The sequence below is a fragment of the Vibrio cholerae genome (genome assembly GCF_008369605.1).
Classification (GTDB): Bacteria; Pseudomonadota; Gammaproteobacteria; order Enterobacterales; family Vibrionaceae; genus Vibrio; species Vibrio cholerae.
The window spans coordinates 2,145,314-2,260,656 of sequence record NZ_CP043554.1; the positions used below are offsets into that span (position 1 = coordinate 2,145,314).

Consider the following 115,343-nt stretch of genomic DNA (forward strand, 5'->3'; position numbering starts at 1 on the left):
CTTCTGAATAATAAAGAATCCTCAAAAGGGATCTCCTCTTTCCAAGCGCTCGCCGTATCACTCTCAGGCCGTGTGGGTACTGGTAACATTGCTGGGGTTGCTGCCGCTATCGGTTTCGGTGGCCCGGGTGCGGTATTCTGGATGTGGATGGTTGCGTTTTTTGGTGCCGCCACCGCGTATGCAGAATCCACTCTGGCGCAAATTTATAAAGAAGAAGACAACGGTGAATTCCGTGGCGGCCCCGCTTACTACATCGAAAAAGCCATGGGTCAAAAATGGTACGCTTGGGTCTTCGCGATTGCGACCATCTTTGCTTGTGGGGTGTTGCTGCCTGGCGTACAATCTAACAGTATCGGCAACGCCGTTGAGTCAGCATTTGGCTCAGGCCCAATGATTGAAACCGCACTCGGCACCTTTAGCTTTGCCAAAATTTTCACCGGTACGGTGATTTCAATCCTACTTGGCTTCATTATCTTTGGTGGCGTAAAACGTATTGCAAGCTTCACTCAGATCGTGGTGCCTTTTATGGCGCTGGCGTACATCATCACTGCGTTCGTGATCATTCTGCTCAACATCGGTGAAGTTCCACGCATTATTGCGATGATCGTCGGCGACGCATTCTCACCGATGGCCGGCGTAGGTGCGGCGATTGGTTGGGGGGTAAAACGTGGGGTTTACTCTAACGAAGCAGGTCAAGGTACTGGTCCACACGCCGCAGCGGCTGCCAGTGTAGAACACCCTGCGCAGCAAGGTTTGGTACAGTCTTTCTCTATCTACATTGATACCTTAATGGTCTGTTCTGCCACCGCGTTCATGATTTTGATCACCGGCGCTTACAACGTTCACGGTGCCGCTGAAGGCATGTTCCTTGTGCAAAACCTGCCAGCGGACATCATTGCCAGCAGTCCAGCCTTTACCCAAATTGCGGTAGATAGTGCCCTACCCGGCATTGGTAAACCGTTCGTGGCGTTTGCGTTGTTCTTCTTCGCCTTTACTACAATTTTGGCTTACTACTACATCGCCGAGACTAACGTGGCCTATATCCGCCGTACTTTCAAAGTCGATGGTTTGATGTTTGTGCTCAAACTTGTACTGATGGCATCGGTATTCTACGGCACAGTGAAAACCGCGAACTTGGCATGGGCGCTGGGTGATGTCGGGGTAGGCTTAATGGCTTGGCTCAACATTGTCGGCATCATCATCATCTTCTTTATGTCTAAGCCAACCATGGCGGCTTTGAAAGATTATGAAGATCAGCAAAAACAAGGTGTGACCGAATTTACCTTCAACCCAGTGAAGCTTGGTATCAAAGGGGCGACGTACTGGGAAGGAAAATACCTTCGCAAAACGGGCAAAGCCCCAACCGCGGAAGTGAAAGAGACCCAAAGGGTAGAGCAAACTAGCTCACTATAAGAAAAAGCAGTGAACACAACATAAATAAGTCAAAGGGTTAGCATTCGCTAACCCTTTATTTTTCAACTCAAGGTGAAGATTACTTCGTTTTCGGTTCGATAATATTGAACCAGAATTCGAAGTTATCCAGCATACCAGCGATATCGGTCAGCGCTTGCGCGTTGCCTTCAATCTTCGCTTTGCCTTCTTTGGCTAACTGTTCAATGGTGGTTTTACCCATCAATACTTGATTGAGCTGAGCACGATTGAGAGTCAGCGTCATATCCGGATTCTCCGATTGAATGCCTTTTAAGTTATTCAAGTGGGCATTTTCCAGTTCAACCAAGAATTTCTCATTCACATCTGGCAAGACGAAATTAATGGTGTAATCAATACCAGCGGCTTTGTCGCCATTGAGGCGAACGCCCAAATAGTCGAGGAACAGCTCAGTATCCATCGCCACAACCGTATCAGCGCCTGCCGTCTTGGTTGCTGACACTTTCGGTACCCCATTACGCAACTCATACGCGCCCATCAAATAAGTGTTACGCTCCCCTGCCGATTCACTCTGGTAGCCCAGTTGCTCCAAGCAATCCGCCTGTAAGTAACGAGCTTGTTTATTGCTCGGCTCTGCAAACACGGCTTTATCGACAATCTCTGCACACCAACGAAACTCGCCTTTATCAAACGCTTCTTTCCCAAGCTTAATCACGTTATCCATGCCGCCCATCGCCGCGACATATTTAGGAGCCGCATCGGTTGGAGCCAATGGGCGTAACGTGGCGGGATTCATATCAAAATACCCCAGATATTTGTTGATCACCGCTTTAGCATTGCGGTGGTAACTACCGTGATAACCTCGGTTGTACCACTCGTGTGCTAACACATCCGGTACATGGAATTCGTCTTGAATTTCATTGATGGTGACACCGTGGTTGGCCAAACGTAAAGCCTGATCATGAATGTAGCCGTACATATCACGCTGTTTACGTAGGAAATGGTTGATATTGTCGTTCCCCCAACGCGGCCATGTGTGTGAAGCAAACATCACATCCGCCTCTTTCGCGTACATATGAATCGACTCATTGATGTATTTGCTCCACGCCTTGGCATCTCGCACTTCTGCACCACGTAAGGTGTAGACGTTGTGCAAACCACCCACGGTGTTTTCTGCCATCCACAAGGCTTTAAACTGTGGGAAGTAAGTGTTCATTTCCGCCGGAGATTCGGTTCCCGGTGTATTCTGGAACTCCATGGTTACGCCATCGATCACCACAGTTTCCGTTTGCTCAGAAATAACTTTGGTTGGCGCAATCAAGCTCACTTCACCTTGCGCGACATTCTTACCAATCGCGGCATCCACCTGCCCGGTCGCCCCTTTCGGTAAAACGTTGCCATATTGATAAGTCGTACGACGCGACATGGCATTTCCTGCCAAAACATTCTCAGCCACCGCGTGATTTAAAAAGCCTTTCGGTGCGATGATCGGCACTTCACCTCGGTCGACCTGCTCTTGGCTCACAATGCCTTTGACCCCACCAAAATGGTCAGCATGCGCATGACTGTACACCACAGCTTTAACGGGACGCTCACCTAGCTCTTGGTTAACAAAATCCAGCGCCGCTTTAGCCGTAGCAGGAACGGTCAATGGATCAAACACAATCCATCCCGTATCGCCCTTTACAAAGGTGATGTTGGCCAGATCGTAGCCACGTACCTGATAAATGCGATCCGTCACTTTATACAGGCCGTGATGCATATTCAGTTGCGCTTGACGCTGTAAACTAGGATGGATGCTGTCATAGTCGCGTCCATCCAATAAAAAGCGGTAATTACCCAATTCCCAAACCACCTTGCCATTCGCATCTTTAATTTCGAGATCTTTTTGCTGCGCGATCAGACCTTTCTCGACCAGTTTGAAATCTTCCTGATCCGCAAACGGCAGCGTATTGCGTTGCTCAGCCGCAAACGCTTTTGTGGTCGGGCTCGGGGCTTTGGTATCCGCAGTCAATGAATGAGCTAATACGGGCGCAGAGGCGGCCACTAATACCGCCAACAAAGTGGGTTTAAAGACTGTTTTCATTGGGAATCTCTCTTTTTAGTCATTAGGGAACAAGGACAAGGATATGAGAGAAATTGCCGACAAACGATTCGCCAAACAATAATCAATAGTTAAGCATTGCTTAACTATTGATTATTATTTGGCGTTGCCGCGAGAGAGCACTTGAGTGAATCACCGCACGCGAAGACACGCTATGGCATGGAGAGAAACAAGAACGCAGCCAATAAATTGTGTGACCTTAAATAGATTGAGGATTGGCGCAGAGAATCGCCTCAATTTGCTCGCGCAGCCAAATCAGCCCTTTATCTTGCTGTTTGGCTTTATGCCAGCACATAAAAGTCGGAACCGAGCGGATTTCAAACGGCAAAGGTTGGATCTGTAAACCCAATTTCTCCGCCCACATATCCGCTAAACGCTTTGGAGTAAAACAGAGCAGATCGGTGACGGATGCCGTCGCCATCAAATTGAGCATCGACTCACTTTGATAATGCACTCGACGTGCGGGTAGCACCTGATCGACTAGGCTAGAAAAGAGATAATTACCAAAGCGGCGACTGGTTAATGCAGTGTGTTTTTCTGCAAAAAACTGCTCAAAACTGAGGGTACTTCCAAGACGCGGATGATTTTTGGCATACACCACAACCAAGGCCTCCTCCGCCACCTGTGTGGTGACGATAGAGGGATGGCTGATGGGTAATGCAGCCAGAAACAGATCCGCCTCTCGCTCACTTAATACTTGGCTTGGTGTGAAATGATCGTCCTCATAAGACTTTAAATTCACCGTGATATGCGGGGCGATGTCGCTGATTTTTTGCAAAAGTGGCGGTAATACCACCAAATCGAAATAGCCCTGACCGCCAATAATAAACTCACGCTTACTGGTTGCAGGATCAAAACCGGCATCGGTTTCTAAACCAAAACGAATGGCACTCAAGCCTTCCGCCACATGTTTGTGCATATTGAGCGCATACTGCGTCGGCTGTAACCCACGTCCCTGACGGATAAACAACGGATCACCAACTTGTTCTCGTAAGCGTGATAAATTTTGACTCACCGCTGCAGAAGTCATACCTAGCTTATCTGCTGCTTTACTGACTGAGCCTAATTTCATGACAGAATCAAATACCGTCAGCAGGTTTAGATCATAATCACGCAGCATAATCAATAAGTTAACTCAAGTAGGTAAGGTGGGGACATGATACTCGATTTTGCCTAGCATTGGTAACGCGCTGACGGTCAATACTCGCTGTTGTTCAAACCAACGAAAGTAAACCTCACAACTCTGTTGTGCGGCATTAGGTACGCGCGTCAATGTGAAACTCATTTTGTTTAGATCCAGTGAACTAAGCTGGGCATCGCTGAAATCAAGGTAGATTTGTACTTGTGGGAATAGCGCTTTAAATAGACTCTCTTTTGCAGAAAACAGCAAAGTCACCGCTGAAGCGAGATCGAACTGTTGCGCCAATAGCGCCCACTCTTGGGCAGTGCCGATCATAGCTTGCACCTCACTAGCGGTTTGATGTGCGAGCCGATGTTCAATATCAATACCAAGCGAGAGGTGTTCTGCCTTAAGCACAGTGCATACTGCCCAACCGTCACAATGGGCGATCGAGCCCGTGATCCCCGCAGGCCATATTGGCTCACGATGGGTTCCGATAGCAATTGGCCTATCATAACCCTGCCCGATCTGTTTGAGCGCTTGCTGCGCTAACTTACGTCCTGCGACAAATTCTGCTTGGCGCTTAACCACTGCCTTGTGCAGGCTATGGTAGGTGGGAGACGCTAAATAGCGCTGCTGATCCTCATCAAATTGCTGAGGATCGAATTGGCAAACCTGAATTGTCAGCCCTGCCAGCTCAATCGCTGGCATTGAAATCATAAAAGCCATGTTTAACCGCGCTTTAACGAATAAGGGATAATCAAAGGCGTGCTGGAGATAGGATCGGGCATCACCACACAATCAATCCCAAAGACTTGCTTAACCAATGCTGGAGTCACCAAAGAGTGTGGATCGCCCTGCGCAACGATTTTGCCTTCTTGCAACACAATCAGATGGTCGGCGTAACGACACGCCTGATTCAGATCGTGCAGCACGGCGACTAGAGTATGCCCTTGCTGACGATTAAGCCGCCAAAAAAGATCGAGCAGTTCGATTTGGTGAGCAATATCAAGATAAGTGGTGGGCTCATCAAGCAGTAAATACGGCGTTTGCTGCGCGAGTGCCATGGCAACCCAAACCCGCTGACGCTGACCGCCGGAAAGCTGATCCACACTGTGCTGCGCAAGCTCATGGACGTGAGTGGCTCGCATCGCCTCTTCTACCGCTTGTTCATCCGCCCTGCTCCATTGGCGAAATAGCCCTTGGTGAGGATAACGGCCACGAGAGACCAAATCGACCACCTTTATCCCTTCTGGTGTCAATGCGCTTTGAGGCAGTAATCCTAGCTGCTTGGCTACCACCTTGGTCGGCAATTGGTGAATATTCTGACCATCCAGTAATACTTGCCCAGCCAGTGGCTTGAGTAAACGACACAAGCTTTTTAGTAAGGTCGATTTACCACAGCCATTAGGCCCAACTATCACCGAAAATTTCCCGTGCGGAATCGCCAAATCCAGCGCATCACACACCGATTTTCCTTCATACCCCAAACTCAGTCGCTCAGCCTTAAGCCTGTGATCTTTGGCCTTTAATACGGCGCTCTGTAAGTCGGCATCCCAAATTGTGTCCATAACGGCATTTCACTCAATCAAAATTCTCTTTATTCCGCACAGCGTTGAATGGCTCAAAGCACAGGCTGACGGCTGCGCCAAATAGCCTAAAAAACCTGCCAGCATGTGCTGCGGCTTAAACCGTATTTTTTGAACGCATCAATAACATCAATAAATACATGCCCCCAACCAATCCCGTAATTCGCCCGATGGGGAGGGTTAAGGCGAGCGGCATCCACTGAGTGAGCAAATCAGCCCCCAACAGTAAGCAAGCTCCCATTAAACCTGCACTCACCAGCGGAATATTGGCGGTTTGACGCAAGCGAGCGGCAAGTTGAGGAGCGGCCAAAGCGATAAAGGCGATCGGTCCTGCGGCTCCTGTCGCTAATGCCGCCAAAGTCACCGCGGCGAGAATCATGAATAAGCGTATCGGCTCGACTGCGACCCCAAGTTGACGGGCAATCTCATCCCCCATCTCAAGCATTTGTAATGGGCGGGCAAGACCTTTGATAAGCGGCAGCAGAACCAGCACGCCACACATGACAGGAAGTACGTGGCTCCATTCTCGGGCATGCAGTGAGCCCGATAGCCATAAATTGGCGGTGATGGCACTGTCTAAACTGCCTTTAACTAGGAGCAAGCCATTGAGCGCCGTCAACACTGAACCCACGCCAATTCCGGTTAGCACTAGCCGATAGCGCCCGACCGTGCCTGACTTTACCGACAACAGATAGACCGCGATGGCCGTCATGACTCCGCCAGCAATCGCCGAAAAAGCCACGGCTAACCCACTGCCGGCAAATAAAATAATTTGCAGCAAAGCCCCGGTGGCCGCGCCAGAGGTGAAACCAATGATGTCCGGAGAACCAAGCGGATTACGAGAGATCGATTGGAAAATCGCGCCAGAAAGGCCTAAGGCCGCACCAGCAAACAGCGCCGTGAAAATCCGTGGTAAACGGATATCGAGTAAGACTTGCCGTTTGAACCCTGAGGTAACTTCCCCCAATAAAATGGCGGTGACGTCAGAGATTGAAATCGGCAATTTGCCGACACAGGTCGCAAGTATCATCAAAGCCAAAACAATAAGGCTTAGCACCAACGCAACCGCAATGTTGCGCCGCTCAACACGCAGCGTGTATGCCCCTTTTCGCCATAGCCAAAAGCGAGTTTGATTCGACCGACCTTCTGGGGCTACAGATGTGATAGTTTCCATCGTCTCACCAATAGCACAAAGACTGGCCCTCCGATTAAGGCGACCATGATCCCTGCACTGATTTCATCGTTTGAACCGATTAGCCGCCCAGCCAGATCGGCACCTAACAATAACAGCGCCCCTAGCAACATAGAGTAAGGCAGTAAGCGACGATGTTCAGCGCCCACCCAAAGCCGCGCTAAATGAGGCGCGGTTAAGCCAAGAAAACTGATTGGCCCTGCCGCTGCGGTTGCGGTGCCAGCCAACAGAGTGACCACGGCGGCAGAAGCTATCCAGATCCATAACGGATTGACGCCTAATGCTTTTCCCGCGTCATGCCCAAGCACCACAGTATCCAATCCGCGGGCGAGTAAGGTAGCCGCGATCAACCCGAGTAGTACGAATACACTTGTCGGCAGCAAAACTTCATATCCTCGGCCTTGCAAAGAGCCAACCGACCAATGTCGAAACTGGTTAAACACCTCTTGGGCGCTATTGAGCATAATCAAATGAGTCATAGACAAGAGCACCACCGTCATCGCCGCACCAGCCAGCACCACTCGAACGGGATTAGGGGATTGATTGATACCTGCCAGCAGATAAACGCCCACACTGGTTGCTGCCGCGCCAAATAAGCCAAACCACAAATAGTGCAGCATATCGGTTAGACCAAACCCAGCAATGCCAATCACCACCATCAAGATTGCGCCCGCATTGACACCCAAAATGCCCGTATCCGCCAATGGGTTACGCGTCATCGCTTGCATGATAACGCCTGCAGCACCAAGCGCTGCGCCCACCAATATCGCTAACCCCGTGCGCGGCACACGTAGGTAATGCACTAGAAGATGCTGAGTATTCTGCTCATCAAAATGAAACAGCGCATCGAAAGTCACAGCATAAGGAATGTCGCGAGATCCGACAAACACACTGCTTATCGTCAATCCAATCAATGCCACCAGCATCAACCCCATTAGCCAGTTATCACGCCCAGCCAACGTCGGATTTTCTCGCTTTGAGGACGCAACTCTTATTCCCATCAGCTCATTCATGGCATGACTAAAGATTGTGCTTGCTCGCCAGCAAAGCGTCGCAGCAGTGAGTTAATGATTTCTCGGGCACTGAACAGGTCAATGCGAAATGAGTTTTCACCCAATCCATAAACTTGCTTGCGCTGGATCGAAGGCAAGTTTTTCAAAATCGGATCGTGGAGAAAGGCTTGAGCTTGCTGATCGGCCATCGTGATAAGAAACGTGGTCTCAGCCTGCAACTGAGTTAAATGCTCATAATGGATGCGCAGAAAATCTCGATGGACGATGGAACCCGCTTGCCATGCTGGATCTGGCTCCTCCAACACAACCCCGACCGATTGCAACAGTTGAGCATGAGCACTTTGCGCTTTCGCCACCGCATTGACCACACCGGGGCCGTGGTAGCTCACAATATTGGCGCGCCCCTTGGGCAGATCCAGCACATCTCGCACTTGCTTTGTCCACTGCTCAAAATTGTGTATTGTGCGCTCTGCTTGATCTTCAAGTCCGGTAGCAAGCCCCAACTGCTGCGCCAAAGATTGCCAAGTTTGTTCGCTGTAATCGACCAAGATGGTCGGTGCAATCGCTTGTAAAAGCGGAATTTGATCGCGAGCGGAATCCGCGCCTATCATGGAAACCACGATCAAATCCGGTTGCTCGACATACACCGATTCGAGATCGACACTTCCCGCAGGCCAAAGTTTTTTCACTTGACGCAACTCTGCTAGCTTTCGCCACTGCTCAAAAAAGGTGCTTTGCGTGGTCGCAGCGCTAGCAATGACTGGCGCATCTATCGCCAGCAGTGTTCCGGTCACCGTGACGGCCGTCGACAAAATTCGCTTTGGCTGAGAGGGAATCGTCGTGATTGAACCGTCCGCATTCTGAAAGGTTCTTGGCCAAACATTCTGCTGCGCGCTGACAAGACCACTGAACAGGCAACCCGATATCACAGATAATAAAATAAAAATGTTTTTCATTGTAATATTGATTCTCATTTCGTTAAAAGTTTACTATCGCTCATCAATCATCTTAGGGTGGACTCTAGAGACAGAGGGGTGAGTAAAAAGTGAACTCAGTATATCCATGCCCCCTCAGGCTCGCAACCAAGCCACCGAACACCGCCTCACGCGAAAGAGTAATTATGATTCTCCAACTGGATAAGGCTTAATATCATGTCTATGTTATTGGCTCAAAAGCCTTTTTGGCAGCGCCATCTGGCTTATCCTCACATTAATCTCGACACCGTTGCCCATTCGCTACGCCTGACAGGGCCTTTAGATACCACGCTTTTGCTGCGCGCACTGTATTTAACCATCAATGAAATAGATCTGTTCCGTGCTCGCTTTTCTGCGCAAGGTGAGCTGTATTGGCACCCATTTTCTCCGCCTATCGACTATCAAGACCTCAGCATCTACCTTGAAGCAGAACCTTTAGCTTGGCGGCAAATAGAGCAGGATTTACAGCGCCCAACCACACTGATTGACGCGCCAATAACGAGCCATCAAGTGTATCGTTTGTCACACAATGAGCACCTTATCTATACCCGTGCGCACCACATTGTGCTGGACGGTTATGGCATGATGCTGTTTGAGCAGCGCCTCAGTCAGCATTACCAATCCTTGCTCAGCGGGCAGACGCCAACTGCCGCGTTTAAACCTTATCAATCCTATCTGGAAGAAGAAGCAGCTTATCTTACCAGCCATCGATACTGGCAAGATAAGCAGTTTTGGCAAGGCTATTTACGCGAAGCTCCCGACTTAGCGCTCACCTCTGCAACCTATGATCCTCAACTCAGTGATGCCGTGAGCCTCTCTTACACACTCGATAGCCAACTCAACCATTTGTTACTCAAGCTCGCTAACGCGAGTCAGATTGGCTGGCCTGATGCCTTAGTCGCGCTTTGCGCGCTCTATTTGGAATCGGCTGAACCGGATACGCCTTGGCTATGGCTGCCCTTTATGAACCGATGGGGCAGCGTGGCCGCTAATGTGCCCGGTTTAATGGTTAACTCGCTGCCCTTGCTGCGTCTTTCTGCGCAGCAAACCTCGCTCGGCAACTACCTTAAACAGTCAGGGCAAGCGCTACGCTCACTCTATTTGCATGGCCGCTATCGCATTGAACAAATCGAACAAGATCAAGGGCTAAATGCTGAGCAAAGTTACTTTATGAGCCCATTTATCAATATATTGCCTTTTGAGTCCCCACACTTTGCTGATTGCCAGACTGAGCTCAAGGTGCTGGCTTCAGGCTCTGCAGAAGGGATTAATTTTACATTTCGTGGCTCACCCCAGCATGAACTCTGTCTAGACATCACCGCAGATTTAGCCAGCTACCCGCAACCCCACTGGCAAAGTCATTGCGAGCGATTGCCACGTTTTTTCGAGCAGTTACTCGCCCGTTTCCAACAGGTGGAGCAAGATGTTGCACGCCTACTCGCAGAGCCTGCGGCACTGGCAACTGCCACCTCCACACGGGCTATCGCCAGTTGAAAGATGAACGATCAATGATCGAGCGTGGCTCCACCATCCACTCGTAAATCATGCAGCGTGATGTGACCTGCCTTATTGGATAACAAAAACAGGACCGCTTGAGCAATATCCGCTGGTTCGGCAATTTTATTGAGCGGGATCCCCAACCGAAATTGCGCAGCATTTCCGGCAATGACTTGTGCCTCACCATACTGCTCAGTCCAAAGCTGTTGCTGCATAGCGGTGCGCGTAGAGCCGGGACTGACCAAATTGCAACGAATTCCGTAAGGGGCTAGCTCCATGCCAATGCACTTAACCAACATGTGTAATGCGGCTTTCGAAGCGCCATAAGCCCCAATCGACATGCGCGGCGTATTGGCAGCATTAGACCCAATAATCACCATACTTCCCTGCTGACGCGCTTTCATACTTGAAGCGACACCTTGCATACAGGCCAACACACCAAAAGCATTCACGGTAAAAATAGAACTCACTTGTTCCAGTGGCATGTCATGCAATGGCGCAACATGTAGGATTCCTGCACAGCACACCAGATGATCAAATCCCGCCACTTGCTCAGCCCATTGATTGACTTGCTCGCGCACCGCTTCAGGCTCTGCTAAGTCGAGTTTTTTTAAAGTGAGCTGGTCCGGATAACGCCCCAATAACGACTCACTCTGCTCTAGCAACAACTGCCACTCACAATCTGCCGCCATCACTTGCGCTCCCGCTTGCAATAAATGTTCAAGCACGGAGAACCCTATCCCACGCGCTGACCCCACTAGAAGAACCTTGCTGTTAACCAACGACATATCTTTCATCCCCTATCACAAACGAGATCAACCTTCACAATCATCACTTTGATTATCAGACCAAATGGAAATTGCTTGCATTTATTAATAAAAACCATTCTCATTTGAATGTAAGCAAATGTAATCTGTTGCGCTTGGCAACGCAACCCATTCACTCGCAAATATGGATAAACAACATGGTCATGAAGCGTGAAGTGGTCGGATACACCACTATGTCTGAACATCTGATCGACACCCAACTCACTCGCTCACCGTTTTTCTTTGCCTCAGCAAACCAGTCAATGCTCGGTTGTGGGGTCGCTCATGCTTTTCAGCAAGCCATTCCTTTTGCTGAACTGGCTAACCAAGCCAAACAGCTTTTGCAGCAGGCCAAACGTGATGAGTGCGACAATCCATTACTGTTTGGCATAGTGCCGTTTGACCCTAAAACACCGACTCGATTTATGATTCCGCGCACCTTATACGTGTCGAGTAGCCCGCGCTTAAACCGTCCAGCTCACCTCACCCGCCAAGTGGCTAAACTCATCTCCTCGCCATCAGGAGAGCAATACAAGCAAGGTGTGAGCCATCTGCTCAACATGTTTCATCACTCTGGGCTGTCTAAAGTGGTGCTGTCACGCGCCATTGAAATTGCCACCGAGCAAGAGATCGCACTACCGACCTTGCTGCGTAATCTGCTCGCGATTAATCATCACGGCTATACTTTTGCGGCCAGCTTGGACGAACAGAGGAAGTTGATTGGGGCAAGCCCTGAACTCTTGGTCGCCAAACGCGGAAACTATCTCATCTCAAACCCACTGGCTGGCTCGCGCCCACGAAGTCAAGATGCCCAAGAAAATGCGCAGCGCCGTGCCTCACTGCTCAATACCGCCAAAGATTTGCATGAGCACGGTTTAGTCGTCGAAGAAGTCGAGCGGATCATGAGCCGCTACTGTCGTAACTTGTACACCCCCATGGTGCCTTCTGTGATTGAAACCGAAACCATGTTACACCTCTCAACCCTGCTTGAAGGGCAAGTCAGCGATCCTGAGGTTTGTGCTTTGCAAGTCGCCGCCGATTTACACCCCACTCCAGCCGTATGCGGTTTTCCGCGCGAATCGGCTTATCAAGCAATAAGAGAGCTGGAAGAATTTGATCGTGGCTACTTTACTGGCATGGTCGGTTGGTGTGATGCACGTGGCAATGGTGAGTGGGTAGTCACCATTCGCTGTGCTGAAGTGGGCTCTCACCAAATGAAGCTTTTTGCTGGCGCAGGGATTGTCGATCAGTCGTTACCACAAAGTGAATTGGAAGAGACGGGCGCGAAGATGAAAACCATCTTGGCTGCGGCAGGTATTGAGCTCAACGATGTGCTCACTGCTTAAGGAGATAAGAATGACAACCGATTTTACCCCTTGGCCAGAGGCGCTTGCCGCTCAATACCGTCAGTTAGGCTACTGGCAAGATAAAACCTTGCTCGATTACTTACAGCAAAGTGCTGAGCGTACCCCCAATGCGCTTGCGCTGGTCGGTGATAATCAGCAGTGGCGTTACCAAGCCATGCTCGAACGTATTGAGCAACTTGCTGCCGGTTTTACCGAGCTTGGACTAGGCTGTGGCGATAACGTAGTGCTGCAATTAGGCAATGTCGCGGAATTCTATTTATGCTTTTTCGCTTTGCTGCGCCAAGGCATACGACCGATTCTGGCGCTCCCCGCTCACCGTTTAGCGGAAATTCGCTATTTTTGTCAGCACAGCCAAGCCAAAGCTTACCTCATTGATGGTGCTCAGCGGCCATTTGACTATCAAGTTTTGGCGCAAGAGCTGCTTGCTTGCTGCCCAACACTGCAGACTGTGATTGTACGCGGCCAAACTCGAGTGACAGATCCAAAATTTATTGAACTGGCGAGTTGCTACTCGGCATCATCTTGCCAAGCGAATGCCGACCCGAATCAAATCGCCTTTTTCCAACTTTCCGGTGGCACAACGGGCACTCCCAAGCTCATACCGCGTACCCACAATGATTACGCCTACAGCGTAACTGCCAGTGTCGAAATTTGCCGTTTTGATCAGCATACTCGCTATCTGTGCGTACTGCCTGCGGCACATAACTTCCCTCTCAGCTCCCCCGGCGCACTCGGTGTTTTCTGGGCGGGTGGCTGCGTTGTCCTCAGTCAAGATGCGTCACCCCAACACGCGTTTAAATTGATAGAACAGCATAAAATTACTGTTACCGCGTTGGTGCCGCCTTTAGCACTACTCTGGATGGATCACGCAGAAAAAAGCACCTGCGATCTCTCCTCATTGCACTTTGTGCAAGTGGGCGGGGCAAAATTTAGTGAAGCGGCCGCAAGGCGTCTGCCGAAAGCGCTAGGCTGCCAATTGCAACAAGTGTTTGGAATGGCAGAAGGCTTGGTCAATTACACTCGTTTGGATGACAGTGCGGAAGTGATTGCTACAACTCAAGGTCGGCCTATCTCCGCTCACGATCAATTACTGGTGGTTGATGAGCAGGGTCAACCTGTCGCCAGCGGAGAAGAAGGGTATCTATTAACCCAAGGTCCCTATACGATTCGCGGTTACTATCGAGCTGATCAGCACAATCAACGAGCGTTCAATGCACAAGGTTTTTACATCACCGGCGATAAAGTCAAACTCAGTAGCGAAGGTTACGTGATTGTCACCGGAAGGGCCAAAGATCAGATCAATCGTGGAGGAGAAAAGATTGCCGCCGAAGAGGTGGAAAATCAGCTTTTACATCATCCAGCAGTGCATGATGCCGCTTTAATTGCCATCAGTGACGAATGCCTAGGAGAGCGCAGTTGCGCGGTGATCGTACTCAAACCCGAGCAGTCGGTGAATACCATCCAGCTCAAACGTTTTTTACACCAAGCGGGGCTCGCCGATTACAAAATCCCAGATCAAATCCAATTTATCGATCAACTGCCCAAAACATCGGTTGGAAAAATCGATAAGAACGCGCTTCGTCGTCGATTTGACACGCTCGGCTTAGCGTTAATGTCGTGAAATCAATGTAAAGACAATGAGTGAGTAGAAGGGAATCCTTGAATGAGCGGTTCCCTTCCTACTTAGAATCCGTGTGTTAAGCAGGAAGGGAACTCGTTCAATCACGCAGAGCAAGGTTGATGTAAATTGGCTTGAATGGTCTGCCACCACTGCTGCAAAGTGACATGCTCCATCAGTTGAGCAAAGCTAATATCAGCACCTTGGGCTTTCCATTTTTCCAACAACTGAATCGCGCGAATCGAATCTAAACCGAGAAACAGGAGGTTCTCCTGCACATCCACTTCATCCACACTCAGATTGAGCGCAGCGGCCACATCGTGTTGCATGGTTCGCAAGCTTAAGCCAGTAAACTTTGAGTGTTGGGCGGCAATCTCTAAACACGCTTGTTGAGTGGATTTCACCGCACCAGTACGGCCACTGATATAACGCAGACTGAATTCGTGATCACTGAGCGAGAAATCTGCCACGCCATCCCCAATCACAAAAGGCTGAATATCGAACATAAAGGCATCCAACGCAGTCGAGAGAATGCCAATGTGCGCATAGACCCCCGTAATGATTAACTGATCCCGCCCTGTTTCACGCAGCCAATCCAATAACGGCGACTTTTTAAACGCGCTATAACGCCATTTGGTGAGCTGAACATCACCTGATTCTGGAGCAAGAGGCGCAATGATCGCCGTCTCTTCACTCAAACCGGGCCCCCAAAAATCGCTCAATAGTGCTCGCTCGGCAGGATCTTGATTCGCAGGCTGAGCCGTATAGACCACCGGGATCCCCGCTTGCTTGACATGAGCTTTAAGCTGTTGTATGTGCTTGATTAAACTGGGGATGGGTTCTGCCTGCGAGTCAAAATAGTGTACAAAGTACTCCTGCATATCATGGATAAGCAGTACCGCCCGCGATGCATCAATGCGCCAATCGACTTTATTGGTCGGTAATGATGCGGGTAAAGGGTAAGAAGCGATTTTAGGAATAGCCATGAAAGTACATCATCCTTATTGATACTCAGCCAACTGAGCGTTGTTAGTGTTGTTATGTCATCGCACGACGCAGCAGAAGCAGCCATTCGGCCGAATCTTCTGCCGATCAATAATGCAACGATGCTAACAACATCACTCATGGATGTAAATAATAACAATTATCATTTAATACAATTTCACTTCATGGCGGCGCTTCTCATTGATCATCAGCACCAAACGTTGTGAGCTTCCCTCTCCTCACTCCGTTGAAAATCGCCCATAAAAAAGGGCTAGCCGATGGCTAACCCTTTACATGTTCCCAAATGTTTGACTTATGCAGCAAGCTCTTGCGCTTTCACTGGCTGCACACGTTTTTCGCCGATTGGCAGAACAACACGGCCGTATTCATTATTGAGTACTTGTGCCATAGCGAAGTAGATAGCGCTCGCGCCACAGAAGATGCCTTCAAAACCTGCGATAGTACCAATCAGCTCGCTACCAGTGAAATCACGAGCAGCCAGCAGAGCAAACAAGATGGTCAGAGAACCAAATACCACTTGTTTCGCCGTTGGGTAGCACAGAGAACCAATGAACATAAAGCCAGTGAAAATGCCCCACAGAGCCAAGTACCAACCCATGAAAGGCGCAGGGCTTGCAGGCAGTCCCATGTGTGGCATTACGATCAAACCAACCAGCGTCAGCCAGAACAGACCGTAAGAAGTAAATGCCGTTGTACCGAAGGTGTCACCACGCTTAAAGCACATGATGCCGACGATAACTTGACTCAGACCGCCGTAAAAAATACCCATCGCCAGAATCATTGAGTCGATTGGGAAAAAACCTGCGTTATGGATATTAAGCAGAATGGTGGTCATACCGAAACCCATCAGACCGAGTGGTGCTGGGTTGGCTAGCTTAGTTGACATGTGAACTTACCTTCAGAGTGTGAATTCAAAAATGTTTGTAAAAATTACGCGCGGATTTTAATTAACAGGCAGATAAAAGAAAAAAGATCTTATTGGAAACTTAGATTGTTGAAACAGTTAGTTACAGATGCGAGTAAAAAATCGCCCAACCTAAGTTGAGCGATGAAATAAACATTTTAATACAACAAGTTAGCAGGACACCTTATCCCAGAACCAGTTAGATTGAGTGGGTGACTCCCAAACGCCTGGACTGTTCTTAGCAATAAAGCATTGGCCGTTATAGGTCACTTTATCGCCATTCGAGACCTTAGTGACTCCAGGTTGCCACACAATGGCATCCGTAGGAGCTGGCTCTGTTGGCGGCACTGGTGTTGGCTCCGATGGTGGTACAGGTTCCGTGGGAGGTACTGGCTCGCTTGGCGTTGGCTCAGTTGGTGGTGTTGGCTCACCAGAAACTAACGCCCAAGGCCCGCCTTTAGAAGGTTCATCACCTTGTGTCCACCATTTAGCTTGGTAAACCGCACCTTTATAACTCACCTTGTCACCTGAGTTATAAACCTTACCCGCTTCCCACGCAGGGGCACCACCTACGGGAGGATCTGTCGGATCGGTAGGTAATGGATCAAGTTTTTCCACTACACGAACTTTTGGCCAGCTCGCATGTGAACCATACAGGTTAGTCACACACTTCTCATAATCCCCTTCCACCAAAGCAGAATACGCGGTTTGGAACCCCACCAACTCACATTCAAATGAGTAGCCACCCGGACGATCTGGGTAATATTTCCAGTTACCATCCCAGTTTGTGTAAAGCACATCGGTCGCACCATTGAGGTTAAGGCTGCCGTAAGGCAGTTGCTGCCAGCAGGTATTCTTTTCATCAGCTTCAATAGGGATTTGATAATGCGCCGCTAAGCCTTCCCAATAACGAATACGGTTAACCGGCTGCCCTTTATCTTTGTTTTGCTCCCCGCACTCAATACCACCATTGATAATATTGATCGTGGTGCCGAAACCGTAACCAATCCCTGCATCAATTTCACGCTGTGAAGGTACCCAAGTACGATCAATCACATGCAACATGGCAGGTTTCGGTGCTTGTGGCGTGAGGAAGAACCAGATTGCAGACGCAAGGTTCAACCACGAATCAGCCACTAAACCGGGGTTATTCAACAATACTGTTGCATCACCATCAAACATAGCCTCGGAAAAAGCGCCGTAGTTAAAGTGGTAAGAAAGCTGTTTTGCTCCACGGCCAAAGTAACCTTGCCCAGTAGCACAAGGCCACTTCTTGTTCTGCCAGTCATTTTGACCACACCCCGTGGTATAACCTTCTTGACCTTCAGACCAGCCCATTTCACGCACATGCACCAGCGCTTGTTGCCACTCTTCCAGCGCTAATGGGTTATCAGAAATGTTGTCTTTCGCGATGTGTCCACCGGTTTCCTGAGCAAAGTGAGCAAAAGCGGTCACGATCGATTTTTTACAAATCGCGTCAGAATTGCGGCCATCGGTATACTCCGCACAAAATGCCGGGAATTTGCCAATCGCACGCAAGAAACGGGTATAAGTGTATTCAGGCGCCGCCATGTGAGTGAGGAAATTCCACTCAGATTCAGGAAATACGCGTTCAACCCGTTTCACGTTATCAGGGTTTGTCGCCAGTCCCGGCTCGATCGCATCGACAATCGCATTGGCGCGGGTCGCTAAGGCATTTGACCAAATGGCATACATAGGATTGGCGGTTTTGGCTTGTTCTGCTGCGGCAATATCGGCTTTAGCCACCACATATCCACCAGGATTTTGTGGATCAGGCTGAATATTCATCGCCGCTTGCGCAGGCAATGCACACGCCATGGCCACCCACCACGCGGTATGTTTGAGTTTAAACATGGATAAAAGTCCCTCTCTCAACTTGGAAATCCATTTGAGAGTAGGCTTATTGATAACTAATTTAATAGTGAAAAATAAGAAAAAAGCCAGAATTGCGAGCCATTTCCAGCCGATGTAAATCGTACGCTTGCGGTCTACATCAAGACTTTGAACGGAAATACAAAAACAACAGATTCTCTTGTAAAAGAAAAAACCTCAGGATATGCCTGAGGTTTTATATAATTAATCCGGAATATTCATCCGCATTATTAAGTAGTTATTCCCACTCAATGGTCGCTGGTGGCTTACCTGAGATGTCATACACTACGCGAGAAATGCCATTCACTTCGTTGATAATGCGGTTGGAAACCTTACCCAAGAACTCATAAGGTAGATGTGCCCAATGTGCGGTCATAAAGTCGATGGTTTCGACGGCGCGCAGTGATACCACCCAATCGTACTTACGGCCATCGCCCATGACACCAACTGAACGCACTGGCAAGAACACAGTAAAGGCTTGAGAAACTTTGTTGTACAGATCCGCTGCGTGCAGCTCTTCAATAAAGATTGCATCTGCACGGCGCAGTAAATCACAGTACTCTTTCTTAACTTCACCCAGTACACGCACACCAAGGCCTGGGCCTGGGAATGGGTGGCGGTAAAGCATGTTGTAAGGTAAACCAAGCTCAAGGCCAATCTTGCGCACTTCATCTTTAAACAGTTCACGCAGTGGCTCAACCAAGCCCATTTTCATGTCATCAGGTAAACCGCCCACGTTGTGGTGCGATTTGATCACATGCGCTTTACCGGTTTTTGAAGCGGCAGATTCAATCACATCTGGATAGATGGTGCCTTGCGCCAACCATTTTGCGTTGCTGAGTTTTTTCGATTCTTCATCAAATACTTCAACAAACACACGGCCGATGGTTTTGCGTTTTGCTTCAGGCTCATCAATGCCTTCTAGCGCTTTTAGGAAGCGCTCTTCTGCATCGACTTTAATGATGTTGAGGCCAAATTTATCACCAAACATCTCCATCACTTGCTCGCCTTCGTTTAAACGAAGTAGTCCGTTATCCACGAACACACAAGTGAGCTTGCTCCCAATCGCACGGTGAACCAGCATGGCAACCACAGAAGAATCCACGCCGCCAGAAAGACCAAGGATCACTTCATCGTCACCCACTTGTTCTTTGATGCGCGCAACCGCATCTTCGATGATGGATTCAGACGTCCACAGACGCTCACAGCCACACACGCCCAGAACAAAGTTCTCCAGCATCTGTAAACCGTTTTTGGTGTGTGTTACTTCGGGGTGGAACTGTACGCCGTAGTATTTCTTCTCTTCATTGGCCATCGCAGCGTATGGGCAGGTATCGGTCTCACCGATTTTCACGAAATCCGCTGGGATTTCGACCACTTTGTCACCGTGGCTCATCCAAACATCTTGCGTGAGATCGAGATCTTTAAATAGCGCCGATTCGCCAGAAATTTTTACCTGAGCATAACCAAATTCACGCTCATCAGAAGTCGCAACACGGCCTCCTAACTGCTCAGCCATGGTCTGCATGCCGTAGCAAACACCAAAGACAGGCACACCACTGTCAAACACATATTGCGGGGCACGTGGTGAATTAGCTTCGGTCACGCTTTCAGGGCCACCCGAAAGAATAATGCCGTCCGGATTGAATTCGCGAATGTCTGCCTCTTCTACATCCCAGCTCCACAGCTCACAGTAAACACCGATTTCGCGCACGCGACGGGCTACTAGCTGGGTATATTGAGATCCGAAATCGAGGATCAGAATTCGTTGGTCATGAATATTCTTAGTCATTGTTTAGCAGTCTTATCAGCCGAGTATTAATACGGGGGATTCTTCAACGGAGGCGAGTCTACTCGCCTCACATTCACTCATCAAGCATTTAAGCAAACGTTTACGCTTAGCCCAGACGGTAGTTTGGTGCTTCTTTAGTGATCTGCACGTCATGTACGTGAGACTCTTTCATACCCGCACCAGAAATGCGTACAAATTGAGCTTTAGTACGCAGATCTTCTACTGTGGCTGAGCCAGTCAGCCCCATACAAGAGCGTAGGCCGCCCATTTGTTGGTGGATAATCTCTTTCAGATGGCCTTTATAAGCGATACGGCCTTCGATGCCTTCTGGAACCAGCTTGTCTGCCGCGTTATCGGTTTGGAAGTAACGATCTGATGAACCTTTTGACATCGCACCCAGTGAACCCATTCCACGGTAGGCTTTGTAAGAGCGGCCTTGGTAAAGGATCACTTCACCCGGGGCTTCTTCAGTACCAGCAAACATTGAGCCAACCATAACGCAAGAAGCACCCGCCGCAATCGCTTTCGAAATGTCGCCAGAGAAACGAATACCGCCATCAGCAATAACAGGAATACCGTACTCGTTAGCCACACCCGCTGCATCAGCAATAGCAGTAATTTGTGGAACGCCCACGCCTGTGACAATGCGCGTAGTACAGATTGAGCCAGGACCGATACCGACTTTCACTGCGCTTACGCCCGCTTCAATAAGTGCGCGCGCACCTTCAGCTGTCGCCACGTTACCACCAATGATTTCAAGGTGTGGATAAGCTGCGCGAGTTTCGCGAATACGCTGTAAAACCCCTTCGGAGTGGCCATGAGAAGAGTCGATCAGTAGAACGTCAACCCCGGCTTCAACCAGAGCTTTAACACGCTCTTCGTTACCCGGTGCTGCACCGACAGCGGCACCAACACGCAGACGGCCTTGCTCATCTTTACACGCATTTGGCTTGCTTTCGGCTTTGTGGAAATCTTTCGCGGTGATCATGCCTTTGAGTTGGAACTCATCATTCACCACCAGAATTTTTTCAACACGCGCTTTGTGCATTTTTTCTTGCACTTCTGCACCCGTTGCACCTTCTTTGACTGTCGCGAGGCGCTCTTTTGGCGTCATCACAGCAGCAACGGATTTGGTGAGATCAGTAACGAAGCGAACGTCACGGCCAGTGATTATACCAACCAGTTCATTGTTTTCAGTGACAACAGGGAAACCCGCAAAACCGTGGTAATGGGTAAGTTCCATAACATCAGCAATGGTTTGTTCTGGACGGACAGTGACAGGGTGAGTCACCACACCCGCTTCAAAGATTTTCACTTGGTGAACTTGAGCCGCTTGCTGTTCAATCGACATATTCTTGTGAATAAAGCCAATGCCGCCTTCTTGAGCCAGAGCGATCGCAAGACGTGCTTCCGTAACAGTATCCATAGACGCAGAAACCATAGGGATGTTCAGCGCAATATTTTTGGTTAACCGAGTGCGAAGATCGGCAGTGTTTGGAAGAACGGTGGAATGAGCAGGGACGAGTAAAACATCGTCAAAGGTTAGAGCTTCTTTTGCGATTCGTAGCATGTGCAATATCTCACAACAGGAGTGTTAACAACGGAAATCCACTTCATCGTTTCGCGTAACAAAGGGATTTATATTTGATATTGCGGACGGATTATACGCCCGAGGCAATCGGTTGACTACACATTTTTTCATTTTTTATTTGCATTTCACCCCTTGATATGTATTATATTGCGGCTAATTTCCATACCCACGTCTGAGGAATCAGCGTTGTCTTCTTCTCTCGCCAATCGAAATATCTACACCGTTTCCCGTTTAAATTCTGAAGTTCGTTTATTACTGGAAAATGAAATGGGGATCGTCTGGTTGGTGGGTGAAATTTCCAACTTCTCCGCTCCCGTCTCTGGTCACTGGTATCTCACTTTAAAAGACAGCCAAGCGCAGGTTAAATGCGCTATGTTCAAAGGCAATAACCGTCTGGTGAATTTCAAACCGCAAAATGGTCAGCAAGTATTAGTTAAAGCTCGACTTTCTCTTTACGAACCGCGCGGTGACTACCAAATTATTCTTGAAAGCATGCAACCGGAAGGGGATGGCCGTCTGCAGCAGCAGTTTGAACAACTGAAGATGCAGCTCGCCGCCGAAGGTTTGTTTGCTCAGACACGTAAAAAACCATTGCCGGAAAATCCACGCTGCGTGGGGATTATCACCTCACGGACTGGCGCGGCTTTGCACGATATTTTGCACGTGCTTAAGCGCCGTGACCCGAATCTGCCTGTAGTGATCTACCCCACTCTCGTACAAGGTGAAGAGGCAGCTATTCAAATCGCCCAAGCGATTGGTCGTGCGAATACACGCGCCGAGTGCGATGTGTTGATAGTAGGTCGTGGTGGTGGCTCTTTGGAAGATTTGTGGTGTTTTAACCATGAAATCGTGGCACGTACTATCGCTGCGAGTGAAATCCCAATTATCAGTGCTGTAGGCCATGAAATCGATGTGACGATCGCTGACTTTGTCGCCGATGTGCGTGCCCCTACCCCATCAGCAGCGGCGGAATTGGTCAGCCGTGATCATCGCCATAAACAGCAAGCACTCCATCAATGGCAAGCCAAACTGGCTAGCACCATGCGCCATTATTTGGCGCAGCAAGAGACGCAATTTGCCCGTTTACAGCACAAGCTTGATAAACAGCATCCTCAAACTCGTTTAGAGCGCCAGCAGCAGCAACTTGATGAGCTCAGCCTGCGTCTTGAGCAAAAGATGCAGCAACGTCTGGCAACTCAGCAGCAACGCTGGGATCGCTTAAGCCATAAGATCGAGCTCCATTCGCCCATTCACTTGATCCGCCAGCAGCGTTTTAATCTGATCCAGCAAGAGCAGCGAATAAATCAGTCGATCCAACGCTATTTGATCCAATCACGCCATCAACTCGCTTTGTTGAGTGAAAAGTTGGATGCGGTCAGCCCTCTTGCAACCTTAGCCCGTGGCTATTCGGTGACACGTACCACACAAGGTGAGTTAGTGCGCCAAAGCGCGCAAGTGAAACCGGGTGACACTTTAGTCACCCAGTTAATGGATGGTGAGATTCTCTCTACTGTGAATTCCCGTTAAGCGGTTGGAAGACAAAACGGATTTTGGATTTCGATTTCAGCTCATTACACTGATTACAGAAATAATTCGCCGCACCACAAGCCTGTAGCTTTTCTAATTCACTGCCACACTCAGGGCAAAATCCGACTTTACGGTAATCTACCGTACAAGCGCTGCAGTGGTACTGACCTGTCCATTCTAATTCTTGGCCACATGTTGGACATGGGTTGTCCATAGCACTCTCCTTATCATTTTGCGTTGTATCACATAATTCATCGAGATGGGATCCGACGCCATGATCTTTATCACGCCTACTCAGATCGATGCGACTTAATTAACCAATAACTGATACTCTTTTAAGCAGGATCCTAACCGGATCTTCTGCTCAAAAGGTTTTGATCAGCGATCTGCCATGAAAAGAACTTTTATATAACCACCCACCGAAAGCATAAGTTACATATTCTGCATTTCAATTTTAAAAAGAATAAAAATCTAAAAAACAAAACCATTTAAGACTTAAGACAGAATATAGTGAAAAGATCACTCAGATTCTGAGGGCTGCGCGCAAGTGACTGCCTCAATATGCTGTTCATCGACTTGTTTCAGTGTCACTTGGATCGACTGAAAGGCGGTTAAACCCTTGCAGTGTGTGCCTCCACAAGGAATTCGTGCGATATTGGCTTCATGTAAGTCACATTCCCAATAACGTGAATCGGTCAAGGTTGAGCCCGTGCACTCAAGACGAATTGGGCTGGCTAAAGCTAGCCACTGCGCAAGCTGTTCATTAGTCTTTTGTTCTATAAAACTTAAATCTCTCAGCACATCATCACTATTTAAACCGCGCTTACGCAGTGTTTTCCCCAAACGATAGACATCGGTTGAACAATCAGGAGTAACATCACTTGAGATTTGGGCATAGCTGTTGAAGTCAAAATAACCCTGCGGGTCTTTACGCTCTGCATCTTTACGCCAATACCCCTGTGCTAAGACTTTATTGAGCGCTAAATAAGCTAAATGCCCTGCGCTATGACCTCGGCTTAAACTTGCTTGATATTGGGTATCGACTTGCAACTGAACCTTATCGCCCACTTGGCATGCGGCTATGACTTCGCCAAGACGATGAACGACCACAAAGAGCCAGCCGCTCTCTTCACGTTTTACGGGGATATTATTTCCAACGTACAAATGACCCGAGGCTTGTTCAATCGCCCCCACGACACAGTCAGTGACGGCATACTCACTACCTTGCCAAATTAAGATTCCACGGTCAGCAGGATGATCGGGCCAAATATGACTGACAGGGTGAAAAGGCGTACTGTAGGTGACAATATCCATTCCATTTTGATGAGTCTGAAGCAACATCACTTGAGTCTCTAGTGATGTAATTCCTTGTGGAAAGGTGACTTCTGTTGCGCAATAGGTCATGCATCTCTCTCCTTCAGAGACAAAAAAGCCCAAGTAAACTTGGGCTTTATAAATTATTTTCTGCGGTTTTTCACCATGCTCATCAATCGCTTACGTTGTCGCTCTTGTGAGAGGGTCATTTTATTCGTCTTACCTTCAAATGGGTTTTCGCTATTTTGGAACTGGATACGAATTGGTGTACCCATGATTTCTAGCGATTTACGGTAATAGTTCATCAAATAACGTTTGTATGAATCTGGCAGCTCGTTGACTTGGTTACCGTGGATAACGATGATCGGTGGGTTGTAACCACCAGCGTGTGCATATTTCAGTTTCACACGACGCCCACGCACCATAGGCGGCTGGTGATCATCGGTGGCCATTTTCATAATACGAGTCAGTACAGACGTTCCCACACGCGTGGTTGCAGAGCGATACGCTTCTTGCACCGATTCAAACAAGTGACCGACACCTGTGCCATGCAGTGCAGAAATAAAGTGGATGCGTGCAAAATCAACGAAACCCAGTCGACGATCGAGCTCTTTCTTCACGTGTTCTTTGACGTCAAAACTCAGACCATCCCACTTATTCACCGCAATTACAATGGAGCGGCCAGAATTTAGGGCAAAACCAAGTAGGCTAAGATCTTGATCTGAGATGTTCTCACGCGCATCGACCACCAACAATACCACGTTAGCATCTTCAATCGCTTGTAAGGTTTTGACTACCGAGAACTTCTCAACGGTTTCATTGATACGCTTACGGCGACGCACGCCCGCAGTATCAATCAACACATATTCGCGCTCATCACGTTTCATTGGGATGTAAATAGAGTCACGCGTGGTTCCCGGCATATCGTAAACCACCACTCGCTCTTCACCCAGAATGCGGTTAGTCAGTGTTGATTTACCCACGTTTGGACGACCGATGATCGCGAGTTTAATCGGCAAGTCTTGCAGGCGCTTGTATTCTGCTTCTGCTTCTTCTTCGCTGTACTCTAGCTGCTCTTCTTCTGGATCTTCTTCGTTGGTCAGATCTTCAAGTTGAGCTTGCTCAGATTCCATTTGCTCAGCAAACGGATTCAGCGCACGGTCAATCAATGCGCCCACACCACGGCCATGCGCGGCGGCGATTTGGTACATCTGATCCATACCGAGTTGCCAGAATTCCGCCGAAGCGGCATCCGCATCGATACCATCCACTTTGTTTACAACCAAAATTGCTGGCTTTTCAATACGGCGCAGATGCTGAGCAATCGCTTCATCTGCAACCGTCAGACCCGCGCGGCCATCCACCATAAACAGCACCACATCAGCTTCGTCAATCGCAGCGAGCGATTGCTGTGCCATTTTGGTCTCAACACCTTCTTCAGAGCCATCGATACCGCCGGTATCGATCACGATAAATTCGTGCTCACCCAACTTAGCTTGACCGTATTTGCGATCACGCGTTAAGCCGGGAAAATCCGCGACTAATGCGTCCCGTGTGCGAGTGAGTCGATTAAACAGCGTCGATTTACCGACGTTTGGACGCCCAACAAGAGCAACAACAGGTACCATAACAACCTCTACAAACTTTCATTTATGTAGTTATAGGTAAACACTCTGTCACAAGCGCTAAATTTTTACCTATAACCACTTTCATTATCATCATTATGATGGGCCGTTTCTCTCCATCAATCTGATGCCACTGGCAATAAAACGGCTCCTAACTGTTACCAGCCAGGAGCCGCGTGTGAATCATATCACAGTTTATTGTTGAATCGTCAGCTTCTTTATCTGGCCATTACGAGTCACGATGACGTAACCGTCATTCAACGCGAGCGGACCCACCGCAAAGCCGCTGTCATTAACCAGTTGCTGGGCAATAAATTCCCCGCTATTGCGATCAATCCAGTGCAGATAACCTTCCGCGTCACCGACCACCAAATAATCGTCAATCATTTTTGGCGCAGTGAGCAAGCGATGCTCTAACTGAGTATTGTTCCAAAGCTCGGTACCGCTGCGGGTATCGACCGCTACCAGATGATCTTTATCGGTAACCAGATAAAGACGGCTACCATCCGTCGCCATGTCGGTGGCTGACGAGTAATTGCGTTTCCAGATTGGCTGGCCTGAACGTAAATCGATCGCGATCAATTGTCCGTTAAATCCAACCGTAAACAACGTGCCACCGATAACCAATGGGGAGGCATCCACATCGACAAGGCGATCGATCTCGGTTGCACCTTTTGGCTGACCGACAGGTTGTTGCCAAATCAGTTGACCACGTTCAGCAATCGCCGCCGCTAGACGACCACTTGGGGTCCCCCAGAATACACCACCCGCAACCGCTGTTGGACGGCTATCACCGCGCAGCGTCAGGTTAGGCACTTCCGTACTGATCGTCCATTTCTGCGCACCATCTTCTTGGTTAAGCGCAATCAGAGCACCACGGCTGGTGTTCACGATAACGATGTTGTTATCTGCCGCGGGGGCGGCTAACACTTCACCTTCAATCGCTGAAGCCCATAACGGTTCGCCGGTCTCTGCGTCTAAAGCATTGACTACGCCATTTTCGCTACCAATGAATAATTTACCAAACGCTGCGGTAATACCACCGGACAAGCGTGCCGAGCCTTCAATCTCAAGATCCGTGGTCCAAATCACTTTACCGTTTTGCGGATCAAGTGCTTTTACTACCCCATCTCGACTCGCCACGAAGACTTTGTCGTAAGCGTAATCAGGAGCCAGTTTTGAGAAATAGTGCCCAACACCATCGCCCACCGAAGCGCTCCACAGCGTTTTCGGCGTAAATTCGCTTTTGACGACAGGCAACGGAGCCATAATGACGTTTTCTTCTTCACTAGCACAACCCGCGAGCAGAGCTAACACACCCGCAGCGACCAGCACTTGATTGAACAGCTTCTTCATCAGGGAGTGCCCTTACTTCGCGAGATCATCCAGTTTCATTTGCAGAGTTTGGCTAGCATCCTCTGCCTGTTGCGCTTCGGTGTAAGCGGCATAAGCAGCTGCACTATCCCCTTTACGCATCAAGATATCACCGCGCAGCTCTGCCACTCGGCCAGCCCAAGATTTCTCTTGAATGCTGGTTAGCTGAGTTAATGCGTCATCAAATTGGCCTTGCTCAGCCTGTAAGCGAGCAACACGGAATGTCAGCAAAGGTTTCAGTGCAGCATCCTTGGTTGCTCCTTTTGCCCACTCCAATTGCGCTAACGCTTCATCCAGTTGACCCGCTTCCACTTGAGCTTTGGCTAACTGCATTGCAGCCAAAACTGCGTATTCGGTCTCTTTATTGGCATTAATAAAGGTTTGGATAGTGCCTTCAGATTCAATGCCTTTTGCCTGCAGTGCATCCATCGCTTTGCTGTAGCTTTGCGATGCCGCTTCTTGCGCAGCAACCACAGAGTCTTGATAGTAGCGCCAGCCAAATAGGCCACCAAGGCCAATTACCGCGCCAAAGATCACCGCTTTGCCGTTCTCTTTCCACCAATCTTTGATCGCTTCAACTTGTTGTTCTTCAGTATCGTAGAGTTCCACTTCCTGTCCTCTTATTTAAAACGTGCTGCAGGAGAATTAGGCTAAATGTGCCAGTAGTTTAGCGACTTCAGCTTGGGCAACAGTATTTTGCTCGCCTCCCGCCAAATCTTTTACCACAACGGTTTGGGCTGCAACTTCATCTTCACCCAAAACCAAGGCAATCGCCGCGCCCACTTTATCCGCGCGTTTAAATTGCTTTTTAAAATTGCCGCCACCGAAGTGAGTCATCACACGTAGGCCGGGCACTTGCTCACGTAACTGTTCCGCAAGCTTCATTCCCGCCATCATGGTGCCTTCACCTGCAGTCACCATATACACATCTACGCTGCGACGGACATCCGTATTACCGAGTGTTTCCATCATCAGCACTAAACGCTCTAGGCCCATAGCGAAACCTACCGCAGGGGTTGGTTTACCGCCCAGTTGTTCAACCAAGCCATCATAGCGGCCGCCGCCACAAACGGTACCTTGCGATCCCAGACTTTCGGTGATCCACTCAAAAACCGTGCGGTTGTAATAATCAAGGCCGCGAACTAAACGTTGGTTTACCGTGTATTCGATACCCGCCGCATCCAGAAGTTCACACAAGCCAGCAAAATGTTGTTTTGATTCAGCATCGAGATAATCAGAGAGCTGAGGGGCATCACCTAAAATCGCTTGTACATCAGGATTCTTCGAATCAAGCACACGCAGCGGGTTGGTGTACATGCGGCGCTTGCAATCTTCATCCAGTACGTTTTGGTACTGCTCAAGATAGTCAATCAAGGCGGTGCGATAATTAGCGCGAGCTTCTAGAGAGCCAATCGAGTTGAGCTCTAAACGCACATGTTGTGCAATACCTAGTTCGCGCCACAGACGTGCCGTCATCATGATCAATTCAGCGTCCACATCGGGGCCATCTAAACCAAACACTTCAACACCACACTGATGGAATTGACGGTAACGACCTTTTTGCGGGCGTTCATGACGGAACATTGGTCCCATGTACCACAAACGTTGCTCTTGGTTGTACAGCAAACCATTTTCGATACCAGAGCGCACACAGCCCGCCGTACCTTCAGGTCGCAGCGTTAAGCTATCACCATTGCGATCTTCAAAGGTGTACATCTCTTTTTCCACCACATCGGTCACTTCACCGATGGCGCGGCTAAATAGATGAGTCATCTCAACAATTGGCATACGAACTTCACTGTAACCGTAAGCGCTGATTACATTTTTCACCACGCCTTCCACTTTTTGCCAAAGTGGAGACTGGGTTGGGAGACAATCGTTCATGCCTCGGATTGCTTGAATAGTTTTTGCCACAATTCTTACCGTTATATCGTTGAGATTAATCTTGTTCTACGTGCTTGATATCGATGCGATTTTTTTCATCCAATCGCGCGGCTTTAGCGCGAATTTTCGCTTCCAGTTGCGCGACGAGATCATCGTTATCAAATCGCTCTTTCTGGCGCACGCCATCTTCATAGAACGCACTTTTCTTATTACTGCCCGCTAAGCCTAAGTGAGACACCTCAGCTTCACCGGGACCGTTTACCACACAGCCAATGATTGACACATCCATTGGTGTCAGCACGTCTTCTAGACGCTGCTCAAGGGCATTCACAGTGCCAATCACATCAAACTCCTGACGTGAACAGCTTGGGCATGCAATAAAGTTAATGCCACGCGAACGAATGCGCAGCGATTTTAAAATATCAAAACCAACTTTGATTTCTTCTACCGGATCGGCCGCCAGCGAAATACGCAGCGTATCGCCAATACCTTCCGCAAGCAGCATACCTAGGCCTACGGCTGACTTCACTGAACCAGCACGCGCGCCACCCGCTTCAGTAATGCCAAGATGCAAAGGCTGATCAATCTTTTTCGCCAGCAGTCGATAGGAGTCTACCGCAAGGAAAACATCGGAGGCTTTTACGCTGACTTTGAACTGATCAAAGTTGAGGCGATCTAAAATATCCACATGACGCATCGCCGATTCCACTAAGGCTTCTGGCGTCGGTTCACCGTATTTCAGTTGCAGATCTTTTTCTAGTGAGCCGCCATTGACCCCGATTCGAATCGGAATGCCTTTGTCGCGCGCACAATCCACCACTGAGCGAATCCGCGCTTCGTTACCGATATTGCCCGGGTTGATGCGTAGACAATCCACACCGTATTCCGCCACTTTTAGCGCAATACGATAATCGAAGTGGATATCGGCCACTAAAGGCACAGAGACTTGTTGTTTGATCAGTTTGAACGCTTCGGCAGCTTCCATAGTCGGAACCGAAACACGCACAATGTCCGCCCCCACTTTTTCCAAAGACTTGATCTGCGCAACCGTGGCAGCCACGTCAGTGGTTCGGGTGTTGGTCATTGACTGTACGGCGATGGGCGCACCATCACCAATAGGAACGTCGCCCACATAGATACGTGTCGAGGGGCGACGTTTGATAGGAGACTCATGTTGCATAGACATTTTTCTAAGGTAAGGTCAATCTTGCTACTTTGCCGGAAGTATACCCAGAAAGGTCGACGGGTTCACTCGCTAATGTGATTGAAACCCCTTCTGGTGCACCCAACACCAATTTATAAGGGCGCTGGCCACTCAAACTCACACTCTGCCCTGCTTTTTTCACACCCGTTGACAGTGTTTTGCCCGTAGCATCTTTGACTTGAATCCAGCAATCGGCAGAAAAATTCATCACCAGCAGTGCGGAAGCGCTCTCAGTGGAAGAGCTCACAGGTTGACTAGGTGCACTAGGCGCCGCTTCAGGTTGAGTCACAGGCGCAGCTGCCGCTGGAGCTTGAGACTGAACTGGAGTTTGTCCTTGAGGCTGAGCTGGTGCTACTGGTGCCGCCGCCGTTTCTTCAACCACAGGTTTATCTGTCACCACATCAGCTTCATTCGGTGCTGGCGGAGTCAATTCACTGGCCTCACCAGAAAGAGACTCTTGGCTCATCGGTGCCTCTTCACTCGCTGGCGCCGCATCTTGTAGCTCATTGAGAGGAGGAACGGTTGCGAAGTCTTCATTGGCAAGACTGGTGTCATTGCTAGACTGAATATCCGAAATAGCACTCGGCGCAATGGTTGTTTTATCCGGGATTAAGCTGTTCTTCTGGCTATTTTGCCACCACCACAAGGTCGACATGCCGACGATAACCGCTAAGATCACCCAAGTGATCAGCATGATTCGACTATCGTGCAACTGACGCTTGGTCTTTTTCGAGAAGCTTTTCATATCCGGCTGAACTTCTGGCTTTTGGCAATAGCTGTCATCAAAAGCACACAAGATCTCAGATTCACGAATACCCACCGCTTTGGCATACGAACGCAAATAACCGCGAGTAAAAGTGGCAACTTGACCATCTTCAAAACGGTTCTCTTCAATGCTTTGGATAATAGAAAGGCGTAATCTGAGGCGGTCAGCGATTTGGCGCTGAGTCAGCCCCAAATCTTCACGTTTTTGCTTGAGTAAAGTGCCGGGAGCGACTTTCTCGATGGCAGGTTGATTTAGTTGCTCGGTCGTCTCAGTTTGGTTGTAATCTTGCTGTTCAGTATTCATCCGTAATTTCAATCTCTTAGTCAGGACTAAGCCGCTGGGCCATTCACTTTTATTTTTGATTATAGGTAGTAATGGAACAACTTGGCTTAATCGGTGCAATCGGTTAGCGCGTCGCTTGGGTATAGCTCAAATCAAGTTTGAGAAATTTGCCTCATTCTAATAGATATTGTTGACTAAACAATAAAGAAATGGCCAATAAATCACAGTTAGCTCAAGGTTTTTCTTTGATTTGACATTTAAACGCAGTGATTTGTTGCCATATTAGGCAAAAATAAAGCCAGAGAAACATCTCTGGCTTATCTTATAACATCAATTACAGTGTTTTCACTGGAATCGCTTGTCCATCAAATTGTTTGGCTTTGGTTCGTTTAGTACGATCAATGACATCTCCCACCAACTGCCCACATGCCGCATCAATGTCATCACCACGAGTTTTACGAATGGTGACGGTATGCTCATATTGCATCAAGGTTTTCTGGAAACGGTCGATGCGTGAATTACTTGGCTTCTTGTAGGGTGAGCCCGGATAAGGGTTAAACGGGATCAGGTTAATTTTACAAGGCGTCCCTTTCAGTAATTCCGCCAACTCGTGAGCATGCTCTGTACCATCGTTCACATGATCCAGCAACACATACTCAACGGTCACCTTACCGCGGTTAGCATTTGAGGATGCAATATAGCGACGCACCACCTCTAAAAACGCTTCGATATTCCAGCGATCGTTGATCGGCATGATTTCGCTACGCAGCTTGTCATTCGGCGCATGCAATGAGATAGCCAAAGCCACATCGATTTGGCCAATCATCTGCTCTAAACCAGAAACCACACCAGAGGTAGAAACGGTCACACGGCGCTTAGAAAGACCAAAACCGAGATCATCGAGCATGATCTCTAACGCTGGGATGAGGTTTTTCATGTTGAGCAAAGGCTCACCCATGCCCATCATCACCACGTTAGTGATAGGACGACGCCCAGTTTCTTTCTCTAGACCGATTTCACGTGCCGCACGCCAAACCTGACCAATGATTTCTGAAACGCGTAGGTTACGGTTAAAACCTTGCTGCGCCGTTGAGCAGAATTTGCATTCCAACGCACACCCTACTTGGGAAGATACACATAAGGTCGCGCGATCATCTTCGGGAATGTAAACCGTTTCTACATCCTGATCACCCACACGCATTGCCCACTTGATGGTGCCATCCGCCGAGTGTTGCGCTTCCGAGACATAAGGTGCACGGATCTCACACTTGGCTTTGAGCTTTTCACGCAGCTGCTTGTTGATGTTATTCATTTGATCGAAGTCATCACAACCAAAGTGATAAATCCACTTCATGACCTGCTCGGCACGAAACGCTTTCTCACCCAGTTCTTCGGCAAAAAACGTGCGCAAACCCTTGCGGTCAAAATCGAGTAGATTGACTTTTTCTGTGGTCATGGGGCCTCTCAGGAAGACGGAACAGTAATTAAGGGCGCGAATTGTACAGCCTTTATTCAGCAACAACAAGGGCTGCAAAACCGCGTCTTTTCTAAGGTGTTAATTCAAGATAGGTTATATTTTGTGAAAAATTTAGGCTCCACACTGGGAGCCTAATTAATCTGTCTTAAAGACTATGGACGAGGGCAGATTTCTGATTCTGGAAAGAAGAATTCAATTTCACGAGCGGCGGATGCAGGACTGTCGCTACCGTGTACTGAGTTGTAACGCATGCTCAGTGCATAATCAGCACGCAGAGTACCGCAGGCGGCTTCTTCTGGGTTAGTTTTCCCCATCAATTCACGGTAACGTGCAATTGCGTTTTCACCCTCTAAGACCTGCACCATGATCGGGCCTGAGGTCATAAATTCTTTCAGAGGTTCAAAAAACGGTTTGCCTTCATGCTCAGCGTAAAAGCCACTGGCTTGCTCTTCCGACAGGTGAACCATTTTCGCGGCAATGATCTGCAAACCGGCTTTTTCAATACGGTGGTAAATCTCACCAATCAAGTTACGCTTCACCGCATCCGGCTTAATGATCGAAAATGTTCTTTCTAGAGCCATAAAATTTCCTTTTGTTTATTGTGCTTATGTTATACCCAAGCGACTTGGCGTCACAGGTAGTCGGCAAGGGAGTTCACCTCCATCAGCATAGACACACTATGTGATTAGGATGAACGAACAGAGCCAACACCGCTGCAGCGTCAAATAGGAAAGGTATACTTTTATTAATAAAAACAAGGCAGCTATACAAGCTGCCTTTAAATTTATGCTTGCTGCATCAAAATACGTGCGAGCATTTTCACGCCCATGCCCGTCGCTCCGGCGGCCCATTTATCGCTGGCTGACTTGCGATACGTGGCTGAACAGTCAAAGTGTAGCCAACCTTTTTGGTAGCCTTCCACGAAATAGGAAAGGAAGGCCGCTGCGGTGCTAGCTCCCGGCGTGTAATCGCCGTTACTGATGTTTGACAGATCCGCAAAGTTAGAAGGCAGCATTTCACGGTGGAACTCAGCTAAAGGCAGAGCCCACAGCGCTTCATTCTCTTCTTTTGCCGCAGCTAATGCTTGTTGGCTCAGCGACTCATCATAAGAAAGCAGTGCGTGGTAATCATTACCCAGCGCGTTTTTCGCCGCTCCGGTTAAGGTTGCACAGTCGATAATCAATTGCGGTTTCTGCTCACTGGCGTAGATAAGACCATCGGCCAGCACCAAACGACCTTCCGCATCGGTGTTCATGATTTCAACGGTTTTGCCATTTTTGTAGGTGATGATGTCACCAAGCTTCAACGCACGGCCGGAGACCATGTTTTCCGCGCAGCACAGGATGAGTTTCACGCGCTTGTTAAAGCCACGCATGATAGCCAAACCGAGCGCACCAGTGATCATGCCTGAGCCGCCCATGTCCGCTTTCATCGCTGACATCATGTTGGAAGGTTTTAAGCTGTAACCACCCGAGTCAAAAGTGATGCCTTTACCGACTAAACACGCGAATACCGGCGCATTTTCATCGCCCGTTGGGTTGTAGTCGAGTTGCAGCATCGCCGACGTACGCTCAGAGCCACGGCCTACAGCGTAAATCCCCTCCCACCCTTCAGTGAGCAGATCTTTGTCTTTGACGATACGGTAAGAAACATGGTCAGGCGCAAGCGATTTGATGAACTCTGCTGCCATGGTCGCCAATTGGCGTGGTGCAACTTCTTCCGCGCTTTTGTTGATGATATCGCGTGTCCAATCCGTCGCTTTAATGCGCGCTTCTAGCTCTGCTTGTTCAGCAGCCGCTAACGCTTTCCACTCGACGGTATTGCGCTTTTTCGCATCACGGTAACCTTGATAGAAAGCCCAAATGCTCTCCAGATCCCAACCTTCTCCAGTCAGGAATGCCGTGCGGATACCTTGATTATCTAACTTACGAGCTGCGCGTTGGATCGCGCTGAAATCTTGTGTTTGTTGCAGGTGAATGGTTGCACCTTGCTCTGCAAAAGAAATGAGCGCTTTCTCTCCCCACTGAGGCTGGGCAGCTTGAGTACTCAAAAATACAGACATCTGTGTAGACATGGTTTCTCCTTGTCTTAAATATTGGCTTTGCCTGTGCCATCTCATTAAATCGCCAAGATGTTAGCATTATGTCGAGGCAAAATGTCAACCGAATAAAAAAACGGACCAAGTGGTCCGCATTTTTTGCTAAGAAGTGTTAACTCTGTAGGGTTTCTCCCCCTGCTAAACAAAGCAAGCGCCATATTGATTGACTCCTCACTTCATTTTGCATGAGATGAATTACTCGAATTCATCCATCCAACACAGAATGACGGCTTCAAGGATTTTTTCGTTGGAATGATTCGGATCATCGTCAAAATCTTCCAACTCCATGATCCAACGATGCAGATCGGTAAAACGTACGGTTTTGGGATCGACATCGGGAAACTTGTCACACAGCTCAATCGCGATATCGCGTGAATCTGTCCATTTCATGGTTAGCCTTCCTATTGGTTTTACCTCGGCTGCGACCGAGGCTAAGAATTAATGATCTTCGCTTGCGTGGTTTAGCGTGTATTTCGGGATCTCGACGACGAGATCTTCATCCGCCACTCGAGCCTGACAGCTGAGACGAGATTCTGGCTCCAAACCCCAAGCTTTATCCAGCATATCGTCTTCCAGCTCATCACTCTCTTCCAGTGAATCAAACCCTTCTCGAACGATACAGTGGCAAGTAGTACAAGCGCACGATTTCTCACACGCATGCTCAATAGCGATACCGTTTTTGAGTGCCACATCAAGAATCGTTTCCCCGGTTTGCGCTTCTAACACTGCGCCTTCCGGGCAAAGGGTTTCATGAGGCAAAACAATAATCTTAGGCATGTTGGTAATCTCTTCAAATCTCGTCAACGGAGTGGCCAGCCAGTGCGCTACGAATCGATTTATCCATTCGTCTTGACGCAAAATCCTGACTCGCTTTGTCTGTGTCTTTTATTCCTTGCTCAATGGCATCCGCATTATCGCCATTGCGCAGTTCAATCAAGCGCTCGATCGCCTGTAATAAAGTTTGGCGCTCTTGCTCGCTCAGCAGCTCATCACCATCCGCTTGCAGTGCTGAAACTAAGCCTTCAATCACGCGATCGGCTTCTACGCGCTGCTCTGCCAACGCACGCGCCAGCATATCCTCTTTAGCATAGGCCATGGAGTCTTTGAGCATCTGGGTGACTTCGTCATCGCTTAAACCATAAGATGGCTTAACCTGAATCTCTGCTTGTACACCGGTGCTTTTTTCCAAAGCCGTCACGGAAAGTAAACCATCCGCATCCACTTGATAAGTCACGCGAATGTGCGCAGCACCTGCCGCCATCGGTGGTATACCTTTGAGTGAGAAGCGTGCCAGAGAGCGACAGTCATCGACCATTTCACGCTCCCCTTGTACCACATGCACACTCATCGCCGTTTGCCCATCTTTGAAGGTGGTAAACTCTTGCGCGCGAGCAACAGGAATAGTGGTGTTGCGTGGGATGATTTTTTCGACCAAACCGCCCATGGTTTCAATCCCCAAAGAGAGAGGGATGACATCGAGCAGCAACATTTCTGCATCCGGCTTATTACCGGCCAGAATGTCCGCCTGAATCGCCGCCCCAATCGCGACCACTTCATCTGGGTTAATGCTGGTCAGTGGTGTGCGGCCAAAAAACTCCCCCACTTGCTCGCGCACAAACGGTGTGCGGGTTGAACCGCCCACCATCACGACTTCGAGCACCTCATCCGCTTCAACACCGGCATCTTTCAATGCGCGGCGGCAAGAAAGTAGCGTCTTTTTCAACAATGGTGCAATTAGGTTTTCCAACTCTTCACGAGTAAACGTACCTTGCCAGCCAAGCACATTCAGCTCAGCCGTCATGTGTTCTGTTAAATCAATCTTGGCTTGTGTCGCGGCGTTAATCAGCGCGCGCTGCTGCTCAGCGGTTAAGCTGGTGAGTCCGATTTGTGCTTGCAGGTGATCGGCGATCAGATGGTCAAAATCATCACCACCCAGTGCAGAGTCACCACCGGTTGCGAGCACTTCAAACACGCCGCGTGAAAGGCGTAAAATCGAAATATCGAAGGTGCCGCCACCTAGATCGTACACCGCGATCACCCCTTCTTGGCCTGAGTCCAAACCATAAGCAATCGCCGCTGCTGTCGGCTCATTGAGTAAACGCAGCACATGCAAGCCCGCTAACGCCGCAGCATCTTTGGTGGCAACCCGCTGCGCATCATCAAAATACGCAGGTACCGTGATGACTACTCCCGCCAATTCGCCACCTAAGGTGGCGGTGGCACGTTCTGCCAAGGCTTTCAAAATATCGGCAGAGATTTGAATAGGGTTTTTATCCCCTTGCGCGGTTTGCACAATCGGCAAGCCTTTCTCACTCGCTTTGAAGCGGTAAGGCAGATGAGGATAACGCTGATTGATGTCTTGCAGTGAACGTCCAAGCAGACGTTTTACCGAAATCACAGTGTTGTGCGGATCGGTTTCAGCTTGTTCACGAGCGGGATAGCCGACACGAGTCGCATCAGCACCATAGTTCACCACTGAGGGGAGAATACTACGCCCTTGGCTATCGACGAGTGTGCTTGCGGTTCCGCTGCGCACAGAAGCGACCAGTGAATTCGTGGTGCCTAAATCAATACCCGCAGCCAACTTATGCTGGTGTGGTGCCGAACTTTGCCCCGGCTCTGCAATCTGAAGTAATGCCATCAGTTGTTCCTTTGAATCTTGAATTAGCCAAGCAGTTGGTCTTCGACTCGTTCTACTTCATTTTTGAGTTTGGCAATAAATTTGAGCTTTCTGATCTGATCAGCCGCCGCTAACCACTCACTTTGAGCTAATTGGCCTTGTAGCTGTGCGAGATAATGACGCTGCATCGCGGTTACCTTAGTGTCAAAAGCGACTAAGGCGGCCTCAGGATCTGCACAAGCCGTCACGGACTCTAGCTCTTCGCGTAGCTCCATCTGTTCCATCAGAAACATCGGATCTTGCAGCGTCTGCTGCTCAGCCTTCATCTCTATGCCTTGTAACGACAACAGATATTCCGCGCGGCGGAGTGAATCTTTCAGTGTCTGATACGCATCATTAATTTGCGCGGCTTGCTGCACTGCCATTAGGCGGTCACGCTCAGAAGCGGTAGCAAAATTATCCGGATGGAATCGTTTCTGCAACGCTCTGAACTGAGAAGAAAGAAGGCTACCATCCAGTTCAAACTGGATCGGCAGCCCAAATAATTCAAAATAATTCATCTTGATAGCGGTCCTGTGATCGAGAACAGTCTCGATGGTCAGTTACCGTTAAACGTTGAAGCTTTCACCACAACCACATTCGCTTTTGACATTTGGGTTGTTGAATTCAAAGCCTTCGTTTAACCCTTCTTTTTTGTAATCGAGTTGAGTGCCATCTAAATAGACCATGCTTTTGGTGTCAATGATCACCTTCACACCATGGCTTTCAAATACGTGGTCTTCTTCGTTGAGATCATCAACAAACTCGAGCACATACGCCATTCCCGAACACCCAGTTGTCTTGACACCAAGACGTAAACCGATGCCTTTTCCACGATTATCCAGAAAAGTTTTTACTCGGCTTGCTGCGGTTTCGCTAAGAGTGACGGCCATACTTCAACCTTATGATTTCAATAAATTAAAGGGTGGGAGCGCTCGACGCTCCCAAACGAATTAGTGTTGATGCTTTTTCTTGTAGTCCGCAACAGCGGCTTTGATGGCATCTTCGGCTAGGATTGAGCAGTGAATTTTCACCGGTGGCAATTCGAGCTCTTCGGCGATTTCACTGTTCTTGATCGCTGCCGCTTCATCAATGCTCTTGCCTTTCACCCACTCAGTCACTAGCGAGCTAGAAGCAATTGCGCTACCACAGCCGTAAGTTTTGAATTTTGCATCTTCGATGATGCCTTCTGGTGATACTTTGATCTGCAAACGCATTACATCACCACACGCAGGTGCGCCAACCATGCCGCTACCTACAGAAGGATCTTCTTTATCAAATGAACCAACGTTACGTGGGTTCTCGTAATGGTCAATGACCTTTTCGCTGTATGCCATGTTCGTTACCTCGAATCCTTTATAACCTTGGAATGATTAGTGGTGTGCCCACTCAACCGTGTTCAGATCTACGCCGTCTTTGTACATGTCCCAAAGTGGAGACATCGCACGCAGTTTATCCACTGCTACGCGGATCAGTTCGATCGCATAATCAATCTCTGCCTCGGTCGTGAAACGACCAAAAGAGAAGCGAATTGAGCTGTGTGCCAGTTCATCGTTAAGACCCAGAGCGCGCAATACGTAAGAAGGCTCAAGGCTAGCTGAAGTACATGCACTGCCTGACGATACGGCCAGATCTTTCAGTGCCATCAGCAGAGATTCCCCTTCTACAAACGCAAAACTGACGTTGAGATTGTGTGGTACACGCTGATCCAGATCACCGTTAATGGTCACGGCTTCCATATCTTTAATGCCATCAAGCAGACGATTACGCAGCTTCAGTGCGTGATCGTAATCTTGCTGCAGCTCTTCCTTCGCGATACGGAACGCTTCACCCATACCCACAATTTGGTGAGTCGGCAGAGTACCAGAACGGAAACCACGTTCATGACCACCACCGTGCATTTGTGCTTCAAGACGAATACGTGGTTTACGGCGTACATACAAAGCACCAATACCTTTCGGGCCGTAAGCTTTGTGCGCAGACAGAGAAATCAGATCAACCTTCATCTCTTGGACATCAATCGCTACTTTACCCGCGGATTGCGCTGCATCAACATGGAACACCACTTTACGTGAACGGCACAGTTCGCCGATCGCTGCGATATCTTGTACCACGCCGATTTCATTGTTCACGTGCATGATAGAAACCAAAATAGTGTCATCACGCATCGCGGCTTCAAGCTTAGCCAGATCAATCAAGCCATTGCTTTCTGGATCAAGATAAGTCACTTCAAAGCCTTCACGCTCCAATTGGCGCATGGTATCCAGTACCGCTTTGTGTTCGGTTTTACTGGTGATGATGTGCTTACCTTGCTTGTTATAGAAGTGAGCAACACCTTTGATCGCGAGGTTGTCAGATTCAGTAGCACCCGAAGTGAACACAATTTCACGTGGGTCTGCATTCAGCAGGGCTGCGATTTGCTCACGCGCAGTGTCTACCGCTTCTTCTGCCTGCCAGCCATAACGGTGCGAGCGCGAAGCTGGGTTACCGAAGGTACCATCCATCGTCATGTACTGAACCATTTTTTCAGCTACGCGCGGATCAACCGGGCATGTCGCTGAATAATCTAGATAAATAGGCAGTTTCATTTTCTACTCCAGTGTAAACCTTGCCGCTATGAGCGAACATTAATACCAAAAGGCGCAGCACCAATGGTGACTGTGTTTGAGTTGTTTTGCGAAACCCTTTGGCTGACCGCAAGATGAAGATCTTGACGATCTGAAACTTCGAGAACTTCGTTATCCATCATCAGCTCACCGAGCGTGATGTTGTTGAGAAAATCCGTAATGCGTGAGCTGAGATCACGCCACAGTGTGTGAGTCAGGCAGCGAGTCCCACCCTGACAATCCCCTTTCCCGTTGCATTTGGTCGCATCGACCGATTCATCAACCGCGGCAATCACAGTACCAATAGAAATGGCGTATGAGTCCATTCCTAAGCGATAACCGCCGCCCGGACCGCGCACACTGGCGACTAAGCCCGCTTTACGTAACTTAGAAAAAAGCTGCTCTAAGTACGAGAGAGAAATGCCTTGGCGCTCAGAAATGTCCGCCAACGGTACTGGGTTTTGTTGCGAATGCAGAGCCACATCTAACATGGCTGTTACCGCATATCTTCCTTTAGATGTCAGTCTCATAATCACACCGTATCCACACTGTTTATGTGGCTGGAAGTTTTCCATACTTGACTCTTTTGGTCAAGTATTTATTTGACTAATTTAGTCAGGTATTTAACCCTGAGACTTATAAGCTTATTCTTTGCGTGAGATTGACTTTTGTACTGACGTTAAGATCCCGCGCAAGATATTGATTTCTTGAGCTTCTGGCCGAGCGCGCGTAAACATGCGGCGCAGTTTATTCATCACCTGCCCCGGCTGCTGCGCAGAAATAAACTCGGTTTGCATTATCACTTGTTCAAGATGGGCATAAAAACGCTCCAACTCTTGATGACGCGGATACTCTTCCTGCAATGTGCTGCTTTGCGAGCTCTGCTGCAAAGCAAGATAGGCCATCCGCACTTCATAACTCAGCAGTTGAACCGCCATTGCTAAATTCAGTGAGCTGTATTCTGGATTCGCAGGCACACACACGTGGTAGTGACACAGTTGCAGCTCATCATTGGTCAAGCCAGTACGTTCACGACCAAACACCATAGCCACACTATGTTGCTTGGCTTCGCTGATGAGTTTTTCTCCGCACTCGCGTGGCTCAAGCATTGGCCATTCAAGGGTGCGTGAACGCGCACTGGTGCCCACGACTAACCCACAATCAGCAACGGCGGCTTCCAGCGTTGGATAAATTTGCGCATTGAGTGCAATTTCACTTGCCCCCGCGGCTAACGCGATCGCTTGAGCATCAACCTGACACTGCGGATCGACCAGCACCATCTGGCTCAGCCCCATGACTTTCATCGCCCGAGCGGCCGAACCAATATTTCCAGAGTGAGTTGTGCCGACCAATACGACTTTCACGCGTTCTAACATCATTTGCTAAAATGTACTCCAAACAAAGCCGCGGGATATTAACACAAACCTGACCAAAATGGTCAGACCCTTTACCTTGACGGGCAACTAAGCGCACAAAAAATAACCACTTCCTTTTTTGATTTGTTTTGGTATACTGCCGCCCGCTTTTTCGTTCTTTAACATCCGTTGGGAAACTCGTATGCATCCAATGCTAAATATCGCTATTCGCGCCGCGCGAAAAGCAGGTAACCATATTGCCAAATCTCTGGAAAACGCAGAGAAGATTCAAACTACTCAGAAAGGCAGCAACGACTTTGTGACTAACGTCGACAAAGAAGCAGAAGCGATTATCGTTTCAACCATCAAAAGCTCTTACCCTGAGCACTGCATCATTGCAGAAGAAGGCGGCCTTATCGAAGGTAAAGATAAGGAAGTGCAATGGATCATCGACCCACTGGATGGCACCACTAACTTTGTAAAAGGTTTCCCTCACTTTGCTGTTTCTATTGCGGTACGCTTTAGAGGCAAAACTGAAGTCGCTTGTGTTTACGACCCAATGACTAACGAACTGTTCACAGCCCAACGTGGTGCAGGTGCACAGCTCAACAACGCTCGTATTCGCGTTCAGCCAATCAAAGATCTGCAAGGCGCAGTTTTGGCCACCGCATTCCCATTCAAACAAAAACAGCACTCAGAATCTTTCATGAAGATCCTCTCTGCAATGTTTGTTGAATGTGCAGATTTCCGTCGTACTGGGTCAGCCGCACTGGATCTGTGCTACCTAGCCGCAAACCGCGTTGATGGCTACTTTGAGCTTGGCCTAAAACCTTGGGATATGGCTGCAGGTGAACTGATTGCTCGTGAAGCAGGTGCCATCGTGACTGACTTTGCTGGCGGCACCGATTACATGCAATCGGGCAACATCGTGGCATCAAGCCCACGTGGTGTGAAAGCGATTCTGCAGCACATCCGTGAAAACGGTAACAGCGCAATTTTGAAATAATATCTGCTCCGTCACAGCTGATATCGCCCTGCCATTATGGCAGGGCTTTTTTTTGTTCTATTAACCGATCGCCTACTGCTTCATGATCAATCAGGTCATAGCTAACCAAGCTTGATAAAAAAACCGCTGACTTAGCAGCGGTTTTTTATTTATCGATGAAAGAGATGCCTACGGCATTTCATCCAACTCTGCGCCTTCTTTCTCTACTTGTGGTGGCAATAAGTGCTCACGGGTGATCCCGAGTTTCAGCGCCAGTGCTGATGCCACATAAATAGAAGAATAAGTACCAACGGTAATACCCAGCAACAAGGCCAGCGCAAAACCGTGGATCATTGCTCCACCTTGAGTAAAGAGGGCAATCACCACAAACAAAGTGGTACCTGAAGTGATCAAAGTACGGCTCAAAGTTTGTGTAATTGAGCTATTCATGATCTCTGCGGGTTCTTCTTTGCGCATCTTACGGAAGTTTTCACGGATCCGGTCAAACACCACGATGGTATCGTTAAGTGAGTAACCCACAACCGTCAGCAATGCCGCAACAATCGTGAGATCAACTTCAATCTGTAAGATAGAGAAGATGCCTAAGGTAATGATGACGTCGTGCGCCAATGCCAGCACCGCACCTGCAGCCAAACGCCATTCAAAGCGTACTGATACGTAAAGCAAGATACACAGCAAAGATACCAGAATCGCCAAGCCGCCCGCTTCAGTGAGCTCATCACCCACGTTCGGGCCAACGAATTCGATACGGCGCATCTCCACGTTGCCGCCGGTACCTTCTTTGATCGCCGCGAGGATCTGGTTACCCAACGCCTCACCCGCCATATCATCACGAGGACGTAGACGTACCATCACATCACGTGCAGAACCAAAGTTTTGCACGGTAGCATCACCAAAGCCTTTCGCTTCAAGGGCGCTACGGATTTGCTCCAGATTGGCAGGCTGCTCAAAGCCCACTTCAATCAATGTACCGCCCGTGAAATCCAGCCCCCAGTTCAGCCATTTGGTAGACAGAGTAAAAATCGATGCGGCAATCATCACCAGCGACAAGGCGAAGGCGAATTTCGACCAACGCATAAAGTCGATCATTTTGTCTGCTTTTAGGATTTGAAACATAACTTACCCCAGCCTCAGATCGACAGTTTGTTGATACGTTTGCCGCCATACAGCAGGTTCACGATACAACGTGTACCCACAATCGCGGTAAACATAGAGGTTAAAATACCGATAGACAGCGTCACTGCGAAGCCTTTAATCGCCCCTGTACCAACGGCAAACAAAATGATCGCCGTAATTAAGGTGGTGATGTTGGCATCGGCAATGGTACTGAATGCGTTAGCGTAACCTTGATGAATCGCTTGCTGCGGATTTTTTCCTTCGCGTAGCTCTTCACGAATACGCTCGAAGATCAGCACGTTGGCATCGACCGCCATACCGACCGTCAGCACGATACCAGCAATACCTGGCAAGGTCATGGTTGCGCCCGGGATCATCGACATCACACCAATGATCAACACGAGGTTCGCCATCAGTGCGATGTTAGCGATCATGCCAAACTTACGGTAGTAAAGAACCGTAAACAGCATTACCGCCACCATACCCCAAATACAGGCCTGAATACCCATATCGATATTCTGCTGACCCATTGATGGACCAATGGTGCGCTCTTCGACGATAGAAATTGGCGCAATCAAAGCACCGGCACGCAATAGCAGAGCAAGGTTATGCGCTTCTGCCGGTGAATCAATCCCAGTAATACGGAAGTTACGTCCCAATGCCGACTGAATCGTCGCTTGGTTAATCACTTCTTCATGCTTGGTCAGAATGACTTTACCTTCAGGAGAGCGCTTACCGCTGTCTTTGTATTCAGCAAATACCGTCGCCATCAACTTGCCAATGTTCTTTTTCGAGAACGCTGACATCTTGTTGCCGCCTTCGCTATCGAGCGAAATGTTCACCTGTGGACGACCATATTCGTCGGCGCTTGAGCTTGCATCGGTAATGCTTGAACCACCCAGAATCACGCGCTTTTTCAGCACTACAGGACGACCATTACGATCGAACTTGATTTCGCTGCCAGCAGGCGCACGTCCTGCTGCCGCAGCGGCAAGGTCGGCTTTATCGTCCACTTCACGAAACTCAAGGGTTGCGGTCGCGCCTAAGATTTCTTTAGCACGCGCGGTGTCTTGTACACCCGGCAGCTCTACCACGATACGTGTCGCACCTTGGCGTTGAACCAGAGGCTCAGCCACACCCAGTTCGTTCACCCGGTTACGCAAAATAGTGATGTTCTGCTCAACGGCGTAGTTGCGAATTTCCTGTAAGCGAGCTTCGGTAAACTTAGCCACGAGCACAAAACGGCCATCGGATTCTGAAGTCGTAAAGGTCATATCACGGTGTTTCGACTCCAGAAGCAGCTTAGTTTGCGCAAGCTGCTCGGCATCACGCAGGGTCACTTCAACCGCATCCGATAATGGACGGATCGCGCGGTAACGAATTTTCTCGTCACGCAGATCACTGCGGAAAGCTTCTTCTTGTTGGCTGACCAATTTTTCCATCGCGGCATCCATATCCACTTCCATCAGGAAGTGAACACCACCACGCAGATCAAGGCCAAGTTTCATTGGTGCAGCACCAATTGACTCTAGCCAATCTGGCGTTGAAGGAGCGAGGTTTAACGCGACGATTTTATCCTTACCTAACGCTTCACTGATGATATCTCGGGCGCTGATTTGCGTATCCGTATCATTGAAACGAACAAGGATTGAGCCATTTTCAAGAGCAATGGATTTTTGGGAGAGTTGCGCTTTATTGAGCGCATCGGTGACAGCATCCAGCGTTGACATATCAACAGAGGCGCCACGCGCCCCTGTTATTTGGATAGCTGGATCTTCACCGTAGATATTTGGAAGTGCATACAAGGCTGCAACGGCGATGGTTAACATCACCATCAGATACTTCCATAACGGATAACGGTTTAGCACAGCGAGGATCCTATGGCTGTTTTAAAGAGATTTCAGCGTACCTTTTGGTAGCACTGCAGTCACGAAGTCCTTCTTGATCACAACTTCGTTGTTGGTGTTCAACTCGATTGTGATGTAAGCGTTATCTTCAGCAATCTTAGTGATACGACCCACTAGACCACCAGAGGTCAACACTTCGTCACCTTTTGCCATCGCAGCCATCAGGTTTTTGTGTTCTTTGACACGCTTAGCTTGTGGACGGTAGATCATGAAATAGAAGATCACTGCGAACATCGCGAGCATGATGATCATTTCAAAACCGCCACCTTGTGGGGCACCTTCGCCTGCGGCATGTGCTACAGAAATTAAACTCATTGAGAAACGTCCTCTAAGTTATTGTTGTTTAATGTTGATTCTATTGGGATGCACAGGGGTGAATTCAAGCGGCTTACCACGCAAATCCAACCCAGTGCACGAAATCAGGCTTTGTCTTTTTGTAGTGGTGGCACTTCGCGGTTACGACGCGCGTAGAACTCGGCTACAAATTGGTCAAAACGGTCTTCATCAATCGCTTTACGAATGCTTTCCATCAAGCGTTGGTAGTAACGCAGGTTATGGATGGTATTCAAGCGTGCACCGAGGATTTCGTTACAGCGATCCAAATGATGCAGGTATGACTTCGAATAATTTTTGCAAGTGTAACAGTCGCAATGCGGATCCAGTGGTGTTGTATCGGTTTTATGTGCTGCATTACGGATCTTGATCACACCCCCCGTCACAAACAGGTGACCGTTACGTGCGTTACGCGTTGGCATCACACAGTCAAACATGTCGATACCACGACGCACACCTTCCACCAAGTCTTCCGGTTTACCGACGCCCATCAGATAACGTGGCTTGTCTTCCGGCAGTTGTGGACAAGTATGTTCCAGTACACGATGCATGTCTTCTTTTGGCTCACCCACCGCAAGACCACCCACAGCATAACCATCAAAACCGATTTCCGTCAGGCCTTTTACCGATACATCACGCAAATCTTCATACACACCACCTTGCACGATACCAAACAGGTTGTTCGGGTTTTCGAGCTTATCGAAGTGGTCACGCGAACGTTTTGCCCAACGCAGAGACATTTCCATCGATTTTTTCGCTTCATCGTGGGTCGCAGGGTATGGCGTACACTCGTCAAAAATCATCACGATGTCTGAACCCAAATCTTTTTGGATTTCCATCGATTTCTCGGCGTCCATAAAGATTTTGTCGCCGTTTACTGGGTTGCGGAAATGCACGCCTTCTTCGGTGATCTTACGGATATCGCCTAAGCTGAATACCTGAAAACCACCAGAGTCAGTAAGGATAGGACCTTGCCAGTTCATGAAATCGTGCAAGTCGCCGTGCATTTTCATCACTTCTTGGCCAGGGCGCAGCCAGAGGTGGAAAGTGTTACCGAGCAGAATTTGCGCGCCGGTTTCTTTCACTTCTTCAGGGGTCATCCCTTTTACCGTGCCGTAAGTACCCACGGGCATAAACGCAGGGGTTTGCACTGTGCCACGTTCAAAAATCAATTGACCACGACGGGCATTACCGTTTTTCTTTTTCAGTTCAAATTTTAATTTCACGAAGCCTCCAATGTCAGAGAAACAGTCTGACCATTTTTACCCACCTAATCGCGCGAACTTACGCTCTCAGCAGGTCGATAATTCAAGCCTTATTGCCATCAACAAGGCTCTTTGCGGAGCGGTCGCGTTTCCCTGCGAAAAAGGTCTGCACCTTTTCTGGCTACTGCCAGCACTCGTTTTCGTTATCCCTTGCCACCTGAAGCAACCACGCCAAGTGATTAGGGATGATTACGCTTTAGTCGTCTGCTTACGAATAAACATCGCATCGCCGTAACTAAAGAAGCGATATTGCTCTTTGACCGCATGTTCATAAGCGGCCATGGTGTGCTCATAACCTGCAAACGCACTCACCAGCATGATCAAGGTCGATTCAGGCAAGTGGAAATTGGTGATCAAGCAATCCACCAACTGGTATTGATACCCCGGGAAGATGAAGATTTCGGTATCACCAAAAAATGGCTTTAACTCGGTGCCTTTTTGCAGCGCATCTTGCGCCGCACTTTCGAGTGAACGTACTGAGGTGGTACCCACAGCAACCACTCGACCACCACGCGCTTTGGTCGCCGCAATCGCATCCACCACTTCTTGTGGCACTTCAACGTATTCCGCATGCATATGGTGATCGTGAATATTTTCCACCCGCACAGGCTGGAAGGTCCCCGCGCCAACATGCAGTGTCACATACGCCAACTCAACGCCTTTGGCTTGGATCTGCTCAAGCAGCACTTGGTCAAAATGCAAACCCGCCGTTGGGGCTGCTACCGCACCCGGCTTTTGGTTGTACACCGTTTGATAACGCTCTTTATCCGTCTCTTCATCAGGACGGTCGATGTAAGGTGGCAACGGCATGTGACCAATTTGATTGAGAATATCCAATACCACGGTTTCCGCAGTAAAACGGATTTCAAACAATGCATCGTGACGCGCCTGCATCACGGCATGAAACTCATCGTTCTCGCCTAAATAAAGTTCAGTACCCGGTTTGGGCGGTTTTGATGAACGAACGTGCGCTAAAATCGTGTGCTCATCGAGCATACGCTCTACCAACACTTCTAATTTGCCACCGCTGGCTTTGCGCCCAAACATACGTGCTGGGATCACTCGCGTGTTGTTAAACACCAGCAGATCTCCCGGTTCAACCAGTTCGAGGACATCTTTAAAGGTGCCATCCACCAGTTGACCACTGTTGCCGTCAAGCTGCAGCAAGCGGCTCGCGGTACGTTCTGCTTTTGGGTAGCGAGCAATCAGCTCGTCTGGGAGTTCAAAATGAAAATCTGAAACTTGCATGGCTCTTTCTTGATTAAGTGATCAGTATCGTCGCCCGATTTCGCGGCGCGCCAGTATATACCTAAGTGCGCTCAAGATACAGGAATGCTGCGTGGTGATACACCTCTGGCAAGGTAACCTTTTGTAAAGAGCCATCAGGTTCGCCAACGGATTCAACAATCCGCATATTTCGGTTTCACTTCGCAGAAGTTGCTGGCCAATCACACTATAGTTAAATAAGAAAGAGTTAATGGGAAAAGGGGTTAGAGACCCCGGCTCCGATGGTTCTCTGCGCAGAAAGGAGTTGGCTATGATCAAAGTTGAAGACATGATGACGCGTCACCCGCACACCTTATTGCGGACTCACACGCTCAACGATGCGAAACATCTTATGGAGGCGCTGGATATCCGCCACGTGCCGATTGTGGATGCGAATAAAAAGCTGCTGGGTATCGTCAGCCAACGCGATTTGTTGGCGGCTCAGGAATCCAGCTTGCAGCGCAGTGCCCAAGGCGATTCTCTCGCCTTCGAAACTCCGCTGTTTGAGGTGATGCACACCGATGTTACGAGCGTCGCGCCGCAAGCGGGGCTCAAAGAAAGCGCAATTTACATGCAAAAACACAAAATTGGCTGTTTGCCTGTCGTCGCCAAAGACGTGTTAGTTGGGATCATTACCGACAGTGATTTCGTGACAATTGCGATCAATCTGCTCGAGCTTCAGGAAGAGAGTGAACCCGATGAGTTGGATGAGGAGCAATAAGTCAAGCTATCACCCGATTCATTCTCGGCTCGGCTAAGCGATTTGCAGCGGCATGTAGGAATGGGTTCGCCATACTCAAGCAGAGTAAACGCTCACCCTAAAAAAGGCGGCCATTCGGCCGCCAAGGTTCGCACAGAATGGTAGATTATCGATTAGTGAAATTGATCTTCTTCGGTTGAGCCAGTCAGGGCCGTCACCGAACTGTTGCCGCCTTGAATGGTGTTGGTCATCTTATCGAAGTAACCCGTCCCCACTTCTTGTTGGTGCGCCACGAAGGTATAACCTTTGGATGCTGCTTCAAATTCGCGACGCTGTACCATTTCGACATAGTGACGCATACCTTCGCCTTGCGCGTAAGCGTGCGCTAACTCAAACATGTTGAACCACATGTTGTGAATACCCGCTAACGTGATGAACTGGTACTTGTAACCCATGTCCGACAGCGCTTGCTGGAAATGGGCGATGGTTTTCGCATCGAGATTCTTTTCCCAGTTGAACGAAGGTGAGCAGTTGTAAGCCAACAGTTGATCTGGGTATTGTGCATGAATCGCTTCAGCAAATTTACGCGCTTCTTCCAGATCCGGCTTCGCGGTTTCACACCACACCAAATCTGCGTAAGGTGCGTAAGCCAAGCCGCGAGAAATCGCTTGGTCAATGCCCGCGCGTACACGGTAGAAACCTTCGGAAGTACGCTCACCGGTCACGAAATCGGCATCGTACGGATCGCTGTCTGAAGTGAGCAAATCGGCGGCGTTAGCATCGGTGCGAGCAATCACTAACGTAGTCGTGCCTGCAACATCGGCAGCCAAACGTGCTGCAATCAGTTTTTGCACCGCTTCTTGAGTCGGTACCAATACTTTGCCGCCCATGTGGCCACATTTTTTCACCGAAGCCAATTGGTCTTCAAAGTGAACGCCAGCAGCGCCCGCTTCAATCATAGATTTCATCAACTCATAAGCGTTGAGTACGCCACCAAAACCGGCTTCCGCATCCGCGACGATTGGCAGGAAGTAATCAATTCCGCCTTCATCTTGTGGTGATTTGCCGTTTGACCACTGGATTTGGTCAGCGCGACGAAACGCATTATTGATGCGGCGTACGACTGACGGTACAGAATCCACTGGATAGAGAGATTGGTCTGGGTACATGGTGCCTGCGGTGTTGTTATCCGCCGCCACTTGCCAGCCAGAGAGATAAATCGCTTCAATGCCCGCCTTGGCTTGTTGCACCGCTTGGCCGCCAGTGAGTGCGCCCAAACAGTTCACATACCCTTTTTTCGCTGAACCATTCACCAGTTCCCACAGTTTGTCTGCACCACGTTGGGCGATGGTATTGGCTGGTACAACCGAGCCGCGCAAACTCACCACTTCTTCAGCGGTGTAAGTGCGTTTCACATTTTTCCAGCGTGGGTTGGTTGCCCAATCTTTTTCTAGTGCTTCAATTTGTTGGCGACGAGTCAGTGTCATAATCTATCCCTCTTGTATATTGGTTGCCTGTTGGCAGCTCGATTCCTTGTTCGATCAGTACTGCGCTCGCTGATCGTAAAGTGGTTTCACGTTACTGGTGTTATAGAGGCCTACGGCAAGTAGTCGTAGCCCGGTATGGTTAAGAAATTCGGTAGCTCTTGGCTGGTCGTTAAGCGCTCCATCAATTCGGCCGCTTCAGTAAAACGCCCTTGTGCAAAACGGGACTCACCCACTTCGCTTTTCACCACCTCAATCTCTTGTTTGAGGTAGTCGCGAAACAGTTCGTTAGTGACCACTTGTCCGTTATCTAACGTTTTACCGTGTTGAATCCATTGCCAAATCGAAGCGCGTGAAATCTCCGCTGTCGCCGCATCTTCCATCAAGCCGTAGATCGGCACACAACCGTTACCAGAAATCCATGCTTCGATGTATTGCAACGCAACGCGAATGTTGTGGCGCATGCCATGCTCGGAGCGTGGCCCATCGCAAGGTGCCAATAGATCGGCCGCGGTTATCGGAGCATCGGCCATTCGGCTTACATTGAGTTGGTTTTTGCGCTCACCAAGCACCTCGTTAAACACCGCCATCGCGGTATCCGCTAAACCGGGGTGAGCAACCCAAGTACCATCGTGACCATTGGTCGCTTCGAGCATTTTGTCGCCGCGAATTTTTTGTAGCACTTGCTCATTGACCGCAGGATCTTTGGCTGGAATAAATGCCGCCATCCCGCCCATCGCAAACGCGCCGCGTTTATGACAGGTGTAAATCAACAAACGGGAATACGCATTGAGGAAAGGCTTATCCATGGTCACCACTTGGCGATCAGGCAATACGCGGTCAGGATGCTTTTTCAAGGTTTTGATGTAGCTGAAAATATAATCCCAGCGTCCACAGTTCAGACCGACAATGTGCTCTTTGAGTGAGAACAGAATCTCATCCATCTGAAATACCGCAGGCAGAGTTTCAATCAACACCGTTGCTTTGATGGTGCCTGTGTCTAAGCCAAAATAATCTTCCGTGAAATGGAACACGTCACTCCACCACTGCGCCTCTTGATAAGCTTGCAGCTTAGGTAGGTAGAAATAAGGGCCACTGCCTTTTTTCAACAGTGCGCGATGGTTGTTGTAAAAATAGAGCGCAAAATCGAACAGTGAACCGGGAATCGCCAAGCCGTTGTAAGTGACATGTTTTTCTTTGAGGTGCAGACCGCGCACGCGGCAGATAAGCACCGCTGGGTTGGCATTGAGCTCATAACGCTTGCCATTATCTGGGTTGGTATAGCTTATGCAGCCCAGAATCGCATCACGCAGGTTGATCTGCCCATCCAACACCTTGTCCCACGCGGGCGACATCGAATCTTCAAAGTCAGCCATAAAGACTTTCACATTCGCGTTCAGTGCATTAATCACCATTTTGCGATCGGTTGGCCCCGTGATCTCTACGCGGCGATCTTGCAGATCGTCTGGAATGCCGAGAATCTTCCAGCTTCCTTCTCGGATATCTTTGGTTTCGGCAAGAAAATCAGGTAGCTGGCCTTGGTCGATAAGCGTTTGTTTTTGTTCACGCAAGGTCAGTAATTCATCCACTCGCGGCGCAAAGCGCTCACAGAGTTGCTGTAAAAAAGTTTGGGCTTCGACAGGGAAAATCGCTTGATGTTCGGGTGAAAGGGTACCCACCACAGCAAGCTTGCCTTGGGTGATTTTGGTTTCCGTGGTGTGTTGGGTTAATTCAGCAGTATTGATTGACATAAATTCCTTCCTTGAAACACTCACCAAGAACATTTGTAACTTTAAAACTACAAATTTTCATTATTCAGTTGGCTTATCCGTTGTGATTTAAAGTCACTTAAATTGCGCACTTTTGCAAGACTCCGGGCACTAGACATAAGTCTTAACAACGCCAATAAACCTTAACCTACAAAGCACCAACAAGAAAGAGCAAAAGTTAACCCCAGGTTAAATTCGAAGTTTTATTCGGTTGCCACCCCCACACAATTCACACACCAAAATCCGTAAGTTGTTACGTAATTTAATTACACAAAAATTGACATTGAAAATAGCACTTAAACAAGTGTTTAAATTTATCCTTACGGTATAAAAGGTCGGAATGACTGGCTTAGAGCGGAACCCATCGTCTGTAATTAAAACAGCGTTACGGTCAGGATATGTAAAATTCACATTGTGAATATTTACAATTTTATGAAAGCCCCACCAATTTTGACTTGTGAAATTTCACAATTAAAAAATTACTAACCACATAAAATGCTAAAAAGCGCATCGCTAACAATGCGCTTTCACTAGTCCATAGCAGACTTATCACTACGACCAATCGCTATAACAGCTCAGCCACTATCTCAGCTAACTGGCGAAAAGTGTGAATTCGGGAAGAACTTGGACGCCACACTAGGCCGATTTCTCGGTAAGCTTTTTGTCCAGGAGGGTCGATCACCACCAGGTTTTGATTATCCAGCAAACCGTGGTCGATGGCCATTTGCGGAATAAAAGTGGTACCTAAGCCATTGGCCACCATTTGCACTAAGGTATGCAAACTGGTCGCGGTAAATGGATTAATCTTCTCTTTATCGGTGAGCTTACAAGCCGATACAGCATGTTCAGTTAAACAGTGCTCGTTTTCGAGTAAAAACACCGATTCATCGGGTAGATCTGCGTAGCGGATCGGCACACGGATCTGATTAACTTGGTTACGGCTTATCACCATACGAAACGGATCTTGCCCCACCACATAGCTCTCCATATTGCCAATATCGACGGGTAAGGCGAGGATCAACACATCCAGTTCACCACTGCGCAAGGCGGAGAGCAGATTTGCCGTGGTATCTTCGCGCAACAATAAGTGCAATTTGGGGTAACGCTGGTTAATCTCTTGGACTAAATCACACAACAAAAACGGCGCAATGGTTGGAATGCACCCCAAACGCAATTGCCCTTCCATGGTGTCACCTTGGCACAACTTGCCAAGCTCGACTAAATCTTGCCCCTTGGCGAGCAATTCTCGCCCCTGCTTGACCACCAACTCTCCGACCCGAGTAAATACCAGAGGGCTTTTCTTATCTTGCTTTTCATACAAGGAACAGCCGATCAACTCTTCAAGGTTTTGAATGCCTTTACTTAAGGTCGATTGACTGACAAAGCAACGCTCAGCCGCCTCACTAAAATGGCGGGTTTCATAAAGTGTCACCAAATAAGATAACTGCTTGAGGCTTGGCCATTTATTCATACATCTTCCATCCTCTCATCAAAAACCGCGCTAAAAACATCATGGTACCTAGGCACTACTGACCTCACCGAGACTTATCGCTTTTTTCGATTAACTTAATCTAATTAATTCATTTTTTACTTTGTCTACTTTGTACTATATTTCTCCTCGTTATTCACGGACTGAATTATGAACTCAACGCACATAGTTCAGTACTTACAAAATTGCTTAGGAGCAAAAAAATGGTACTAGTTGGTCGCAAAGCCCCTGATTTTACTGCAGCTGCTGTTCTTGGTAACGGTGAAATCGTTGATAACTTCAACTTCGCAGAATTTACAAAAGGTAAGAAAGCGGTTGTTTTCTTCTACCCACTAGACTTCACTTTCGTTTGCCCATCTGAACTGATTGCATTCGACAACCGTTACGAAGACTTCCTTGCTAAAGGTGTAGAAGTGATCGGTGTTTCTATCGACTCTCAGTTCTCTCACAACGCATGGCGTAACACTGCTGTTGAAAACGGCGGTATCGGTCAAGTGAAATATCCACTGGTTGCAGACGTTAAACACGAAATCTGTAAAGCTTACGATGTTGAGCACCCAGAAGCTGGCGTGGCTTTCCGTGGTTCATTCCTGATCGACGAAGAAGGCATGGTTCGTCACCAAGTAGTGAACGATCTGCCACTGGGTCGTAACATCGACGAAATGCTACGTATGGTTGATGCACTGAACTTCCACCAAACTCACGGTGAAGTGTGCCCAGCACAATGGGAAGCAGGCAAAGCAGGTATGGAAGCATCTCCAAAAGGCGTTGCAGCATTCCTGTCTCAATACTCAGCTGACCTAAAATAAGACTCTTAACCCCGCGCTCAACACGGGTGGTTGGAAATAATAAAGCGAAAACGCTACGCCAATCAGTTAAGAAGTAAAGTCATCAAAAGCCCAAAGCACTGCTTTGGGCTTTTTCTATTCTTCATTTCACCGAATCTGTCCCACACTTAAACGAGATGACTTGCTATGTAGTGGCAGCTAAGCAGCAGGAATGGGATATCCCTCCTGCAGCTTCAAGTAGGAAGGGTATAAATGGGTAATTCGGGTCTTAAACTTTACCCCTATTCTTGCGCATTCTGCGCGATGTCTGCTGCTATGATACTGCCATTTCCTTTATCCAACCGGAGTTAACCTGATGAAATATCAAGTTGAAGTCTGTATCGACAATATTGAATCCCTGCATAACGCCATCGCGGGAGGCGCAACCCGTATTGAGCTTTGTTCATCCCTTGCGCTAGGTGGATTAACCCCTAGCGCCGGGTTGATGTACAGCGCAGGCAGAGTGTCACCGATTCCGGTTTACGCCATGATAAGACCAAGAGAAGGGGATTTTTTCTATCACGATGATGAACTCAGCATCATGGCGCAGGACATTCGTACGGCGCATCAAGCAAACTTACAAGGCGTGGTACTAGGGTTACTCAATGCCGATGGCACGATTGATGTGAAACGCAGCAAACCTTTAATCGAACTTGCTCACTCCCTCGGGTTAGGTGTGACGTTTCACCGCGCATTTGACCACTGTGTAAACCCTGAACACGCATTAGAAGAGATCATTGCGCTCGGTTGTGAACGCATTTTGACCTCAGGCTTGGCGCGCAACGCTTATCTGGGTGTTGAACGTTTAGCACAACTGGTCAAACAGAGTGCTGGGCGCATTTCAATCATGGCAGGCGCTGGGGTTAATGCGCAGAATGTGGCTGAAATTGCGTTAGCCACCGGGGTCAATGAGCTGCATTTATCCGCAAAAACCACGCGTCCGAGCGAGATGCTGTTTATTCGCTCGGAGAGCAAAATGGGCGCGGCGGACTGTGATGATTTTATTATCCCGGTGACCAGCCGCGATGCGTTACAGCAAACCGTACACGCTCTGGCGGCACTCAATTCTGTCCTACATTAATGATGTATACCCAAACGACTTGGCGTTGCAGGTAGGCGGCAAGTGAGTTCATCCCCATGAGCATAAATAAACGATGTGATTGGGGTGAACGAACGTAGCCAACACCGCTGCAGCTTCAAGTAGGAAGGGGAAAATACGATCATCCGCCACGGAACTTCGCCGCTCCCACTGCTATGCTTAACCTAGCAAAGGAGAGAATGCGATGGCGAAATTGGATAAGAAAGTCTACGAACGTGAATTAGAGCTGCTGCAAATTGAGCTAGTCAAACTGCAAGAGTGGGTGAAACAAGAAAAGCTCAAGCTAGTGGTGATTTTTGAAGGACGCGATGCCGCGGGAAAAGGTGGGGTGATCAAAACCATCACCGAGAAACTCAATCCGCGGATCTGCCGTGTGGCCGCCCTCCCTGCCCCCACCGAAAAAGAGAAAACCCAATGGTATTTTCAGCGCTACGTCGCCCATCTTCCGGCCGGTGGTGAAATTGTCTTGTTTGACCGCAGTTGGTACAACCGCGCGGGAGTCGAAAAGGTGATGGGCTTTTGCAGCGATGAAGAGTATCAAGAATTTCTGCGCTCTTGCCCTGAATTTGAACGCATGCTGCAACGTTCTGGGATCATCTTACTCAAATACTGGTTTTCAGTATCCGATGAAGAGCAAGAGCGGCGCTTTATCGAGCGGATTAATACGCCACTCAAACGCTGGAAATTCAGTCCAATGGATCTCGAGTCTCGTCAGCGCTGGGCAGCCTATTCGAGAGCTAAAGATGAGATGTTTGCTTACACCGATACCAAACACTGCCCATGGTGGGTGGTGCCTTCGGATGACAAAAAGCGCGCTCGCCTCAACTGCATCAGCCACCTACTCAGTAGTGTTGAGTATCAAGAGATTGAGCATGCGCCGATCACTCTGCCGGAAATCAATAAGCAAGGTTACGTACGCCCCCCCATCGAAGACCAAACCTTTGTTCCACAGCGCTACTAATTCTCTACCTACAAACTCCGTCAATTTGCTGCTCAACGGCAAGTTGACGGACAGCGCCGCTTACAAACTCGGCTTTTTTAGCACATCGTCGATCCCTTGATCGCCAAGATGGCGCACATCCTTACCTTTCACAAAGTAGATGATGTATTCGCAGATGTTTTGACAGCGATCGCCAACTCGCTCAATCGCACGCGCCGACCAGATAACTTGCAGAATATGTGGAATGTTTTTCGGATCTTCCATCATGTAGGTCATCAACTGACGTACGACTGCTTCGTACTCTTTATCCAACCTATCATCTTGTTTATAGATTTCCGCTGCGGCTTCTACATCCATCCGTGCAAACGCATCAAGCACTTGATGCAACATGGCAATCGCTTGGCGACACAAAGGTTCAAGTGAAACTTGGAATTGGTGCTGTTTGGCCGGTGGACGTTCGATGGCGATATAAGCCATCTTAGTCGCAGAATCGCCAATCCGTTCCAGATCGGTAATGGTTTTGATGATCGCCATAATAAGGCGCAAATCTTTAGCGGTCGGCTGACGTTTGGCAATAATGCGCGTACACGCCTCATCAATCGAGACTTCCATCGCATTGACTTTGTGATCGTCGGCAATCACACGGCGCGCCAGTTTTTCATCATCTTCATGCAAGGCCTGCATGGCTAAAGTCAACTGCTGCTCAACCAAGCCGCCCATAGTCAATACTTGGCTACGAATGGACTCCAATTCCACATTGAACTGACCTGAAATATGTCGACCGAACTGCATGGCATATCCTTACTAAACTGGCTGAAAAAGTGCTTAACCGTATCGCCCCGTAATGTAGTCTTCGGTTTGCTTTTTCAATGGTGACGTGAAAATAGAGTCCGTATCTGCGTACTCGATCAACTTTCCCATATGGATAAAGGCGGTGTGATCGCTCACGCGCGCCGCTTGCTGCATGTTGTGAGTGACGATGACCACGGTATATTTGGTTTTGAGATCGTGGATCAGCTCTTCAATGGTCAAGGTCGAGATAGGATCAAGCGCTGAGGTTGGCTCATCAAGAAGCAACACTTCAGGTTCAATCGCGATCGCACGGGCAATCACCAAACGTTGCTGTTGCCCACCCGATAAACCAAATGCATTTTCGTGCAAACGATGTTTGACTTCATCCCACAACGCCGCCGCACGCAGAGATTGCTCCGCCGCATCATCTAACGCACGGCTATTTTTAATCCCCTGCAAACGCAGTCCATACACCACGTTTTCATAAATCGATTTAGGAAAGGGATTCGGGCGCTGAAACACCATCCCGACCCGGCGGCGCAGCGTTGGCACATCCACATCCGGATGATAGATGTTTTTGCCATGCAATTTCACCTCACCTTCAACACGCGTTCCTTCCACCAGATCGTTCATCCGGTTAATGCAGCGCAAAAGCGTCGATTTACCACAGCCGGAGGGGCCGATAAACGCCGTAACCTGACCTTTGGGGATACGCATGGAAATATCACTCAAGGCGCGACTTTGCTGGTAATACAGGCTTAAGTGCTCAATCGAAATCGCCGTCTGCTGATCGGTAAGATTATTCACGTCCAGCGGCGGTACATAGTAGCCCAAAGTAGGATTGGCGGAGTACATAACTAGTCTTGCCCCAAAGTTCGGTATTTTTCGCGTAAGTTATTACGAATACTGATCGCAGTTAAGTTGAGCGCCACAATCACAGTGACCAATAAAAATGAAGTGGCGTACACCAGTGGTCGTGCCGCTTCAATATTGTTGGTTTGAAAACCGATATCGTAAATATGGAAACCTAAATGCATAAATTTGCGTTCAAGATGGATGAAGGGAAATTCCCCATCCACAGGCAAACTGGAAGCCAATTTCACCGCACCGACCAGCATCAGCGGAGCCACTTCACCGGCTGCGCGGGCGATCGCCAAAATCAATCCGGTGATGATCGCAGGGCTTGCCATAGGTAGCACAATACGCCAAATGGTTTCAAACTGGGTAGCGCCTAGTGCTAATGATCCATGGCGCACCGAAATCGGAATGCGTGATAAGCCCTCTTCCGTCGCCACAATCACCACAGGCAGCGTCAACACGGCTAACGTCAGAGCAGACCAAAGCAGCCCAGGTGTCCCGAAGGTCGGAGTGGGCAAACGCTCAGCATAAAAAAGGTTATCAACCGAAGCGCCTATGGTGTAAACAAAAAAGCCGAGGCCAAACACCCCATATACGATGGAAGGTACCCCCGCTAAGTTGATCACCGCGACTCGAATTATCCGAGTAAACGCGCCCTCTTGCGCGTATTCATGCAGATAGATAGCTGCTATCACGCCTAAAGGCATGACGATGATCGACATGATGATCACCAGAAACACCGTTCCAAAAATGGCCGGAAACACGCCCCCTTCCGAGTTTGACTCCCGTGGTGATTCCGATAAAAAGCGCCACGCTTGCTTGCCCCACTCCGCGAGTTTTTGGGCAAAATTCATATCATTGGGATACCAGAAATCCAAGATTTCACTTAGTGGGACGGAGACGGTCTCTCCTTGCATATCAACAAGATAGAGAAATTGCTTTTCTAACGGTGCACGGAGCGCATCTAACTCAGTCTGAACCTGTGCGAGCTCTTTCTCTAAACGGCTTTTGCTTAACACGTAGTGTTGTAAAAACTCATCACTGAGCTGATTATTCAATTGCTTACGGCGTTTTTCCAAGCGCAACCTTTCTAACTGGCTACTGATCACCCGCACTTGCTGTTCAACCATCTTATCCACTTGATCGCGAATGGTTTCTGCCTCTAACAATGCTTGACGCAGATGACGCTCTAGCGGCAGATCCAGCTCGCCAGTCGTAGAATCGAAGCGAAGCGGTTTACCAAACAGTTGCCCGCCTCGGCTGCGCTCAATCACCGCCCAACCTTGTGGCGCGCCTTTAAATTCGGTTTCAAACTCAAGTAAAGCAATAAAATCAGATCCATACAGATCCCGATTAGCGACTTTGATATTGAGCCGTGTCGCCAACCCTGCCGCTTGCACTTTTTCTGGTAGCGGTAAATTCATCTCTTTTAAATGGCTAACCGGCACACTTTCACGAGCGTACAGTTGACCCACCACGGTTTTTCCATCGGGGGTTTGCCATTGCAGCAAGGGCGCTGGCCAGAAATAGGTTAAGCCACGCCAACCAATCACCAGTAATAGGCCAAGTACAGCAATCAAGCTGACGCTGACGGCTCCTCCTGTCAGCCAGATCCACGGAGCACCGGATTTAAACCAATTCAACATATTGCTCCATCATAAAGAACGGTATTTTTCTCGTAGCCGTTGACGAACCCATTCCGCTAGGGAATTCACCGCAAACGTAAAGGTCAGCAGCAGCAGCGCGGCCAAAAATAGGATACGGAAATGGGCGCTTTGCACTTCCGATTCTGGCAGTTCAACAGCAATCGTCGCCGATAAGGTTCGCATGCCTTCAAAAATATTCCAATCCAACAACGGGGTATTACCCGTGGCCATCAGCACTATCATGGTCTCACCGACGGCACGCCCGAGCCCCATCATGATCGCCGAAAAAATCCCAGGGCTTGCCGTAAGCAGTACCACATAAATCAAGGTCTGCCATGGTGTCGCCCCCAGCGCCAAAGAGCCATCTGACAGATGTTTCGGCACTGAGAAAATCGCATCTTCCGCAATGGTAAAAATGGTTGGGATCACCGCAAACCCCATCGCAAAACCAACAACAAGCGCATTGCGCTGATCGTAACCGATACCGTGCTGCGCTAAATACACGCGCAGATCACCCGCAAACAGAGCGTTTTCCAGCTCACCACTGTAAGACAGAATCAGGGCTGATATACCAATCAACACTGGGATTAAAATCAGCGCATGCCAACCACTGGGGATACGGCGCAGCCAAGCTTTGGGTAAGCGCGACCAAATGAACCCGAGCACTATGGTTGAAGGCGGTAACAAAATCATCAGCGCCAATACTGCGGGCAAATGGCTCTCCACAAACGGCGCAAACCATAAACCCGCGAGGAAGCCGATAATCACCGTGGGTAGAGCTTCCATCAATTCAATGGTCGGTTTCACCACGCGGCGCATCGAAGGCGTCATAAAATAGGCGGTATAAATCGCCCCTAAGACCGCAATCGGCATCGCAAACAACATGGCAAAGGCAGCGGCTTTTAAGGTGCCAAAAGCAATCGGCACTAAACTAAACTTAGCTTCAAAATCGTCCGTTGCTGCAGTGGATTGCCAAACAAACTCTGGTTCAGGGTAACTTTCGTACCACACTTTTTGCCACAACGCAGAAAAGGAGACTTCAGGGTTTCGGTTTTCCACCTGCGCTAACCGAATTTTCCCTTGGTCATAACTCGCCAAATACGCTTGATTCTCTGACATCGCCACCAACTGTGGCGCTCGTTGATAAGCACGCTCAAACAGCACCAACTTTTCACTCGTGGTGTAATGGCTTTGCAAAGTGCCATTGCGATAGAAGCTGTAGAAACCTTTCGTGTTGGTGTCGGGCAACAAAAACTGCACTTCTGAGGCGAGCTTAAAATTGCGGATATGGGTTAAATGACGCTGACCATCGCGCAGCACATCAAACCATTGTGACACCAGACCATCTTCGTGCACCGCCAGTAAAGAGAACGCCCCTGATAACAAATAGAGTTGCGTGACTTGATGACGGCTATCGCCTTCACTGAGATCGACGATTTCGCGGATCTGATAACCCTGCTTATCCAGTAATGCGACGACAAGCTCAGATCGGGTACGCAAATACAGGGTCTTACCATCTGGGGTCAGCAATAACTGGCTGAGGTCGCTGAACGGCACACTCAAACTAAGACGGCTAATCTCTTGTTGTGTCGCGCGATCCAAACGCAAAATCTGGATCTGCTGCGCGTTATCGTACGTGGCAAAAATAAGCGCTTCCGCAGTCAAGGCAAAAGCGAATTGTTGCAGAGGCTGCTCACTTAAGCGGAACGCTTCCGGCAAGGCTAAACGTTCTAAGCTCGGGGTGAATTCACGCCCCTGAGCTGTCATTGAATGGGAGAGCTGCGGATGCACAACGGCCACATGGTTATCCTGATCTACCAAGGCAAACCAACCTTGAGCAGCGGGTGTTTGTGCCCACAATACAGGCGTAAAGCCTAACGATTGGGTCTGAATAGGTTGATCGCTGGCGGATCGTAATGACCAAAACTGCCCAACGCCATCATTTGACATCAAAAACGCGTTTTCACCGTAAGCACCTATGGTCATCAGTAACGGATCTGTTGTTGATACCGTCTTAACCGCAATGTCACCACGCCATTTCGCATCGCCAAACAGTGGCACCACAACCATGGCTAAATAGATAAAAATCAGTACCAAAGCTCCCAACACACTGACGCCACCACAAGTCACTGCAAAACGCACCACACGGTCTTTCACTAACCGCGCGCGATCACGTTCTTTCAATGAAAATGGCTGTCTGACCATGCTTGAGATTACCTATAGTTTTGGGGAGTGTCATAATATTGCGGTTGGGTGACAATTATATTACAGCTCACAATAAATTACTGAAATCAAAACAACTCTATGACACTAAAGGCACTGCAATAAAAGTGTCACAAAAATCACTTAGTTTGCAGCTCTTTAATGATGAAAACGTCAACTCAAAACGGCATAAGGTAAAGTATGAGTGCGGATAAGCTGTACATCGACAAGGAACTCAGTTGGCTCTCATTTAACGAGCGCGTACTACAAGAAGCGGCGGATAAAACCGTCCCGCTGATTGAGCGGATTCGTTTTCTGGGGATTTTTTCCAATAACCTCGATGAGTTTTATAAGGTGAGATTTGCTGACGTAAAACGACAAATCTTGATCAATCGAGAACGGGGGGGCAATGATATCTCCAAACACCTCCTCTCACGCATGCAAAGCAAAGCCCTCAAACTCAACCAAGACTTCGATAACCTCTACAACGAATTGATTTTAGAAATGGCCAGACGGCGCATTTTCTTAGTCAACGAAACGCAACTCGATGAAATCCAACTCAAGTGGGTGAAAAAGTATTTCCACAAGGAAGTGCTGCCGCATGTGACCCCGATCATGCTGCGTGATGACATTGATGTCATGCAGTTTTTAAAAGACGAATACGCTTACATTGCGGTCGAAATGCGCAGTGGCGATGAATTTAAATACGCGCTGATCGAGATTCCAACCGACCAACTGCCACGCTTTGTCATGCTGCCTGAGCAAAAAGGCAAACGGCGCAAAACCATTATTCTGCTCGATAACATTATTCGTCTCTGTCTGGATGAGATTTTCCGCGGTTTTTACGACTACGATACACTCAACGGTTACGCGATGAAAATGACCCGCGATGCCGAGTACGATTTGCGCCACGAAGTCGAATACAGCTTGCTTGAGCAGATGTCAGAAGGCTTAAGCCAGCGCTTAACCGCCCTTCCGGTGCGCTTTGTGTATGAGCGTGAAATGCCGGAAGCAATGCTCAAATTCTTATGCTACAAGCTGAAAATTTCCCACTACGACAGCTTGATCCCCGGTGGACGTTACCACAATTTTAAAGACTTTATTTCTTTCCCCAATGTCGGCCGAGATTATTTAGAAAACAAACCCTTGCCTCCAATGACTTGTGCTGACTTTGAAGGCTATGCCAATGCTTTTGATGCGATTCGCGCGCAAGATATCTTACTGCACTACCCTTATCACAGCTTTGAGCACATGACGGAGCTTGTGCGCCAAGCCTCTTTTGATCCGAAAGTCGTCAGTATCAAAATCAACATTTACCGCGTAGCCAAAGACTCCAAATTGATGAACTCGCTGGTCGATGCGGTGCACAACGGCAAACGTGTGGTGGTGGTGGTTGAGCTGCAAGCTCGTTTTGATGAAGAGGCCAATATCGAGTGGTCACGCATTCTGACCGATGCGGGCGTACACGTTATTTTCGGTGTGCCGGGAATGAAGATTCACGCCAAGCTCCTGCTTATTACCCGTAAAGAAGGGGATGAATTCGTTCGTTACGCGCACATTGGTACCGGCAACTTCCACGAACGTACGGCGCGCATTTACACCGACTTTGCCCTGCTCACCGCCAACCAAGAGCTCGCCGCCGAAGTCCGTGCCGTATTTGGTTACATCGAAAATCCATTCCGCCCCGTCAAGTTTAACCACCTGATCGTATCGCCGCGTAACTCACGCACCCAAATTTATCGTTTACTGGATAGTGAAATCGCCAACGCAAAAGCGGGCAAAAAAGCCGCCATCACCCTTAAAGTGAACAATCTCGTTGATAAGGGATTGATCAATAAACTGTATGGTGCAAGTGCCGCTGGAGTCAAAATCCGCATGATCATCCGCGGTATGTGCTCTTTAGTCCCCGGAGTGGAAGGGGTCAGTGACAATATTGAGATCATCAGTATTATTGACCGCTTCCTCGAACACCCTCGCGTGTTAGTGGTACATAATGATGGCAATCCACAGGTCTTTATCTCATCGGCAGACTGGATGGAGCGCAATATAGATCACCGAATTGAGGTCATGGCTCCAATTCGTGACGAACGACTCAAACAGCGTATCATTGATATCCTTAATATTCAGTTCATTGATACGGTCAAAGCGCGTCGCATCGACAAAGAGATGAGCAATCAGTACGTAGAGCGCGGTAATCGCAGAAAAGTACGCTCTCAGATTGCCATTTACGACTATCTTAAGAATGTCGAGAAGCAGACTCGTAAAGCAAAAGGGCAACAAGAAACGAATGACAACAGTAGTCAGTAACGCAAGAGAAATCGCGGCCATTGATCTGGGTTCGAACAGTTTTCATATGGTGGTCGCCAAGGTGGTCGATCAAGATCTCCAATTGATTAGCCGCCATAAGCAGCGTGTTCGTCTTGCTGCGGGCTTGGATGAACAAAAAAATCTCGATGAAGAGTCGATCCAACGTGGCTTAGAGTGTTTGGCGATGTTCGCAGAACGATTGCAAGGCTTTGAGCCACGTAATGTACGTATTGCTGCAACCCACACTCTGCGCCAAGCCAGAAATGCCAATCTGTTTATTCAACGCGCTCTCGACGTGTTGCCTTTTCCAATTGAAATCATTCCGGGCTCAGAAGAAGCCCGGTTGATTTATCTGGGGGTTGCCCATACCCAACCCCAAGCGGATTCTATGCTGGTAGTGGATATTGGCGGCGGCAGCACGGAAATGATCATCGGCAAAGGCTTTGAAGCAGAGCTGCTCAACAGTAAGCAGATGGGCTGCGTCAACTTTACCGAGCGTTACTTTGCCAACGGCAAGCTATCACGTAAAAACTTTGCCCAAGCGATTGTCGCCAGTGAGCAAAAATTAGAATCCATTGCCAGCAAATACCGTAAGAAAGGTTGGCAAATGGCGTTTGGTTCTTCCGGTACCATCAAAGCGATTCATGAAGTGTTAATCGGGCAAGGTCATGAAGATGGACTCATCACCTTTGAGCGCCTGAGCAAGTTAATTGAAAAACTCTGCGAATGGGACAGCATTGATGATTTACAACTGCCCGGCTTAACCGATGATCGTAAACCCGTGTTTGCGGCGGGCGTTGCCATTCTTTCCGCGATCTTTCATGGTTTAAACATCAAAGAGATGCATTTTTCGGATGGTGCTTTGCGCGAAGGTCTGCTGTATGAGATGGAAGATCGCTTCAAGTATTCCGATATCCGTTTACGCACGACGGAAAATCTGGCCGCCAAACATCTGGTCGATTTAGAGCATGCCGCCAAAGTCAAAGGTCACGCGCGTGAATTCTTGGCGCAAGTCGCCAATGAGTTGGGATTACCAGAAGGCAGTGAGCTGTGTGACCTGCTCGAATGGGGCGCTCTGCTACATGAAGTGGGGCTGAGCATTAACTTACAAGGTTTTCATCGTCACTCCGCGTATATTTTGCGTCATAACAACATGGCAGGTTTCAACAGCGAACAACAACTCGTGCTCTCCAATTTGGCACGTTTCCAACGTAAATCGCTGAAATTGAATGAGCTGGATGACTTTAGTCTGTTTAAGAAAAAACACATTATTGGCTTAATTCGAGTCCTACGACTGGCGATTGTGGTTAATGGGCAACGCAACGACGACCCTTTACCACCATTGACCCTATCCGCCAAAGATGATGAGTGGCGATTGGAGTGTGAACAGCCAGATTGGCTGGAAAACAATAAGTTGTTGCATGCTGACTTACAAACAGAGCAAGAATACTGGCGTGAAGTCGGCTGGCAACTGCTGTTTTAAGCCAGCCTACTCACTGCAATTCGATGAAAAACGCCCAACTCAAGTTGGGCGTTTTTCATTTCATCACTCAGTCGATGATGGGCTTAATGCCAACTTTGGCTAACTCTTGCTCTGCCACCAGCGCCGTAATCGGCAAATAGCCATCTTTCGCAACCAAGGCCTGTCCCTGGCGTGAAAACATAAAGCGAATAAATTCGCGCTCAATCGGCGACAAATCTCGGTTAGGATTTTTATTCACATACACATACAAATAGCGGGATAACGGGTAGGCTCCCGACAGAATATTGGCTTGAGTTGGCTCAACATAGTCATTCCCTTCACGCGCAATCGGCAGCAGCTTCACCCCAGAAACACGATACCCCACCCCTGAATAACCGAGCGTATTGATTGAAGAGGCAACCGACTGCACCACCGAAGCCGAGCCCGGCTGCTCATTGACTCGGTTCTGGAAATCCCCTTGGCACAGCGCGTTTTGCTTAAAATAGCCGTAGGTACCGGATACCGAGTTGCGACCAAACAGTTGAATATTGCGCTTTGCCCAATCATAAGGCAGACCAAGCTGAGACCAAGTGACAATCGGCTGAGTGGCACCACAGCGCAATGTGGCGGAAAAAATCGCATCCAGTTGCTGGAAATTCAGCCCTTTGATCGGATTATCTCGATGCACAAAAATCCCGACCGCATCAATCGCCACACGCAATGCTGTTGGCTTGTAGCCGTGCATCGCTTCAAACGCGGCAATTTCACTGCTGCGCATTGGGCGGCTCATCGGGCCAAACTGCGCCGTGCTTTCTGATAATGCTGGCGGCGCAGTTGCCGAACCCGAGGCTTGCACTTGCGCATTGACTGCAGGGTAATAGGCTTGAAACTCCTCCACCCACAGCGTAGTCATGCCCGCCAGCGTATCCGAACCGACGGACAATAGGCTGCCCGAAATACCGCTGACTTTTTCATAGTGTGGCAGCGCTTCATCCAACGCCCAAGCGGTGGATGAAACCAAAACCAATGAACTCAACCAACCAACGCGACTTAGCATGCGGCTCATCCTTTCGCCACCAACCGCTTAGGTAAAACAAACGAAAACTTACTGCCGACACCGACTTTACTGTAGATATCCAAATGCGTGTCATGGTGTGCAAGCGCGTGTTTCACGATCGCGAGTCCCAAACCACTACCGCCAGTATCACGAGAGCGGGCTTTATCGACGCGATAGAAACGCTCCGTTAAACGGTGTAAGTGTTGCGGCTCGATTCCCTCGCCTTTATCTTCCACTTCGAGGCAAGCGCCTTTGCCTGTGCGATACCAACGCACATCAATTTGCGCGCCCGGCGGGGTATATTTAACCGCGTTATACACCAGATTCGAAATCGCGCTGCGCAGCTGATCTTCATCCGCCAGCACCTTAAGGCTCTTATCCACCTCAAAATGCAGCTTATGCTGCGCCTCACCACTAAGGCTCACTGCTTCTTTTTCTAACACTTCCAACATGGCTGGCACATCGACCACTTGATCGAGTTCGACCATCGGTGATGCTTCTATTTTCGAGAGCGTCAGCAGTTGGTTCACCAAGCTATTCATCCGGTTGAGCTGCTCGGTCATCACACCATGGGCTTTACTCCACATCGGGCCCGCGAGCACATCCGGATCTTCGGTCATTTCCAGATAGCCTTGCAGCACCGTCATCGGTGTACGCAGTTCATGGGAAACGTTAGCAAAGAAATTACGGCGCATGCCTTCGAGCTGTTTAAGCTGAGTGACATCACGCACCACCATCAGGTGTTCACCTTCGGTGTACGGCACTATCCGCAGTTCCAGCATGCGATCACTATTGAGCGGCGAACGCATTTCGAGCGGATCAGTAAAATCATCTTTTTTGAGGTATTTGATAAAGTCCGGCGTACGCAGCAGGTTCGAGATAGGCTGCCCAGCATCGTCAGGCCAACGAAAACCCAGCAAATGCTGCGCAAGGCGGTTACACCACACGATATTGCCTTCGCTGCGAAACACCACCACCGCATCGGGGAGCGATTCCGCACCATTACGGAAACGGCGAATAAGATTAGTCAGTTCTTTGCGTTTTTTACGATGGCGCTGCTGCAAGCGATAAATGCCATTGAACAGCGACTCCCAATTCCCCGTTCCAGAAGGTGGGGTGAGACGTTTTTCATCCCACAACCAAGCGGAAAGGCGAATTTGATGGTTCAAATGCCAGAAAAGCTGCAAAGCCGTCGCTGCCAACAGCAGCCACGGCATACTTCCGAAAATCCATCCCACCACAACCCATGGCAAGTAAAAAAAAGCCAGCTCCCAAGCCAGCTTTTTCCATGTTAAACGTTCAACCATACTGATTTGTTCTACACCCTCTTAGGCTTTGGTTGAAAAACGATACCCCGCGCCACGCACCGTCTGGATCAGCTTATCATGTCCAGCGTCTTCTAAGGCTTTACGTAGACGACGAATGTGAACGTCTACCGTGCGATCTTCCACATACACGTTAGTGCCCCAAACATTATTCAGTAGCTGCTCGCGGCTATACACACGCTCTTGGTGCGTCATGAAGAAGTGTAACATCTTGAACTCAGTCGGTCCCATGTCCAACGGCTGATCGTTAGCGGTCACACGGTGTGAGACCGGATCTAACTTCAAACCTTGAACATCAATCACATCCTCCAACGCCGTCGGAGTGACACGGCGGATCACCGCTTTTAAACGGGCAACCAGCTCTTTAGGTGAAAATGGTTTGGTAATGTAATCATCCGCGCCCACTTCTAAGCCGCGAACTTTATCTTCTTCTTCACCGCGTGCGGTGAGCATCACTACAGGAATGTTGCGCGTCATCTCTTCGCGCTTCATATGCTTGATGAGGTTGATGCCACTACCACCAGGCAACATCCAGTCAAGCAGGACGAGATCAGGAAAAGGCTCAGCCAGCTTACTCATTGCCGAATCATAATCTTCGGCCTCAACCGCCTGATAGCCCTTTTGTTCAAGCACGAAACACAACATTTCACGAATCGGTGCTTCGTCTTCAACAACCAGAATCCTTCTAGACATAATTGATTAACCTTTGTTTTTCACCAACGCCATGCATTATGGGAAATGTTTATGACACTTTTGTGACCTTTGCAAACAAATTTTCATATAAGGTTCAGGCGAAATTCATATATCTAGACAACTCAAACAGAGTGGTGCAACAACTGGAAGATGTACCTCTTTTTTGCATTCGGGGTAAGACTTTCTGAGCATCTTCCCCTATCATGTCTGGCTTTCTAACCAAGGGAAAACAACAATGTGGTTTAAAAACTGTATGGTGTATCGCGTTAATCGCGAGGTTAACTTCAATGCCGATCTGCTGGAAAAACAGCTGGCCGAATTTCGTTTTACGCCTTGCGGCAGTCAAGATAAACAGAAGTTTGGCTGGGTTTCCGCACTGGGTAAACACGGCGACATGATGACCCACGTCAGTGAAAACCGCATTTTAGTCTGTGCGAAACGTGAAGAAAAAATGCTCCCCGCTTCGGTGATCAAAGATTCACTCAATGCCAAAGTCGAAGCGATGGAAGCCGAAGAAGGCCGCCCACTGAAGAAAAAAGAAAAAGACGCGCTGAAAGAAGACATCGTCATCGATTTACTGCCACGCGCATTCAGCAAAAGCCAACTCACTTTTGTACTGATCATGCCAACCGAAGGCTTAATTCTGGTGGATGCTGGCAGCTACAAAAAAGCCGAAGATGTGCTCGCGCTACTGCGTAAAACCATGGGCAGTCTACCGGTGGTGCCTGCTATTCCTGAAATAGCGGTCGAAACAACTCTGACGCAATGGGTAAAAGAAGGCAATCTGCCACAAGGCTTTAGCCTGATGGAAGAAGCGGAGCTCAAATCGTTACTCGATGATGGCGCCACCATTCGCTGCAAAAAACAAGAGCTGAGCAGCGATGAAATCCTGAGCCACATTCAAGCCAATAAAGTGGTCACCAAGCTAGCGATCAACTGGCAAGACCGAATTCGTTTTGTCCTCGCGGAAGATTGCAGCATCAAGCGCCTAGCGTACAGCGATGAACTTAAAGAGCAGAATGATGATATCCCACGCGAAGATCGCGCGGCGCGTCTTGATGCCGATTTCTCCCTGCTGTGCGGAGAAATGTCGGTTTTCCTGCCGGATCTGTTCAATGCCTTAGGTGGCCTGCCTCACCCTGAAGCCTAAGCGTGGACTCAATTTCACCACCTCTGCAGAAAATGGGGTGGTGAGAGTTTCACTATGCAGAGTAGGGTTTTTGACGTAAAATTTGCGCCCTTTCCAATACCATCAGGTGGTATTGGCCTGACTTGAGATCAGATTGTAAGAGAAGCAAGCAATGACAACGCCAAAAACCTTTGTTCCAGAACTCCTTTCCCCCGCGGGTAGCCTGAAGAATATGCGCTACGCTTTTGCCTACGGGGCAGATGCGGTATATGCCGGCCAACCTCGTTACAGCCTGCGCGTGCGTAACAATGAGTTCAACCACGAAAACCTACAAATCGGCATTAATGAAGCCCACGCACTGGGTAAAAAATTCTATGTGGTGTGTAACATTCAGCCGCACAACTCTAAGCTGAAAACCTTTATCCGCGACCTTAAGCCGGTGATTGATATGGGGCCGGATGCGCTCATCATGTCTGACCCTGGCCTTATCATGATGGTTCGTGAAGAGTTCCCGCACATGCCGATCCACCTGTCGGTACAAGCGAATGCGGTGAACTGGGCAACCGTGAAATTCTGGGCTTCACAAGGCGTTGAGCGTGTGATTGTTTCTCGTGAGCTCTCTTTAGAAGAAATCGAAGAGATCCGTGAAAAATGCCCGAATACCGAAATTGAAGTGTTCGTACATGGCGCTCTGTGTATGGCTTATTCCGGCCGTTGCTTACTGTCTGGTTACATCAACAAGCGCGATCCCAACCAAGGTACTTGCACTAACGCATGCCGTTGGGAATACAAAGTTGAAGCAGCAAAAGAAGATGAAGCAGGTCAGATCGTTGAACAGTTTGACCCCAATGCTGCGCAAGCCATCGAAGTTCAAAATGAACGTCCAGACACCACCATTGGGGCCGGCAAACCGATTGATGATGTCGTACTGCTTTCTGAGAGCCATCGTCCTGATGAGAAAATGGCCGCCTTTGAAGATGAGCACGGCACCTACATCATGAACTCCAAAGATCTGCGTGCAGTACAGCATGTTGAGCGCCTAACTCAAATGGGTGTGCACTCACTGAAAATCGAAGGCCGTACCAAATCTTTCTACTACTGCGCACGTACCGCGCAAGTGTACCGTAAAGCGATTGATGATGCGGTAGCGGGCAAGCCATTCGATGATAGCCTGATGACTACCCTAGAAAGCTTGGCGCACCGTGGCTATACCGAAGGTTTCTTACGTCGCCACACGCACGATGCTTACCAAAACTACGACTACGGCTACTCGGTTTCCGACACTCAACAGTTTGTGGGTGAATTTACCGGTAAACGCCGCGGCGCAATGGCCGAAGTGGAAGTAAAAAACAAATTTATACTTGGCGATAGCCTTGAGCTGATGACGCCAAAAGGCAATGTCATCTTCACTTTAGAAGCGATGGAAAACCGCAAAGGTGAAGCAACAGACGATGCCAAAGGCAACGGTCACTTTGTTTACATTCCAGTTCCGGAAGAGTTGGACCTCAGCTACGCACTGCTGATGCGTAACCTAGTGCAAGGGCAGGATACCCGTAACCCAACAGGCAAGTAATTATGGCGCTACTGATTACCGCCAAATGCACCAACTGTGATATGTGTGAGCCAGAGTGCCCAAACAGTGCGATTTCAATGGGCGATAAGATCTATGAGATCAATCCCGATTTATGCACTGAATGTAAAGGGCATTATGACAAACCGACGTGTCAGTCTGTTTGTCCCATCAGTAACTGCATCATCACCGATCCTGCCCATCGCGAAACCGAAGAGCAACTACTCGAAAAGTTCGTGGTAATTCAAGGGCTCGCGTAAATCGAAAATCCCAGCCAAGTGCTGGGATTCTTTATTACTTCAGAGCTAATCCTTTACGCTGCAAATAGCTGAGCATAAATGGGCGAGACTCTTCTGAAAGCTTAGCGGTAATTTGTTCAGACCATCCCTGCTGTTTTGGATTACCGGAACGTTTTTGGTAATACTCAACCATGGTACGGTCATATTCTGCGACATCCTCCTTATTCAAAGGTTGGTAGTGGTTTTCATGCAAGATCACCTTTGGAGCCAAGCGCGGTTTTAACTCTGGATCCTGCGCTGGATGTCCCAAGCACATACCAAACAATACAGCGGTATAAGGCGGTAGGTTAAGCAAAGCATCGACTTCATTCGGTGAATTACGTAAACCACCAATGTAGACACCACCCAACCCCATCGACTCTGCCGCTAACAAACAGTTTTGCGCCATAATCCCCGCATCCACAGCACCGATTAGAGTGAGCTCCATGAATTCAGGTTTTACATTCGGGTTCAATGCATAGTGCCGCTGATAATCAATGCAAAACACTAAGAACTCAGCCGCACTCACTACATAAGCTTGATTGCCAGCAAGCTTTGCTAATTGCTCACGCATACTGCCATCGGTCACTCGGATCACCGAGATCACTTGCAGTAAGCTGGATGACGAAGCTGCAATACCAGAAGCAATGATCGTCTCAAGTTGCGTTGCAGAAATAGGCTCTTGGGTAAAAGCACGAATAGAACGATGGCTAAGTATGGTATCAATAACAGGATTCATACGGCCTCCTCAGAAATGTTGTCCATCAAGATAATAAGCGGTGCGTTGCAAAGGTATAAACACTACAGCAAGATGAGAATCAGCACCGAGCAACTGACGTATCTGATCAGTAATCACCTGTGCAATCTGATCCTGAGTCTGCTGTTCTCTTCCAAACCACAATACTTCCACCATGGGATAAACCTCTCCTTCGGCGAAATACTGGGTATTAATCAATTCAAAGGTAAAAGCATTTCGAGAAGTACTGAGTAGAGAGGAAAGCTCATTGAGTAAGGTAGGGACTAGCGATTCAACGATATGCGCTTCTACTGCGCGAAAACGTAAATGAGGCATGACTGATTTTCTCCTTTTTTGCCATCATAACAGCCAGCATGGAGAGGTGCGAGTCATACAAAAAACAAAGGATAAACCATTGTTCTAAGGGCTCAAGAAGCAGAATAAGAGAGTTACAAGGATTGAATAACTAAGATAACGGAACTTTTATCCAGAAAGTAAAAAACCCAGTCCTAAGACTGGGTTTCGTAATAAGTGGCGGAGCGGACGGGACTCGAACCCGCGACCCCCGGCGTGACAGGCCGGTATTCTAACCGACTGAACTACCGCTCCGCTGTCTGGTTAGACGTTTCGTCTACTTTTTTTGCCTTTAGATATGTCTAAAGACATAAATTAAAGCCTGGCGATGTTCTACTCTCACATGGGGAGACCCCACACTACCATCGACGCTGTTTCGTTTCACTTCTGAGTTCGGGATGGAATCAGGTGGGTCCAAAACGCTATGGTCGCCAAGCAAAATTCTGTTTTTGTTCTCACTTTCTCTTAAAAAGTGATAACCAACAATTCTGGAAAGCTGTTTTCATTCTCTCAACACATTCTTATGCGCTCAGCTCTGAGTCCACTACAAAACCCCTTGGGTGTTGTATGGTTAAGCCTCACGGGCAATTAGTACAGGTTAGCTCAACGCCTCACAACGCTTACACACCCTGCCTATCAACGTTCTAGTCTCGAACAACCCTTTAGGATACTTAAAGTATCAGGGAAGACTCATCTCAGGGCTCGCTTCGCGCTTAGATGCTTTCAGCGCTTATCAATTCCGAACTTAGCTACCGGGCAATGCGTCTGGCGACACAACCCGAACACCAGAGGTTCGTCCACTCCGGTCCTCTCGTACTAGGAGCAGCCCCCTTCAATCTTCCAACGCCCACGGCAGATAGGGACCGAACTGTCTCACGACGTTCTAAACCCAGCTCGCGTACCACTTTAAATGGCGAACAGCCATACCCTTGGGACCGACTTCAGCCCCAGGATGTGATGAGCCGACATCGAGGTGCCAAACACCGCCGTCGATATGAACTCTTGGGCGGTATCAGCCTGTTATCCCCGGAGTACCTTTTATCCGTTGAGCGATGGCCCTTCCATACAGAACCACCGGATCACTATGACCTGCTTTCGCACCTGCTCGAACCGTCATTCTCGCAGTTAAGCGGGCTTATGCCATTGCACTAACCTCACGATGTCCAACCGTGATTAGCCCACCTTCGTGCTCCTCCGTTACTCTTTGGGAGGAGACCGCCCCAGTCAAACTACCCACCAGGCACTGTCCTCACCCCAGATAATGGGGCTAAGTTAGAACATCAAACATACAAGGGTGGTATTTCAAGGACGGCTCCAACGCAACTGGCGTCACGTCTTCATAGCCTCCCACCTATCCTACACATGTAGGTTCAATGTTCAGTGCCAAGCTGTAGTAAAGGTTCACGGGGTCTTTCCGTCTAGCCGCGGGTACACTGCATCTTCACAGCGATTTCAATTTCACTGAGTCTCGGGTGGAGACAGCGTGGCCATCATTACGCCATTCGTGCAGGTCGGAACTTACCCGACAAGGAATTTCGCTACCTTAGGACCGTTATAGTTACGGCCGCCGTTTACCGGGGCTTCGATCAAGAGCTTCGCTTGCGCTAACCCCATCAATTAACCTTCCGGCACCGGGCAGGCGTCACACCGTATACGTCATCTTGCGATTTTGCACAGTGCTGTGTTTTTAATAAACAGTTGCAGCCACCTGGTATCTGCGACTCTCGTCAGCTCCATCCGCAAGGGACTTCACCATCAAGAGCGTACCTTCTCCCGAAGTTACGGTACCATTTTGCCTAGTTCCTTCACCCGAGTTCTCTCAAGCGCCTTGGTATTCTCTACCCGACCACCTGTGTCGGTTTGGGGTACGATTCCTGACTATCTGAAGCTTAGAGGCTTTTCCTGGAAGCATGGCATCAATGACTTCACTGCCGTAGCAGCTCGACGTCGTGTCTCAGCCTTAGAAAGAGCCGGATTTACCTAACTCTTAAGCCTACGCACTTGAACCAGGACAACCGTCGCCTGGCCCACCTAGCCTTCTCCGTCCCCCCATCGCAATAGTCAGAAGTACGGGAATATTAACCCGTTTCCCATCGATTACGCCTTTCGGCCTCACCTTAGGGGTCGACTCACCCTGCCCCGATTAACGTTGGACAGGAACCCTTGGTCTTCCGGCGAGGAGGTTTTTCACCCCCTTTGTCGTTACTCATGTCAGCATTCGCACTTCTGATACCTCCAGCAAACCTTACGATTCACCTTCAACGGCTTACAGAACGCTCCCCTACCCAATATCTAAAAGATATTGCCGCAGCTTCGGTGTATTGCTTAGCCCCGTTACATCTTCCGCGCAGGCCGACTCGACTAGTGAGCTATTACGCTTTCTTTAAATGATGGCTGCTTCTAAGCCAACATCCTAGCTGTCTGAGCCTTCCCACATCGTTTCCCACTTAGCAATACTTTGGGACCTTAGCTGGCGGTCTGGGTTGTTTCCCTCTCCACGACGGACGTTAGCACCCGCCGTGTGTCTCCCGGATAGTACTTACTGGTATTCGGAGTTTGCAAAGGGTTGGTAAGTCGGGATGACCCCCTAGCCTTAACAGTGCTCTACCCCCAGTAGTATTCGTCCGAGGCGCTACCTAAATAGCTTTCGGGGAGAACCAGCTATCTCCGAGTTTGATTGGCCTTTCACCCCTAGCCACAAGTCATCCGCTAATTTTTCAACATTAGTCGGTTCGGTCCTCCAGTTGATGTTACTCAACCTTCAACCTGCCCATGGCTAGATCACCCGGTTTCGGGTCTATATCCAGAGACTGAGCGCCCAGTTAAGACTCGCTTTCGCTACGGCTCCCCTATACGGTTAACCTTGCCACTGAATATAAGTCGCTGACCCATTATACAAAAGGTACGCAGTCACACCACGAAGGTGCTCCTACTGCTTGTACGTACACGGTTTCAGGTTCTATTTCACTCCCCTCACAGGGGTTCTTTTCGCCTTTCCCTCACGGTACTGGTTCACTATCGGTCAGTCAGGAGTATTTAGCCTTGGAGGATGGTCCCCCCATATTCAGACAGGATATCACGTGTCCCGCCCTACTCGATTTCACGCTCGATGAAGCGTCGGTTACGGGGCTATCACCCTGTATCGCCAAGCTTTCCAGCTTGTTCACCTACTTCACCGAGTGCTTAAGGGCTAATCCAGGTTCGCTCGCCGCTACTACCGGAATCTCGGTTGATTTCTTCTCCTCGGGGTACTTAGATGTTTCAGTTCCCCCGGTTTGCTCTGTTAACCTATGTATTCAGTTAACAGTAACTGCTTATGCAGTTGGGTTTCCCCATTCGGAAATCGCAGACTCAAACGGCTCTTACTGCCTTATCTGCGCTTATCGCAAGTTAGTACGTCCTTCATCGCCTCTGACTGCCCAGGCATCCACCGTGTACGCTTAGTCACTTAACCATACAACCCGAAGGAGTTTCGGGTTGTTGTTTAAACAACCTAAGTTGTCTCGCGTTTAATTTACATGAGTGCGAGACAGATTTTGCCGGACTCAAATTTTGAACAAGACCGAAGTCTTATTCGATACCAAGCACACTTGAATGTGTTGTTGGTGTTTATCTTTCGATAAACATTGAGAACTTTACAAACAACAATAATTTGTTGTTTTGTCAGCTTTCCAAATTGTTAAAGAGCAAGATTTTCTGATGAAAACCATTTTTAAACATTCTCAGCGAAAACGCTTAAAGATGGTGGAGTTATGCGGGATCGAACCGCAGACCTCCTGCGTGCAAGGCAGGCGCTCTCCCAGCTGAGCTATAACCCCATCGTTAGTGGTGGGTCTGAGTGGACTCGAACCACCGACCTTACGCTTATCAGGCGTACGCTCTAACCACCTGAGCTACAGACCCACTTAATGCTCAAATCTAAACCGAATCAATCTGTGTGGACACTCATCACGATAACCATCGTGTAAGGAGGTGATCCAGCGCCAGGTTCCCCTAGCGCTACCTTGTTACGACTTCACCCCAGTCATGAACCACAAAGTGGCAAGCGTCCTCCCGAAGGTTAAACTACCTGCTTCTTTTGCAGCCCACTCCCATGGTGTGACGGGCGGTGTGTACAAGGCCCGGGAACGTATTCACCGCAACATTCTGATTTGCGATTACTAGCGATTCCGACTTCATGGAGTCGAGTTGCAGACTCCAATCCGGACTACGACGTACTTTGTGAGATTCGCTCCACCTCGCGGTATCGCTGCCCTCTGTATACGCCATTGTAGCACGTGTGTAGCCCTACTCGTAAGGGCCATGATGACTTGACGTCGTCCCCACCTTCCTCCGGTTTATCACCGGCAGTCTCCCTGGAGTTCCCACCATTACGTGCTGGCAAACAAGGATAAGGGTTGCGCTCGTTGCGGGACTTAACCCAACATTTCACAACACGAGCTGACGACAGCCATGCAGCACCTGTCTCAGAGCTCCCGAAGGCACTCCAGCGTCTCCGCTAGATTCTCTGGATGTCAAGAGTAGGTAAGGTTCTTCGCGTTGCATCGAATTAAACCACATGCTCCACCGCTTGTGCGGGCCCCCGTCAATTCATTTGAGTTTTAATCTTGCGACCGTACTCCCCAGGCGGTCTACTTAACGCGTTAGCTCCGAAAGCCACGCCTCTAGGGCACAACCTCCAAGTAGACATCGTTTACGGCGTGGACTACCAGGGTATCTAATCCTGTTTGCTCCCCACGCTTTCGCATCTGAGTGTCAGTATCTGTCCAGGGGGCCGCCTTCGCCACCGGTATTCCTTCAGATCTCTACGCATTTCACCGCTACACCTGAAATTCTACCCCCCTCTACAGTACTCTAGCTTGTCAGTTTCAAATGCGATTCCTAGGTTGAGCCCAGGGCTTTCACATCTGACTTAACAAACCACCTGCATGCGCTTTACGCCCAGTAATTCCGATTAACGCTTGCACCCTCCGTATTACCGCGGCTGCTGGCACGGAGTTAGCCGGTGCTTCTTCTGTAGGTAACGTCAAATGATTAAGGTATTAACTTAACCACCTTCCTCCCTACTGAAAGTACTTTACAACCCGAAGGCCTTCTTCATACACGCGGCATGGCTGCATCAGGCTTGCGCCCATTGTGCAATATTCCCCACTGCTGCCTCCCGTAGGAGTCTGGACCGTGTCTCAGTTCCAGTGTGGCTGATCATCCTCTCAGACCAGCTAGGGATCGTCGCCTTGGTGAGCCCTTACCTCACCAACTAGCTAATCCCACCTGGGCATATCCGGTAGCGCAAGGCCCGAAGGTCCCCTGCTTTGCTCTTGCGAGGTTATGCGGTATTAGCCATCGTTTCCAATGGTTATCCCCCTCTACCGGGCAATTTCCCAGGCATTACTCACCCGTCCGCCGCTCGCCACCCAAGGAACAAGTTCCTCTGTGCTGCCGCTCGACTTGCATGTGTTAGGCCTGCCGCCAGCGTTCAATCTGAGCCATGATCAAACTCTTCAATTAAAAGTTTTGTGAAGCTTTCGCTTCGGCTCAATGAATACTGATACTATCTTTCGATAGTGAATTGACTGTGCTGAATGATTGCTCATTCAAATGGTCACTCAGTTCATTGATAAATCTTTTTTGATTATCATCAACGAGTGCCCACACAGATTGATTGGTTTATATTGTTAAAGAGCGTTTTGCTTCGGCTTTCTTACCGAAGAGGCTGTGCATTCTAGCGAGATAATTGTCAGAGTCAAACTCTTTTTTCAATTTTCTTTACCGAAGCTTTTTGCCTCACTGACTAGCCTTGAGACCTTGTGGCGTCTGCCGTGTCAGTGAAGGCGCATTATAGGGAGGTTTTGCGTTCTGGCAAGCAATAAAATGCTTTTTCTATGCTTTATTAGCTCAAGAGAACAAATCAACAGCAAAACCACTAAAAAACGCACTTCATCGTTCAATTAACAAGCAAAAGAGCCACTCAAAGTGGCTCTTTTGCTTATGATAGATAAGGTATCTGCTACTGGCTTGCGAAAATATTCCCGTCTTTTACCGATAGTAAAATAGGTGAACCAGGCAGGAACTTACCAGCCAGAATCGATTTGGCCAGTGGGTTTTCCACATTTTGTTGAATCGCGCGTTTCAGTGGACGAGCACCATAAACCGGATCGAAGCCGACATGAGCAATCAGATCCAGCGCCTCATCATCAACCTCTAGTTGGTAATCTCGCTCTGCCAAACGTTGACGCAGGCGGGCCAACTGAATAGAAGCGATCGACTTAATATGCTCTTGTCCTAATGGATGGAATACCACACTTTCATCCACTCGGTTCAAGAACTCAGGACGGAAGTGTTTGCTGACTACGTCCATCACTTGTTCTTTGATACCTTGATAATCCAACCTTGCAAAATTTTCTTGGATACGGCTTGAACCCAAGTTGGAGGTCATGATCACCACGGTATTTCGAAAATCAACCGTGCGCCCTTGCCCGTCCGTCAAGCGACCATCATCCAAGACTTGCAGCAGAATATTGAAGACATCTGGGTGCGCCTTTTCCACTTCATCGAGCAAAATCACCGAGTAAGGTTTACGGCGTACAGCTTCCGTTAAGTAGCCACCTTCTTCATAGCCGACATAACCTGGAGGCGCACCGACTAAACGAGCAACCGAGTGTTTCTCCATAAATTCCGACATATCCACACGTACCATGGCATCTTCACTGTCAAACAGGAAGTTAGCCAAGGTTTTACACAGCTCGGTTTTACCGACCCCTGTTGGCCCCAGGAATAAGAAGGAGCCAATCGGACGATTCGGATCAGAAAGCCCCGCGCGGCTACGACGGATCGCATTCGCGACTACTTCCACCGCTTCTTTTTGGCCAATCACGCGTTTATGCAGCACTTCTTCCATGCGCAGCAACTTTTCTTTCTCGGCTTCGAGCATTTTTGATACTGGAATGCCAGTCTGTTTTGAAAGCACTTCGGCAATTTCTGCATCCGTCACTTTATTACGTAGCAGAGTCATTTCCTGCATTTCGGCTTGCGCAGCCAGATCAAGCTGCTTTTCTAACTCTGGAATGCGACCATATTGCAGCTCTGACATGCGGTTCAAATCCCCCGCACGGCGAGCGACTTCCAGATCCATCCGCGCTTGTTCAAGTGCCGCTTTAATATGTTGCGTGCCGGAGAGTGCCGCCTTTTCAGCTTTCCACACTTCTTCCAACTCCGCGTAATCACGCTCTTTCTCTTGCAGCTCTTCATTTAAGATCGCCAAGCGTTTTTCACTGGCTTCATCGTGCTCATTAGAGAGCGCTTGCTGCTCGATTTTCAGTTGGATGATTTTGCGCTCAAGCTTATCCAGAGCTTCTGGTTTGGAGTCAATCTGCATCCGGATGCTTGAAGCCGCTTCATCGATCAAATCGATCGCTTTATCAGGCAACTGGCGATCGGAAATATAGCGATGCGATAGGCTCGCTGCCGCCACAATCGCTGGATCTGTGATTTCGACATGGTGATGCAGTTCATAACGCTCTTTCAATCCACGCAAGATGGCGATGGTATCTTCCACCGTGGGCTCATCCACCAACACTTTTTGGAAGCGGCGCTCTAACGCTGGATCTTTTTCGATGTATTGGCGGTACTCATCTAAAGTGGTTGCGCCGACACAGTGCAATTCTCCACGCGCCAAAGCGGGTTTGAGCATGTTGCCGGCATCCATCGAGCCTTCGCCTTTCCCCGCACCAACCATGGTGTGCAGCTCATCAATGAAGAGGATGATATTGCCTTCTTCTTTCGCTAGCTCATTGAGTACTGATTTCAAGCGCTCTTCAAATTCGCCGCGGTATTTCGCCCCAGCCACCAGCGCGCCCATATCTAAAGACAATACGCGGCGTCCACGCAGGCCTTCTGGTACTTCATTATTAATGATGCGCTGCGCCAAGCCTTCCACAATCGCAGTTTTACCCACACCGGGTTCACCGATGATCACTGGGTTGTTTTTGGTACGACGCTGCAGCACTTGAATGGTGCGGCGAATTTCATCATCACGACCGATCACAGGATCGAGTTTGCCCTGCTCAGCGCGCTCAGTGAGATCGATGGTGAATTTTTCCAACGCTTGACGCAGCTCTTCCGCATTCGGGTCATTGACCTTCTGGCCTCCACGAATTTTTTCAATTGCATCAGAGACTTTTTTCTCGGTCAGCCCGAACTCTTTGAGCAAGGTTCCAAGTGGACCTTTATCTTCCAAAGCGGCGAGGAGATAAATTTCAGAGGAGATGTAGGCATCTTGACGCTTTTGCGCAACCTTATCACACAGATTAAACAGCGAGCCAAGCGCCGAAGAGAGCTGTACATCACCACCAATACCACTGACTTTGGGTAAACGATCGAGCATTTCGCCAAGTTTGGAGCGCAGTTGCATCACATCCACATTAAGCATGGTGAGTAATGGGCGGATCGGGCTGCCGTTTTGATCCAGCAGAGCCACCATCAGGTGCACAGGTTCGATATATTGATGATCACGGCCGAGCGCTAATGACTGGGCATCGGAAATCGCGATCTGAAATTTGCTCGTAAATCTGTCAAGACGCATACCAACCTTCCTAACCTCATCTGAGATAAATTGAATACGTTAGGAAAGATGGTTATCACGAACCAGATTTTCAAGGGAAGTTGAGGAAACTTTCTTGTTGTTTGATATGGGTATGGATGAAGGCTTACTCTTCAAGCCAAATAAAAGCGGCTTGGCGCCCTGTTACTCCATCGCGGCGGTAGGAATAAAAACGCTCAGCATCCTGATAAGTGCACAAGCCACTATCAAAGACTTGTTCAATCCCAAGTTCTTGCAAACGCAGTTTGACTAATTGGCTCATATCCGCCAGCCATTTCCCTTGTTGTGCACGAGGAGTGAAAGCGTATTCGGCTTGAGGATGGTGAGCAACAAAAGCGGCGAAAACATCTTCCCCCACTTCAAACGCCTGCGCGCCAATCGCAGGGCCAAGCCACACCATGACATCGCCAGACATTCTTGCCGCTGTGTGTTCAACAATGCCATTGACCAAACCACGCCAACCGGCATGTACAGCCGCGACTTGGGTACCAGTACGATTGGTCATTAATACCGGCAGGCAATCCGCCGTCATTGCCGAGCACACCACATTCGGCGTTGAAGTGATAAGGCCATCGGCATCCAACACTTGTTCAGTCGGAGCATCAACATCGAGTACCACTGTGGAATGGGTCTGGTTTAGCCAAATGGGTGAACTTGGCATCGCTGACGTTGCCACCAACGATTGCCGATTACGCAGTACAAGTACAGGATCGTCCCCAACATGCATACCAAGGTTTAACCCTTGATAAACGCCTTGCGAAAAACCACCGTGGCGAGTCGAACTAAACGCTTTGACTTGTTTGGGTGCATTCCAGTTGGGGAGAATCATGATTAATACTCTTCAGTGCGGTTTAGCTTCGCATCTTCACGCAGTGCAAGCGTCATCTCAACCATATCATCAGGCACTGGTGCATGGAATTCGAGCTCTTCACCGGTAACCGGATGCTCAAATTTCAACATCACCGCGTGCAGTGCTTGACGATCGAAGTCACGAATCATTTCCGTCAGCTCTTCCGTCGCACCTTTCGGAATGCGTGCACGACCACCATAGGCCGTATCACCCAAGAGTGGGTGTTGCAAATAAGCCATGTGCACACGAATTTGGTGGGTACGACCCGTTTCCAAACGTAGACGCAAACGCGTATGTTCACGGAAATGCTCTGCCACACGGTAATGGGTCACGGCATGTTTGCCCATCGGGGAGACCGACATTAAAGTACGTTTGGTCGAGTGACGGCCAATCGGCTTATCAATCATGCCACCCGCGGTCATTGTGCCAATCACAATCGCTTCGTACTCACGAGTCACGTCGCGCTTTTGTAGTGCACGTACCAAGCGTGTTTGCGCGGGAACCGTTTTCGCGACCACCATCAAACCCGTCGTATCTTTATCGAGACGATGGACGATGCCTGCACGTGGCACTTCAGCAATCGGCGGATAATGGAACAGCAATGCGTTAAGCACGGTTTTATCCGCCTGACCGGCACCGGGGTGAACCACAAAGTCACGCGGTTTGTTAATAACGATAATGTCGTCATCTTCATACACAATGTTCAGTGGCAAATCCTGCGCTTCCCAGCGCTGTTCGTCTTCCAGTTCTGCCTGAACGGTAATCACCTCGCCACCCATCACTTTGGTACGCGGTTTGGTGATGACATCACCATTCACGGCAATCTTGCCTTCCAACAACCACTCTTTTAAACGTGAGCGGGAAAAGTCGGTAAATAATTCAGCCACAGCTTGATCAAGACGTTGACCAAGCTGGCTATCTTTTACTGTTTGAGTTAATTCAATCTGATGAGCCATATCGAACTTTTTAAAAAACCGTGAGACTAATAGTCACTAGTATGGAAAAATACGCCGACATTGTATCTGTTACTGCCAAGAAAGTAACGAAACGATTTGCGCGCGGTTTACGCACCTATTGAAAAGCAAGATTTGCAAGGAACTCCACCCTGACATGAAATACCAGACTTTATCAGGCCTACTCGCGTTATCCCTGTTATTTGGTTGCTCTAGCAGCCCAGATGTGGTGCCAGATGTACCGCCATCACAGCTGTACTCTGAAGCGCAAACCGCTCTACAAAGCGGAACGTGGTTAACCGCTATAGAAAAACTCGAAGCGCTCGATTCACGCTATCCATTTGGTGCTTATTCAGAGCAAGTACAGCTCGATCTGATTTATGCCTACTACAAAAATGATGATCTGGCCCTTGGCCTCGCGACCATCGAACGTTTTACACGCCTTAATCCAACCCATGAAAAAATGGATTGGGTACTCTACATGCGCGGTTTGACGCACATGGCGCAAGATCGCAACTTCATGCATGACCTGTTTAATATCGATCGCCGTGACCGCGATCCTGAACCCGTGAAAGCAGCCTTTGCGGATTTTAAGAAACTGCTCCAGCGTTACCCAAACAGCCCATACGCAGAAGATGCGCAGCGTCGAATGTTTGCGCTCAAGAACCGTTTAGCGGAATACGATTTAGCGACCGCAGATTTCTACCTGCGCCGTGAAGCATGGATTGCAGCGATTAATCGCACTCAAGAGTTACAAAAAACCTATCCAGATACCGAAGCGGCACGTAAATCCTTAGAAATCCAACTCGAGGCTTATCAGCAGCTTGGTTTAACCGACGCGATAGAGCGAACTAAGCAGTTAATGCAGCTTAACCCTTTATAAGGCGCTAGAACTCACCAACAAAAAGAGCCACAGCAATTGTGGCTCTTTTTGTTTTGATTTGTTATTGATTTGGCGTAGCGATGTTTCTCTTAGACGCCCCATCACCAAAGTGACTTTTATCACAAAAGCAACATGGTGACTTTTTATCCATTAAGCTTTTTTAGGTCGAAATAAAGCGCTAAAAAATCGGAAATTTTTAGTCTCTACTTACCTGAATCTAGCGGTTTTATAAGAGATAACAAGCTTTTTCTTTACCTCTTCAGCACAAGCTTTGCGATAGATCACGTTTATTTCACATCAAGAAAAACCCTCAATATAAAGTGATACAGATCACATTATTTCCACGATAGCACGCTAATCTGAACTCAACCCATAAGGGATGACACAGAGGAAAAAGCATTATGAAAATCAACATCACTGGTAAAAACATCGAAGTCACCTCTGCAATCCGCAATCATATCGAGGGTAAACTCAAAAAATTAGAAAAATGGCAAGTTGACATTATTGGCTGCCAAGCCAGCTTCAGCGAAGAGCCCAACAAACAGAAAAAATTTGAAGCAGTCGTTAGCATTCCACGCGGTCAGTTAGTCGCTTCTGCGATTCACGAAGATTTGTATGCCGCCATTAACGAGGTAGAGCAAAAACTCGAACGACAATTGAATAAACTACGCCACAAACCAGAAGCTCGCCGAGCGGATAAAACGGAACTGAGCGAAGAAGTGGAATAAATAGAATGATGGGAGATAGCGCCTTAGGGCGCTATTTTTTTGCTTGACGCTCTCTAGGGGCTTGCTTATTGTGTGGTGACTTACTTGGATAAATATGCATTGATGACACCTCATTTCCTGTACTTTTTTGACTTCTTTTTCTCCAATAATGTTTGGAGGCTCGCTCGTTGTTCAAAGACAAGTCAAAAACGAACAGAAAGCCTCCTCTTAAGGGGGCTTTTTTATAAGGATAACTTTATGACAGACAAACAATACTCACTCGACGATATTCGCTTACGGCTAAACGAACTCGACGATCAACTGCTAAACCTGCTGTCAGAACGACGCAAAATGAGTATTGAGGTCGCCAAAAGCAAAGTCGAAACCGCGAAACCTGTACGTGATCCGGCTCGTGAACAGCAGCTACTGGTAAAACTCATCAATGCTGGCAAAGAGAAATATCAGCTCGATCCTCAATACATCACCAAAATTTTCCACACCATCATTGAAGATTCGGTTTTGCTTCAGCAATCCTATCTGCAAAACCTTGCGAATCCACAAAGTCGTAAACCATTGGCTAGAGTCGCCTTTTTAGGCGCTAAAGGCTCTTATTCACATCTGGCGACTCGCGAGTATTTCAGCCGCAAAAATACAGAGCTGATTGAGCTCAACTGCGACCATTTTAAAGAGGTGGCAAGAACCGTGGAATCCGGCCACGCGGATTATGGTGTGCTACCGATTGAAAACACCAGCTCAGGCTCCATCAACGAAGTTTACGATTTGCTGCAGCACACCACACTATACATAGTGGGTGAGTTAACGCAGCCAATAGAGCATTGCTTAGTGGCCACGCAAGAGATTCGTTTGGAGGAACTGAAAGTCCTCTATTCCCATCCACAACCTCACCAGCAGTGCAGCGAATTTCTTAGCCGCTTAAAAGGAGTCAAGTTAGAAAGTTGTGCCAGTACTGCAGATGCAATGAAAAAAGTGCAAGAGCTCAATCGTGCGGATGTAGCAGCGATTGGCAACTCAGCCAGCGGAAAACTGTACGGACTGCAACCGATTCAAGGTAATATTGCCAACCAAACCGAAAACCACACTCGCTTTATCGTGGTAGCTCGTAAACCCGTCGACGTTTCACCACAAATTCCAGCCAAAACCACCTTGATTATGTCAACTTCACAAGAGGCGGGCTCGCTGGTTTCAACCTTACTCGTGCTGCAACGTTACGGCATTAATATGACTAAGCTGGAATCGCGTCCGATTATGGGTAATCCGTGGGAAGAAATGTTCTACGTAGATTTAGAAGCGCACATTGACTCCGATGAGATGCAGCAAGCGTTAGTAGAACTCACTCAACTGACTCGACACCTCAAAGTGCTCGGCTGCTACCCTAGTGAAAACGTCAAACCCACTCAGGTGAAATTCATTTAGCGTCAATAAATTGAACCTTTTAAGCTGACAGCTTCACCCGCTCTGATTATAATGCGACCAAATTATACATAGAGTTAGGTGATCCAGGCTGTCAGCGTAGCCAAAATATTGGCTTTTACGCTATTAGGTTATTTGTCGGATCGTGACCAATTTTTGTAACGAATGGGTATCGTATTCACAAATGATCAAACGCTTTCTGTCGCTGATGGTATTGAATACTGTCTGTTATCAAGCCAGCGCTTTGGAACTGAATATCTACCTTTGGGAAGATACGATTGCACCAAGCGTAGTTGAGGCATGGCATAAAAAAACCGGCGTCTCCGTTAATCTCTACCATTTCGATAATGATGATGAACGCAGTTTATTAATGCTCAAAAGCGTACAACTGCCCTTTGACATCATGGTGTTGGATAACGTCTCCGCGTTCATTTTCTCAAGGCAAAATGTTTTTGAAGATCTGACCGCCCTTCCCAATCGTGCGAATAATGACCCTATGTGGCTACAAGCTTGTGGCACCCATGCGGTACCTTATTTCTGGGGCTCAGTCGGCATTGCCTATCGCAAAAGCTTGTTTGATAAACCTCCAACGCAGTGGAGTGAGGTCGTCGATATCGCTCCCGCGCATCGTGGACGAGTGGGTATGCTTAAAGACAGTGTCGAAACACTACTGCCTGCACTGTACATGCTCAACGCCTCTCCCATTACCGATTCTATCGACACACTAAGACAAGCGTATCGTCTTTTAGACGCCGCCAATCCCCATATCCTGACCTATGAGTATGTATTGAGCTATGTACGCAGCCACCCTCAAACCGACAATCTACATATGGCGGTCTCTTACAGTGGCGATCACTATTCACTGAACCGCTTCTTCAATACTCAAGACTGGGACTTTAGCGTTCCTGAAGGCCGCCCTTATTTGTGGGTTGATTGTATGGCCGTAAATAGCGTTTCTCCCAACACAGTGCAGGCCAAAGCTTTTTTGGATTTCTTGATGAAACCTGACATTGCCGCAATCAATGCCGAATATATTCGAGCTGCAAGCCCAAACTACAAAGCACGCGCTTTGCTCCCTGTAGAGCACCGAGAAGATCTCTCGATTTATCTCCCAGAGCAGCGATTGGCGGAAGGGATAATCGACAGCGAACTCTCGGCGAAAAACCTCAGTCTGCGTGCCAAAATCATCAGCAGTGTGACTTACCAATATGAAGCTAAACCATAGAATTCTGTTACTGATTGCACCGGTGATCCTGCTCAGTGCAGCCGCATCAAGCTACATCATTTATACCAGTCAGAAAAATGCGCTGCTAAAAAGAACCGACAGTTACCTGCAGTTGAATATTGAAAAGTTAGCCAGCCACTATCGACAAGCTCAGTCGCTCGTCAGCAGTTATGCCTTCACGCTGGCCAAAAGTGACATCATCCGCCACTACTTCTCTTTAGAAAAAAATCCTTACCGCGAACTAGAACTGGTGGATAACTTACGTGAAACCCTGCAAATTTTGCAGCCAAATGAAAAACAGCTCGTGTCGTTATCGATCCTCAATGGCCATGAAGAGCTGCTTTATTATGCGGAAAATAGCTCCGATCCTTTTGCCGAGCTTGACCCTAAGGTGATGACATACATCAAACAGCGTTTTGCATCCACACACAAAAACTCTGATATCAGCTACACTGTCAACTCAGCGGGTGAAGATATTTTGGTTCGCTACGATATGCTGGATACTCAGACACTCTCAACGCCGCTCAGTTATAACCGCCAAGACGTGTTTTTTGTGGTGGTGTATGTGGTGCTTGAGCAGTTCAGCCAACTGCGCAAAAAAATTGAATTTGATAACCAGAGCCCGATATTTTTTACGCACTCACCTCCAAGTTACCGCACGGGCTTATTGCAATCGGTTGAATTACAACCTGGCTTTTACGCCATACTCGACCCTGCACCGAAACTGATTAACGCCCAGCTTCACTCCATTCAGCGCGAACTTTTACTCTCTTTTGGCGTTTCGGCACTGGTGACGGTACTCATGCTACTGCTCCTTCTCTATCGCCATGTGATCAATCCGATCCTGCATTTGGATAAACAGCTTGAAGAGGTGGAAAACAACCAACGTAAGAACATTGAAAAACTCAATACTGACGATGAAATTGGGCGGCTTTCCTCGCGTTTTTACGCCATGTACAGCGAACTTCATTCAACCTATCAACGCACGAAAGCACTTGCGGAAAACGATCACCTCACCAAGCTGGCTAACCGCTATCAATTTCAAGTTCAAGCCGATCTGCTGCTATCACGTTGTTACGATACTCAGCATATCTGGGTCATGTATATCGACTTAGATAACTTCAAGTACGTTAATGATAAGTATGGTCACCAAATCGGTGATTCCCTACTGGTCAGCTTCGCGACCCACGTTCGCCAGTTATGTAAAAATTTTGAGGCCAGCCATAACACCTACAGTATTGCGGCCCGTTTATCTGGTGATGAGTTTGCTATTTTGCTCGTCTCCCCCAAACGGTTTAATGATTGTGCGAAGATCTTTGCTCAACGCTTGTTGGCACCGATCCAAAATAAAGACAACTCACCACTTAGCCATTTTCCCATTACTGCCAGCATTGGTATTGCGACCTTCCCTAAAGATGGCGAACACATTGAGAAATTGCTGCTCAATGCCGATACCGCCATGTATCAAGCGAAAAATGCGGGCAAAAACCAAGTCGCTTACTATTCGCAGGCGCTAGATCAAATAGTACAGCGGCGCAATAATATTGAACGAGCACTGCGCTTAGGGTTATTTGATCAAGAGTTCAATTTGGCTTATCAACCTTACTTTACTTGCTCAGGGAAACGCTTAGTGGGCTTCGAAGTATTGCTGCGCTGGCAATCTGAATTGCTCGGTGAAGTGTCGCCAGAAGAGTTCATTCCAATTGCAGAGCAAACTGGATTGTTTGGCACGATCGACCGCTGGGTCATTTCAAAAGCTTTTCAAGAGATATCAACTCTACAAGCCATAGTGAAAGAGCCGATCCAGGTGTCGATCAACCTCTCTTCGGCAGAACTCAATTCGCTGAAATTGGCTCAATTTATCCATCGACAGGCTGAGCAGTTTGGCGTTTCTCCCGCATGGATCGATTTTGAAATCACAGAAACGTTTGCCGCAGATTCGCAAAGCTTCCCATTGCTGCACGAACTCTCGCGTCTTGGCTATGGGTTAACGATTGATGATTTTGGCTCAGGCTATACCTCTATTACTCAGTTGGTGCAGTATCCAGTACAAAAGATTAAGTTTGATCGCCATTTTTTGGATACACTCATCGCCACCAACAAACAAAATGTTATTCGTCCACTGATTGATCTCTGCCACTCTCAATCCATGAAAGTGACCGCTGAAGGCATTGAGAGTGAAACTATGCATCAATGGTTGGCCGATTATGAGTGCGATTACATGCAAGGCTTCTACTTTGGTTATCCAATGAGCCTAAGCGAGATCTCCCCATGGCTTCATGCCTCCAATCATAAAAAGAAGAGTTATGCGCAAGATCATTATTGCTTCACAGAACCCAGCCAAAGTGAATGCCGTTAGAAGTGCCTTTAGCACCGTATTTCCAGATCAAGAATGGGAATTTATTGGCGTATCAGTACCGAGCGAAGTAGCCGATCAGCCCATGAGTGACGAGGAAACCAAGCAAGGAGCCCTCAACCGAGTCCGAAATGCCAAACATCGCCACCCTGGTGCAGAGTATTATGTCGGATTGGAAGCGGGCATCGAAGAGAACAAAACCTTTGCGTGGATGATTGTGGAATCAGACCAGCAACGCGGAGAATCACGCAGTGCCTGTTTGATGTTGCCACCGCTGGTATTAGAGCGTTTACGCCAAGCTAAAGAGCTCGGCGATGTGATGGATGAAGTATTTGGAACTGAGAATATTAAACAAAAAGGCGGAGCCATTGGCCTTTTAACCCGCCACCATCTCACCCGCAGCACGGTTTATCATCAGGCCTTAATTCTCGCTCTGATCCCCTTTATTAATCCAGAACATTATCCGTCAGCTTAGTGAGTATGAGTTGAAGCTCTCATTCACTTCAACTCATCGAGTTCCTCAAAAAACACTCGGCTTAGCCAGTGATGTCATTAGGCTTCTGAGGATGAGGGCGGCATAAGCAGTTGAGCTAATGCCGCTTTCTCATCTTCACTCCGTGACTTGAGCTCATTCGAACCACGCGTGATGGTTGCAATCCCAACCCCAAGCATTTGGCTTATTTGGCGCTGAGAGAGATCGCCTCGCAGCAGCTCATTCACAATATTCACTCGAGCCACTAATGCTTCACGCTCATCCGGCGTCATCAACATGGTCAGTAGCATTTCGTGCTGCTCTTGCTGCACGGCTTGCTTAACCAGATCCAACACTTGCTGCCACTCACTAAAAGAAGGTTGCTGTACCATAGTTGTACTCGTTAAGTGATACACCGGCTTATTGTAGTGCAGCAAGTTGAGGAATCAATACTTTGTATTTAACTCATGCTCATTCAAGAAGCGGCCTTGCACGCCCATCAAATCCCGATAGTAGGTTTCAAACATCAAAATGTTCTGCACATAACCGCGGGTTTCAGCAAAGGGGATTGCTTCAATAAAGCCATACGCATCCAGCTTACCTTGGCTACGTTTCAACCAACTATCGACCCGACTTGGTCCTGCATTGTAGGCAGCAAAAGCCAAGATTCGGTTCTGGTCATAACGCTCAAGCAAACTGCTGAGATAACGGCTACCGATCTCAATATTCTTACCCACTTGATAGAGTTCGTCAGGATTGGAGTAGCTCAATTGGTATTTCCTTGCCGTGTAGCGCGCAGTATCCGGCATAATCTGCATTAAGCCCCGTGCGCCAACAGGTGATTGCGCATCTGGGTTAAGCGCACTTTCTTGTCTGGCTAAAGACATTAATGTGATCGGATCTACACCATTTTTTCGACCATGCAAGGTAAACAAGTTCTGATGTACGACAGGAAAACGCAGTTGATTGTTATCCCAGAGGCTGGCGGAAATGGTCGCCGCAATGGTCATCTGATACCAACCTGAATCTGCGGCATACGCTGCCAACATCTCTTTTTCTTTCTGAGAAACTCGATCAAGCAACCAACGCCATTCACTTTTTGCCGCCGGCACTTTATCCAAGGCAATCAGTTCATCAATTCTGGCCAGCGCTTTTTTATGAGCTTTAATCTGCTTCATATCCAGCGTTACTGTACTGGTCGGATAATTGACCGACTGCTGCAAAATTTTGGCTGCCGCTACGCTGTAAAAACTGCGTTGTCCAAGCAAAGCTTTTAAGCGCTCGGTACCTTCTTTTTTCTTACCCAGCGCGATTTCACTGCGACCTTGCCAATATTGCCAACGCAGAGTTTTACGCTCTTGCTCTGGTAACACCGCAATCCATTGACTCAAACCACGCCAATCATTCTCACGCAGTGCTAGTCGAATACGCGCTTCAATCAAACGCACATCTTGGCTAGTGCGAGTCACCTCATCACGCCATTTAGCAATCGCAGCCTCTTCAGTATCCATCAAACGGATTGCAATAAAACGAGCTACTCGCCCTTTCTGCTCTTGATTCCAGCCTTGGGCTTTCGCGACATCATTGAAGACAGCTTGTGCTTCTTGAGGCTCTGATCTTGCCCACTTTTGTAACGCCAACTCTGCTAACTTTTGATTAATCGGATCTTGCGATGCTTTACGGCTGTAAGCTAACACTCGCTCAGGTTTATCAAATAGCTCAAGCATGCCTTGCGCTTTCGCTTGTGATTTTTTGCCATCCAGCTTCTTCTGTAGATAGACGATGAGGTTACGGTTACGGCCTTCAAAAGCGAGTAAAGCCCGTTTTAAAACCCAATCGTCACTCAAGCCCCCAACGCGATCCCACTCGGCAAATAACGGATCACACGCATCGGCGATACTGGCACCGTTAAGCCACAGCTTTTTCGCACCTTCAAACGCCTCATTACGCTTTCCGGTTTGCAGTTTGGCGTTGTAGTAATGGCATTGGTAAGTTTCGCCATTGGGCAGTTGAGTTTGAAATTGCAGCAATGCCGACCATTTTTTGCTGCGCGCTAAAGCGTCTAAATAGGGCGCAGCGATCCGAGCTGAAAAAGGGTACTCTTTATGACTATCGATAAAATTGCGTACTGCGATCGGCGGCTTACTGCCGAGATCGATAAGAAAAGCGCGATAATCGAGATAAGGGGTTAAGGGATAGCTATCGATCTGCTTACGAATACGTTGGTATTGAGCGACATTCTTTTCGTCCAACCAACGCTGCGCTTTATCATATTGAGCTCTCTGCGCTTCCAAATCCAAAGTACTGGCGCTCGCTGAGCCCACTGCCCATACCGTGGTGAACATCAAGATCGAAACAAGGCTACGCGGCTTAAATACCGTCAGGCGCGTCATGAGATCTCATCCTTAAAATCAGTGTGATAACAAATTATTACGCGTAATCTCGCCATAAATGTAAAGGCAAGTGAAGTAAACTTAACGCAAATAATGCAACATTTTATTGAATTTCCCACTATCGCGAACGATGAAATAAAATCTTTGCATATTAATCGACTTATTCATCATTAACACCTTGGTGAATCAAGGGTAATTGTATTGGCTGAGTGCAAAGAGTTCGCGCTCCACTCTCATTAGATAAGAAAGCGATTAAGAATTTTTTACACAGGCTGAAATGCGGGTGCTCTAGTAACAAAAAGTCTTGCTTTGGTATAGAATGGCGACTTTATTCCGTTTGAAAGATTAGGAACGATCGGCAATGGCTGAATACGTATATACCATGTCTCGGGTGAGCAAGATTGTGCCACCCAAGCGTCAAATTCTGAAAGATATCTCCTTGAGTTTCTTCCCGGGTGCCAAAATTGGTGTTCTGGGCCTTAACGGTGCGGGTAAATCGACCCTGCTGCGTATCATGGCAGGCATTGACAAAGACATCGACGGTGAAGCTCGTCCACAACCCGGTTTGAAAGTGGGTTATCTGCCCCAAGAGCCTAAGTTGGATGAGAGTAAAACCGTACGTGAAGTTGTCGAAGAAGCCGTTGCGGATGTGGCTTACGCGCTTAAGCGTCTTGATGAAGTTTATGCCGCGTACGCTGAGCCTGATGCAGATTTTGATGCTCTGGCTAAAGAACAGGGTGAACTGGAAGCGCTGATCCAAGCGAAAAATGGCCACAACCTAGATAACGCTCTAGAGCGTGCCGCCGATGCACTGCGTCTGCCGGAATGGGATGCGCAAGTGAAATTCCTCTCTGGTGGTGAGCGTCGTCGTGTGGCGATCTGTCGTCTACTGCTGGAAAATCCAGACATGCTGCTGCTCGACGAACCCACCAACCACTTGGATGCCGAATCGGTAGCTTGGCTGGAGCGTTTCTTGGTCGATTACGCAGGGACTGTGGTCGCGATTACCCACGACCGTTACTTCCTCGATAACGCGGCAGGCTGGATTCTGGAACTTGACCGTGGTGAAGGTATTCCATGGCAAGGTAACTATACTTCATGGCTAGAGCAAAAAGATGCTCGTCTGAAACAAGAAGCGTCTCAAGAGAAAGCGCGCCAAAAAACCATTGAGAAAGAGCTGGAATGGGTTCGTCAGAATCCAAAAGGTCGTCAGGCTAAATCGAAAGCGCGTATGGCACGTTTTGAAGAGCTGCAAAATACTGAGCACCAAAAACGTAACGAAACCAACGAGCTGTTCATCCCGCCTGGTGAGCGCCTAGGTGACAAAGTGATTGAAGTGAAAAACCTCACCAAATCATTCGATGGTCGTGTTCTGATTGATGATCTTTCTTTCAGCATGCCAAAAGGCGCGATTGTCGGCATCATCGGCCCGAATGGTGCGGGTAAATCAACCCTATTCAAAATGCTGAGCGGTGTAGAAAAGCCGGATTCAGGCACCATCGAGCTGGGTGATACCGTGAAACTGGCCTCGGTGGATCAGTTCCGTGACAGCATGAACGACAAGCACACCGTATTCCAAGAGATTTCTGAAGGTGCGGATATCATTCGCATCAACAACTTCGAAATCCCTGCTCGTGCTTACTGTTCACGCTTTAACTTCAAAGGCGTTGATCAGCAAAAAGTGATTGGCGAGCTGTCTGGTGGTGAGCGTAACCGTGTCCACTTGGCCAAACTGCTTAAAGCGGGCGGCAACGTGCTGTTACTCGACGAACCTACCAACGATCTTGACGTCGAAACCCTGCGTGCTCTGGAAGAAGCGCTACTAGAATTCCCGGGCTGTGCTATGGTGATCTCGCATGACCGTTGGTTCCTAGACCGTATTGCCACCCACATCCTAGATTACCGTGATGAAGGTAAAGTGAACTTCTACGAAGGTAACTACACCGAGTACATGGAGTGGCTGAAGCAGACTCTGGGCGCGCAAGCAGCAGAGCCTCACCGTATTAAGTACAAGCGCATTACCAAGTAAAATACCGTCGGGTATCACACTCAGAAAAGGTCGCCATGCGGCCTTTTCTTTTGCTCCACAGAAACCGAGTTTGTGATTGAGTAAGCTTATTTCAGCATACATCCGGTGATTTGATGTACCCTTTGCTATGCTTGTCCTATCTATACGTCGTCTTTGTCAGAGAGAACGCCATGATCGAAAAACGTCGCTTTTCACGCATCCTGTATCAAGCGCCAGCCACCCTAAGCCAAGGCGATAAACAGCTGTCGACTTGCATTCAGGATCTATCGCTGCACGGTTTGCTGCTCTGGTCAGAAGATGAGCCGGATTTAGATACTCACGCCTTAGTGGATGTGGTTTTTAGCCTACCAGAAAGCGATGTAACCATATCCCTCAGCGCAAAAGTCATCAGCATCCAAGAGCGGATCATTCGAATGGCGATCAGCCATATTGATATTGAAAGCATTGCGCACTTACGCCGCTTAGTAGAGTTGAATGTGGGCGATGACAGCTTACTGCATCGAGACTTAGAACATCTTTCCGATTTAGGACTGCATGAGTAATCCCAAGCCCAAATGGACTTGGGATGTTATTGACAGTGAGAGTGACGGTGCATTAACCTCTGTGGATCGCATCATTCGCTTGTTTGAGCAAGTTTTGGCTCTCATGCATAAACTGCTGTGAATAATCACCAAACCACTGGCTAACTCGTTCAAATTGAGCCACAAAACTCGCCTTATCGCCCGCGCTCACCAACTCAACCGCATCGCTTAAGCAGCGATGAAAACGCTGGATCATCTCAATATTTTCTGGTGATGAGAGAATAATATCGCCGTACAGATGGGGATCTTGCCCAAATAGACGTCCGACCATGGCAAGCTCTAAACGGTAAATCGGTGAACTGAGTTTCAGCAGTTGTGCCAAGTTCGGGTTCTCTTTGGTCAGATGCAAGCCATAAGCAAAGGAAGTGAAGTGGCGCAGTGCTTGAATAAGTGTCATACCACGATCATGTTCAGCCGCATCAATCTGACACAAGCTTGCACCCCAAATAGCAAACTGTTGCAAGAGCCATTGGTAGTGTTCATTGCCTCGACCATCACAGTAAACAATCACCTGCTTCGCCAAGCTTGGAACGTCTGGGCCAAACATAGGGTGCAGCCCAACCACTGGACCTTTGTGCACTTGTAGCATGGCGGCAAGCGGCTTGGCTTTGATTGAGGTGAGATCGCACAAAATGCAATCGTCCGGTAACTGGCGCAGCTTTTCGATAACACCGAGCGTCAAATGGATAGGTACCGTGACTACCACTAAGCCTGCATCACTGAGCAGTTCATCCGCTTTGTCCCAATCTTGGCTACCCAGCACTTTGACTTGATAGCCAGAGAGTTTAAACATACGGCCAAATAGTCGCCCAAGCTGACCGTTACCACCGATGATCACCACGGAACGTAACTCAGGATTGAGGCATTTAAAGCCGGAGTCCTTTTCACTGGCGTAGGATTCACGCATGGTTCGGCGCAAAATATCTTCAATCAGTTGTGGCGGAACACCTTTGCTTTCCGCTTCCGCTCGACGTGAAGCGAGCATTGCCGCTTCACGATCGGGGGCATAAATTGGCAAGCCATAACGGCTTTTCACTTGCCCGACTTGCTCCACCAATGCCAGACGGCGAGCCAATAACTCCACCATCTGCTTATCGACTTCATCGATTTGGTCGCGTAACTGATTCAACTCTACGGCCATGTTCTATCCTTGTTATCCTTGCAAACGATTGTGCAAAAAGGGAATAAGTTCCTGATGCACACGACGTAATAATGCCTCAGTCGTTGACCAATTTATACAGCCGTCAGTGATCGAAACTCCATATTGCATCTTTTCACGAGGCAGATCCGAAGACTGATTTCCTTCATTGAGATGGCTTTCAATCATTAGGCCAATGATCGAGCGATTGCCTTCACGGATTTGATGAATCACATCTTCTGCCACCAACGGCTGACGGCGGTAATCTTTACGTGAGTTCGCATGGCTGCAATCCACCATCAAAGAGGGTTCCAAACGCGCTTTTTGCATCTCTTCTTCACATTCCGCGACAGAAACCGAATCGTAGTTGGTCTGTTTGCCACCACGCAAAATCACATGCCCATTCGGGTTGCCTTGTGTAGTGAGCAGTGCCACTTGTCCTTCGCGGTTAATTCCCATAAAGCGGTGACTGGATGAAGCGGCCTGCATGGCATTAATCGCCGTTGCCAAGTTACCATCCGTACCATTTTTAAAGCCAATCGGCATAGAAAGGCCACTTGCCATCTCTCGGTGAGTTTGTGATTCCGTGGTGCGCGCACCAATCGCTGCCCAACTAAAAGTATCCGCCAAGTATTGTGGGCTAATCGGGTCCAACGCTTCGGTTGCCAGTGGAATTTCCATTTCGGCCAAATCGACCAAGAGTTGACGCCCAACATGCAGACCGTGTTCGATATCAAAACTGCCATCAAGATGCGGATCGTTAATCAGCCCTTTCCAACCGACCGTAGTACGCGGTTTTTCAAAATACACGCGCATCACTATGTAGAGCTGGTCGCTCAGCTGCGCCGAGAGTGCTTTGAGTTTTTTGGCGTACTCTTTCGCCGCATCCACATCATGAATTGAGCAAGGACCACAGACGATCAGCAAGCGAGGATCGCGTTTGTGGATAATGTCCGCCACCGTCTGACGTGACTCACGAATAAACTTACGCGCCTTGTCACTGAGTGGAATCTTGGCTTTTAAGGCATCTGGGGTGATCAATATCTGTTCATCACTGATATTCACATCACTCAATTCACTTTTTTTCATCTCATCACCTGTAATTTATTATTTACACACCTAACAAGGTTAGCTGCAAACTTAAACAGAAAACACGTTAACAGGCTTTAAAAACAATGCAAGTGTAAATTTAAACCAACATTTAATGTAAATTAAAAATTACACCTCTCATTTAATGACACTTGGCACACAAACTGGGGAATAAAGCGTGTTTTGTTCGCTTTGAGTATCTTAAAATAAGCCGTTTTTCCGCTCAGACGATGGACAGGTTATGGATCTCATCCTCTCATTACTGCAACAGATGTGTGTTTACCTTGTTCTCGCCTATATGTTGAGTAAAACGCCGATCTTCATTCCTTTACTGAACATTTCTGGTCGGTTTGACCACAAAATCAGTGTTTATGTTCTGTTTTCGCTGTTTTGCATTATGGGCACCTACTTTGGCCTGCAGATCAATGATGCGATTGCCAATACGCGTGCCATCGGCGCTGTAATGGGGGGGCTGTTTGGTGGACCTGTGATTGGTTTTGCGGTTGGCCTCACCGGAGGCTTACACCGCTATACCTTAGGGGGATTTACCGATCTCGCCTGCGCGATTTCCACCACCGCTGAAGGTTTAATTGGCGGCTTGCTACACACCTATTTGCTGCGCAAAGGCAAAGGGAAATTACTATTTAGCCCAAGTATTGTCTTTGCGGTGACCTTATTTGCCGAAATTGTGCAGATGCTGATCATCTTGGTCGTGGCGAAACCGTTTGAACAGTCTTATGCGCTGGTTTCCACCATCGCCGCGCCGATGATCATTGCTAACTCAGTCGGTGCCGCACTGTTTATGAGCATCCTGCTCGATCGCAAAACCATTTTTGAAGAGTATTCCGCGACGTTTTCTCGCCGCGCTCTGAATATTGCCGAGCGTTCTGTTGGTATCCTTGCTGCCGGTTTTAACCCAGAAAATGCCAACAAAATTGCCCGAATCGTGTATGAACAGACCAATGTCGGCGCGGTCTCGATCACCGATCGCGAAAAAATCCTCGCCTTTGTCGGGATTGGCGATGATCACCATAAACCGAATACACCGATCAGCTCGCAGAGCACGCTCGATGCGATTAATCGCAACGCCATCATCTATCTCGATGGCAAAGAGCATCCTTATCAATGTTCTTTGTCTCCGACCTGCAAACTGGGGTCTGCGTTAATCATTCCGTTGCGAGCAGGCGATCGGGTGATCGGCACCATCAAACTCTACGAACCAAAACGTAAGCTGTTTTCCACCATCAATATGTCAATGGCACAGGGCATCGCCCAACTGCTATCCAGTCAAATTCTGTATGGCGAATATCAGCAAAAACAAATCCTGCTCTCGCGGGCGGAAATCAAACTGCTGCAAGCGCAGGTTAATCCGCATTTTCTGTTTAACGCACTCAACACCATCAGTGCGGTGATCCGCCGCGAGCCAGATAAAGCTCGCGAGCTGATTTTGCATCTGTCGCAATTTTTCCGCAGCAACCTCAAACAGAACGTCGAAACCGTCACTTTGCGTGAAGAGCTTGCCCACGTGAACGCTTACCTCACTATTGAAAAAGCGCGCTTTAGTGACAGGCTCGATGTGGAAATTGCGATTGATGATGCCCTGCTAGAACGTAATGTCCCCAGCTTCACTTTGCAGCCTTTGGTGGAAAATGCCATCAAACACGGCACCTCTAACCTACTCGAAGCTGGCAAAGTGCGCATTTACAGTGAAATGGTTGAAGGGGGAATGCGCGTCGTGGTGGAAGACAACGCCGGGCTCTATCAGCCTCCGAGTGAAGATTATGATGGTTTAGGGATGCAAATTGTTGAAAAACGCCTCACCAACAAATTTGGTACAAAATCAGGGCTACAGATTGAGGTCGCGCCACAAGAGTACACGCGAATGAGCTTTATCATTCCCGAACAAGGAACCTACTAAGGGATTAACATGTTATCTGCACTACTCATTGACGATGAACGCTTTGCCCGTGAAGAGCTCGCGGAGCTATTAACCGAAAGCGGTCAGATTGAGGTCATCGGCCAAGCCAGCAATGCAATTGAAGGGTTGAAAAAAATCAATCAGCTCAAGCCAGATGTGGTGTTTTTGGATATTCAGATGCCGCAAATTTCGGGCATTGAGCTGCTAAGTATGCTTGACCCAGAGACCATGCCTGAGGTGGTGTTTGTTACCGCCTACGATCAATATGCGCTGCAAGCGTTTGAAGATAACGCGTTTGACTATCTGCTCAAGCCGGTCGACACCGAACGTTTAGCCAAAACCGTGCAGCGTTTGCTGCGCCAACATAAGAAAAGTGACTACTCACCACTGACGCAACCGAGCTTAGATCAGATCCCTTGCACGGGTTTAAACCGAATTGTGCTACTGCCGATTAATGAAGTGGAATTTGCCTACAGTGACATCAGTGGCGTCAATGTGCAGACTGCGCAGCAAAAAGCGACCAGTCAATTGACCTTGAAGGTGTTGGAAGAGAAAACCGCGTTAGTGCGCTGCCATCGCCAGTACTTGGTGAATTTGAAAGCGATTCGCGAAATAAAACTGTTAGAAAACGGGCTGGCGGAGATGATCACTCATGCAGGCCATAAGGTTCCGGTCAGCCGCCGTTATCTTAAAGAGCTGAAAGAGATGCTGGGATTTTACTGATCCAAGCTCTACTTCTATGAGGAAAACTATTCGGAGAACTGCTCGATTAAGCGCTGCATATTGGCTGACGCTTGCTGCCAACGCTCTAAACGCTTCAGCTCACTGTAGCTAAATTGCTGCTTTTTCAGCAGTGCTTCAGCTTGTGGTACTTCCATGATCGGAAGGTTATCCAGCACTTCGACCGCCGCCTCACGCTTGTTACACATCAAAATCATGTCACAACCCGCGACCAAAGCTTGATGGGAGCGCTCAACTGGCCCCCCCATCACGGCTGCGCCTTCCATGCTCAAATCATCAGAGAACACGATGCCTTTAAAGCCGAGTTCTTCACGTAACACTTGTTTTAACCAGTAGCTCGAACCACTCGCAGGTTGAGCATCGTAATGCGGATACACCACATGCGCTGGCATCATAGCATCCAGCACTCCAGCCTCAATTTGCGAACGGAAAATCGTCATGTCTTGCGCAATCGTCTCTCGCTCATCGTAAGGGGTTTCTAAATGGGAATCGGCAATCACAGCACCATGGCCGGGGAAGTGTTTGCCAGTGGTCGCCATGCCGACGGCTTTCATGCCGCGCAGAAAAGCACTGCTGTGATTGAGTACAGTTTGAACATCTTCACCAAAAGCGCGGTTGCCAATCGCTTTACACGCAAAGCCCATATCAAGCACGGGCGCAAAACTCAAATCGACATCGTGTGCAATCAGCTCTGCCGCCATCAACCAACCACCTTGTTCAGCGAGATCAACGCCATTCTCAGCACGAGCGTAATACTGCGCAGGGGGAATGCGGGAAAAGCCTTCACGGAAACGCTGCACGCGGCCACCTTCTTGATCGACACCAATCAAAATCGGTCTTTTCGCCGCTTGACGGATCGCTTTATTGAGTGCCAGCAATTGCTGGTTATCGTGATAGTTGCGACCAAACAGAATCACACCACCCACTGTAGGGTGCTGCAGAATTTCGCGATCTTCGGCACTCAGTTCGTAACCGGCCACATCCAACCAAAGCGGTCCCATGCTTGCTCCTTGAAAAAATTGGCAAAATTGTCACAAGCCACGAGGTTATTCAGTTTATTTTTCAATTACAATGCCTTTGTTTGAATATGACAGAGGGATAACCAAATGGCAGAACGCGAACTCTATATCGGTGTGATGTCGGGAACCAGTTTGGATGGTGTGGATACCGCTTTAGTGGCGCTGCAAGACGATAACATCGAACTGCTGGCTCACCACGACTACCCAATGCCTGCCGACCTCAAGCAGCGGCTGCTCAATGTCTGCATCGGCCAACCAACCACCTTGATTGCGATGGGTGAATTAGAGCACGATCTTGGCCATCTGTTTAGTGATGCTGTGCTGGCACTTTTGCAGCACAGCAGTTATCGCGCCGAGCACATCCGTGCGATCGGCTGTCATGGACAAACCGTGTTCCATCAGCCTACCGGCACCAAACCTTTTACCATGCAAATTGGCGATGCCAACATTATCGCGGCGCGCACAGGCATTACGACTGTCGCCGATTTTCGGCGCAAAGATGTTGCGCTCGGTGGGCAAGGCGCACCGTTAGTTCCCGCGTTTCATCGCACGATTTTTCATGCTGAGCAATCGACCGTAGTCGTGCTCAATATAGGGGGGATTGCCAATATTTCGGTGCTCAAGCCCAATGGTGAAGTGGTGGGCTATGACACCGGCCCCGGCAATATGCTGATGGATAGCTGGTGCCAAAAGGAACGTAACCAGCCTTACGATAAAGATGCCCTGTGGGCCAAACAAGGCAGCGTGAATGCCGCATTACTTAGCCATTTAAAACAAGACCATTACTTTGCTCTGCCAGCTCCCAAAAGCACAGGCCGCGAGCTGTTTAATCTGCCTTGGTTAGAAACGCAGCTCGCCACGTTTTCGGTTGATGCCACCGATGTGCAACGCACCTTGTGTGAATTCACCGCGCAAACCATTGTTGAGCAAGTCGCACCATTCGCCGAAGGGCCACAACCACAGCTTTTAGTGTGTGGCGGCGGTGCGCAAAATCCTTTACTCATGGAACGCTTACAAGCCTTGCTGCCAAGCTGGCAAGTTGCCCCAACCACCCAAATGGGCGTGGATGGCGATAATATGGAAGCCATGGCTTTCGCTTGGCTGGCACAAAGGCGCATGCACGGTTTACCCAGTAATTTGCCCGCAGTGACGGGCGCATCACGTCTTGCGAGTCTTGGCGTGATTTACTACCCCGATTAATCGCTACAGGAATTTTTATGACCAACGATGCACTTATTGCCGCGCTTTCTCATCTGGTTTCCGAAGGTCGTAACCCCGATACGATGGATATTGATTTGCTCTCATCACAAGAAATTGTCGAGCGGCTTAATCAACAAGACAAACAAGTGCCACTGGCGGTGGAAGCGGTATTGCCGCAGATTGCCCAAGCGGTTGATAAAATCACTGCCGCCTTCAAACAAGGTGGCCGCTTGATCTACTTAGGGGCAGGTACCAGCGGTCGTCTGGGTGTGCTGGATGCCTCAGAATGCCCACCCACTTTCGGAGTGAGCGATCAAATGGTGATTGGACTGATTGCCGGAGGCAAAGAGGCAATGTTTACCGCACAAGAAGGGGCGGAAGATAACGCCACGCTGGGCGCACATGATTTACAGCAAATCGACTTTAGCAGCAAAGATGTGCTCGTCGGGATTGCGGCGAGTGGCCGCACACCTTATGTGATTGGCGCGTTAGAGTACGCCAATGATTTAGGCGCGACCACCATCGCACTCTCGTGCAACCCTGATTCTCCGATTGCCGAAATCGCCCAGATTGCCATTTCTCCGGTCGTCGGACCGGAAGCGTTAACGGGTTCAACCCGACTTAAATCCGGTACAGCGCAGAAGTTGGTGCTCAATATGCTCACGACTGCGAGCATGATCCGTCTTGGTAAAAGCTATCAAAATCTGATGGTCGATGTCCGAGCCACCAACCGCAAGCTGATTGCCCGAGCGGTGCGAATTGTCATGCAAGCGACCGATTGCCAACGCGAAGAAGCCGAAGCACTACTCAAAGAGAGCCACAACAACGCGAAACTGGCGATTTTGATGCATCTGACCGGCATGAACTACGAGCAAGCGACCGCGAAACTCTCGCAGTCGGACGGCTTCTTACGCCGCGCCATGGAAGAGCACGAAGAGTAATTAGCCAGAGCAAAACGAGAGCCCTATGGGCTCTCGTGACTTTTGATCAGAGACACGACAATTTCGCCCTCTTTCGGCGCAAAACTCGCCACATCCTGACACATCTGCACCCGCCCACGACTGTCGACTAAAAACAGCGGCAAAACAAAACTCTCTTTGTGGGTTTGCTGATAATCCTGATAAGTGAAGTTTTCGCTCAATTTGGTGTGCTTCACTTCCGCACCTTGGCCGACCAAACTCGCCAGTTTTTTGTAACTCACTTCACCACCTAGAAACGGCAAGCCATGATATTCCTGAGCGACGAGATGCTTTTCACTGACGTTATTGGTTGGATTATCGTTGAGGCAAAACACACGCTTATCGCCAAAATCCGATAAAAACTGCATACAGGCCATGATGTTGAAGTGTTTGTCAGGGCTCAGTGCCAACACATGCCCAATCCCAATCAAATTAAGGTAGTCCTCGGCATGGCTGGAAATCGGGTTGCCGTAATAGTGCTCAAGCCCGGCCATTCTTGCTTGGCGAATGTAGTCCCAGTTGGAATCCGTCACCACCACTCGACAATCGTACTTAGCTATCGCTAAACCGACCTGACGCGCCACATCATTGGCACCGATGATCAAGAAGCCTTTCGGCGCAGGTTCTGACACTTTCAATGCCAACGCCATTGGTCGAGCAGTCGCACTTTGCAGCACGACAGTGCCAATGATCACCATAAAGGTCAGCGGCACTAATAGCTTGGCATCAGCGATGCCAAACTCCATCAATTTGATGGCAAATAGAGAAGAGATCGAAGCGGCCACAATCCCGCGCGGAGCCACCCAAGCTAAAAAGGCTTTTTCACGAACATTGAGCGTGCTGCGCAACGTTGAAATGAAGATAGACGCAGGACGAGCCAGAAGTTGCATCACCACAAACAGCCCCAAGGCGCTCCAGCCCAACGCTTGGAAATCCGCCACTTCAATCCGCGCCGCAAGCAGAATAAACAGCCCTGTGATCAGCAAAATCGTTAAGTGCTCTTTAAAGTGCAAGATGTGCTGAATATTGACCCCTTTGGCATTCGCCAGCCACATCCCCATGACTGTCACTGTCAGTAGGCCAGATTCGGACTCCAAGGCATTAGACGCAGCAAACACACCGAGCACGACACTCAGCACCGCAAACGGCTGCAAGTACTCCGGCAATAAGCCTCTGCGCAGTACCGCCGCCACCGCTACTCCAGAAGCGATACCAATGGAAAAACCGACCAATAAAATCAGGCTAAACACTTCTAGGCTATGAGCATGGCTGCTGGATACGATGAATTCATACACCATCACCACAAACAGTGCACCAAGTGGGTCTATTAAAATCCCCTCCCAACGCAGAATATTCGCTAAGCGTGCGGTTGGGCGTACTGTGCGCAACAAAGGCACAATCACGGTTGGGCCCGTGACCACAGTCAAACTGCCAAACATCAGTGCTAACGGCCATTCAAAGCCAAGCAACCAATGCGCAGCCGTGCTGGTGATCCCCCATGAGACGAGTGCGCCAACCGTGACAATGCTCCAGACTGTATTACTGACGCCGCGGATCTCTTTGAAATTTAGAGTGAGACTGCCTTCAAACAAAATCACCGCCACGGCAAGTGAAACAAGCGGAAAGAGCAAATCACCCATCAGGGCTTCCGGGTTTAACACCCCAAATACTGGGCCAGCTAAAATCCCCGCCAACAGCAAAAATAAGATGGCTGGCAGACGTAACCGCCAGGCTAACCACTGACATCCTAAACCGACTACGCCAACCGCAGCGATAGTCAGAGCAATAGACTCTTCGTGCATGATTGCACCTCTTATCGGTTATTGATTGTACTCATTCCAACCGCGTTGCCACTCCATACGAAAACGCTGCGCCTGCTCTGTACCTTCACAAATCCCTTCATAATATTGGCCGCTCAAGCCAATTTGGTAAGCCACATCAGGGTTACAATATTGCTCTAATCCCTTTTGGTAGCCTTGTTCATAATCACCCAATTTGGCTGAGCCGAGCTCCATTAAGCTTTTATAGCTGCGCTGGGTATGACCGGTCACGGCATCCTGATAACCGATTTGATACCAGTTGCCCTCTTGTACTAACTGTGACTCACTCGCTGAACAAGCGGCAAGCAGCACAATACAGCCCATTACTATCCATTTTTTCATGTTTTACCTTGAGTTAGACGAACGCATTTTGTTGATGAAATGAGCATGCCATTGAATAGCATAGCCTGCTACTCAATTTTCATGCTCGCGTCGCGACTTCAAGTCAGAAGTGGGTATATTCAAAACCACTTATTTAGCTAAAACACCGCTTAATTCACCACACGACCACTGACTCGGAAAGCCAGTGAAGCTCGCTTATTGATAAATTACTATCCACAGTGAGCTTAATTCATTAACAAAAGGACAAACGCTATGTTGTGGTTTCTAACCTGTGTCGCAGCCCTCGTTGGCGGTTACTTTATTTACGGAGCTTTCGTAGAGAAAGTATTTGGCATCAACGAAAAGCGTCAAACCCCTGCCCATACAAAAACGGACGGCGTCGACTATGTACCGATGTCCACCCCAAAAGTGTATCTCGTACAACTGCTGAACATCGCTGGTGTGGGTCCTATCTTTGGTCCAATCATGGGTGCGCTGTACGGTCCAGCCGCCATGCTGTGGATCGTAGTTGGCTGTATCTTCGCGGGTGCAGTACACGACTACTTCTCAGGTATGCTTTCTATCCGTAACGGTGGTGCTTCGGTTCCATCCATCACGGGTCGTTACTTAGGCAATGGCGCAAAACACTTTATGAACATTTTTGCCATTGTGTTGCTGCTTCTGGTTGGTGTGGTGTTCGTTTCAGCCCCTGCTGGCATGATCACTAACCTGATTAACCAACAAACTGACTTCACCGTCAGCATGACCACCATGGTCGTGATCATCTTCGCTTACTATATTCTGGCGACTATCGTTCCTGTTGATAAAATCATCGGCCGTTTCTACCCACTGTTTGGTGCGCTACTGATTTTCATGTCGGTTGGTTTGATGACGGCGATTGCGTTCTCTTCTGAGCACCAAGTGCTGGGCGGATTTGAAATCAGCGATATGGTGAAAAACCTCAACCCGAATGACATGCCTCTGTGGCCAGCTCTGTTCATCACCATCGCTTGTGGTGCTATCTCTGGCTTCCACGCGACTCAGTCTCCGCTGATGGCACGCTGTATGGAAAATGAGAAGAACGGTCGCTTCGTGTTTTACGGCGCGATGATTGGCGAAGGCATCATTGCTCTTATCTGGTGTACTGTTGCTCTCTCTTTCTTCGGCTCACTGGAAGCGCTGTCTGAAGCAGTGAAAAACGGTGGCCCAGGTAACGTGGTTTACGGTGCTTCTTTCGGCCTGCTGGGTGTGTTTGGTGGTGTGATTGCTTTCCTTGGCGTGGTGATCCTGCCTATCACTTCGGGGGATACCGCGTTCCGTTCAAGCCGTCTGATCTTGGCTGAATACTTCAACATGGAGCAAAAAACACTGCGTAACCGCCTACTGATGGCTGTACCTCTGTTCGTTATCGGTGCTGTGTTGACCCAAGTCGATTTCGGTATCATCTGGCGCTACTTCGGTTTTGCGAACCAAGCGACCGCAGTCATGATGCTGTGGACAGCCACCGCTTACTTGATGCGCCACAACAAACTGCACTGGATCTGTACGGTACCTGCGCTGTTTATGACTACCGTGTGTATCAGCTTCATCCTTAACAGCAGCACCTTAGGTTTTGGCTTACCAATGCAGATTTCAACCATTGCAGGTGTACTGGCTTCTCTGGGTGCTCTGGCTTACGTAGCGAAAGTATCCAAAGGCAAAGGGGAAACCGATCTTGCCGATGAGGAGAAACCACAAGGCGTGACGAAAACCGCTTAATCTCGACGCTTCAATCACCTGATTGAAAACGAAAATGGCTCCCAATCTGGGAGCCATTTTTTTGTGCGATATTCCTTTGCAAAGAAATTGCAAAGAAACCATCCATCTTGGATTCACAAGATGGATGGCGAAATGATTAATCGACTTGCTTAATTTGCAGCTCTTTAGGCACTTCAAAGAACATGTTCTCTTCGCGGCCAAGCACCTCTTCTACCGACGTTGCGCCGAGCTCTTTGATGCGATCCAAGATTTGGTTTACCAACTCTTCTGGTGCCGAAGCGCCCGCAGTCACCCCAATTAACTGCGCATCAACGAACCACTCAGGGTCGATATCCTGTGGGCAGTCAATCAAGTAACCGGGAGTGCCCAACTTCTCAGCCAACTCCTTTAATCGAGTCGAATTCGATGAGTTTTTCGAACCCACCACCACCATCACATCGACTTGCTCAGCCAAGATACGCACCGCATCTTGACGGTTTTGGGTGGCATAACAGATGTCATCTTTACGCGGGCCTTGGATCTTCGGAAATACACGGCGCAGCTCATCAATCACATCCGCCGTTTCATCGACTGACAACGTTGTTTGGCTCACATAGTGCAGGTTACTTGGATCTTTCACCTTAGCTTGCAGTGATACAACATCTTCTGGTTTTTCGACCAGATACATGCCGCCTGTATCACTGGCATACTGCCCCATCGTGCCTTCCACTTCAGGATGGCCTGCATGACCAATCAACACCACTTCCATATGTTTGCGACTGGCACGCGCCACTTCCATATGCACTTTAGTCACCAGTGGACAAGTCGCATCAAATACCGTCAGTGAACGCTCTTTCGCTTCTTGGCGAACCGCTTGCGACACGCCATGAGCCGAAAAAATCACAATGTTATCGTCGGGAACTTCATTTAATTCCTCAACAAAGCGGGCTCCACGCTGCTTTAAACCCTCGACCACAAAGCGGTTGTGCACCACTTCATGACGCACATAAATCGGCGGCTGATAAAGCTCCAGCGCACGCTCAACAATGCTGATCGCGCGATCCACACCCGCGCAGAAACCGCGAGGGTTGGCTAACAGTATTTTCATTGGTTTGCTCATTGCTAGTCGTTATGGTTGGCTATTGTAAGGAAACTCACTCAACAGACAAGATCTCAACATCAAAGGTGATGTCTTGCCCTGCCAATGGGTGATTGAAATCGACAGTAACTGAGTCACCGGCGATCTCCGTGATGATTCCGGGAATTTCCATTCCGTCAGGGCCACTGAAAGCCATAATGGTTCCGACCTCTAACTGCAGATCACCACCAAGAAACTTACTGCGATCCATGTAATGGACATGATCTGGATTGGGCGCGCCAAACGCATCTTGCGCTGCTAAAGCGACCGATTTTTTCTCGCCCGGCAACATTCCGAGTAAACACTGCTCGAAATTGGGGCTCAGGCTACCATCGCCCATCACTAGCTTGGCCGGTTTTCCTTGATTATGGGTACTGTCGGCAACAGAGCCGTCCTTAAGCTTGATCGTAAAATGCAGGGTAACTGCAGAGTTAGAGGCAATAGGGTTCACGTTATCACTACCTTGTTATTGTTTAACGAACGCCGCTTCACTTTAGCGGAGACGGGCGGGCGCTGATGCCAGCCTTTATAGTAAAAAGCGCCCTCCGAATCAACGGACGGCGCTTGTGGTTATTTGCCGCAGTGTCTTTGCTTTACGGCGCAATGCAGAGCACTAAGACTGACTTGGTGCACTTTTCTTAGCGCGAAAACCATCGAGAATAATCATCGCTGCGCCGATACAGATCGTACTGTCGGCCAAATTGAACGCTGGCCAGTGGTAGGTTCCCCAGTAAAAATCGAGATAATCGACCACAAAACCATGCACGATGCGATCAAACACATTGCCCACGGCACCGCCAATGATCAGCGCATAAGCAATATTGTTCCACTTATCACTCGCCGGAAGACGACGCATCCAGTAAGCGAGCATACCGGTGACCACAAAGGCAATACCCGTAAATAGCCAGCGCTGCCACCCTTCCTGATCGCTCAGAAAGCTAAAAGCCGCGCCATAGTTATGCACATACAGCAGGTTAAAAAAAGGCAGCACCTCAATACGGTTTGCCCAACCATAGCCCATGTTATCCATCACAATTAACTTGATCGTGATGTCAGCAATGAACACCAGAAGCGCCAGCCACAGCCAGCGCAATCCAGATTGTTTAAGAGTCAGAGACGAATTCGACATGATGGTTAGCCCAAGTTACGCAAATTTGCGTACTTCGCCTTCACCCTCAACATTAGACACGCAGCGACCACAAATGGTGGAGTGACCTGCAATCGTGCCTACATCAGGGGTGTGGTGCCAACAGCGATCGCACTTCTCTGCTTCGGTTTTGTTCACTTGAACAAACAAGCCATCGATATCGGTCGCCTGTGCAGCCTCGCTCTTCTGAGCCAGTGGCTTCACCACGGCTTTTGAAGTCAGCAGAACGAAACGCAGCTCATCGCCCAGTTTCGCTAGCTTACTCGCCAATGCATCATCAGCAAACAGCACTAATTCTGCTTGCAGTGAACCACCGATCAGTTTTTCGTTACGAGCGTTTTCCAGCAGTTTGTTGACTGAGCCACGCACTTTCTGAATATCATTCCAGAATGCGTTATTTAGCTCTTCGCCTTCTGCCAAACCAAACAGGCCATCAAACCATTCCGTGGTAAACACGAACTTGTCACGTGCGCTGCCGTCAGCTTGCTGCGCTGGCATTGCGTTCCAAATTTCATCAGCGGTGAATGACATGATAGGCGCCATCCAACGAACCAGAGCTTCCACAATGAAGAACAGAGCAGTTTGACAGCTACGCTGTGCATGACCACCACGTTTGGCTGTGTATTGACGGTCTTTGATCACATCCAGATAGAAAGAGCCCATCTCGATTGAACAGAAGTTCATCAAACGCTGTACCACTGCGTGCAGGTTGTAATCCTGATACGCTTGAATGATCTCTTGTTGCGCGGCCAGTGCGCGACCGACAGCCCAACGATCCAAAGCCACCATGTCTTCAACAGGAATGATGTCTGTGGTTGGGTTGAAGCCGTTCAGGTTCGCCAAGAAGAAACGTGCGGTGTTACGAATACGACGGTACGCATCCGCAGAACGCTTAAGGATCTCATCTGAAACCGCCACTTCACCAGTGTAATCGGTTGATGCCACCCATAGACGCAGAATATCCGCACCCAGCTTGTTGGTCACATCTTGTGGAGCAACCACGTTACCGATCGACTTCGACATCTTGCGGCCTTGGCCATCAACCACGAAACCGTGCGTCAATACTTCTTTGTAAGGCGCTTTGCCTTTCATCGCCACCGAAGAGATGAGGGATGATTGGAACCAGCCGCGGTGTTGGTCAGAACCCTCTAAGTACATGTCCGCTTCTGCGCCGTTGAATTCTTGACGTGCATCCACAACCGCAGAGTGAGTCACCCCTGAGTCAAACCATACATCTAGCGTATCCAGCACTTTTTCATAGTTGGCCGCATCTTCTGCACCAAGCAGTTCCGCAGTATCGAGATCCCACCATGCTTGAATGCCTTTTTGCTCAACCAGTTGTGCTACTTTCTCAATCAGCTCGGCGCTGTTTGGATGCAGTTCAGCGGTTTCTTTGTGCACGAACAGTGCAATTGGCACACCCCAAGTACGTTGACGAGAGATACACCACTCAGGGCGACCTGCCACCATACCTTCAATACGACTTTGACCCCAATCCGGCATCCAATGTACGCCTTTGATTGCCGTCAGAGCTTGTTCACGTAGACCGGCTTGTTCCATAGAGACAAACCATTGCGGCGTCGCACGGAAGATGATCGGCGTTTTATGACGCCAGCAGTGTGGGTAGCTGTGCTCATACGCGTGATGATGCAACAACGCGCCTTTTTCTTTCAGCACTTCCAACACTGAATCGTTGGCTTTAAATACGTGTTGCCCCGCAAACAGCTCAGTGTCTGGCAGATATACGCCATTTGAACCCACAGGGTTTGCCACTTCCAAACCGTACTGTTGACCAACGGCAAAGTCTTCTTGACCATGACCCGGCGCAGTATGTACCACACCAGTACCAGAATCGGTCGTCACGTGATCGCCTAAAATGGCAGGCACAGTGAAGGAGTAGAATGGATGTTGGAACTGTACCAATTCAAGATCGGCACCAGTTGCGAAACCAAGGTTATGGAAGTGTTCAATGCCCGCGCGATCCATCACCGATTTTGCCAGCTCAGAAGCCACGATAATGCGCTCTGGTTGCTCACCTTCAACTTGGATCAGTACGTATTCTAAATCTGCACGCAGACATACCGCGCGGTTAGCTGGCAGTGTCCAAGGTGTGGTTGTCCAGATCACAATCGACACATCACCTTTGCCTTCATGGCCAGCAGCCAGACCAAACTTAGCCAGCACAGCGGCTTCATCAGCGGCTTTAAAACGAACATCAATCGAAGGAGAAACTTTGTTTTTGTACTCGACTTCCGCTTCAGCCAGTGCTGAACCACAGTCGGTACACCAGTAAACCGGTTTAAAACCTTTCAGCAAGTGGCCGTTATCAGCAATTTTGCCTAGTACACGGATGATGTTGGCTTCGGTTACGAAGTCCATAGTGCGATAAGGCTTATCCCACTCGCCCAGAATACCAAGACGCTTAAAGCTCTCTTTTTGGCCTTCCACTTGGCCTGCCGCGTATTCGCGACATTTTTCACGAAATTCGGCCGCGGTGACTTTTTGCCCCGGCTTGCCCACTTTCTTCTCTACCATCAATTCGATCGGCAGACCGTGGCAATCCCAACCCGGAATATAAGGCGCATCAAAACCTGACAGGGTTTTCGATTTAATAATGACGTCTTTAAGAATCTTGTTCAGAGCGTGGCCAATATGAATATCACCGTTGGCATAAGGAGGGCCATCGTGTAATACGAAAGATTTTTTGCCTTTTTTAGCCTGACGGATCGCACCGTACAGGTCTTCTTGATACCAACGTTGCAGCATTTCTGGCTCGCGTTTGGCCAGATCGCCGCGCATTGGAAACCCTGTTTCAGGAAGGTTCAGGGTATCTTTATACTCACTCATCGATTCTTAATTCCGTTATATTGGGCGAAGTTAGACATGTTGTTGCTGGGTGGAATCAACCGAGCAACCCTTAAGCTGACGCAGCCACACCCTTGCTGCTTCAGCATCCAATTCAATTTGTTGCTTTAGTGCCTCAAAAGAGGCGAATTTGCGCTCATCACGTAATTTATGTAACAGCGCGACTTCCAACTGCTTTCCGTACAGGTTGCCTTGAAAGTCAAAAAAGTGCACTTCTAGCTGCTGACGAACACCATCGACCGTCGGACGATTACCGATATTGGCAACCCCACCGACTGGCGTTGGGCCCAAACCATAGGCTTCAACCACATACACTCCAGAAACCGGAGAAACACAACGTTTCAGTGGAATGTTGGCGGTGGGAAAGCCGATTGTTCGCCCGAGTTTTTGACCATGCGAGACACGACCACTGATGCTGTAATGGCGCCCCAACATAGCCGAGGCACTGCTCAATTGGTCAGCCGCTAACGCTTCACGAATCGCGGTACTACTCACGCGCAGTTGTTGCAAACAGAAGCTTTGGGTGCTCACCACCTCAAAACCTAGGGCCTGCCCTGCCTGTTGTAGCAGCGCAAAGTTACCTTGACGCTCTTTACCGAAGCAGAAATCATCACCAACCACCAGAAACTTAACACCCAAACGGGTCACCAACAAGTCACGAATAAACGTGTGGGCATCCAATTGGGCAAAATGATGGTTGAAATTAACGCACAGCAGGCGATCAACCCCGAGTTTGCTCAGTTGCACAAACTTATCGCGCAGGCGTGTTAAACGCGCGGGCGCTTGTTGTTTGGCAAACAGCTCTAGGGGCTGAGGTTCAAACGTCATCACTACCGAAGGCAAACCCATCTGCTGGGCACGCTGCACCACCTGACTGAGCACTTGTTGATGACCAAGATGAACACCGTCAAAGTTGCCAATCGTCAATACACAGCCGTGATGGCGAGATTGAATGTTATGAATACCGCGTATTAATTCCATCGGAAGATGCTTAAAACCTATATTTTGATTCTCATGGTGCGAAACTGGCGGATTATACCTAAAGCTCGCTACTCTGTCGCCGCTTTTAGATCTTTGAGACGGACACCCAGTAACAGCAAAATAGCCAGATAAGATGCCACGCCAAGGCCAATCAAGCCTGTCAGCGTCAATGCGCGCTGACTGATTCCCCAGCTCAGCCATGTAGCCATAGTGTCTAACTGCCACAAAAGCGCACCAGTCATTACCGCTCCCGCCATCGCCAGTCGCGCAACAAACCAGACGGTTTTGCGAGTCAGATGATAAACACCTTGTAAGTGCAAACCACGATAAAGCAGTGCCATATTGAGGAAAGCGGACATCGAAGTCGCGACCGCCAAGCCAACATAGCCGTAAAACCACGCAAAGATCGCGTTAAGCACAATATTGCTGACCATAGCGATAATTCCGTAACGTACGGGGGTTTTCGTGTCTTGACGTGAGTAATATCCCGGCGCTAACACTTTGATCAACATAAAGCTGAGCAAGCCAGATGAGTAAGCGAGTAACGAATAGGACGCTTGCTCTACATCGCTTGGAGTAAATTCCCCGCGCATAAACAGCACCATCAGCATAGGTTTTGCCAGTACCATCAAACCCAGCATGGCAGGAATGCCGAGAAACGTGACCATGCGAATCCCCCAGTCCATGGTGTGGGCAAAGCCATCACTGTGCGCATCTACATGTTTACGTGACAATGCTGGCAAAATTACTGTGGCAATCGCAATCCCAAATAAACCGAGGGGGAATTCCAGTAAGCGATCCGAATAATAGAGCCAACTGATCGAACCGGTTTGCAGAAAACTGGCCACGAAGGAGTCAAATAACAGGTTGATTTGACTGACCGATACTCCAAACAGCGCAGGAATCATCAGTGTGCGAATTTTCACCACCCCAGGATCTTTCCAGCCCCATTTAGGCCTAACCAGCACTCCAGCCTTGATCAAAAATGGCAGTTGAAATAAAAACTGGACTAAACCACCTAAAAATACGCCTATTGCTAAGCCCACTTCCGGCTGTTCTAGATTTGGCGAGAGGTACCAAGCACACAGAATCATCATCACGTTCAAGAAAACTGGCGTGAAAGAGGAGACGGCAAACTTACCTAAGGTGTTTAAAA

94 protein-coding genes, 3 tRNA genes, 3 rRNA genes and 1 other annotated feature (2 of these 101 running past the window's edge) are annotated in these 115,343 nt (G+C 48.7%); of the genes, 28 read left to right on the forward strand and 72 right to left on the reverse strand.

Going from position 1 to position 115,343, the window contains the following annotated elements; translation table 11 throughout:
- Positions 1-1,413, forward strand: partial view of an alanine/glycine:cation symporter family protein gene (locus tag F0316_RS09975; RefSeq protein ID WP_001190518.1) — the 3' portion only. The gene continues 138 nt to the left of window position 1, outside the view; 1,413 of the gene's 1,551 nt are visible here — the last part of the coding sequence; the start codon falls outside the window, past its left edge; it ends in the stop codon at positions 1,411-1,413.
- A gap of 79 nt (positions 1,414-1,492) precedes the next feature.
- Here the strand turns inward: F0316_RS09975 and F0316_RS09980 are convergent, their stop codons facing one another.
- The 7 genes from F0316_RS09980 to fepB all read right to left on the reverse strand — a co-directional run bounded on the left by F0316_RS09980 (position 1,493) and on the right by fepB (position 9,363).
- On the reverse strand, positions 1,493-3,475 hold the full coding sequence (locus F0316_RS09980; protein ID WP_000859402.1) for an alkyl/aryl-sulfatase: 1,983 nt from the start codon (positions 3,473-3,475) through the stop codon (positions 1,493-1,495).
- A gap of 217 nt (positions 3,476-3,692) precedes the next feature.
- A complete protein-coding gene (locus F0316_RS09985) occupies positions 3,693-4,613 on the reverse strand; it encodes a LysR family transcriptional regulator (RefSeq protein WP_000943024.1) in 921 nt (306 codons plus the stop codon).
- A 15-nt stretch (positions 4,614-4,628) separates the two neighbouring features.
- Positions 4,629-5,342: a 4'-phosphopantetheinyl transferase family protein gene (locus F0316_RS09990; protein WP_162811139.1), complete on the reverse strand. Its 714-nt coding sequence runs from the start codon at positions 5,340-5,342 to the stop codon at positions 4,629-4,631.
- A gap of 2 nt (positions 5,343-5,344) precedes the next feature.
- The gene (locus F0316_RS09995) at positions 5,345-6,184 is read right to left on the reverse strand and encodes an ABC transporter ATP-binding protein (protein WP_000379798.1); all 840 of its coding nucleotides are present in this window, start codon (positions 6,182-6,184) and stop codon (positions 5,345-5,347) included.
- Between the two features lie 115 nt (positions 6,185-6,299).
- The gene (locus F0316_RS10000; protein ID WP_149560457.1) at positions 6,300-7,376 is read right to left on the reverse strand and encodes a FecCD family ABC transporter permease; all 1,077 of its coding nucleotides are present in this window, start codon (positions 7,374-7,376) and stop codon (positions 6,300-6,302) included.
- Positions 7,355-8,407 carry a FecCD family ABC transporter permease gene (locus F0316_RS10005; RefSeq protein WP_149560458.1) on the reverse strand — a complete coding sequence of 351 codons (1,053 nt, stop codon included), beginning with the start codon at positions 8,405-8,407 and terminating at the stop codon, positions 7,355-7,357. The genes F0316_RS10000 and F0316_RS10005 overlap by 22 nt, the downstream gene beginning before the upstream one ends.
- Positions 8,404-9,363, reverse strand: coding sequence for a Fe2+-enterobactin ABC transporter substrate-binding protein (gene fepB / locus F0316_RS10010; RefSeq protein ID WP_172626013.1), 960 nt, complete (start codon positions 9,361-9,363; stop codon positions 8,404-8,406). Before fepB ends, F0316_RS10005 begins: the two co-directional genes overlap by 4 nt.
- 195 nt (positions 9,364-9,558) lie before the next feature.
- Here fepB and vibH point away from each other — a divergent pair, with 195 nt between their 5' ends.
- A complete protein-coding gene (vibH, locus tag F0316_RS10015; protein ID WP_149560460.1) occupies positions 9,559-10,875 on the forward strand; it encodes a norspermidine-2,3-dihydroxybenzoate synthase VibH in 1,317 nt (438 codons plus the stop codon).
- Positions 10,876-10,886: 11 nt separating this feature from the next.
- Here the strand turns inward: vibH and F0316_RS10020 are convergent, their stop codons facing one another.
- On the reverse strand, positions 10,887-11,666 hold the full coding sequence (locus F0316_RS10020) for a 2,3-dihydro-2,3-dihydroxybenzoate dehydrogenase (RefSeq protein ID WP_233447419.1): 780 nt from the start codon (positions 11,664-11,666) through the stop codon (positions 10,887-10,889).
- 176 nt (positions 11,667-11,842) lie between these two features.
- Between F0316_RS10020 and F0316_RS10025 the strand changes: the two genes are divergently transcribed.
- Positions 11,843-13,030, forward strand: a complete 1,188-nt coding sequence (locus tag F0316_RS10025) for an isochorismate synthase (RefSeq protein WP_000245174.1) — start codon at positions 11,843-11,845, stop codon at positions 13,028-13,030.
- Between the two features lie 10 nt (positions 13,031-13,040).
- On the forward strand, positions 13,041-14,672 hold the full coding sequence (locus F0316_RS10030) for a (2,3-dihydroxybenzoyl)adenylate synthase (RefSeq protein ID WP_149560462.1): 1,632 nt from the start codon (positions 13,041-13,043) through the stop codon (positions 14,670-14,672).
- Positions 14,673-14,773: 101 nt separating this feature from the next.
- On the opposite strand, the gene vibB is transcribed toward F0316_RS10030, so the two are convergent.
- The 5 genes from vibB to guaB all read right to left on the reverse strand — a co-directional run bounded on the left by vibB (position 14,774) and on the right by guaB (position 21,833).
- Positions 14,774-15,655 (reverse strand): vibriobactin biosynthesis bifunctional isochorismatase/aryl carrier protein VibB, encoded by an 882-nt coding sequence (vibB, locus tag F0316_RS10035; protein ID WP_149560463.1) that lies wholly within the window; start codon positions 15,653-15,655, stop codon positions 14,774-14,776.
- Between the two features lie 311 nt (positions 15,656-15,966).
- A complete protein-coding gene (locus F0316_RS10040; protein ID WP_000104914.1) occupies positions 15,967-16,560 on the reverse strand; it encodes an acetate uptake transporter in 594 nt (197 codons plus the stop codon).
- 189 nt (positions 16,561-16,749) lie between these two features.
- Complete coding sequence (locus F0316_RS10045; RefSeq protein ID WP_033932305.1) at positions 16,750-18,453, reverse strand: chitinase; 1,704 nt, start codon at positions 18,451-18,453, stop codon at positions 16,750-16,752.
- Positions 18,454-18,709: 256 nt separating this feature from the next.
- Positions 18,710-20,263, reverse strand: a complete 1,554-nt coding sequence (gene guaA / locus F0316_RS10050; protein ID WP_000164592.1) for a glutamine-hydrolyzing GMP synthase — start codon at positions 20,261-20,263, stop codon at positions 18,710-18,712.
- 106 nt (positions 20,264-20,369) lie between these two features.
- Entirely contained in the window at positions 20,370-21,833 is a 1,464-nt protein-coding gene (guaB, locus tag F0316_RS10055) for an IMP dehydrogenase (RefSeq protein WP_000944163.1), read from the reverse strand.
- 207 nt (positions 21,834-22,040) lie between these two features.
- Between guaB and xseA the strand changes: the two genes are divergently transcribed.
- Positions 22,041-23,381, forward strand: a complete 1,341-nt coding sequence (gene xseA / locus F0316_RS10060) for an exodeoxyribonuclease VII large subunit (protein WP_057562908.1) — start codon at positions 22,041-22,043, stop codon at positions 23,379-23,381.
- On the opposite strand, the gene F0316_RS10065 is transcribed toward xseA, so the two are convergent.
- The 20 genes from F0316_RS10065 to trmJ form a co-directional block, all read right to left on the reverse strand.
- Positions 23,362-23,595 carry a zinc ribbon domain-containing protein gene (locus tag F0316_RS10065; protein WP_000369855.1) on the reverse strand — a complete coding sequence of 78 codons (234 nt, stop codon included), beginning with the start codon at positions 23,593-23,595 and terminating at the stop codon, positions 23,362-23,364. The two genes, xseA and F0316_RS10065, sit on opposite strands and share 20 nt — an antisense overlap.
- Before the next feature lie 305 nt (positions 23,596-23,900).
- Positions 23,901-24,785, reverse strand: coding sequence for an alanyl-tRNA editing protein (locus tag F0316_RS10070; RefSeq protein WP_001964025.1), 885 nt, complete (start codon positions 24,783-24,785; stop codon positions 23,901-23,903).
- 53 nt (positions 24,786-24,838) lie between these two features.
- On the reverse strand, positions 24,839-26,323 hold the full coding sequence (der, locus tag F0316_RS10075) for a ribosome biogenesis GTPase Der (protein ID WP_000249400.1): 1,485 nt from the start codon (positions 26,321-26,323) through the stop codon (positions 24,839-24,841).
- 192 nt (positions 26,324-26,515) lie between these two features.
- A complete protein-coding gene (gene bamB, locus F0316_RS10080) occupies positions 26,516-27,676 on the reverse strand; it encodes an outer membrane protein assembly factor BamB (RefSeq protein ID WP_000732728.1) in 1,161 nt (386 codons plus the stop codon).
- Between the two features lie 12 nt (positions 27,677-27,688).
- A complete protein-coding gene (locus tag F0316_RS10085; protein ID WP_149560464.1) occupies positions 27,689-28,303 on the reverse strand; it encodes a YfgM family protein in 615 nt (204 codons plus the stop codon).
- A 36-nt stretch (positions 28,304-28,339) separates the two neighbouring features.
- Complete coding sequence (gene hisS / locus F0316_RS10090; RefSeq protein ID WP_001140461.1) at positions 28,340-29,608, reverse strand: histidine--tRNA ligase; 1,269 nt, start codon at positions 29,606-29,608, stop codon at positions 28,340-28,342.
- A 25-nt stretch (positions 29,609-29,633) separates the two neighbouring features.
- Positions 29,634-30,758 carry a flavodoxin-dependent (E)-4-hydroxy-3-methylbut-2-enyl-diphosphate synthase gene (gene ispG, locus F0316_RS10095; RefSeq protein ID WP_001163464.1) on the reverse strand — a complete coding sequence of 375 codons (1,125 nt, stop codon included), beginning with the start codon at positions 30,756-30,758 and terminating at the stop codon, positions 29,634-29,636.
- 10 nt (positions 30,759-30,768) lie between these two features.
- Positions 30,769-31,851: a cytoskeleton protein RodZ gene (gene rodZ, locus F0316_RS10100; protein WP_001091134.1), complete on the reverse strand. Its 1,083-nt coding sequence runs from the start codon at positions 31,849-31,851 to the stop codon at positions 30,769-30,771.
- Positions 31,852-32,164: 313 nt separating this feature from the next.
- Positions 32,165-33,286 (reverse strand): bifunctional tRNA (adenosine(37)-C2)-methyltransferase TrmG/ribosomal RNA large subunit methyltransferase RlmN, encoded by a 1,122-nt coding sequence (locus tag F0316_RS10105; RefSeq protein WP_000206077.1) that lies wholly within the window; start codon positions 33,284-33,286, stop codon positions 32,165-32,167.
- A 173-nt stretch (positions 33,287-33,459) separates the two neighbouring features.
- Positions 33,460-33,888: a nucleoside-diphosphate kinase gene (gene ndk / locus F0316_RS10110; RefSeq protein WP_001162850.1), complete on the reverse strand. Its 429-nt coding sequence runs from the start codon at positions 33,886-33,888 to the stop codon at positions 33,460-33,462.
- 203 nt (positions 33,889-34,091) lie between these two features.
- Positions 34,092-35,381: an aminopeptidase PepB gene (gene pepB / locus F0316_RS10115; RefSeq protein ID WP_000107241.1), complete on the reverse strand. Its 1,290-nt coding sequence runs from the start codon at positions 35,379-35,381 to the stop codon at positions 34,092-34,094.
- A 219-nt stretch (positions 35,382-35,600) separates the two neighbouring features.
- Positions 35,601-35,795 (reverse strand): Fe-S cluster assembly protein IscX, encoded by a 195-nt coding sequence (iscX, locus tag F0316_RS10120; RefSeq protein ID WP_000872174.1) that lies wholly within the window; start codon positions 35,793-35,795, stop codon positions 35,601-35,603.
- A 48-nt stretch (positions 35,796-35,843) separates the two neighbouring features.
- On the reverse strand, positions 35,844-36,182 hold the full coding sequence (fdx, locus tag F0316_RS10125) for an ISC system 2Fe-2S type ferredoxin (RefSeq protein WP_001124187.1): 339 nt from the start codon (positions 36,180-36,182) through the stop codon (positions 35,844-35,846).
- 13 nt (positions 36,183-36,195) lie between these two features.
- On the reverse strand, positions 36,196-38,046 hold the full coding sequence (gene hscA / locus F0316_RS10130; RefSeq protein WP_001196554.1) for a Fe-S protein assembly chaperone HscA: 1,851 nt from the start codon (positions 38,044-38,046) through the stop codon (positions 36,196-36,198).
- Between the two features lie 23 nt (positions 38,047-38,069).
- Positions 38,070-38,585: a co-chaperone HscB gene (gene hscB, locus F0316_RS10135; RefSeq protein ID WP_001105749.1), complete on the reverse strand. Its 516-nt coding sequence runs from the start codon at positions 38,583-38,585 to the stop codon at positions 38,070-38,072.
- Positions 38,586-38,633: 48 nt separating this feature from the next.
- Positions 38,634-38,957, reverse strand: coding sequence for an iron-sulfur cluster assembly protein IscA (gene iscA, locus F0316_RS10140; RefSeq protein ID WP_000301571.1), 324 nt, complete (start codon positions 38,955-38,957; stop codon positions 38,634-38,636).
- A gap of 60 nt (positions 38,958-39,017) precedes the next feature.
- Entirely contained in the window at positions 39,018-39,401 is a 384-nt protein-coding gene (gene iscU, locus F0316_RS10145) for a Fe-S cluster assembly scaffold IscU (protein WP_000331703.1), read from the reverse strand.
- A gap of 36 nt (positions 39,402-39,437) precedes the next feature.
- Positions 39,438-40,652, reverse strand: a complete 1,215-nt coding sequence (locus tag F0316_RS10150; protein WP_000775249.1) for an IscS subfamily cysteine desulfurase — start codon at positions 40,650-40,652, stop codon at positions 39,438-39,440.
- Positions 40,653-40,678: 26 nt separating this feature from the next.
- Positions 40,679-41,200, reverse strand: a complete 522-nt coding sequence (gene iscR, locus F0316_RS10155; protein ID WP_001918301.1) for a Fe-S cluster assembly transcriptional regulator IscR — start codon at positions 41,198-41,200, stop codon at positions 40,679-40,681.
- Between the two features lie 114 nt (positions 41,201-41,314).
- Positions 41,315-42,046 carry a tRNA (cytosine(32)/uridine(32)-2'-O)-methyltransferase TrmJ gene (gene trmJ / locus F0316_RS10160; RefSeq protein ID WP_032478977.1) on the reverse strand — a complete coding sequence of 244 codons (732 nt, stop codon included), beginning with the start codon at positions 42,044-42,046 and terminating at the stop codon, positions 41,315-41,317.
- A 181-nt stretch (positions 42,047-42,227) separates the two neighbouring features.
- On the opposite strand from trmJ, the gene suhB reads away from it, so the two are divergent.
- The gene (gene suhB / locus F0316_RS10165) at positions 42,228-43,031 is read left to right on the forward strand and encodes an inositol-1-monophosphatase (protein ID WP_000553435.1); all 804 of its coding nucleotides are present in this window, start codon (positions 42,228-42,230) and stop codon (positions 43,029-43,031) included.
- A gap of 168 nt (positions 43,032-43,199) precedes the next feature.
- On the opposite strand, the gene secF is transcribed toward suhB, so the two are convergent.
- The 5 genes from secF to queA form a co-directional block, all read right to left on the reverse strand.
- Positions 43,200-44,147, reverse strand: coding sequence for a protein translocase subunit SecF (gene secF / locus F0316_RS10170; RefSeq protein ID WP_000486403.1), 948 nt, complete (start codon positions 44,145-44,147; stop codon positions 43,200-43,202).
- Positions 44,148-44,161: 14 nt separating this feature from the next.
- Positions 44,162-46,015 carry a protein translocase subunit SecD gene (gene secD / locus F0316_RS10175; protein WP_001890323.1) on the reverse strand — a complete coding sequence of 618 codons (1,854 nt, stop codon included), beginning with the start codon at positions 46,013-46,015 and terminating at the stop codon, positions 44,162-44,164.
- A gap of 21 nt (positions 46,016-46,036) precedes the next feature.
- The gene (gene yajC, locus F0316_RS10180) at positions 46,037-46,369 is read right to left on the reverse strand and encodes a preprotein translocase subunit YajC (protein ID WP_000053137.1); all 333 of its coding nucleotides are present in this window, start codon (positions 46,367-46,369) and stop codon (positions 46,037-46,039) included.
- A gap of 104 nt (positions 46,370-46,473) precedes the next feature.
- Positions 46,474-47,613, reverse strand: a complete 1,140-nt coding sequence (tgt, locus tag F0316_RS10185) for a tRNA guanosine(34) transglycosylase Tgt (protein WP_000768200.1) — start codon at positions 47,611-47,613, stop codon at positions 46,474-46,476.
- Positions 47,614-47,841: 228 nt separating this feature from the next.
- On the reverse strand, positions 47,842-48,900 hold the full coding sequence (gene queA, locus F0316_RS10195; RefSeq protein WP_001198124.1) for a tRNA preQ1(34) S-adenosylmethionine ribosyltransferase-isomerase QueA: 1,059 nt from the start codon (positions 48,898-48,900) through the stop codon (positions 47,842-47,844).
- Between the two features lie 289 nt (positions 48,901-49,189).
- On the opposite strand from queA, the gene F0316_RS10200 reads away from it, so the two are divergent.
- Positions 49,190-49,639: a CBS domain-containing protein gene (locus F0316_RS10200; RefSeq protein ID WP_000598452.1), complete on the forward strand. Its 450-nt coding sequence runs from the start codon at positions 49,190-49,192 to the stop codon at positions 49,637-49,639.
- 152 nt (positions 49,640-49,791) lie between these two features.
- Here the strand turns inward: F0316_RS10200 and aceA are convergent, their stop codons facing one another.
- The 3 genes from aceA to F0316_RS10215 form a co-directional block, all read right to left on the reverse strand.
- On the reverse strand, positions 49,792-51,105 hold the full coding sequence (gene aceA, locus F0316_RS10205) for an isocitrate lyase (protein WP_000176892.1): 1,314 nt from the start codon (positions 51,103-51,105) through the stop codon (positions 49,792-49,794).
- Between the two features lie 110 nt (positions 51,106-51,215).
- Positions 51,216-52,853 (reverse strand): malate synthase A, encoded by a 1,638-nt coding sequence (aceB, locus tag F0316_RS10210; protein WP_000026559.1) that lies wholly within the window; start codon positions 52,851-52,853, stop codon positions 51,216-51,218.
- Positions 52,854-53,436: 583 nt separating this feature from the next.
- Entirely contained in the window at positions 53,437-54,342 is a 906-nt protein-coding gene (locus F0316_RS10215) for a hydrogen peroxide-inducible genes activator (RefSeq protein ID WP_001045922.1), read from the reverse strand.
- A 221-nt stretch (positions 54,343-54,563) separates the two neighbouring features.
- Between F0316_RS10215 and F0316_RS10220 the strand changes: the two genes are divergently transcribed.
- The 3 genes from F0316_RS10220 to ppk2 all read left to right on the forward strand — a co-directional run bounded on the left by F0316_RS10220 (position 54,564) and on the right by ppk2 (position 57,247).
- Positions 54,564-55,169 carry a peroxiredoxin C gene (locus F0316_RS10220; RefSeq protein WP_000244647.1) on the forward strand — a complete coding sequence of 202 codons (606 nt, stop codon included), beginning with the start codon at positions 54,564-54,566 and terminating at the stop codon, positions 55,167-55,169.
- 334 nt (positions 55,170-55,503) lie between these two features.
- Positions 55,504-56,268 carry a copper homeostasis protein CutC gene (locus tag F0316_RS10225; protein WP_149560465.1) on the forward strand — a complete coding sequence of 255 codons (765 nt, stop codon included), beginning with the start codon at positions 55,504-55,506 and terminating at the stop codon, positions 56,266-56,268.
- A gap of 202 nt (positions 56,269-56,470) precedes the next feature.
- Complete coding sequence (ppk2, locus tag F0316_RS10230; protein ID WP_001086037.1) at positions 56,471-57,247, forward strand: polyphosphate kinase 2; 777 nt, start codon at positions 56,471-56,473, stop codon at positions 57,245-57,247.
- Between the two features lie 60 nt (positions 57,248-57,307).
- On the opposite strand, the gene phoU is transcribed toward ppk2, so the two are convergent.
- Genes phoU through F0316_RS10250 form a run of 4 tightly spaced genes read right to left on the reverse strand, consistent with a single transcriptional unit; the run spans position 57,308 to position 62,727 of the window.
- Positions 57,308-58,018: a phosphate signaling complex protein PhoU gene (phoU, locus tag F0316_RS10235; RefSeq protein WP_001159461.1), complete on the reverse strand. Its 711-nt coding sequence runs from the start codon at positions 58,016-58,018 to the stop codon at positions 57,308-57,310.
- A 33-nt stretch (positions 58,019-58,051) separates the two neighbouring features.
- Positions 58,052-58,873 carry a phosphate ABC transporter ATP-binding protein PstB gene (pstB, locus tag F0316_RS10240; protein ID WP_000286625.1) on the reverse strand — a complete coding sequence of 274 codons (822 nt, stop codon included), beginning with the start codon at positions 58,871-58,873 and terminating at the stop codon, positions 58,052-58,054.
- A 2-nt stretch (positions 58,874-58,875) separates the two neighbouring features.
- Entirely contained in the window at positions 58,876-60,522 is a 1,647-nt protein-coding gene (pstA, locus tag F0316_RS10245) for a phosphate ABC transporter permease PstA (protein WP_116672075.1), read from the reverse strand.
- A gap of 9 nt (positions 60,523-60,531) precedes the next feature.
- Positions 60,532-62,727, reverse strand: a complete 2,196-nt coding sequence (locus F0316_RS10250) for an ABC transporter permease subunit (RefSeq protein ID WP_033930714.1) — start codon at positions 62,725-62,727, stop codon at positions 60,532-60,534.
- Between the two features lie 198 nt (positions 62,728-62,925).
- On the opposite strand from F0316_RS10250, the gene ppk1 reads away from it, so the two are divergent.
- Both ppk1 and ppx read left to right on the forward strand, forming a co-directional pair.
- Positions 62,926-65,031, forward strand: coding sequence for a polyphosphate kinase 1 (gene ppk1 / locus F0316_RS10255; protein ID WP_001271572.1), 2,106 nt, complete (start codon positions 62,926-62,928; stop codon positions 65,029-65,031).
- Complete coding sequence (ppx, locus tag F0316_RS10260; protein ID WP_000214489.1) at positions 65,012-66,514, forward strand: exopolyphosphatase; 1,503 nt, start codon at positions 65,012-65,014, stop codon at positions 66,512-66,514. The genes ppk1 and ppx overlap by 20 nt, the downstream gene beginning before the upstream one ends.
- 67 nt (positions 66,515-66,581) lie before the next feature.
- Here ppx and F0316_RS10265 read toward each other — a convergent pair whose 3' ends face one another.
- The 3 genes from F0316_RS10265 to phoB are packed head-to-tail and all read right to left on the reverse strand — an operon-like array spanning position 66,582 to position 69,568.
- Positions 66,582-67,550: a PstS family phosphate ABC transporter substrate-binding protein gene (locus F0316_RS10265; protein WP_000952782.1), complete on the reverse strand. Its 969-nt coding sequence runs from the start codon at positions 67,548-67,550 to the stop codon at positions 66,582-66,584.
- A 5-nt stretch (positions 67,551-67,555) separates the two neighbouring features.
- The gene (phoR, locus tag F0316_RS10270) at positions 67,556-68,857 is read right to left on the reverse strand and encodes a phosphate regulon sensor histidine kinase PhoR (protein WP_000230249.1); all 1,302 of its coding nucleotides are present in this window, start codon (positions 68,855-68,857) and stop codon (positions 67,556-67,558) included.
- Positions 68,858-68,878: 21 nt separating this feature from the next.
- Positions 68,879-69,568, reverse strand: a complete 690-nt coding sequence (gene phoB, locus F0316_RS10275; protein ID WP_000091117.1) for a phosphate regulon transcriptional regulator PhoB — start codon at positions 69,566-69,568, stop codon at positions 68,879-68,881.
- Positions 69,569-69,803: 235 nt separating this feature from the next.
- On the opposite strand from phoB, the gene rdgC reads away from it, so the two are divergent.
- The 3 genes from rdgC (at position 69,804) to F0316_RS10290 (ending at position 72,527) form a co-directional block, all read left to right on the forward strand.
- The gene (rdgC, locus tag F0316_RS10280; RefSeq protein ID WP_057642394.1) at positions 69,804-70,718 is read left to right on the forward strand and encodes a recombination-associated protein RdgC; all 915 of its coding nucleotides are present in this window, start codon (positions 69,804-69,806) and stop codon (positions 70,716-70,718) included.
- Positions 70,719-70,869: 151 nt separating this feature from the next.
- Positions 70,870-72,270, forward strand: a complete 1,401-nt coding sequence (gene trhP / locus F0316_RS10285; RefSeq protein ID WP_000211022.1) for a prephenate-dependent tRNA uridine(34) hydroxylase TrhP — start codon at positions 70,870-70,872, stop codon at positions 72,268-72,270.
- Positions 72,271-72,272: 2 nt separating this feature from the next.
- Complete coding sequence (locus F0316_RS10290; protein ID WP_001196281.1) at positions 72,273-72,527, forward strand: YfhL family 4Fe-4S dicluster ferredoxin; 255 nt, start codon at positions 72,273-72,275, stop codon at positions 72,525-72,527.
- Between the two features lie 34 nt (positions 72,528-72,561).
- Here the strand turns inward: F0316_RS10290 and nfsA are convergent, their stop codons facing one another.
- The 11 genes from nfsA to rluD all read right to left on the reverse strand — a co-directional run bounded on the left by nfsA (position 72,562) and on the right by rluD (position 84,040).
- On the reverse strand, positions 72,562-73,284 hold the full coding sequence (gene nfsA / locus F0316_RS10295; RefSeq protein ID WP_001070280.1) for an oxygen-insensitive NADPH nitroreductase: 723 nt from the start codon (positions 73,282-73,284) through the stop codon (positions 72,562-72,564).
- Positions 73,285-73,293: 9 nt separating this feature from the next.
- Positions 73,294-73,617, reverse strand: a complete 324-nt coding sequence (locus F0316_RS10300) for a DUF1904 domain-containing protein (protein ID WP_142739919.1) — start codon at positions 73,615-73,617, stop codon at positions 73,294-73,296.
- Between the two features lie 196 nt (positions 73,618-73,813).
- A tRNA-Asp gene (locus F0316_RS10305) sits at positions 73,814-73,890 on the reverse strand.
- 65 nt (positions 73,891-73,955) lie between these two features.
- Positions 73,956-74,071, reverse strand: a 5S ribosomal RNA gene (rrf, locus tag F0316_RS10310).
- 131 nt (positions 74,072-74,202) lie between these two features.
- Positions 74,203-77,089: ribosomal RNA gene (locus F0316_RS10315) — 23S ribosomal RNA — on the reverse strand.
- Positions 77,090-77,377: 288 nt separating this feature from the next.
- Positions 77,378-77,453: transfer RNA gene (locus F0316_RS10320), tRNA-Ala, on the reverse strand.
- Between the two features lie 8 nt (positions 77,454-77,461).
- Positions 77,462-77,538 (reverse strand) — tRNA-Ile (locus F0316_RS10325).
- Between the two features lie 62 nt (positions 77,539-77,600).
- Positions 77,601-79,143: ribosomal RNA gene (locus F0316_RS10330) — 16S ribosomal RNA — on the reverse strand.
- Together the 16S, 23S and 5S rRNA genes with 3 tRNA genes alongside form the textbook arrangement of a ribosomal RNA operon.
- A 499-nt stretch (positions 79,144-79,642) precedes the next feature.
- Entirely contained in the window at positions 79,643-82,216 is a 2,574-nt protein-coding gene (gene clpB / locus F0316_RS10335) for an ATP-dependent chaperone ClpB (protein WP_001235058.1), read from the reverse strand.
- 124 nt (positions 82,217-82,340) lie between these two features.
- Positions 82,341-83,063: a peptidoglycan editing factor PgeF gene (gene pgeF, locus F0316_RS10340; protein WP_000602844.1), complete on the reverse strand. Its 723-nt coding sequence runs from the start codon at positions 83,061-83,063 to the stop codon at positions 82,341-82,343.
- Between the two features lie 2 nt (positions 83,064-83,065).
- Complete coding sequence (rluD, locus tag F0316_RS10345; protein ID WP_000941106.1) at positions 83,066-84,040, reverse strand: 23S rRNA pseudouridine(1911/1915/1917) synthase RluD; 975 nt, start codon at positions 84,038-84,040, stop codon at positions 83,066-83,068.
- A gap of 154 nt (positions 84,041-84,194) precedes the next feature.
- Here rluD and F0316_RS10350 point away from each other — a divergent pair, with 154 nt between their 5' ends.
- The 6 genes from F0316_RS10350 (at position 84,195) to yjjX (ending at position 91,114) form a co-directional block, all read left to right on the forward strand.
- Positions 84,195-84,920, forward strand: coding sequence for an outer membrane protein assembly factor BamD (locus tag F0316_RS10350; protein WP_000877198.1), 726 nt, complete (start codon positions 84,195-84,197; stop codon positions 84,918-84,920).
- A gap of 401 nt (positions 84,921-85,321) precedes the next feature.
- Complete coding sequence (hpf, locus tag F0316_RS10355; RefSeq protein ID WP_000700176.1) at positions 85,322-85,648, forward strand: ribosome hibernation-promoting factor, HPF/YfiA family; 327 nt, start codon at positions 85,322-85,324, stop codon at positions 85,646-85,648.
- A gap of 104 nt (positions 85,649-85,752) precedes the next feature.
- Positions 85,753-85,874, forward strand: a sequence feature (Phe leader region).
- Positions 85,875-85,885: 11 nt separating this feature from the next.
- Positions 85,886-87,061 (forward strand): prephenate dehydratase, encoded by a 1,176-nt coding sequence (pheA, locus tag F0316_RS10360; protein WP_000130287.1) that lies wholly within the window; start codon positions 85,886-85,888, stop codon positions 87,059-87,061.
- Between the two features lie 181 nt (positions 87,062-87,242).
- Positions 87,243-88,283, forward strand: a complete 1,041-nt coding sequence (locus F0316_RS10365) for a polyamine ABC transporter substrate-binding protein (RefSeq protein WP_172626014.1) — start codon at positions 87,243-87,245, stop codon at positions 88,281-88,283.
- A complete protein-coding gene (mbaA, locus tag F0316_RS10370) occupies positions 88,267-90,642 on the forward strand; it encodes a biofilm architecture maintenance protein MbaA (protein ID WP_000773115.1) in 2,376 nt (791 codons plus the stop codon). Before F0316_RS10365 ends, mbaA begins: the two co-directional genes overlap by 17 nt.
- Positions 90,629-91,114, forward strand: a complete 486-nt coding sequence (gene yjjX / locus F0316_RS10375; RefSeq protein ID WP_069731381.1) for an inosine/xanthosine triphosphatase — start codon at positions 90,629-90,631, stop codon at positions 91,112-91,114. The genes mbaA and yjjX overlap by 14 nt, the downstream gene beginning before the upstream one ends.
- A 77-nt stretch (positions 91,115-91,191) precedes the next feature.
- Here the strand turns inward: yjjX and trpR are convergent, their stop codons facing one another.
- Together trpR and sltY are read right to left on the reverse strand one after the other, a co-directional pair.
- On the reverse strand, positions 91,192-91,503 hold the full coding sequence (gene trpR / locus F0316_RS10380) for a trp operon repressor (protein WP_172626015.1): 312 nt from the start codon (positions 91,501-91,503) through the stop codon (positions 91,192-91,194).
- Between the two features lie 54 nt (positions 91,504-91,557).
- Entirely contained in the window at positions 91,558-93,504 is a 1,947-nt protein-coding gene (gene sltY / locus F0316_RS10385; protein ID WP_000197615.1) for a murein transglycosylase, read from the reverse strand.
- A gap of 361 nt (positions 93,505-93,865) precedes the next feature.
- On the opposite strand from sltY, the gene ettA reads away from it, so the two are divergent.
- Both ettA and F0316_RS10395 read left to right on the forward strand, forming a co-directional pair.
- The gene (gene ettA, locus F0316_RS10390) at positions 93,866-95,533 is read left to right on the forward strand and encodes an energy-dependent translational throttle protein EttA (RefSeq protein ID WP_000852863.1); all 1,668 of its coding nucleotides are present in this window, start codon (positions 93,866-93,868) and stop codon (positions 95,531-95,533) included.
- A 170-nt stretch (positions 95,534-95,703) separates the two neighbouring features.
- The gene (locus tag F0316_RS10395; RefSeq protein ID WP_000570784.1) at positions 95,704-96,075 is read left to right on the forward strand and encodes a PilZ domain-containing protein; all 372 of its coding nucleotides are present in this window, start codon (positions 95,704-95,706) and stop codon (positions 96,073-96,075) included.
- A 52-nt stretch (positions 96,076-96,127) separates the two neighbouring features.
- Here the strand turns inward: F0316_RS10395 and tyrA are convergent, their stop codons facing one another.
- A complete protein-coding gene (tyrA, locus tag F0316_RS10400) occupies positions 96,128-97,255 on the reverse strand; it encodes a bifunctional chorismate mutase/prephenate dehydrogenase (protein ID WP_000257619.1) in 1,128 nt (375 codons plus the stop codon).
- Positions 97,256-97,267: 12 nt separating this feature from the next.
- On the reverse strand, positions 97,268-98,341 hold the full coding sequence (locus F0316_RS10405; RefSeq protein ID WP_000747932.1) for a 3-deoxy-7-phosphoheptulonate synthase: 1,074 nt from the start codon (positions 98,339-98,341) through the stop codon (positions 97,268-97,270).
- Between the two features lie 241 nt (positions 98,342-98,582).
- On the opposite strand from F0316_RS10405, the gene F0316_RS10410 reads away from it, so the two are divergent.
- Positions 98,583-100,259: a sensor histidine kinase gene (locus tag F0316_RS10410; protein ID WP_149560467.1), complete on the forward strand. Its 1,677-nt coding sequence runs from the start codon at positions 98,583-98,585 to the stop codon at positions 100,257-100,259.
- A gap of 9 nt (positions 100,260-100,268) precedes the next feature.
- Entirely contained in the window at positions 100,269-100,982 is a 714-nt protein-coding gene (gene btsR, locus F0316_RS10415) for a two-component system response regulator BtsR (RefSeq protein ID WP_119464914.1), read from the forward strand.
- 26 nt (positions 100,983-101,008) lie between these two features.
- On the opposite strand, the gene nagZ is transcribed toward btsR, so the two are convergent.
- Positions 101,009-102,001 (reverse strand): beta-N-acetylhexosaminidase, encoded by a 993-nt coding sequence (gene nagZ / locus F0316_RS10420; protein ID WP_149560468.1) that lies wholly within the window; start codon positions 101,999-102,001, stop codon positions 101,009-101,011.
- Between the two features lie 105 nt (positions 102,002-102,106).
- Between nagZ and F0316_RS10425 the strand changes: the two genes are divergently transcribed.
- Both F0316_RS10425 and murQ read left to right on the forward strand, forming a co-directional pair.
- On the forward strand, positions 102,107-103,219 hold the full coding sequence (locus F0316_RS10425; protein ID WP_001897496.1) for an anhydro-N-acetylmuramic acid kinase: 1,113 nt from the start codon (positions 102,107-102,109) through the stop codon (positions 103,217-103,219).
- Positions 103,220-103,236: 17 nt separating this feature from the next.
- Complete coding sequence (murQ, locus tag F0316_RS10430; RefSeq protein WP_000180252.1) at positions 103,237-104,160, forward strand: N-acetylmuramic acid 6-phosphate etherase; 924 nt, start codon at positions 103,237-103,239, stop codon at positions 104,158-104,160.
- 23 nt (positions 104,161-104,183) lie between these two features.
- Here the strand turns inward: murQ and F0316_RS10435 are convergent, their stop codons facing one another.
- Positions 104,184-105,980: a cation:proton antiporter gene (locus tag F0316_RS10435; RefSeq protein WP_000544192.1), complete on the reverse strand. Its 1,797-nt coding sequence runs from the start codon at positions 105,978-105,980 to the stop codon at positions 104,184-104,186.
- Positions 105,981-105,998: 18 nt separating this feature from the next.
- Positions 105,999-106,340, reverse strand: coding sequence for a DUF2799 domain-containing protein (locus F0316_RS10440; protein ID WP_002043171.1), 342 nt, complete (start codon positions 106,338-106,340; stop codon positions 105,999-106,001).
- Positions 106,341-106,592: 252 nt separating this feature from the next.
- Here F0316_RS10440 and F0316_RS10445 point away from each other — a divergent pair, with 252 nt between their 5' ends.
- On the forward strand, positions 106,593-108,077 hold the full coding sequence (locus tag F0316_RS10445; RefSeq protein WP_000964317.1) for a carbon starvation CstA family protein: 1,485 nt from the start codon (positions 106,593-106,595) through the stop codon (positions 108,075-108,077).
- A gap of 136 nt (positions 108,078-108,213) precedes the next feature.
- Here the strand turns inward: F0316_RS10445 and ispH are convergent, their stop codons facing one another.
- The 6 genes from ispH to murJ all read right to left on the reverse strand — a co-directional run.
- Positions 108,214-109,176 (reverse strand): 4-hydroxy-3-methylbut-2-enyl diphosphate reductase, encoded by a 963-nt coding sequence (gene ispH, locus F0316_RS10450; protein ID WP_001883831.1) that lies wholly within the window; start codon positions 109,174-109,176, stop codon positions 108,214-108,216.
- A 34-nt stretch (positions 109,177-109,210) separates the two neighbouring features.
- A complete protein-coding gene (gene fkpB, locus F0316_RS10455) occupies positions 109,211-109,645 on the reverse strand; it encodes an FKBP-type peptidyl-prolyl cis-trans isomerase (protein ID WP_001068088.1) in 435 nt (144 codons plus the stop codon).
- 162 nt (positions 109,646-109,807) lie between these two features.
- Complete coding sequence (gene lspA, locus F0316_RS10460) at positions 109,808-110,323, reverse strand: signal peptidase II (RefSeq protein ID WP_000071973.1); 516 nt, start codon at positions 110,321-110,323, stop codon at positions 109,808-109,810.
- 15 nt (positions 110,324-110,338) lie between these two features.
- Complete coding sequence (gene ileS, locus F0316_RS10465; protein ID WP_149560469.1) at positions 110,339-113,188, reverse strand: isoleucine--tRNA ligase; 2,850 nt, start codon at positions 113,186-113,188, stop codon at positions 110,339-110,341.
- A 30-nt stretch (positions 113,189-113,218) separates the two neighbouring features.
- Positions 113,219-114,187, reverse strand: coding sequence for a bifunctional riboflavin kinase/FAD synthetase (gene ribF, locus F0316_RS10470; protein WP_000420409.1), 969 nt, complete (start codon positions 114,185-114,187; stop codon positions 113,219-113,221).
- 68 nt (positions 114,188-114,255) lie between these two features.
- Positions 114,256-115,343, reverse strand: partial view of a murein biosynthesis integral membrane protein MurJ gene (murJ, locus tag F0316_RS10475; protein ID WP_001911253.1) — the 3' portion only. 475 nt of this gene lie beyond the right edge of the window; only the last 1,088 of its 1,563 coding nucleotides appear in the window; its start codon lies off the right edge, out of view — the gene reads right to left on this strand; its stop codon occupies positions 114,256-114,258.

Bases quoted from the DNA above. Each gene is read 5' to 3' on its own strand.
- F0316_RS09980 (WP_000859402.1), bottom strand. From the start codon at position 3,475: ATGAAAACAGTCTTTAAACCCACTTTGTTGGCGGTATTAGTGGCCGCC.
- F0316_RS09985 (WP_000943024.1), bottom strand. From the start codon at position 4,613: ATGCTGCGTGATTATGATCTAAACCTGCTGACGGTATTTGATTCTGTC.
- F0316_RS09990 (WP_162811139.1), bottom strand. From the start codon at position 5,342: ATGGCTTTTATGATTTCAATGCCAGCGATTGAGCTGGCAGGGCTGACA.
- F0316_RS09995 (WP_000379798.1), bottom strand. From the start codon at position 6,184: ATGGACACAATTTGGGATGCCGACTTACAGAGCGCCGTATTAAAGGCC.
- F0316_RS10000 (WP_149560457.1), bottom strand. From the start codon at position 7,376: ATGGAAACTATCACATCTGTAGCCCCAGAAGGTCGGTCGAATCAAACT.
- F0316_RS10005 (WP_149560458.1), bottom strand. From the start codon at position 8,407: ATGAATGAGCTGATGGGAATAAGAGTTGCGTCCTCAAAGCGAGAAAAT.
- fepB (WP_172626013.1), bottom strand. From the start codon at position 9,363: ATGAAAAACATTTTTATTTTATTATCTGTGATATCGGGTTGCCTGTTC.
- vibH (WP_149560460.1), top strand. From the start codon at position 9,559: ATGTCTATGTTATTGGCTCAAAAGCCTTTTTGGCAGCGCCATCTGGCT.
- F0316_RS10020 (WP_233447419.1), bottom strand. From the start codon at position 11,666: ATGTCGTTGGTTAACAGCAAGGTTCTTCTAGTGGGGTCAGCGCGTGGG.
- F0316_RS10025 (WP_000245174.1), top strand. From the start codon at position 11,843: ATGGTCATGAAGCGTGAAGTGGTCGGATACACCACTATGTCTGAACAT.
- F0316_RS10030 (WP_149560462.1), top strand. From the start codon at position 13,041: ATGACAACCGATTTTACCCCTTGGCCAGAGGCGCTTGCCGCTCAATAC.
- vibB (WP_149560463.1), bottom strand. From the start codon at position 15,655: ATGGCTATTCCTAAAATCGCTTCTTACCCTTTACCCGCATCATTACCG.
- F0316_RS10040 (WP_000104914.1), bottom strand. From the start codon at position 16,560: ATGTCAACTAAGCTAGCCAACCCAGCACCACTCGGTCTGATGGGTTTC.
- F0316_RS10045 (WP_033932305.1), bottom strand. From the start codon at position 18,453: ATGTTTAAACTCAAACATACCGCGTGGTGGGTGGCCATGGCGTGTGCA.
- guaA (WP_000164592.1), bottom strand. From the start codon at position 20,263: ATGACTAAGAATATTCATGACCAACGAATTCTGATCCTCGATTTCGGA.
- guaB (WP_000944163.1), bottom strand. From the start codon at position 21,833: ATGCTACGAATCGCAAAAGAAGCTCTAACCTTTGACGATGTTTTACTC.
- F0316_RS10065 (WP_000369855.1), bottom strand. From the start codon at position 23,595: ATGGACAACCCATGTCCAACATGTGGCCAAGAATTAGAATGGACAGGT.
- F0316_RS10070 (WP_001964025.1), bottom strand. From the start codon at position 24,785: ATGACCTATTGCGCAACAGAAGTCACCTTTCCACAAGGAATTACATCA.
- der (WP_000249400.1), bottom strand. From the start codon at position 26,323: ATGGTACCTGTTGTTGCTCTTGTTGGGCGTCCAAACGTCGGTAAATCG.
- bamB (WP_000732728.1), bottom strand. From the start codon at position 27,676: ATGAAGAAGCTGTTCAATCAAGTGCTGGTCGCTGCGGGTGTGTTAGCT.
- ispG (WP_001163464.1), bottom strand. From the start codon at position 30,758: ATGCAACATGAGTCTCCTATCAAACGTCGCCCCTCGACACGTATCTAT.
- rodZ (WP_001091134.1), bottom strand. From the start codon at position 31,851: ATGAATACTGAACAGCAAGATTACAACCAAACTGAGACGACCGAGCAA.
- F0316_RS10105 (WP_000206077.1), bottom strand. From the start codon at position 33,286: ATGACCACAGAAAAAGTCAATCTACTCGATTTTGACCGCAAGGGTTTG.
- ndk (WP_001162850.1), bottom strand. From the start codon at position 33,888: ATGGCTCTAGAAAGAACATTTTCGATCATTAAGCCGGATGCGGTGAAG.
- pepB (WP_000107241.1), bottom strand. From the start codon at position 35,381: ATGTCTACACAGATGTCTGTATTTTTGAGTACTCAAGCTGCCCAGCCT.
- iscX (WP_000872174.1), bottom strand. From the start codon at position 35,795: ATGAAATGGACAGATTCACGCGATATCGCGATTGAGCTGTGTGACAAG.
- fdx (WP_001124187.1), bottom strand. From the start codon at position 36,182: ATGCCTAAGATTATTGTTTTGCCTCATGAAACCCTTTGCCCGGAAGGC.
- hscA (WP_001196554.1), bottom strand. From the start codon at position 38,046: ATGGCATTACTTCAGATTGCAGAGCCGGGGCAAAGTTCGGCACCACAC.
- hscB (WP_001105749.1), bottom strand. From the start codon at position 38,585: ATGAATTATTTTGAATTATTTGGGCTGCCGATCCAGTTTGAACTGGAT.
- iscA (WP_000301571.1), bottom strand. From the start codon at position 38,957: ATGGCCGTCACTCTTAGCGAAACCGCAGCAAGCCGAGTAAAAACTTTT.
- iscU (WP_000331703.1), bottom strand. From the start codon at position 39,401: ATGGCATACAGCGAAAAGGTCATTGACCATTACGAGAACCCACGTAAC.
- F0316_RS10150 (WP_000775249.1), bottom strand. From the start codon at position 40,652: ATGAAACTGCCTATTTATCTAGATTATTCAGCGACATGCCCGGTTGAT.
- iscR (WP_001918301.1), bottom strand. From the start codon at position 41,200: ATGAGACTGACATCTAAAGGAAGATATGCGGTAACAGCCATGTTAGAT.
- trmJ (WP_032478977.1), bottom strand. From the start codon at position 42,046: ATGTTAGAACGCGTGAAAGTCGTATTGGTCGGCACAACTCACTCTGGA.
- suhB (WP_000553435.1), top strand. From the start codon at position 42,228: ATGCATCCAATGCTAAATATCGCTATTCGCGCCGCGCGAAAAGCAGGT.
- secF (WP_000486403.1), bottom strand. From the start codon at position 44,147: ATGTTTCAAATCCTAAAAGCAGACAAAATGATCGACTTTATGCGTTGG.
- yajC (WP_000053137.1), bottom strand. From the start codon at position 46,369: ATGAGTTTAATTTCTGTAGCACATGCCGCAGGCGAAGGTGCCCCACAA.
- queA (WP_001198124.1), bottom strand. From the start codon at position 48,900: ATGCAAGTTTCAGATTTTCATTTTGAACTCCCAGACGAGCTGATTGCT.
- F0316_RS10200 (WP_000598452.1), top strand. From the start codon at position 49,190: ATGATCAAAGTTGAAGACATGATGACGCGTCACCCGCACACCTTATTG.
- aceA (WP_000176892.1), bottom strand. From the start codon at position 51,105: ATGACACTGACTCGTCGCCAACAAATTGAAGCACTAGAAAAAGATTGG.
- aceB (WP_000026559.1), bottom strand. From the start codon at position 52,853: ATGTCAATCAATACTGCTGAATTAACCCAACACACCACGGAAACCAAA.
- F0316_RS10215 (WP_001045922.1), bottom strand. From the start codon at position 54,342: ATGAATAAATGGCCAAGCCTCAAGCAGTTATCTTATTTGGTGACACTT.
- F0316_RS10220 (WP_000244647.1), top strand. From the start codon at position 54,564: ATGGTACTAGTTGGTCGCAAAGCCCCTGATTTTACTGCAGCTGCTGTT.
- F0316_RS10225 (WP_149560465.1), top strand. From the start codon at position 55,504: ATGAAATATCAAGTTGAAGTCTGTATCGACAATATTGAATCCCTGCAT.
- ppk2 (WP_001086037.1), top strand. From the start codon at position 56,471: ATGGCGAAATTGGATAAGAAAGTCTACGAACGTGAATTAGAGCTGCTG.
- phoU (WP_001159461.1), bottom strand. From the start codon at position 58,018: ATGCAGTTCGGTCGACATATTTCAGGTCAGTTCAATGTGGAATTGGAG.
- pstB (WP_000286625.1), bottom strand. From the start codon at position 58,873: ATGTACTCCGCCAATCCTACTTTGGGCTACTATGTACCGCCGCTGGAC.
- pstA (WP_116672075.1), bottom strand. From the start codon at position 60,522: ATGTTGAATTGGTTTAAATCCGGTGCTCCGTGGATCTGGCTGACAGGA.
- F0316_RS10250 (WP_033930714.1), bottom strand. From the start codon at position 62,727: ATGGTCAGACAGCCATTTTCATTGAAAGAACGTGATCGCGCGCGGTTA.
- ppk1 (WP_001271572.1), top strand. From the start codon at position 62,926: ATGAGTGCGGATAAGCTGTACATCGACAAGGAACTCAGTTGGCTCTCA.
- ppx (WP_000214489.1), top strand. From the start codon at position 65,012: ATGACAACAGTAGTCAGTAACGCAAGAGAAATCGCGGCCATTGATCTG.
- F0316_RS10265 (WP_000952782.1), bottom strand. From the start codon at position 67,550: ATGCTAAGTCGCGTTGGTTGGTTGAGTTCATTGGTTTTGGTTTCATCC.
- phoR (WP_000230249.1), bottom strand. From the start codon at position 68,857: ATGGTTGAACGTTTAACATGGAAAAAGCTGGCTTGGGAGCTGGCTTTT.
- phoB (WP_000091117.1), bottom strand. From the start codon at position 69,568: ATGTCTAGAAGGATTCTGGTTGTTGAAGACGAAGCACCGATTCGTGAA.
- rdgC (WP_057642394.1), top strand. From the start codon at position 69,804: ATGTGGTTTAAAAACTGTATGGTGTATCGCGTTAATCGCGAGGTTAAC.
- trhP (WP_000211022.1), top strand. From the start codon at position 70,870: ATGACAACGCCAAAAACCTTTGTTCCAGAACTCCTTTCCCCCGCGGGT.
- F0316_RS10290 (WP_001196281.1), top strand. From the start codon at position 72,273: ATGGCGCTACTGATTACCGCCAAATGCACCAACTGTGATATGTGTGAG.
- nfsA (WP_001070280.1), bottom strand. From the start codon at position 73,284: ATGAATCCTGTTATTGATACCATACTTAGCCATCGTTCTATTCGTGCT.
- F0316_RS10300 (WP_142739919.1), bottom strand. From the start codon at position 73,617: ATGCCTCATTTACGTTTTCGCGCAGTAGAAGCGCATATCGTTGAATCG.
- clpB (WP_001235058.1), bottom strand. From the start codon at position 82,216: ATGCGTCTTGACAGATTTACGAGCAAATTTCAGATCGCGATTTCCGAT.
- pgeF (WP_000602844.1), bottom strand. From the start codon at position 83,063: ATGATTCTCCCCAACTGGAATGCACCCAAACAAGTCAAAGCGTTTAGT.
- rluD (WP_000941106.1), bottom strand. From the start codon at position 84,040: ATGGCTCATCAGATTGAATTAACTCAAACAGTAAAAGATAGCCAGCTT.
- F0316_RS10350 (WP_000877198.1), top strand. From the start codon at position 84,195: ATGAAATACCAGACTTTATCAGGCCTACTCGCGTTATCCCTGTTATTT.
- hpf (WP_000700176.1), top strand. From the start codon at position 85,322: ATGAAAATCAACATCACTGGTAAAAACATCGAAGTCACCTCTGCAATC.
- pheA (WP_000130287.1), top strand. From the start codon at position 85,886: ATGACAGACAAACAATACTCACTCGACGATATTCGCTTACGGCTAAAC.
- F0316_RS10365 (WP_172626014.1), top strand. From the start codon at position 87,243: ATGATCAAACGCTTTCTGTCGCTGATGGTATTGAATACTGTCTGTTAT.
- mbaA (WP_000773115.1), top strand. From the start codon at position 88,267: ATGAAGCTAAACCATAGAATTCTGTTACTGATTGCACCGGTGATCCTG.
- trpR (WP_172626015.1), bottom strand. From the start codon at position 91,503: ATGGTACAGCAACCTTCTTTTAGTGAGTGGCAGCAAGTGTTGGATCTG.
- sltY (WP_000197615.1), bottom strand. From the start codon at position 93,504: ATGACGCGCCTGACGGTATTTAAGCCGCGTAGCCTTGTTTCGATCTTG.
- ettA (WP_000852863.1), top strand. From the start codon at position 93,866: ATGGCTGAATACGTATATACCATGTCTCGGGTGAGCAAGATTGTGCCA.
- F0316_RS10395 (WP_000570784.1), top strand. From the start codon at position 95,704: ATGATCGAAAAACGTCGCTTTTCACGCATCCTGTATCAAGCGCCAGCC.
- tyrA (WP_000257619.1), bottom strand. From the start codon at position 97,255: ATGGCCGTAGAGTTGAATCAGTTACGCGACCAAATCGATGAAGTCGAT.
- F0316_RS10405 (WP_000747932.1), bottom strand. From the start codon at position 98,341: ATGAAAAAAAGTGAATTGAGTGATGTGAATATCAGTGATGAACAGATA.
- F0316_RS10410 (WP_149560467.1), top strand. From the start codon at position 98,583: ATGGATCTCATCCTCTCATTACTGCAACAGATGTGTGTTTACCTTGTT.
- btsR (WP_119464914.1), top strand. From the start codon at position 100,269: ATGTTATCTGCACTACTCATTGACGATGAACGCTTTGCCCGTGAAGAG.
- nagZ (WP_149560468.1), bottom strand. From the start codon at position 102,001: ATGGGACCGCTTTGGTTGGATGTGGCCGGTTACGAACTGAGTGCCGAA.
- F0316_RS10425 (WP_001897496.1), top strand. From the start codon at position 102,107: ATGGCAGAACGCGAACTCTATATCGGTGTGATGTCGGGAACCAGTTTG.
- murQ (WP_000180252.1), top strand. From the start codon at position 103,237: ATGACCAACGATGCACTTATTGCCGCGCTTTCTCATCTGGTTTCCGAA.
- F0316_RS10435 (WP_000544192.1), bottom strand. From the start codon at position 105,980: ATGCACGAAGAGTCTATTGCTCTGACTATCGCTGCGGTTGGCGTAGTC.
- F0316_RS10440 (WP_002043171.1), bottom strand. From the start codon at position 106,340: ATGAAAAAATGGATAGTAATGGGCTGTATTGTGCTGCTTGCCGCTTGT.
- F0316_RS10445 (WP_000964317.1), top strand. From the start codon at position 106,593: ATGTTGTGGTTTCTAACCTGTGTCGCAGCCCTCGTTGGCGGTTACTTT.
- ispH (WP_001883831.1), bottom strand. From the start codon at position 109,176: ATGAGCAAACCAATGAAAATACTGTTAGCCAACCCTCGCGGTTTCTGC.
- lspA (WP_000071973.1), bottom strand. From the start codon at position 110,323: ATGTCGAATTCGTCTCTGACTCTTAAACAATCTGGATTGCGCTGGCTG.
- ileS (WP_149560469.1), bottom strand. From the start codon at position 113,188: ATGAGTGAGTATAAAGATACCCTGAACCTTCCTGAAACAGGGTTTCCA.
- ribF (WP_000420409.1), bottom strand. From the start codon at position 114,187: ATGGAATTAATACGCGGTATTCATAACATTCAATCTCGCCATCACGGC.